A 115,343-nucleotide genomic window follows, 5' to 3' on the forward strand; every position below is an offset into this window, starting at 1 on the left:
CCTACGGGCCCCACCGGACGCCCGGTGTGGCGCGGGGGGGGGGGGGGGGGGGGGGCCCCCCCCCCCCCCCCCCCCCCCCCCCCCCGGCCCGCGGGGGGGGGGGGGGGGGGGCCCCCCCCCCCCCCCCCACCCCCGTTGCCGTTCGCTGTGTCGCTCAGTGCTGCTTCTTCTCGTCCTGCTCCGGGTGCGCGTAGTTCAGGTGCTCGGCGGGAAGCGGGAACGTCACGTCGTCACCGAAGGGCGACGGCGCGGCCGGCCGGTCGAAGGTGAGCTCGCTCAGCGGCAGCCGACCCCGCTCGTCCACCGCCGGAGCGGTCGGGTGCGGCACCTCGCGGTTCCAGTTGAGCCCGCGCTGCGCCTGTGCCTCGGCGCCCGGGTCGTGCGACCCGCCCGCGTGCGAGTGCAGGCCGTGGTGCACCCCGACCTGCGGCCGGGCACCGGCCTGCACCTGCTCGTTCTGACCCCGACGGAAGATCTTGCTACCAAGCCACACGAGGGGATCATACTTGCGGTCGACCACCCGTTCCTTCATCGGGATGATGCCGTTGTCCGTGATCTTGATGTGCTCGGGGCACACCTCGGTGCAGCACTTGGTGATGTTGCAGAAGCCGAGGCCCTGTTCGGCCTGTGCGTACTCCTTGCGGTCGGTCCTGGTGTCGAGCGGGTGCATGTCCAGCTCGGCCGCCCGGATGAAGTAGCGCGGACCGGAGAACGCCTGCTTGTTCTCCTCGTGGTCCCGGATCACGTGGCAGACCGTCTGACACAGGAAGCACTCGATGCACTTGCGGAACTCCTGCGAGCGCTCGACGTCGACCTGCTTCATCCGGTAGTCGCCCGGGGCCAGGTCCTCCGGCGGGGCGAAAGCCGGGGTCTCCCGCGCCTTCTCGTAGTTGAACGAGACGTCGGTGACCAGGTCCCGGATCACCGGGAAGGTCCGCAGCGGGGTGACCGTGACGGTCTCGGCCTCCTCGAAGGTCGACATGCGGGTCATGCAGCCCAACCGCGGCTTGCCGTTGATCTCCATCGAGCAGGAGCCGCACTTGCCGGCCTTGCAGTTCCACCGGCAGGCCAGGTCCGGCGCGTCGGTGGCCTGGAGGCGGTGGATCACGTCGAGGACGACCTCGCCCTCGTTGACCTCGATGGTGTAGTCCTGGAGGTCGCCACCGTTCTCGTCACCCCGCCAGATGCGGAATTGGCGCTTCGAGCCCACTTACTTCGCCTCCTCGGCGTGCGCGTCGGCGACGAGGGCGTCGAAGTCGGCCAGCTCCTCGTCGGTCAGGTACTTCGCCAGCTCGGCCCGGTCGAAGAGGCTGATCAGCTCGGCGCGCATCTTCGGCAGCGGCTTGTGCTCCAGGCGTACGGCGTCGCCGTCGAGCGAGCAGACCAGGTTCACCCGGCGCCACGTCGGGTCCATCTTCGGGAAGTCCTCCCGGGTGTGGCCGCCCCGCGACTCCTGCCGCTCCAGGGCGGCCTTCGCGGTGCACTCCGAGACGACCAGCATGTTGCGCAGGTCCAGGGCCAGGTGCCAGCCCGGGTTGTAGCGCCGGCCACCCGCCGCGCTGACCTTCGCCACCCGCTCGCGCAGCTCGGCGAGGCGGACCAGGGCGTCGGCCAGCTCACCCTCGCGCCGGATGATGCCGACCAGGTCGCCCATCACCGCCTGGAGGTCCTGCTGGAGCGTGTACGGGTTCTCGCCGGTGTCCCGCTGGAGCGGAGCGAGCGCGGTCTCCACCGCGGCTTCGACCGCGTCCACCGACACCTTGGGGCGGGAGGGAAGCTGGTCGGCGTAGGTGGCCGCGTGCCCACCGGCCCGCTTGCCGAAGACCAGCAGGTCGGACAGGGAGTTGCCGCCCAGCCGGTTGGAGCCGTGCATACCGCCGGAGACCTCGCCCGCGGCGAACAGCCCCCGCACGTTGCCGGACGCGGCCCCGCTGTCCGGGTCGACCTCGACACCACCCATCACGTAGTGACAGGTCGGCCCGACCTCCATCGGCTCCTTGGTGATGTCGACGTCGGCCAGCTCCTTGAACTGGTGGTACATCGACGGGAGGCGGCGGCGGATCTCCTCGGCCGGCAGCCGGGAGGCAATGTCCAGGTAGACCCCGCCGGCCGGCGTACCCCGGCCCGCCTTGACCTCGCTGTTGATCGCGCGGGCGACCTCGTCCCGGGGGAGCAGCTCCGGCGGACGCCGGTTGTTGTCCGGGTCCTTGTACCAGCGGTCCGCCTCGGCCTCGTTGTCCGCGTACTGCTTGCGGAACACGTCGGGCACGTAGTCGAACATGAACCGCTTGCCCTCGGAATTCTTGAGGACGCCGCCGTCACCCCGGACCGACTCGGTGACCAGGATGCCCTTCACCGAGACCGGCCAGACCATGCCGGTCGGGTGGAACTGGAGGAACTCCATGTTGATCAGCGTCGCCCCGGCGCGCAGCGCCAGCGCGTGCCCGTCCCCGGTGTACTCCCAGGAGTTCGAGGTGACCTTGTACGACCGGCCGACGCCGCCGGTGGCGAGCACCACGGCCGGGGCCTCGAAGAGGACGAACTCGCCGGACTCCCGGTAGTAGCCGAAGGCCCCGGCGACCCGGTCGCCGTCGAGCAGCAGCTCGGTGATCGTGGTCTCCGCGAAGACCTTGATCCGCGCGTCGTAGCTGCCGAACTCCTTCTTGTCCTCCTGCTGGAGGGAGACGATCTTCTGCTGGAGGGTCCGGATCAGCTCCAGGCCGGTCCGGTCACCGACGTGCGCCAGCCGGGGGTACTCGTGCCCACCGAAGTTGCGCTGCGAGATCTTGCCGTCCTTGGTGCGGTCGAAGAGCGCACCGTAGGTCTCCAGCTCCCAGATCCGCTGCGGCGACTCCTTCGCGTGCAGCTCGGCCATCCGGAAGTTGTTGAGGAACTTGCCACCGCGCATGGTGTCGCGGAAGTGCACCTGCCAGTTGTCCCGGCTGTTCACGTTCCCCATGGCGGCGGCGGCGCCGCCCTCGGCCATGACCGTGTGCGCCTTGCCGAAGAGCGACTTCGAGATGATCGCGGTCTTCTTGCCGGCCAGGCGGGCCTCGATCGCCGCGCGCAGGCCGGCGCCACCGGCCCCGATCACGACGACGTCGTAGTGGTGTCGTTCGATTCGCGTAGTCATCTGTGTCAGGGCCCTTTAGTTGATGAACCGCAGGTCGCTGAACCAGCCGGCGGCCAGCGCCATCACGTAGAAGTCGGTCAGCGCGAGGGTGCCGAGGGTGATCCAGGCGAGCTGCATGTGGCGGACGTTCAGCCACGACACGCCCGTCCAGGCGCGGTAGCGCAGCGGGTTCTTGGAGAAGTGCTTCAGCCGCCCGCCGATGATGTGCCGGCAGGAGTGGCAGGAGATCGTGTACGCCCACAGCATGATCACGTTGACCAGCAGGATCACGTTGCCGAGCCCGAAGCCGAAGCCCTTCGGCGAGTGGAAGGCGAGGATCGCGTCCCAGGTGTTGATCAGGGAGATGATCGCGGCGGCGTAGAAGGCGTACCGGTGCAGGTTCTGGCCGAGCAGCGGGAAGCGGGTCTCGCCCGAGTAGGTCTTGTGCCCGTCCGGCACCGCGCAGGCCGGCGGCGAGAGCCAGAACGACCGGTAGTACGCCTTGCGGTAGTAGTAGCAGGTCAACCGGAACAGCAGCAGGAACGGCAGGGTCATCGCGGCGTCCGGGATGATCCACCAGCCGGGCAGGAACTGCCCGAAGTGGGACGCTTCCGTGACGCAGCGGTCGGTCACGCACGGCGAGTAGAACGGGGTCAGGTAGTGGTAGTCGTCGACCCAGTACCACTTGTGCATGAAGACCCGGACCGTCGCGTACGTGACCCACGCGCCGAGGCCGATGACCGTGATCAGCGGCGCCAACCACCAGCGGTCGGTACGCAACGTCTTCGCCGCAATGGCGGCGCGCGCTCGCGCACCCCGCGGCCTCGTTGCCGTTGAAGTCATTCCAGTTGTCTCCCTGACGGGGCCCTCGCGGGCACGGATCGGTTCCGGCCGGGCACGCGGGCCGGCGCACCGCCCCCGCAGCCACGTCCCCCTGCGCACACCCACAACCACGCCGGGGCGTACCGACGCAGCTAAGTGACACACGTTACGCCGCTCGGTGCGAGCCGTTCGCGCAGGGAGTGTCGCTTGTACGCCGCCGGTTTGAAAGCTGTGGCGCTCCGATCGCCGTCCGATGTTAAGAACCTCACGTCGGGGGAGGATCCGGGCCCATGGGATCAACGATCCGGAACCCGGTGCAGCTCACCCGGAGGCGCCACCCGTGAAGTTCCACTCGGCGAGCCGCAGCGGGGGCGCGCTCCACCAGACGCCCGCAGCCCGGTCCGGCTGGCGGAGAGCGACCCGACCCGTCCCGAGCACCGCGCCGGGTGCGAGCGCCTGCGGGTACGCCTGGGTGAAGCGCAGGTCCCGGACCGCCCGGGTGACCACCCCGTCCTCGATCAGCCAGACCCCGTTGCGGGTCAGCCCGGTCACCGTCAGTGCCTTCGGGTCGAGCACCCGGGTGTACCAGAGGTCGCTGACCAGCAGCCCCCGCCCGACGCCCGTCACCAGGACGGCGGTGTCCGGGTTGACCGGCGGACCGGCCACCACGTCCGCCGCCAGTGCCGGGCCCTCGGCGGCCAGCAGCCGGACGGTGCGCGGGAACGGGCCGAAGGTGGGCGATTCGAGCGACCCGTGCCCGGTCGACGCGGCACCGGTGGCGGCGGCGGTACGCCGGTCGTGCGTCACCGCGTCGGTCGTGCCGGCGGTCACCAGGGGCAGCGCGCGACGAATGGTGCCCTCGGTGTCCACGGGCAGCCCGGAGGCGGCGAGCGGGTCGTCGACCAGGGTCACCGCCCGGTCGAACTGGGCCGCGCCCGGCTCGGCGAAGGACTTCCGTTCGGCGTACGCCTTGCCGTTGAAGCCGTACATGGCGAGGTTCGCCAGCAGGTCGGCGACGGCGGCCGGCTCGAAGACCACCTCGTACCGCCCCGGGGGCAGTTCGACCGGGTCGACGCCGGAGCGCGCCTTTCCCGCCGCCCGCGCCCCCAGGACCGCGCCGTCCAGCTCGCTCAGCCGGTCGGCGGCGAGCCGGGCCACCCCGTCCACGCCGCCGGCCCGCGCGATGCCGTCCATGGCCGCCTCGGCCATCCGCCCCCACGCGGTGTGCCCGGCGGTGTTGGCGAACGCGGCGGCCTGGTGCGAGGTGCGGCAGTAGCCGGCCGTCTCCAGCCCGCCGGCCGCGTCGACGAAGGCGCGGACCCGGGCGGCCCGCTCGTCGGGATCCGCGTGTGCGGTGGCCTCGTCGGGAGGCGGGGCGCCCGGTGCCGGGGTGGGCGGGACCAGCCCCGGCCAGCCTGGGTCGGGCGGGCAGAGCCGGGCCGCGACCAGGGTCCGCTCGACCAGCTCACGGAGCCCGTCCGGGCCGGTCAGGCTGCCGCTGCCGGTGGCCGTACGCCCGTCGGCGTGCAGCCGCAGCCGGACCGACACCGTCGACTCGGCGACGTTCTGGTGGATGAACGAGTTGGCGAACCGGGTCAGCGCCACGTCCGACCGGGTCACCGTCACCTCGGCCTGCGCGCCCGCGCCGGCGAGCCGGCCCACCAGCTCGACGACCTGCCCGGCGATCTCCTGCTCGTTCGCGCTCACGCTGCGCCCCTTCTGTTCGCGACTGCGGGACTCGCTCGCTGCGCTCGCTCATCCCTCGCGCTCACGCTGCGGTCCCTTTCGTTCGCGACTGCGGGACTCGCTCGCTGCGCTCGCTCATTCCTCGCGCTCACGCGGTCACCCCCACGCGGACGTTGCGGAAGCGGGCCGGGGCGGCCGGGTGGCCGGTGTGCCCGACCTGGCCTGGCTGGCCCTTGCCACAGTTGGGCGTCCCCCAGGGGACGATCTCGGAGGAGAGCATGTCCATCGAGCGCCAGAAGACCGGCCCGATCCCGGTGTAGGTCGGGTTGCGCAGCATCCGGCCGCGCCGACCCTTCTTGATCTCCCACCCGATCTCGCAGCCGAACTGGAAGTTGAGCCGTTTGTCGTCGATGGACCAGGAGCGGTTGATGTCCATCAGCACCCCGTCGTCGGTCGCCTCGACGATCTCCTCCAGGGTGTGCGGCCCCGGCTCCAGGCCGACGTTGGTCATCCGCACCATCGGTAGCCGGGCCCAACCGTCGGCGCGGACGCTGCCGCCGTAGCCCAGACCGGCGACGGCGGCCGAGTCCCGCCCGGCCAGCACCCCCACCCAGCGGCCGGCGCGGACCGCGTCCCGGCGGACCGCCGGAGAGCCCTCGTCGTCGAAGCCGAAACTGCCCAGGGCGCCCGGGATGGTCGGGTCGATGGTGACGTTCATCAGCTCGGAGCCGTAGCGCAGCGAGCCGAGCTGGCGCAGGTCCAACCAGGAGGTGCCGGCGAACGCAGCCTCCCAGCCGAGGATCCGGTCCAGCTCGATGGCGTGCCCGACCGACTCGTGGATCTGCAACGCGAGCTGCTCGCCGCCGAGGATCAGGTCGGTCTCGCCGGCCGGGCAGAGCGGGGCGGTGAGCAGGGCCCGGGACTCCTCGGCCATCCGGGCGGCGTTGCCGACGAGGTCGAGCGAGTCGACCAGCTCCCAGCCGGTGGTGCCGTACTGGCCCCGGTAGCTCGGCCAGGACCGGCGCTGGGTCTCGCCGTCGCCGATCGAGGTGGCCGAGATGCCCGCCCCGCACTCGCGGATGTGCTGGTCGATCCGGTGCCCCTCGCTGGAGACGAACCACTTGCCGGTGTCCCAGACCTGGTAGAGCCCCTCGGCCAGGTCCGCCCCGTGCTCGGCCATCGTCGCCGTCGCGGCGACCAGCAGGTCGCCCTTGCTGCTCAGCGGCACGCCGAGCGGGTCGACCTCGCAGGCGGAGGCCCAGGAGGCGGTGGTGGGCGTGGACGGCACCAGCTCGACCGGTGGGCCGGGTACCCGGGCGCTCGCCGCGGCGATCCGCGCGGCGCGGTGCCCGGCGTCGCGGGCGGCGGCGTCGGCCAGGTCGGGTACGGCGTAGAAACCCCAGCTCGACCCGACCAGGGCGCGCACCCCGAGCCCGAGGTCGGAGTCCTGGGTCAGCTGCTCGATCTCGCCGTTGCGGGCCGACATGGACTCGTAGTGGCGGTGCATCACCCGGGCGTCGGCGTACCGTGCGCCGGCGTCGAGCGCGGCCTGCACGGCGAGGGTCGCCGCGTCGAACTCGGTCATGGACTCGACCCTAGGCGAGCCCCCCGGCACTTGTCAGTCCAGCAACCGCTCCGGCCGGATGACGGCGTGTACGGGCTCGGTCAGCTCCAGCAGGTCACCCCGACGGGCCGTCGACTCCTCGACGTAGTGACCGTTCTTCTCCCGGTAGAGGTGCAGGCTGCCGGTGTCCTGTTCGACCAGGAGGTACCAGGGGATGCGCGCATCGGCGTAGTAGTGCATCTTGAGCACGCGGTCGGTGGCCGCGTTGCCCGGCGAGACGATCTCGCAGATCAACCGGACGTCGGCCGCCTCGATGTACGGCTCGTCGAGGTCGACCGGATCGGTGATCACGAGATCGGGGATCGGAACCCGGTCCTGCCGGAGTCGTACGTTCACCGCCTCCAACAGCTCCAGCCCGGCCGCCTCGGCGGCCGGTTCGAGGGCGTTGCCGAGTCGGCGGGCGATGCGCTGGTGGCGTGGGGTCGGTGCTGGGGTCACGTGGAGGCTCCCGTCGAAGAGTTCGACGCGCTGGTGCGTCTCGCCGAGGGCGAGGTACTCCTCCTCCGTCCACGGTCCGTCGTGGTCGAACACCGCTGCGGTCATGGTCACCTCCACCTCGAACCGGCGGGAATCCTCTCGTGATCGCCTGCCCCATCGTCGCACCTCAAGTGCGCTGAGCCGGGCTCATCGTCCACCACGTCGGGCGGTCAACCGTCGCCGACCGGAGGGGGCATCATCGCCGGGAGTTCCTTGCGTGACCGGCAGCCGAGCTTGCGCAGCACACTGGCGACGTGGCTCTCGACCGTGCGCCGGGACAGGAACAGCTCTGCGGCGATCTCCTGGTTCGTCCGCCCGTCCGCCGCCAGCAACGCCACCTCGCGTTCCCGGGACGACAGCACCTGGCCGTGGGACGGGCGTCCACCTCGCCAGGGATACGGGATGGGCACGCCGTTGCTCCGCATGATCCGGCAGATCCTCGCGATGTCCCGGTCCGCCCCCAGTTCCCCGTACGCGCGCAACGCGTCCTCCAGCATGCGCCCGCCGTCCACGGCTCCCCGTTCGCAGCGCCAGCGCCCCAGGCGCTCGCGAGCTGTGGCCTCCTGGTAGCGCAGCCCGGCCTCCCCCAACCTGGTGTGCGCCGCGACGAGCAGCCGATCGGCCTGCTGCTGGGCGCCACGTGAGCGGAGCAGGACGGCCCGGGCGCTGAGCAGGGCGGCCTGGGCGAGCGGCGCGTCGGCGTCGCCGATCCCCACACCCAGCTCGTCCACGAGTGGACCCGCCTCGTCGGCCCGGCCCACGGCGTCGAGGGCGTCCGCCAGGCACAGCACCGACTCGGCACCCCACACCCAGTTCCCCTTGGCGCGCACGTCGGCGAGTGCGGAGGTGGCGGCCGAGGCCGCGCCCTCGGCGTCGCCCAGCGTCAGCAACAGCCGGGACAGCGTGGTCCGGGCGGAGATCAGCGGCCAGACGGCACCGACCCGCTCGGTGACCGCGATCACGTCGACCAGGCACGCGGTGGCCTCCTCGGCTGGGCCGGTGGCCGCCAGCAACGCGCCGTGCAGCAACCGGATGTCGAACGAGGCGGCGGCGAAGTGCGACGCCGTGCCGTGGGACGGCTGCTGGGGGGCCGGGTGGAAGCCGCTCAGGCGGCGGAGGCGACCCGCCAGCCCCTTCCACCGCCCGAGGGCGTGGTCGACGGCGGCGGCCACGAGTTCGACGACCTCCGCCAGCCGGAGGTACTCGGCCTGATCGGCTGTCCGGCGTCCCTCGGCCAGCAGGGTCTCCGCATGCCGCAGCTGCCCGACGTGGAGGGCGCCCTGGGCCCAGTTGAGGCAGGCGCGGGCGTGTTCCCGCGGCGCGGACCGGAGGGCGTCGTCCCGCAGCAGCTCGTCGATCAGCCGCCAGCTCGCCGGGTCGCCCTGTTCCAGCAGGAGCGAGGCCCGCGCGATGCGTACCGCGACGTGGACGCCCCGCTCGCCGCTGCGCCGCGCGGCCTCCTCGGCCTGGTCACACCGGACCGCGTGCTCACTGAAGTGCCGGTCCACCACGGTCTCCGGCGCGGCGAGCGCGGCGAGCGCCCGACCGAGCAGTCCGGGCCGGTCGGTCAGATCGTGGATGGCTTCCTCGATCTGGAGGTAGCCCGCCCGGGCCGCACCGTGCTGGCGCAGCAGGCGCCCGAGAGCGAAGCGCAGCTCGCCGCGCAGGTCGGCGGGGAGCGGTTCGGTCGCCAGAAGGTGTTCGAGGATCGGTACGGCCTGCGTCTGCGCCAGCCCGTCGACCGCCGCCTTGCCGAGCTTGACGGCCAGCCTGACCCGCACCTCACCGGCCGGCTCGCCGAGCTGGAGCGCCTGCAACAGGAACCGGGCCGCCGTGGCGTCGTTGCCGTGCGCGAGGGCGGTGTCCGCCGCCGCCTCCGCGTTGGCCACGAACTCGGCGGCGCTCCCGGCATGCCGGAAATGGTGGGCGAGCCGGGCCAGCGGTTTGGGCCCGGCCGCCGACTGGAGGGCTCGCGCGGTCTTCAGGTGCAGCCAGCGCCGGTTGGACGTGGCCACCGACTCGTACACGATCTGCCAGGCCAGCCGGTGCCGGAACCGGCATCCGCCGTCGTGCTCGTGCAGCAGGCCGGCCGCCTGTGCCTGCGCCAGGGCCCCGGCGATCTCCGCCGGGCCGCGACCGGCGACCTCCGCGAGGATCCCCTCGTCGGGTGTCATGCCGACGACGGCGGCAGCCCGGAGGATCTCCTGTGCGTCGTGGTCGAGCGAGGACAGGCGCTGGAGCAGCACGTCCCGCAGCACCGTCGGTACGGCGAGATCGGCGAGCACGTCGGGCCGGCCGGGGACCTCGCCGGCGGGCAGGTGCTCCGGGAGGGTACGGAGCACCTCCTCCACCACGAAGGGGATGCCGCCGGTCTTCTCGTACAGCGAGGTGGCGAAGGCAGCCGGCACGTCCGCGGCCAGGATGCTGCCCGCGAGCTGCTCCACCTCGGACGGGCTCAGCGGGGCGAGGCTGATCGACCGCGCCGGCCCGGACGGCGCGCGGGCGAAGGCCTCCCGGACCGGCAGCGGCCCGGCCCCGCTCCGGACGGTGAGGATCACCGAGAGGTCCCTCGGCTGGTACGTGGACAGGAAGGCCAGGAAGTCCTGCGTGCCGCCGTCGGCCCAGTGCACGTCCTCCAGGACGAGGACCAGCGGACTCAGGTGGTCGAGCAGCGCGATGGCTGCCCGGAACACCCGGTGCCGCTCCGCCAGGTGGTCGGAGAGCGCGGGCAGGGGCGCGGGCAGGTGCGCGGCGACCTCGGGAAGAAGTGGCGCGAGCGCCCCGATCACCGGGTTGTCCGGTGGGGACAGGGCGAGGTCGGGGCCGGCGAGGCGGAAGGCGTCGAGCAGGGGGGAGAGCGGCAGGGGCTCCTGGAGCAGCTCGCACTGGCCGACCAGTCGGCGCACGGCGGCCAGGTCGGGAGTGGCGAACAGCTCTCCCACCAGGCGGCTCTTGCCGATCCCCGCCTCGCCTTCGACCAGGACGAGGGACGGCGGGGCGGCGACGGCCGCGCGCAGCGTCGCCAACTCGGCCCGGCGGCCGACGAGCACCGCTGACCGGGAGTCCGAGGGGGCGACGTGGGGCGGTCCCAAGGGCATCCGGCCACCCCCCTCTGCCCGCGTCGACCCGATCCACCTGCGGGTTCAGGGTACTGAGTCTTCTGTTACCGGTGCCCGCACCGGATGGTCAAAAATCGGTATCCGGTACGGAAGCCCGGTCCGGTCCGTCGTCACTAGCGTCGACCGCCACATGCACCAGTGCGGTAAGGGGCGGGGATGGATCTGAGACAGCGACGATTGACGGCGGCGACGGCGGTGGCCGCGTTGACGCTGGCCGGGGGCGTGTGGCACGGCCCGGCCGCGTGGGCCGCTCCGGAGAAGGGCCGTACGGACGAGCGGAAGACCTACCTCGTGCAGATGGCGCTGGACCCGGTCGCGACGTACGACGGGAAGGTGGCCGGGCTGGCCGCCACGAAACCGCAGCGGGGCCAGAAGATCGACCCGGGTTCCGCCCCGGTCAAGAGGTACGCCGACCACCTGCGGGGCCGGCACGACAAGGCGCTCGGCAAGGTGGGCGGTGGCCGGAAACTCTACGAGTACGTCTACACCTACGACGGGTTCGCCGCGGAGTTGACCGACTCCCAGGTCGCGCGGCTGCGGACGATGCCCGACGTCGTCTCGGTGACCGAGGACCGGAAGGTGTCGACGCAGACGTCCTCGACGCCGTCCTTTCTCGGCCTGGACGCGCGCGGAGGTCTGTGGGACCAGCTCGGCGGCGTCAAGGGACGGGGCAAGAGCACGGGCGTGGGCGACGGCATCGTCATCGGCGTGATCGACAGCGGCATCTGGCCGACCAGCGGAAGCTTCGCCGACACCGACGGCCGGGGCAGGCCGTTCCCGCCGGTGCGGGGTTTCGAGGGCAGCTGCCAGGGGGCGGCCCCCGACGGATCCTGGGACCGCACGATGTGCAACGGGAAACTGGTCGCGGCGCGGCACTTCGCCGGCGGTTGGGGCGGCGACGACGCGGTGAAGCAGGAGTTGCCGTGGGAGTTCCTGTCGCCGCGTGACTACAACGGCCACGGCACGCACACCGCCGCCACGGCCGCGGGCAACCACGGCGTCGCCGCGACCGGGGCGGCGCAGATGTTCGGGACGGTCAGCGGGGTGGCGCCGGGCGCCCGGATCGCCGCCTACAAGGCGCTCTGGTCGACCCGGGACGCCTCGACCGCCAGCGGCTTCAACTCCGACCTGGTCGCGGCGATCGACCAGGCGGTGGCGGACGGCGTGGACGTCATCAACTACTCGGTCTCTGGGACCACCACGGACTTCCTCGACCCGGCGGAGATGGCGTTCCTGGCCGCCGCGCAGGCGGGCATCTTCGTGGCGGCCTCGGCGGGGAACGACGGCCCGGCCACCGCCACCGTGGCGCATCCGTCCCCGTGGGTGACCACGGTCGCGGCCGGCACCCACAACCGCACCGGGCAGGCATCGGTGACGCTCGGCAACGGCGCCGTCCACGCCGGGGCCTCGCTGGCGTCGGCGCCGGTCACCGCGCCTCTCGTCGACGCCACCGCGGCGGGACTTCCCGGTGCCGACCCGGTGGCCGTGGCGCAGTGCCGGGCGGCCAGCGACAACGACGGCAAGCCGGTGCTCGACCCGGCGAAGGTCAAGGGCCGGATCGTGCTCTGTGACCGGGGCGGGAACGCCCGGGGCAACAAGAGTCTGGCCGTCGCCCAGGCGGGCGGCGTCGGGGTGGTCCTGACCAACGTGGACCCGGGATCGCTCAACGCCGACCTGCACGCGGTGCCCACCGTGCACCTCGCCGACTCGGACCGGCCGGCCGTGAAGACCTACGCCGCCAGCACCGGCGCGACCGCGTCGATCGGCCAGGCGAAGCTCCGGTACGACGCCCCGGCTCCGTACGTCGCCGAGTTCTCCTCGCGCGGGCCGCTGTACGCCGGCGGCGGCAACCTCCTCAAGCCCGACCTGATCGCCCCCGGACAGGACATCCTGGCGGCCACCGCACCACCGGCCGCCAACGGGGCCGAGTTCGGCATGATGAGCGGCACCTCGATGGCGGCCCCGCACGTCGCCGGACTCGCGGCACTGCTGAAGGACCTCCACCCGGACTGGTCGCCGATGGCGATCAAGTCGGCGCTGATGACGAGCGGTTCCGACGTCCGGGACGGGCCCAACACCGACCCGTCAGTGATCTTCAAGCAGGGGGCGGGGCACGTCACGCCGAACAGCGCCGCCGACCCCGGTCTGGTCTTCGACAGCGGTGTCGAGGACTGGCTCGCCTTCCTCTGCGGCACGACCGACGGCGTCTCCGCCGAGACCTGCGACGGGCTGTCCAAGTCGGGTCGGTCCCTCGACCCGAGTGACCTGAACGGACCCTCGATCTCGGTCGGCCGGCTCTCCGAGACCCGGACGGTGACCCGCGAGGTGACGAACGTCGGCCGCTCGACCGCCACCTACACTCCCGCCGTCTCTGGGCTGGACGGGGTCACGGCCACCGTCAGCCCGAAGCGGCTCACGCTGAAGTCGGGGCAGACGAAGTCCTTCACGGTTACGTTCACCCGCACCAGCGCGCCGCTGGGCACCTTCCAGGGTGGCCAGCTGACCTGGTCGGACGGTCGGCACCGGGTGCGTGTCCCGGTGGTGGTGCGTCCGGTGCCCGAGACCTGGGCGGCCAGCTACGGGGCCCAGGGCCTGGACGACATCGCGCAGCACGTCGCCCTGGACCCGAAGGGCAAGCGCCTCTACGTGGTCGGCGCGAGCAACCAGGCGCTCTGGGGTATGCCCAGTCCGCGCTTCGTCGCCGTCGCCTACGACCCGACCACCGGGGCCCGGCTGTGGAGCGCGAGTTACGCCGGACCCGCCGCCACGTACGACGAGCCGACGGCGATCGAGGTGAGCCCGGACGGTTCCAAGCTCTTCGTCACCGGGGTGAGCGAGGCGCCTGGGTCGGGCAGTGACGTCGTCACCCTCGCCTACGACACCACCACCGGGCGGCAGCTCTGGGAGGCGCGGTACACCGGCACGGAGGCGAACGGCGCGGACACCGGGAACGCGATCTCGGTCAGCCCGGACGGGAAGAGCGTCTACGTGACCGGATACACGACGCTGCCCGGTAACGAGCTGGACTACCTCACGATCGCGTACCACGCCGACAGCGGCGAACGTAGGTGGCTGACCACCTACGACAGTCCGGGGCCCTTCGCCGACGACGCCAGGGCGATCGGGGTGAGCCCGGACGGCACCAGGGTCTTCGTCACCGGCCAGAGCAGCGGAGTGGACACGGGTCTGACCGACTGGGGCACCGTGGCGTTCGACGCCGGCACCGGCGCGCAGCTCTGGACGGCCATGCACAACGGCACGTCGAACGCCATCGACATCCCGAGCAGACTCGTGGCGTCCCCCGCCGCGGTCTTCGTCACCGGGAGCAGCGGAACCACGGAGGCGGGCAACGATCTCGTCACCATCGCCTACGACCCCGCCACCGGTAGGGAGATCTGGACGGACCGCTACGACGGTCCGGGGCACGGCACGGACACTCCCCGGGCTCTCGCGCTCACGCCGGACGGCGGTCGACTGTTCGTGACCGGCGACAGCGAGGGCGAGGGGACGAAGGCCGACTTCGTCACGCTCGCCTACGACACCACCACCGGGAAGCGGTCGTGGGTGCAGCGCCACAACGGGCTGGTCAACGGCGTGGACGCCGCCTGGGATCTGGCCGTGACCCCGGACGGGAGCAGGGTCGTCGTCACCGGCGGCAGCGCCGACAAACAGAGCGGGGGCGACGGGTCCGTCATGGTCGACGACGACTACCTGACGATCGCGTACGACGCGGCCAGCGGGAAGGTGACGTGGACCGGCCGGTACGACGGCCTGCCCGGCGGCGGCGCGGACAACGCGTACGGGGTCGTGGTGGACAGCACCCCTGACGCCGGGGTCCGGATCTTCGTGACCGGGTCGAGCGTGACCGGCGGGGTACTGCCCTGGGAGCCGGAGATCGACTTCACCACGGTGGCCTACGTCGACCCCTGGCGCAGGCCGTGACCCGGGCGTGACTCCCGGTCGTCGGGCCGGGTGCGTCGCGAGGTGATCTTTCCGACCACGGACGGGCTGTGCTGGCACGCTGCTGCCGGCGCAGCCCGTTCGGCGTGGGTGCCGGCGGGACCGCCGAGGGTGAGCCGATCCTCCTCGGATCGGGGGGTGTCCAGGGGGCGATGCCGACTCGTTACGGGACCGGCGGCTGACAGGACGCCTGGTTGTAGCTTATTTTCACCCTCTGGGATCTGCTGCAAGTTCTCTTCGTCAACCAGGGGGGCGGTCGGTCGTGAAGAGGCCTAAGTCGATGCCGGCCGAGGGGCCGGGCGATCGTCCTGCCGCGCCCGGGCAGCGTACCGCGAGCGGGCCGTATCTGCGGGTCACCGACCTGCGGGTGCGGTTCGACACCGAGGACGGCGTGGTGCGGGCGGTCGACGGGGTGTCGTTCGCGGTGGAGCGCGGCCGGACCCTCGGCATCGTGGGGGAGTCCGGGTCGGGCAAGAGCGTGACGTCCCTGGCCGTGCTGGGCCTGCACGACCCGCGCCGGACCACCGTCTCCGGAGATATCGAGGTCGGCGGGCGACAGGTGGTGGGGCTGCCCGAGGCGGAGGTCCGCCGGCTGCGCGGCCGGGACGTCGCGATGATCTTCCAGGACCCGCTCTCCGCGCTGCACCCGTTCTATTCGGTCGGACGGCAGATCGCCGAGGCGTACCGGGTGCACCATCCGAAGGTGGGCCGCCGCGCGGCGTGGACGCGGGCGGTGGAGATGCTGGACCGGGTCGGGATCCCGCAGCCGGGACGGCGGGCCGAGCAGTACCCGCACGAGTTCTCCGGCGGGATGCGGCAGCGGGCCATGATCGCGATGGCGCTGGTCAACGACCCGCAGCTGCTGATCGCCGACGAGCCGACCACGGCCCTGGACGTGACGGTGCAGGCGCAGATCCTGGACCTGCTCGCCGACCTCCAGCAGGAGTTCGGCTCGGCGATCGTGTTGATCACCCACGATCTCGGCGTGGTCAGTCAGGTGGCGGACGAGGTGCTGGTGATGTACGGGGGCCGGGCGGTGGAGTACGGCAGCGTGACCGAGGTGCTGCGGTCGCCGGCGCACCCGTACACCTGGGGTCTGCTCGGCAGCGTGCCGTCGCTGCACGGCGACGCGGACGCGGACCTGCGGCCGATCGCCGGCAACCCGCCCAGCCTGATCGACCTGCCGTCCGGGTGCGCCTTCCACCCCCGGTGCCGGTGGGCGGACCGGAACGGTGACCGGTCCCGGACACAGGTGCCGGAGCTGTTGCCGGTGAGCGACTCGGGCCACCGGGTGGCCTGTCACCTGGCGGCGGACGAGCGGGCGCGGATCTGGGCCGACGAGGCCGAGCGGGTGGGGGTGGCGCGGTGAGCGCCCCGACGACCGGCGCGGTGAGCGCGCCGACGAGCAGCCCGGTGGAGCCGCTGCTGAGCGTGACCGGGCTGACCAAACACTTCCCGGTGCGGGAGGGACTGCGCCACTCCGGGGTGGTGCGGGCGGTCGACGGCGTGGACTTCGACGTCCCGGCGGGGCAGACCCTGGGTCTGGTGGGGGAGTCCGGGTGCGGGAAGACCACCACCGGCCGGATGCTGGTGCGCCTCATGGAGCCCACCGCCGGCAGCGTCACCTTCGCCGGGCAGGAGATCACCCGGGCGCGGGGCCGGGATCTGCGCCGGCTGCGCCAGGACCTTCAGATCATCTTCCAGGACCCGTACGCGTCGCTGAACCCCCGGCACACCGTGGGGCGGATCGTGGCGATGCCGCTGGAGGTCAACGGGATCAAGCCACCCGGCGGTGTCCGGAACCGGGTGCGGGAACTGCTGGAACTGGTCGGGTTGAACCCGGAGCACTACAACCGGTACCCGCACGAGTTCTCCGGCGGCCAGCGGCAGCGCATCGGCATCGCCCGCGCACTCGCCCTGGAACCCAAGCTGATCGTGGCCGACGAGCCGGTCTCGGCGCTGGACGTCTCGATCCAGGCGCAGGTGGTCAACCTGCTGCGCCAGCTGCAACGCGACCTGGGACTGGCGTTCGTGTTCATCGCCCACGACCTGGCGGTGGTGCGGCACTTCAGCCAGCGGGTCGCGGTCATGTACCTGGGGACGATCGTCGAGATCGGCGACCGGGACGACATCTACCAGCGCCCGCAGCACCCGTACACCCGGGCGTTGCTGTCGGCGGTGCCGGACGTGACCGGCCGGGGGGCGGACGGGCGGATCCGGCTCACCGGGGACGTGCCCACGCCACTGGACCCGCCGTCGGGCTGCCGGTTCCGCACCCGCTGCTGGAAGGCGACCGACCGGTGCGCCACGGAGACGCCCGCCCTCGTCCCGAGGGAGGGCGGCCGGCAGGCCACCGCCTGCCACTACCCCGAGACCGGGCCGCTGGCGCCGACCGGCGACGAGGTGGCCGTACCGAATGAGGTGTCGCGATGAGCCTGTCCCCGGTGGAGGGTGAGGTCCGGGCGGAGATCGCTCCGGCGACCGACGGCGACGGCGTCGCCAAGCGCGAGGTCGTCGGTCGGTCCCCCGGCCAGCTCGCCTGGGCGCGGCTGCGCCGCGACCGCACGGCGGTGATCAGCGGTGCGGTGCTGCTGTTCCTGGTGCTGGTCGCGCTCGCCGCCCCGTTGATCTCGAGGCTGTACGGGGTCGGCCCGAACGAGCAGTTCCAGGAGCTGCTGGACGGCAACGGCATGCCGCTGGGCTACGTCGGCGGGGTCAGCGGCGACCACTGGTTCGGGCTGGAGCCCGGCCTCGGCCGGGACATCTTCATCCGGATGGTGTACGGGCTGCGCACCTCGCTCTTCATCGCGTTCGCCGCCGCCGTGGTGACCACGACGATCGGCGTGATCACCGGCATCCTCGCCGGCTACCTGGGCGGGATGGTCGACACGGTGATCAGCTGGATCACCGACGTGGCGCTGGCCCTGCCCTTCCTGATCTTCGCGTTGGCCGTGGTGCCGACCGTGGCGCTGCGCTTCTACGGGCCGCGCGAGGAGGTGCCGGCCTGGTTCCAGGTGGCCGTCCTGATCGGTGTCTTCGCCGTGTTCAGCTGGACCAGCACCGCCCGGCTGGTCCGGGGCCAGGTCGTCTCGCTGCGCGAGCGGGAGTTCGTGGAGGCGGCCCGGGCCAGCGGCGCGGGACTGGGGCACATGGTGTTCCGGCAGCTCCTGCCGAACCTCTGGGCGCCGATCCTGGTGGCGTTCTCGTTGGCCGTGCCGCAGTACATCACCGGGGAGGCGGCGTTGTCGTTCCTCGGCATCGGCATCCTGGAACCCACTGCCGACTTCGGCCGGATGATCTTCCAGAGCATCCCGTACCTCCAGACCGACCCGGCCTACGTGTTCTTCCCGGGCATCACGATCTTCGCGTTGGTGCTCGCGTTCAACCTGTTCGGTGACTCGCTGCGCGACGCGCTCGACCCGAAGTCGTCCCGGTAGGGGGTCCTCTCATGACACGATTTCTGGTCCGCCGACTGCTCAGCGCCGTCCTCACCCTCTTCGCGGTGAGCGTGCTCAGCTTCCTGATGTTCTTCGCGCTGCCCCGGGACCCGGTCAGCGGCATGTGCCCGAAGAACTGCAACGCCGAACGGTTGGAGCGGGTCCGCGACGAGCTGGGCCTGAACGACCCGCTGGTGCAGCAGTACGCCAACTACATGAAGGGCATCGTCGCCGGGCGGGACCTGGGCAGTGCCCAGGGCGGCCGGTGCGACGCCCCCTGCCTCGGCTGGTCGTACGTCAACAACGAGGCGGTCACCGACACGCTGGTCCGGGTGCTGCCGGTGACGCTGAGCATCGTGTTCCCGGCGGCGATCCTCTGGCTGGTGGTCGGCGTGGGACTGGGCATGGTCTCCGCGTTGCGCCGGGGCACCTGGCTGGACAAGGCGGCGATCGGCTTCTCGCTGGCCGGCGCGTCGTTGCAGCTCTACTTCGTCGGCGCGGTGCTGCTGCTGATCTTCACGTACCAGCTGCGGATAACCCCGGTGCCGGGGTACACGTCGATATTCGACGACCCGTTGAAGTGGGCCAGCGGGCTGGTGCTCGCCTGGGTGTCGCTGGCCTTCCTCTTCAGCGCGATCTATGCCCGGCTCTCCCGGGCGCAGATGCTGGAGACGCTCTCGGAGGACTTCGTCCGTACCGCGCGGGCCAAGGGCCTGCCGAAACGCACCGTGTACGGGCGGCACGCGCTGCGCGCCGCGATCACCCCGGTGGTGACCATCGCCGGGCTGGACGTGGGCGGCGCGCTCGGCGGCACGGTGATCACCGAAACGACCTTCGGCATCCAGGGGCTAGGGCGGACCGCCGTCGACGCGGTCCGCTCCGGGGACCTGCCCACGATCATGGCCACGGTGCTGATCTCGGCGGTCTTCATCGTGCTGGCGAACGTCGTCGTCGACCTGCTCTACGCGGCCATCGACCCCCGGGTGCGGTTGCGATAAGGCATCGACCCCGTTCCACCCGTGGAAAAGTATCCATCGGTTCTGTTACACCACTCGTAGATTTCTTACAGGCAGGGGAGGAGGCGCGAGATGCGCCTGAAGAGGGCAGCCGCCGCTGGCGGAGCGCTCGCACTGCTCGCGGCCATGGCGGCGTGCAGCGAGAACAAGGGCACCGAGGGCACCGTCGACTCCGACCGTGTGCAGAGTGGCTCGATCGCCACCGACCCGAAGGAGTCGATGGGGCCGGCCCCGGAGGTGTCGGGCGCGGCGAAGGGCGGGACCTTCCGGGTGATCCGGGAGACCAAGATCTCGCACATGGACCCGCAGCGGATCTACTCGTTCGCCGGTCTGATGAACGCGCCGCTCTACAGCCGTTTCCTGACCACGTTCAAGGACGACGGCTCGGGCAAGGTCACCCTGGTCGGCGACCTGGCCGAGACGCCGGGCAAGGACGTCAACTCCGACTGCAAGGTCTGGGAGTTCAAGATCAAGGACGGGGTGAAGTTCGAGGACGGCACCCCGATCACCTCGAAGGAGATCGCCTACGGCATCGCCCGCTCCTTCGACCCCGACCTGACCGGCGGTCCGACCTACCTCCAGGAGTGGCTCGCCGACACCCCGCAGTACGACACCAAGTGGGACTTCAAGGCCAACAAGACGTCGCTGCCGCCCGGCCTGACCACCCCGGACGCGAAGACCCTGCGCTTCGAGTTCGCCAAGGCGCACTGCGACCTGCCGTTCGCCGCGTCGCTGCCCTACACGGCTCCGCTCAAGCCGGAGAAGGACACCGGGGTCAACCTGGACAACCAGCCCTTCTCCTCCGGCCCGTACAAGATGACCAAGCACACCGCCGGCGTCGAGGTGGTGCTGGAACGCAACGAGCACTGGGACCCGAACACCGACCCCGTGCGGCACGCGTACCCGGACCGGATCGTCTGGAACTTCGGCCCGGACCCGGAGGCGGGCGCCAACCGGGTGATCGCCGACAACGGCGACGACCAGGCCGCGCTGGCCTTCAACGGGGTCCCCGCCGCGCTGGTCGCCCGGGTCTCCGGTGACGCCGCCCTGAAGCCGCGCACCATCCAGGGGCCGACGCCGAGCCTCTGGCGACTGACCATCAACACCAGCCGGGTCACCGACCTCGCGGTCCGTCAGGCGCTGAACTACGCCGTCGACCGGGAGGGATTCATCAAGGCCTACGGCGGTGAGTCCTCCGCCCGCGCGGTGACCACCCTGCTGCCGCCGTCGACGATCGGCTACCAGAAGCACGACGTCTACCCGGCCGGCCCCAACGGCGACATGGCCAAGGCCAAGGAACTGCTCGCCGGCAAGACCCCGGAGCTGGTGCTCGGCATCAGCGACGACTCCACCGAACTGGCCACCCAGCTCAAGGGCAACCTGGAGAAGGCCGGCTTCAAGGTCACCGTGAAGACCATCCCGACCGACGCCAAGCTCGACGAGGTCAGCAAGCGGGACAACCCCTGGGACATCTGGATCGACCAGTGGGCGGCGGACTGGCCGAGCGGCGCGGCGATCCTGCCGGTGCTCTTCGACGGCCGCACCATCAAGGCCACCAACAACAGCAACCGGTCGTACGTCAACAGCGACGCGATCAACGCCGAGTTCGACCGGGTGCTCGCGATGCCCGTGGCCGACCAGGGCGCGGAGTGGGCCAAGCTCGACGAGCGGATCATGAAGGAGCTGGCCCCGGCCGTGCCGCTGTTCGTGGAGAACGGCTTCTACGTACACGGCTCCAAGGTCGGTGGCGTCTTCATCGACAGCATCTTCGGCTACCCGTCCTTCGTGAACGTGCACGTCAAGCAGTAGCGCAGATCGGGTGAGGGGCCTCTGCCGGACGGCAGGGGCCCCTGCTCACAGGTGGGTACGGAGGAAGTCCAGCTCCAGCCGGAGCAGACGCTCGGCGGTGCCGCCGGCCGCCATGTGGGTCGCCCCGGTCAGCGGCAGCACCGCGTGCGGCCGGCCGGTGGCGAGCAGCGCCGCCGACAGGCGCAGCGTGTGCGCGGCCACCACGTTGTCGTCGGCCAACCCGTGCACCAGCAGCAACGGACGCAGCTCGTCCGCGCGGGGCGGCTCGGCGGCCAGCTCGACCAGGCTGTGGTGGCTGTAGACGTCCGTCCCCTCGTCGGGAAGGCCGAGATAGCGCTCGCTGTACGCGGTGTCGTACAGCGCCCAGTCGGTCACCGGCGCCCCGGCGATGCCGCAGCGGAACCGCTCCGGGTGCCTCAGCACCGCCAACGCCGCGAGCCAGCCCCCGAACGACCAGCCACGCACCGCGACCCGTCCCAGGTCGAGATCGGGGTGCTTGCCGGCCAGCGCGGTCAGCGCGTCGAGCTGGTCGGCGAGGACCACGTCCGCCACCCGCCGGTGGATCACCTTCTCGAACGAGGGCGTGACGCCCGGCGTACCCCGGTTGTCGACGGTCACCACCGCGAAGCCCGCGTCCGCCCACCACTGCCGCTCCAGCCAGGCCGCCCGGGCGGCCAGCACCTCCTGGTGCCCCGGCCCGCCGTAGACGTCCAGCAGCACCGGCAGCCGCCGCCCGGCGACGTGGTTGCCGGGGTAGAGGACCGCGGCGGGCAACTGCCGGTCCGTCACCCGCTCCAGGGCCGGCCGGGGCGCGTACGGCGGGGCGGCGGCGTGCGAGCGCAGCGTGGCGACGTCCTCGCCGCCCCGGTGCACCGTCCAGCGCACCCCGGCGTGGTCCAGCGACGCGTACCCGACCACCAGCACGTCCCCGCCCACGGCGGCGGTGTGCCAGCCCTCGTCCTGGGTCAGCCGGCGGGCGTCCACCCCGCCCCCGATCACCGTGCGGACCCGGAACAGGTGCCGCTGGCTCGGCTCGCCGTCACTCGCCTCCACCACCAGGTCGGCCGGGCCGCCGCCGGTCGCGAGCCGGCCCACCACCCGGCGTACGTAGAGCGAGGGCGGGGTGAGCAGGGTGCCGTCGGCGAAGAGGCACCGGGCGTCGTACCCGTCGTGGGCAAGTTCGCCGCCGACCAGCACCCGACCGTCCGGCAGGTGCGCGGGGGTGCCCGGGATCGGATCCACCCAGCGTGGGTCGGCCAGCTCGGCGTGCACCTGCGTCTCCCCGGTGCGCGGGTCGACCGCCAGCACCAGACCGTGCTGCTGCGACCGGCGCAGCACGGTGATCAGCGGCCCGCCGTCGACCCAGTCCACCGCGGCCAGGTACGGGTAGGTCTCCCGGTCCCAGTGCACGTCGACCCAGCCGCCGTCGAGGTCGAGCAGGTGCAGGCTCACCTCCGCGTTCGGGCCACCGGCCACCGGGTACGCGACGCTGGTCGGCGGGCTCGCCGGGTCGGCCGGGTCGTGCAGGTGCCAGCGGGCCAACCGGGACTCGTCGACCCGGGCGGCCAGGATCGACCGACCGTCCGGGGCCCACCAGTAGCCCCGGAACCGGTGGAACTCCTCGGCCGCGATGTGCTCGGCCATCCCCCAGGTCACGCCGGAGTCCTCGCCGGCCAGCATGGTGTCCGACCCGTCCGGGTCGATCACCCGCAGCTCGCCGCGGCGGGTCGTGGCCCCGGCGTCGGTCACGTACGCCAGCCGCTGCCCGGTCGGATCCGGACGTGGGTCGATCGCCGGGCCGGCGGTGGTCACCTCGACCACGTCGCCGTGCACCAGGTCGGCCCGGAACAACCGGCCGGCGAGGGTGAAGACGGCCACCCGGGCGGCCGGGTCGGTGGCGTACGAACCGATGCCCCCGGCGCTGAGCCGCAGCCGTTCGCGCAGTGCCCGCTCCGCCGCCGGTAGAGCTCCCTCCCCGCCGTCACCGAGCAGTACGGCCGGATCGGCCGCCAGGCGCTCCTCACCGGAGGCGACGTCGAGCAGCCAGAGCGCGTCGGCCGGGTCCTGCGGACCGGCCGAACGCAGGAAGACCACCCGCGATCCGTCGTCGGCCACGGTGACGGCGCGCGGCGCCCCGTGGCTGAACCGTCGGGTGAGGGCGGCCAGCTCCGGATAGTCCACACGGCCGATCGTAGAGGCGTCCCGGGGGCGATGTGGCGGACCTGCCTGTACGCGTCGGAACCGACGCCGACCGTCGCGACGGCTAGAGTGACCGGCGTGACGACGCTGCCCGACCGCCGGCTCCTGCTGGTCCACGCCCACCCCGACGACGAGTCGATCGGCACCGGGTCGACGATGGCGCACTACGCCGCCACCGGTGCCCACGTCACGCTGGTGACCTGCACCCTCGGTGAGGAGGGCGAGATCCACGTGCCGGAGCTGGCCGGGCTCGCCGCCGCCGAGGCCGACCAGCTCGGCGGTTACCGGATCGCGGAGCTGGCCGCCGCCTGCGCGGCGCTCGGCGTCACCGACCACCGCTTCCTCGGCGGCGCGGGGCGCTACCGCGACTCCGGCATGATGGGCCTGGCCACCAACGAGCACCCCCGCGCCTTCTGGCAGGCCGACCTGGACGAGGCCGCCGGGCACCTGGTGGAGATCATGCGGGAGGTACGCCCCCAGGTCCTCGTCACGTACGACGAGAACGGCTTCTACGGCCACCCCGACCACATCCAGGCGCACCGGGTGGCGATGCGGGCCGTCGAACTGGCCCGGGCCGAGGGCTTCGCCCCCGCCAAGGTCTACTGGACGGCGATGCCGATCAGCGTGTTGGAAGCCGGCCTGACCCACTTCGCCGACTCGTCGGACAACCCCTTCGCCGACGTCACCGACCTCGCCGAGCTGCCGTTCGGCACCCCCGACAAGGACATCGCGGCGCGGATCGACGCCACCGACCAGCACGTCGCCAAGGAGACGGCGATGCGGGCGCACGCCACGCAGATCCCGGACACCTCCTGGCTGTACTCCATCGCCGGCAACTTCGGCAGCGAGTTCATGGGCGTGGAGTACTTCTTCCTCGCGGTCGGCGAGAAGGGACCGGGCAGTGGCCCGTACGGCTGGGAGGACGACCTTTTCGCCGGGCTGGACACGGTCACACCGCAGGACGCCGCCGCGCCGGCCGGTTTCCGGTGACCCTGCCCACCGCGTCGATGTCGGTCACTCCGGAACCGGACCAGGTCGAGCCGCCGTCGCCGCCCGGGCGGGCGGTGCGGGTACTCGACCTGGTGCTGCGGGTGGCCGGCGGCGCGCTGGCCGTCTTCGGCGGCGTGCTGACCGCGGTGGTCGAGCTGGTGCTCGCCGGGGTGCGGGTGGGCGGGCAGCTCATCGGCGTGTCGGTGCTGGTGGTGATCGTGGCGAACGTCGCACTGGGCTGGTTCGCCCACGTCACTGTGGGACGCCGGTGGGCGGTGGTGCTGCCGGCGGTGCCCTGGTTCGCGATGATGGTCGTGGCGGCGGGGCGTACGGACGAGGGGGACGTGCTCCTCTCCGGGGACAACTGGGTCGGCCTGGCGATGATCGTGGCGGGTGCGATGACCTTCGCCGTGCTGGGTTTCCGGCTGATGCTGGCCCCGCCGGCCCGAACGGACAAGTGACGCCGCCCCCACCTGAGTGGTAGATATTCCTGCCAGGAAGCCTGCCGTCGGGGCGGGCGGTACGGCGGGAGGGGTGCGATGAGGGACCGGTGGCGGCCGATCGGTGTGCTGGCGGGCGTGCTGTTCGCGGTCAACGTGGTCGCCCGACTGCTGACCCGGTTCGCCTTCGACGAGGATCCGGTCGCCGCAGACCGGGTCTCGCTGGCCATGTTCCTGGTGATCGGGGTGATCCTCGCGGCCGTCACCTTCACCTGGGCGAGGCGTAGCGCGGTGGCCCAGTGGGGTGGCGACCTCGCCGCCGCCGTCGGGGCCGCGATGCTGGCGACCATCCTGGTCGGCCCGTTGCTGGTCGGCAACAACCCGTTCGCCGGCGGTGCGGGCACCTTCTTCGCCCAGCTCGGGCTCTACCTGCTCGCCACCGGGGCCGGCATCCTGATCGGCTACCTGATCGCCACGGCGCTCGGCGTCGACCACCGGTCCCAGCAGCTGAAGCGGTACGCCGAGGTGAAGAACACCAAGCCCCGCCGCCCCGTCCGCCGCTGACCCGGCGCGCACGGGTCACCCGGTCCCGGCCCGCGCCGGCCCGCCCTCCAGCGGGCCGGCAGGGCGGACACCTGGGTACGGAGACGCTTTGGAGCTGCCCCGTGCATGCGTCCGCCTCCTTCGTGGCCTAGCTCCGTTCGTGGCCGCGCTCCGTCCGTGGGCGCTGTTGGTGCGCTCGTGGCTGTTCGTACGTCCGGCCCGGTTGCAGGGGTCCCCTCCTACCGCATCGTGATGAGCAGGGCCCCCTGCAACCAAGTCGTCGACGAACGCCGCCCCGGTGAGCCGGTGTGTCGTTTCATCGGTTTCAGCCTGTGCAGCAGGCCCGGCGTGGGCTGCCCCGTCTGTGCGAGCAGCTCCAAAGGGCGCGCTGCGCGATACCTTGCCCCAGAGCTACCGGGGCCGACCGGTGGCGCCCAGGGGCCGGGCCGAGGGCCGCGGGTCCGGTCCGGGCGGAACGGGCGGCGGGTCCGGTCCGGCCGGGCCGGGCGGCGGTCCGGTCCGGTGGTCCGGCCGGCCGGTGGGGTGGAAGCTACCGCGCGTGGGCCGGGTCAGGCGGGGGCGACCCGGGTCAGGTACGTGTGGTGGGTGGTGAAGCCGAGGCTGCGGTAGAGGGTGACGGCCGGGGTGTTGCGCTGCTCGACCTGGAGGAAGACGTCCGTGGCGCCGGAGTCGGCACCCCAGTCGGCGAGCGCCCGGACCACCTGCCGGGCCAGCCCACGGCCCCGGAACCCGGGCACCACCTCGATCAGGCTCAAGCCCAGCCAGCGGCCCTCCCCGGTGACCGTGCCCCGACCGACCGCGACCAGCGCGCCACCGGCGTGCAGGTGGGCGAAGCGGAGTCGGTCCACGGCGGTGAGCACGTGGCGCGCGGCGTCGGGGAGGCCGCCCTTGCGCCCGGCGGCGACCGCGAGCCACTCCGCCGTCGGGGCGGTCGCCAGCTCCACCCCGGGCCCGGCCGGATCGGGGACCGGGAGCGCGGCCCGCAGCCGGTCCAGGGTCACGGTCTGCACCAGCGTGAGCGGTCGCGTTCCCCAGCCTCGCGCGTCCAGCTCCGCCCCCACCGGCGTGGCCAGCGGTAGCGGGGTGTTGACCATCGCGGGCTGCCCCTGGTCGGCGTACCAGCGCTGGACGGCGTCGACGGCGGCCGGCAGCGGCCGGTCCGGGTCGCCGACCGGCAGCGCCGTGTTGGCGCGTCCGGTCCAGCCGGCGGCGCTGCGCAGCAGCCAGTCGCCGAGGCGTCCGCGTACCGGGGCGGGCCAGGCCTCGTCGGCGGCGATTTCCAGGGCGACCACCGCGGCGGCGGTCGGCCGGCGGGCCGCCGGCACCCGTTTCGCCCGGTGCACCTCGTTCCGGGGGACCTGGACCCGCCCCTGGTCGGTAGCCAGAGTGATGTGAGTCTCATCCAGCTCGACCAATTCGCCAAGTGCGTCGGAGAAGAGGGGGCGGCCCTCACGAATCCCCACAATCCGACGGACCACGATCCGATGTCCCACATCCTGCTGTCGGAGCACGATCGACCTCCTCCCCGGCGAGATACTAGGCTCTTACCGTCGCGGCGGATCGCGACGCGTCTTGCGGAGGAGAAGACCGGTGACCTACATCATCGCCGAACCGTGCGTGGATGTACTCGACAAGGCATGCATCGAGGAGTGCCCGGTCGACTGCATCTACGAGGGCAACCGGATGCTCTACATCCACCCCGACGAGTGCGTCGACTGTGGTGCCTGTGAGCCGGTCTGCCCGGTCGAGGCGATCTTCTACGAGGACGACGTCCCGGAGAACTGGAAGGACTACACCTCGGCGAACTACGAGTTCTTCGAGGACCTCGGCTCCCCGGGCGGCGCCTCCAAGATCGGCAAAATCGAGAAGGACGCCACCTTCGTGGCCGCCCAGCCGCCACGCGGAGAGGGCCACTGAACCGGCCCGCGCCCGTCTCGTCGCGGCTGCCCGAATTCACCTGGGACACCCTGGACGCCGCGGCCGCCCTGGCCGCGGCGCATCCGGACGGGATGATCAACCTCTCCATCGGCACCCCGGTCGATCCGGTGCCCGAGGTGATCCGTCGGGCCCTGGCGGACGCGTCCGACGCACCCGGGTACCCGCTCACCGCGGGTACCCCCGCCCTGCGCGGGGCCATCGCTGCCTGGGTGGGGCGCACGTGCGGGGCAGCCGACGGGTTCGGCGTGCTGCCGACGATCGGCTCCAAGGAGATGGTCGCCTGGCTGCCGACCCTGCTCGGCATCGGACCGGGTGACGTGGTCGTGGTGCCGTCGATCTGCTACCCCACCTACTCCGACGGGGTCCGACTGGTCGGTGCCAGCGAGGTGCGGACCGACTCGCTGACCGCCGTCGGGCCGACCTCCCGGGTGCGCCTCGTCTGGGTGAACTCGCCGGCCAACCCGACCGGCCGGGTGCTGCCCGCCGCGCACCTGCGCAAGGTGGTCGACTGGGCGCGTGAGCGGGGCGCGGTCGTGGCCAGCGACGAGTGCTACCTGCCGCTGGGCTGGTCCGCCGACGCCGAACCGGTGTCGGTGCTCTCGCCCGAGGTCTGCGGCGGCTCGTACGAGGGTGTCCTCGCCGTGCACTCGCTCTCCAAGCGGTCGAACCTCGCCGGATACCGGGCCGGGCTGGTCGCCGGGGACCCGACCCTGGTCGCCGAGCTGCTCAAGGTCCGTAAGCACGCCGGCATGATCGTGCCGGCACCGGTGCAGGCCGCGATGGTGGCGGCGTTGACCGACGACCGGCACGCCGACGAGCAGCGGGAACGCTACCGCGCTCGGCGGGAGGCGCTGCTCGCCGCGTTCACCGGGGCGGGGTTCACCGTCGAGCACTCCGAGGCCGGGCTCTACCTCTGGCTCAGCCGGGGTGGCGAGGAGTGCTGGCAGACCGTCGACTGGCTGGCCCGGCGGGGCATCCTGGCCGCTGCGGGGGCGCTCTACGGGCCCGCTGGCAGCCACCACGTCCGGATCGCGTTCACCGCCTCCGACGAGCAGGTCGCCGCGGTTCCCGGCCGACTCGCCGAGGCCTAGGTCGGGTCGGTTCGGACCCGCACCGAGCGGAACCCGAGGTACGCAGATGGTGGCAAGCCCCGGCACGCGGCCCCGGGTCGCGGTGGTCGGCACCGGTCTGATCGGTGGTTCGATCCTGCTCGGGCTGCACCGGGCCGGACTCGACGTGGCCGGCTGGGATCCGGACCCGGCGACCCGGCAGGCGGTTCGCGACGCCGGAGTGACCTGCCCCGACGAACTGACCGCAGCGGTGGACGACCGGTCGGTGGTCTTCCTCTGCGGCCCGCTGCCGACCCTGTCGGAGACGTTGCGCACCGTCGCCGCGGCGACCGGTGCGGACTGCGTCCTCACCGACGTGGGCAGCACCAAGGGCACGGTGGCGGAGTTCGCCGCCGCACACGGGCTGACCGACCGCTTCGTACCGGGTCACCCGATGGCCGGCACCGACCGGGCCGGCATCGGCGCGGCCGTGCCCGACCTGTTCGACGGCGCGGCCTGGGTGCTCTGCCCGACCCCGGACGGCCTGCCCGCGTTCCGTCGGCTCGCCACCCTGCTGGTGACGGTCTTCGCGGCCCGGGTGGTGCCGATGGCGCCGGACGAGCACGACGCGGTGGCGGCACTCGCCTCGCACGTGCCGCACCTGCTGGCCGGGGCGCTGGCCGGGGCGGCCGGCCGGTCCGTGCTGCGGGACGCCGTGCTGGCCCTGGCGGCCGGGAGCTTCCGGGACGGCACCCGGGTGGCCGGCACCCCGGCCGAGCGGACGGCGAACATGCTGCTCGGCAACCGGGATCACGTCCTGCGGGAGCTGGCCGCCGTCCGGGCCTTCCTGGACGAGCTGGCCGCCGCGCTCGCCGACGCCGACGCCGAGGCGCTCACCGCCGGCCACCGGGAGGCCCGCGCCACCCGGACGGCCCTGTACGACCGCGGGTTCACCGCCTCCCGGCACGACTTCCCGACCACTGCCGGAGCGGCCGGGCCGGGTGCCGACGAGCTGGGATTCTTGCTCGCACTGGGAGCCGCCGGTGGGTACCTCGGCGACTGCCGGGTCACCGGAAAGGCCGTGCGGTACACCGCGCACCGGCCGGCAGGGTCGACGGCGCGCGGTTAGGGTGAGCACATGGTGGACGGACCGGTGGTGACGGTGCGCGGCGAGGCGTACCGGGAGGTGGCGCCCGAGATCGCCCGCTTCACGGTGACCGCGCTGGCCCGGGACAAGGACCGTGAGGTCACCCTGACCCGGCTGGCCGAGCGGGCCGCCGCGATCCGGGTGCTGCTCGACGGCCACGGTCCGACGGTGGACCGCCGCGAGACCGGTGAGCTGCGGGTCCGTCCCGAGTTGAAGCGTTCCGGCGAGCGGGTGGTCGCGTACCACGGCAGCGTCACCACCACGGTCACGGTCACCGACTTCGCCGCCCTCGGTGAACTGATGCTCCGCCTGGCCGACCAGGACCAGGTCTCCGTCGCCGGCCCGTGGTGGTCGCTGCGGCCGGACAGCCCGGTGCACCGGGAGGCGCGGCAGGCCGCCATCGCCGAGGCGCTGGGCCGGGCCCGGGAGTACGCCGAGGCGCTCGGTGCCCGGGTGACCGGCCTGATCGAACTCTCCGACTCCGGGATGGCCGCCCAGCCGATGACGTTCCGGGCGGCCGGCTTCACCGGCACGCCGGAGGCGGGTGGCGGCCCCGAGATCGACCTCGACCCGCAGCAGCAGACCGTGCAGGCCGCCGTCGAGGCACGGTTCGCGATCAGCGAGCCGGACCTGGGCTGATGCCCCGACAGTCCGCACCTGGACCGGTCCCGGCCCGGGAGTGCCCGGTCGACGACCTGGTGGCCCGGGCCCGGGAGTTGGCCGCCGCCGGCCCCCGACAGCTGCTCGGCATCGCCGGTGCACCCGGGGCGGGAAAGTCGACCCTCGCCGAGCGGATCGTCGCCGGGGTCGGCCCGACCGCCCGGCTGGTGCCGATGGATGGTTTCCACCTGGCCCAGGCGGAACTGCACCGGCTCGGTTTGGCCGACCGCAAGGGGGCGGTGGACACCTTCGACGCGTACGGCTACGCGGCGTTGCTGCGCCGGCTCCACCGCCTGGAGCCGGTCGCCGTCTACGCGCCGGCCTTCCACCGGGACATCGAGGAACCGGTCGCCGGGTCGATCGCGGTGCCGCCCTGGGTGACGCTCGTGGTGACCGAGGGCAACTATCTGCTCCTCCCCGACGACCCGTGGGACGAGGTACGCACCCTGCTGCACGACGCCTGGTTCCTCGACCTCGACGCCGAGCTGCGGCTGAGCCGGCTCACCGACCGGCACGTCGCGTACGGCCGGTCGCCGGCCGAGGCGGAACGCTGGGCGCGCGGGTCCGACGAGGCCAACGCGGCCCTGGTGGCCGGCACCGCGCACCGCGCCGACCTGGTGGTCCGGCTAGCCGACCCCTTCCCGGGGTGACGGCACGACCCCACGCAGCAGCCCGACCACCCGCTCCCGTTCGACGAGGAACTCCGGGGACTCCGGGTATCCGCCGTGGCTGCGGATCGGCGGGTCGACGACCTCTCCGCCGGTCGGGTGCAGCCCCTCCGGGTCCCGCACGCTGACCTGCCGGTGGGCGGCGGGCACCGGCCAGCCCAACGGGTCGGTCTCCCGCCAGAAGTTCGTCCAGCCGGCCCGGCCGTGCCGGTCGGTGAGCGCCTCGGCCAGCACCGGCAGCCGGTGGGGGCCGAAGTACGCCGGGAAGACCCGCCCGTAGAGCCGGGTCAGCTGGCAGCCGTACGAGAAGAACCGGACCCGGCGCCGCCAGCGGGCCGGCAGTTGGAGGAGCACGGCCGCGCAGATCACCGCGCCCTGGCTGTGCCCGGAGAGGATGATGCCCGCCATCCGGCGCGGGTCGTCCTCGGGCAGGGCCAGCAGGCCGGCGGTACGGGTCTGCAACTCCGGTACGGCCCGTTCGGCGTAGCTGGGCGGGGCGAACGGGTGGGCGGCCCGGGGCCAGAACGTGCCGACGTCCCAGAGCACGCCGACCGACCGCCGGACGGTGTCGTTGCGGTACACCAGCAGGCCGAGCGTCGCGACCACCACGGGCAGCCAGCCGAGGAGCCGGTCCCCGGCGTCGGTCGCCCCGTCGACCAGCACCGACCAGCCGCTGTCCGACGTACGGTGGGGGTTGGCCCCGGAGAGTGCGGCGACGCAGCCGAGCGCGGCGAGGACGAGCAGCGCGGTGCCGCCCCACCCGACGAGCGGGATCGCGTGTTCGCCGACGAGCCGGTGCAGCGCGCGGAACGTGCTCACGTCCCGGCAGCGGCGCAGGTCGTGGGCGGAGAGCCGGCGGCTGGGCGTGCGGAGGCGCTGGTACTCCCGCCGGCGCAGCCGGGCGAAGAGAACCCCGGCGTGGACGGCGGTGCCGAGGACGACCAGCAGTGAGCCGCCGAACACCAGCCCGGCCCAGGTCACCGGCACCGGTGGGACGACGGCGACCCGGTCGGCGGGGTTGAGCCGGTTGCCGACCCAGTACATCGCCCCCGTGCAGTACGCCACCGCCAGCAACCAGCCGAGTCCGGCGATCAGCATCGGGCCCCGGCCGCCCCAGGCCAACCCGGTGTGCCCGGCCCCGGGCGGATCGGCCGGGGTGGCGCGGGGGAGGAGGAGCCCGGTGCCGGCCACCGCGACCGCCGGGCCCACCAGCATCCACAGGTCCAGCCCTTCGGGTGGGGTGGGCAGCCCGGGTAGCCAGCCGGACATCCAGGCGACCCCGGCCACCAGGGCGAGCGCCGCGCCGGCCGGGGCGACGAGCGCCCGCCGCCCCGAGCGGGACACCGCGCCGATCGCGACCAGCAGGAACAACTGCCCGACGCCCCACCCGGCGATCACCCCGTCGTAGCCGGGCAGGGAGCGGTCGGCGCGACAGCCGGATACGTCCGGCGCGGCGGCGCAGCCCTGTGGCGGGCGCAACTCGGCGAGGGGGATGCCGGCCGGGCCGTCGGGCAGGAACAGGAGCGTGAAGGTGCCGGCCAGCCCACCCAGCGTGCTGATCACGACCAGGGCGCTGTACGGCCCGAGCGGGGTCCGTCCGCCCCGTCGGGTGAGGTAGGGGCGGCCGAGAGCCACCACGGCCACCGCCACCGGGAGCACCAGCAGGGTCACGGTGAGGCCGGCGAGGGCGGCCCGTGGTCCCGCCGGCGGGTCCATGATCAGCACCGCGCCGAGCGGCACCGCCGCCGCGACGGCCGTGCCGGTGCAGAGGTGCAGCACGGCGGCCCGCCGCAGCTGCCCCTCGCCGCACCAGAAGGTGGGGTCCTGCAACGGGTTGACCATCGGCACCCCGACCGGGGGGACGACGCCCGGCCCGACCGGCATCTCCGCCTCGTACTGGTAGGTGCGCCAGCTCAGCAGCCCGACCAGCGCGATCAGGGCGAGCGGCACCAGCAGCCCGACGGCGAGCGCGTGCGCGTCCTCGCTCCACCAGCCGTGCGCGAGGAACTCCCAGGGGCCGGGCAACCGGCGCAGGCAGCTCCGGTCCACGCACTGCCAACCGATCAGGTCGACCCCGACACCGGTGGCCGCGAGGACCAGGGTGCCGGTCAGGCTGAGGCAGAACAGCCGGATCAGCCAGCCGGCGACGCCGGCGCGACCGGACCACCGTTCCCGGTCCGGGTCGGCGGGAATCTCCGGCCGGGCGTGCAGCGCGACGTTGGCGAGGGTGAACGGGAGCAGCACCGTCCAGAGTGCCCGTTCGATGTCCCGCGCGGTCCGCGCGCCCGAGGTCAGCCGACCCCAGCTGTACGCCTCGACGGTGACCGGCTCCTCCGGGTCGGACGCGGGGTGGCGGTAGAAGCCGGTGACCTCGCCCCCGGCGACGAGCCACGGCTGCGGAGCCGGCTCGCCCGGCTCCGGCAGCAGGCCCAGCAGCTCGTCCGGCGGCGTGTTCGACACGCCGTGTACGCGCAGTTCGAGCACCCGACCAGCCATCGCCTGCCTCCCGGTGACCGTGTCACTACTCAGAGTGCTCCCGATGGGTCGGGTTGGGCCAGTAATTCTGGCCGTTTTTGCAGCTCAGGCCGGATATTTGTGAGTCATTCCAGGGTGCGGACCGGTCGGGCGGGGTTACCGACCGCCACCACGTTCGGCGGGAGGTCCCGGGTGACCACCGCGCCGGCGCCCACCACCGTGTTGTCGCCGACGGTGACCCCGGCGAGCACGATCACGCCGCCGCCGAGCCAGACGTTGTCGCCGATGACGATCGGCTGCGCCGCCTCCCACTTGTCGCGGCGGGGCCCCGGTTCCACCGGGTGGGTGGCGGTGAGCAACTGCACGTTCGGTCCGATCTGCACGTCCGCGCCGATGGTGATCGGGGCGACGTCCAGGAAGACCGCGTTGAAGTTCACGAAGCCGCGTGGCCCGATGGTGATCCGGGAGCCGTAGTCGCAATAGAACGGCGGCCGGATCCAGGTGCCTTCACCGACCTCGCCGAGCAGTTCGCGAAGCGCGGCGAGCCGGCCCTCGGGGTCGTCCGCGCGGCTGCCGTTGAACCGTTCCATGCCGATGGCGGCCCGGTTCAGCTCGGCGAGGATCTCGGGGTCGTCCGCCTGGTACAGCTCACCGGCGAGCATGCGTTCTCTCATCGACGTCACGGGTCGAGCATGCCGCAGCGACGGCCGGGCCAGGAAGGCAACGTCCGGTTGCCGCGTTTCTGGTCAGATCAAGGACACTTTGGGTGGATTCGGTGTGGAAACGTGAGGGCCGCCCTGTCGACGTCATCGGCGTCGACAAAACGCTCCTTGAGGAGGCCGCGTGCCACGAACAGGGAAAACCGTCGGTGCCGGGCTGGTCCTGGGTCTGCTGCTCGGCGCAGCCGCAGCCGCGCCGCCCGCGTCGTCCGCGATCGGTCCCGGACCGACCGTGCCTCCGGCGCCCGTCCCGGCGTCGGCCATGAGCGCCGGGCGTCCGGTCACGGTCACGCTGCTCACCGGCGACGAGGTCACGGTCGCCGGGGGCACCGCGGTCAGCGTCCGTCCGGGCCCCGGGCGGGCCGGCATGACCTTCGTGACCCGGCGGACGGGGGACCACCTCACCGTCCTTCCCCGGGACGCGGTGCACCTGGTCCGTTCCGGTCGGGTGGACCAGCGGCTCTTCGACGTCACCGAACTGGTCTCCGTCGGGTACGACGACGGCCGGCGGAACACCCTGCCGCTGTTGGTGCGGTACCGGGGCGGAACGGACCGGAAGGGCCTGTCCGTCGCCGGCGCCCGGGTGACCCGGGACCTGCCGGCCATCGGCGGCGCGGCGGTCGAGGCCACGAAGGACCGGGCCGCCGCCGTCTGGACGGCGCTCACCACCGGCACGGCCGGAAACCGGGTCGACACGGCGGGGGGCGTCGACCGGATCTGGCTGGACGGCCGGCGTCGGGTGAGCCTGGACCGGAGCGTGGCCCAGATCGGCGCTCCGGAGGCGCACCGCGACGGGTGGACCGGTCGGGGCGTACGGGTGGCGGTGCTCGACACCGGCGTCGACGCCACGCATCCGGACCTGGCCGGCCGGGTCGCGGAGAACCGCAACTTCACCGAGACCGCCGACCCCGACGACACGGTCGGGCACGGCACCCACGTCGCGTCGATCATCGCCGGCACCGGAGCCGCCGCCGGCGGGTACCGCGGCGTCGCGCCGGACGCCACCCTGCTCTCCGGCAAGGTGTGCGAGAGCAACTTCTGCACCGAGTCGGCGATCCTGGCCGGCATGCAGTGGGCTGCGGTCGAGCAGCAGGCCGCCGTGGTCAACCTGAGCCTGGGCGGCCAGGACACCCCGCAGGTCGACCCGCTGGAGGAGGCGGTCGGGACGCTCACCGCCCAGACCGGTGTGCTGTTCGTGATCTCCGCCGGCAACGACGGTTCCCACGCCTCGGTCAGCTCACCGGGCAGCGCGGACGCGGCGTTGACCGTCGGCGCGGTGGACCGCGCGGACGACCTCGCCGATTTCTCCAGCCAGGGCCCCCGCCCATACGACGAGGGAATCAAGCCCGACGTCACCGCACCGGGTGTCGGCATCGTCGCGGCACGGGCCGCGAAGGGGCAGATCGGCGACCCGGTCGGGGAGCGCCACGTGAGCCTCTCCGGTACCTCGATGGCTGCCCCGCACGTGGCCGGCGCGGCGGCCATCCTGGCCCAGCAGCGTCCCGACGCGGACGCGGGCCAGCTCAAGGCCCTCCTGATGGCCTCGGCGCGGGCGCATCCGGAGCAGACGGTCTTCCAGCAGGGCGCCGGCCGGGTCGACGTGGCCACGGCCGTCGACCAGCGGATCACCAGCGAACCGTCCAGCGTCTCGTTCGGCCGGACCACGTGGCCGCACCACGACGACACTCCGGTCGTCCGGTCGGTGACGTACCGTAACGCCGGCGACAGCCCGGTGACCCTGCACCTGACCATCGAGGTCACCGGCCCCGACGGCGAGCCCGCGCCGGCCGGCATGTTCCGCCTCGGCGCGGACCGGGTGACCGTTCCGGCTGGTGGTCGGGCGGAGGTGACGGTCAGCGCCGACACGAGCGTGGACGGTGTGGACGGTCACCACACCGGTCGGCTCGTGGCCCGCTCCGACACCGGCACGGTGGCGACCCCGCTGGCCGTTCACCGGGAGGTGGAGAGCTACCAGTTGACCGTCGAGATCCTCGACGACACCGGGGCGCGCGCGAACGACCACTGGACCCAGCTCTACGGCCTCGACCAGTGGCACGCGCAGGAACTCCACGGCACCGGCGAGGTGATCAAGGTCCGGGTCCCGAAGGGCCGCTACGGGCTGGCCAGCGCCATCTTCGCCGATGACCTGGGCGGCTTCGCCCTGCTCGCCCAGCCGGAACTGACCCTCGACCGGGACACCCGGATCACCGTCGACGCGCGGCGGACCGGTCCGGTCCGGATGGCCGTGCCCGAGGCGTCCGCCGTACCGGCGCTGCTGGACGTCACCGTGCACTTCACCGCCGACCACGGCTCCTACGGCTACGGTGTCGGGGGCGACGACTTCACCGGTGTCCGGACCGGCCGGGTCGGCGGAAGCACCTCGGCGGAGCGGTTCGTCAGCTCGATCGCCAGCCAGTGGGTCCATGGCGAGGCGGAGGTCAGCCCGTACCTGTACGCGCTGAGCGAGACGTTCGGCGGCACGGTGCCGACCGGGTTCGTCCGGGACTACCGTCGGCGTGACCTGGCCGCCGTCGACCAACGGTTCCACGGCGACCCCGCAGTCGATGCGGACCGGGTGGTCTTCCCCCGGCAGGAGGGAATCGGCTTCGCCACGGCGGTCGGGCTGCCCACGGCCCTGCCGGGTAGCCGGGTCGAGTACCTCAACGCCGCTGCCGGGCTGCGCTGGTGGTCGATCCTGGAGACCGGGGAACGCACCGACCACGGTTGGTTGGAGAACGGCGCGACGCACTTCTCGGAACCGGTCGCCTACCGGGCGGGTCGCTCCTACCGGGACGAGTGGAACGGCGCACCGTTCGGGCCGGCCCTTCCCGGGCCGGACACGGGCATCACCCGGTACGGCGACACCATCGTCGTCGAAATCCCGGTGCACGGCGACGCGCGCGGCCACGGCGGCTATTCGGCCGCCGACACGGAACGGACGGTGCTGTACCGCGACGGCAAGCTGGTCGGGGAGAGCCCGTCCGCCGGGTCCGGCATGTTCGTCGTCCCGCCGGAACCCGCCGAGTACCGGTTGGAGGTGTTCGCGGCCCGGGACTTCACCGACCTGAGCACCGAGGTGGCCGCCAGTTGGACGTTCCGTTCCGCGCGCGTGCCCGGTGACGCCCCGGTCGAACAACCGACGATGGCGGTCCGCTTCGCGCCGAGGCTGGACGACGCCGGAACCGCCCCGGCCGGGCAGCTCTGGACGATCCCGGTGACGGTCGAACGGCAGTCGGGAGCACCGGCGGCCACGGTGACCGCGCTGACCGTGGACGTCTCGTACGACGGGGGCGACAGTTGGCAGCCGACGCGGCTGCGGAAGCAGGGCACCGGCTGGGTGGCCACCGTCCGGCACCCGTCCGGGCCGGGCTGGGTGTCGTTGCGGGCCAGCGCCAACGGCAGTGACGGCAGCCTGGTGACCCAGCGGATCACGCAGGCGTACCGGCTCGGGTGAGGCGGCCCCGCCCCGGCCCGTGGGATCGCCACGGGCTGGGGCGGGCCGGTTCAGTCGTTGGCGTGCAGGGCCGCGTTCAGGGCGATGCCCTGCCCGGTGCGCGGACGGGCCTCCAGCGCGCCGGTCACCGAGTTGCGCAGGAACAGCAGCCCGTCGACGCCGGAGAGCTCACGGGCCTTGACCACCCGACCGTCCGGCAGCGTGATCTTCGCCGCAGCGGTGACGTAGCAGCCGGCCTCGACCACGCAGTCGTCGCCGAGCGAGACGCCGACTCCGGCGTTCGCTCCGATCAGGCTCCGCTCGCCGATGCTGATCCGGTCGGTGCCGCCGCCGGAGAGGGTACCCATGATCGACGCGCCGCCGCCGATGTCGGAGCCGTCCCCGACCACCACGCCCTGGACGATCCGCCCCTCCACCATCGAGGTGCCGAGCGTCCCGCCGTTGAAGTTGACGAAACCCTCGTGCATGACCGTGGTACCGGCGGCGAGGTGCGCGCCGAGCCGGACCCGGTCGGCGTCGGCGATCCGCACCCCGGACGGCACCACGTAGTCGGTCATCCGGGGGAACTTGTCCACCCCGTACACGGCCAGGTGGCGGCCGGCGGCCCGCTCGATCACCCGCAGCTCGTCCACCCGGTCCGGCGGGCACGGCCCGGCCGACGTCCAGGCCACGTTCGCCAACTTGCCGAAGATACCGTCCAGGTTGAGGCCGTTCGGCCGGACCAGGCGGTGGGAGAGCAGGTGCAGCCGCAGGTACGCGTCGGCGGCATCCTTGATCGGGTCGTCCAGCGAGCCGAGCACGGTGACCACCTCGACGGTGCGCAGACCCGGCAGGGCCCGCTCGCCGATCGCGCCGGGCGGCAGGTCCAGCACGTCAGCCTTCTCCTCACCGGGCACCAGGGGCAGCTCACCGAGGCCGAGCTTGCCGGTCGGGTACCAGGTGTCGAGGACCTGGTCGTCGGCGGTGACGGTGGCCACCCCGATGCCCCAGGCAGACTGTGCGGACGTCACTGTTCCACCCTCCGTTCACGGCCGGCGGGCTCGCACGCTCACTGCCGGCTCCTTCCGCCCTGACGGTACCGTGCGAACCATGGAGAACCCGCTGACCCCCGAGGTCCTCGCCGATCCGGTGGCGTTGACCCGTGCCCTGGTAGACATCGAGTCCGTGTCCCTGAACGAGAAGGCGATCGCCGACTGTGTCGAGCAGGTGCTGCGGGCGGTCCCGCACCTGACCACCCACCGGTACGGCAACACGGTGATGGCCCGTACGGAGCTGGGTCGCGCACAGCGGGTGGTGCTCGCCGGTCACCTGGACACCGTCCCGCTGAACGGGAACTTCCCGTCCAGCATGCGCGGCGACCTGATGTACGGCTGCGGTACCTCCGACATGAAGTCCGGGGTGGCGTACGCGCTGCACCTCGCGGTGACCCTGCCCGACCCCCGGTACGACGTCACGTACTTCTTCTACGAGGGGGAGGAGATCGAGCAGAAGTACAACGGCCTGAACCTGGTCGCCGAGGCGCACCCGGAGTGGCTCCGGGCGGACTTCGCCGTGCTGCTCGAACCGACCTACGGCATCGTGGAGGCGGGCTGCCAGGGCACCATGCGGGCGATCGTCACCACGCACGGCGAGCGGGCCCACTCGGCCCGGTCCTGGCACGGGGTGAACGCGATCCACGGGGCCGGCGAGGTGCTGCGCCGGCTGGCCGGGTACGAGGCCCGTCGGGTCACCATCGACGGCTGCGCGTACCGGGAGGGGATGAACGCGGTCCGGATCTCCGGCGGGGTGGCCGGGAACGTCGTCCCGGACCGGTGCGACATCGAGGTCAACTACCGGTTCGCGCCGGACCGCGACCCGGCGGCGGCCGAGGCGCACCTGCGCGAGGTACTCGACGGTTTCGAGCTGGTGGTCACCGACATGGCGGCCGGGGCGGCACCGGGGCTGGACGCGCCGGCGGCGCGGGAGTTCCTGGCGGCGGTCGGCGCGGCACCGATCGGCAAGCTGGGCTGGACGGACGTGGCCCGGTTCGCGGCGATGGGCATCCCGGCGCTGAACTTCGGCCCGGGCGACCCGAACCTGGCGCACCACAAGGACGAGCACGTCGAGATTTCCAAGATCCGCGACGGAGCGGCGACCCTGCACCGTTGGCTGGCCCCGGCCTGACCCACCGCCGACCCGGCCCCGGTCTGACCCGCGCCCCGGCGGGGTGACCAGGAGACGACCTGGTCACTCCCGGGGCGGTCGGTCAGCTGTCGTGCGCGGTCACCCCCCGGTGCGCGCGGACAGTCGTCGTGCGGTCGGTCAGCCGTTGGTCAGTGCGGTGTCGATGTCCACCCGGGTCTCGGCCTCGCCGGTCGGCTCGACGGTCTGCAACTGACGGGCTCGGCGGCGCTCGGCCACCACGTCCCGGATCCGTCGCTGCATCTGCCGCCGGATCCGGATCCTCTCGTTGTTACTGATCACGCTGCTCCTCCCCCGAAGGCGCGCCCGGGGCATCCCCCGTGTGTGAATAGTAGGACGCACGTGCGACCGAATAAGTTGCCTTCGGGTGTCGGAAGATCGTCGGACTTGCCGCCGGCCGTCGTCACCGGCGACCGCGAGTCGCCGGCCGACCCTCCCGACCTGCGGCGCGGCACTCCACTACGGTGGCTTGCATGAGCCAGAGCAACGGACGGGACGCCGATCACGGGCCGGCCGAGGTACGTCACCGGGGCGCGGTGACGCTGCGCCGTCGGGCGCTGCCGACCAGCACCGCCGACGAGCGACTGCTCGACTCGCGGGGTCGGGCCGACTGGAAGACCAGGGACGCCTGGCGGGCGTTGCGGATCCTCTCCGAGTTCGTCGAGGGGTTCGACACGATGGCCGACCTGCCGTCGGCGGTGAGCGTCTTCGGCTCGGCCCGCAGCAAGCCGGACAGCGTCGAGTGCCAGATGGCCGAGCAGCTCGGCGCGGCGCTGGCCCGGGCCGGGTACGCCGTCATCACCGGCGGCGGACCGGGGGTGATGGAGGCGGCGAACCGGGGGGCCAGCGAGGCGGGCGGCCTCTCCGTCGGCCTCGGCATCGAGCTTCCCTTCGAACAGGGCCTCAACGACTGGGTCGACCTGGCCATCAACTTCCGGTACTTCTTCGCCCGCAAGACCATGTTCGTCAAGTACGCGCAGGCGTTCGTCGTCCTGCCCGGCGGCTTCGGCACCATGGACGAGCTCTTCGAGGCCCTGACCCTGGTGCAGACCGGCAAGGTGACCCGGTTCCCGGTGGTGCTGATGGGCACGGACTACTGGCGGGGGCTGCTCGACTGGCTGCGCGACACGATGGCCGCCGACGGCAAGATCGGCCCGGTGGACCTGGAACTGATCTGCCTCACCGACGACGTGGACGCGGCCGTCCGGCACATCGTCGAGGCCGAGGCGCAGCTCTCCGCCGAACAGGAGGCGATCCGCGAGGAGGCGGTCGCCCGTACCGCCGCCGACCAGCGGGCCGCGGCCGACGAGAGCCGGGAGGGCTGAGCCGGTGACCGCGATCGGGGTGTTCTGCGCCTCCTCCCGCACCCTCGACCAGCGTTGGCTGGACCTCGCCTTCGACACCGGGGCGGAGCTGGCCCGGCGGGGGCACACGCTGGTCAGCGGGGGCGGCTGCGTCGGCATGATGGGCGCGCTGGCCGACGGCGCGCGTTCCGGGGGCGGGCGGACCGTCGGGGTGATCCCGCAGGCGCTGGTCGACCTGGAGGTCGCCGACCTGGCGTCCGACGAACTGCTGGTCACCGACTCGATGGCCAGCCGCAAGACGGTGATGATCGAGCGCTCGGACGCCTTCCTCACCCTGCCCGGCGGGCTGGGCACGCTGGACGAGCTGTTCGAGGTGTGGACCACGGCCACCCTGGCGATGCACGACAAGCCGATGGTGCTGCTGGACACCGACGGCTTCTACCGTCCCCTGCTCGACTGGCTCACCACCCTCACCGACCAGCACTTCGTCAAGCCCGCCGGCCAGGATCTCCTCCTGGTCGCCCACACTCTCGGCGAAGCCCTGGACACCATCGACTCCCGCCTCCCCCTGACCCGCCGGCCCGCCTGACCACCCCATCCGCTCCTCCACGGGGTCGACGGGAACCGGTGGGGTGGACGGGGGGTGTGGTGGGGAAGGGGTGTCGGGGGCGCGTGGTGTGATGGGCGGATGCAGACGTACCGGTTGGTGCGCCGGTCCGAAGGGCTGACCTGGGGTGACGGTCCGACTCCGGCGCCGGCGGGGTGGCGAAGGGACGCCCGGCAGGCCGAGGTGGTCGCCCACACCGACGGGCCCATGCTGGTGCTCGGCGGTCCCGGCACCGGCAAGACGAGCACCCTGGTCGAGGCGGTCGCGGCGCGGGTCGCCGAGGGCGTCGACCCGGAGCGGGTGCTCGTGCTCGCCTTCGGACGGCGGGCCGCCACCGCGCTGCGCCACCGCATCGAGGCCCGCGTCGCCGTCGGCAACCGCGTGGTCCGCGAGCCGCTGGTGCGGACCTTCCCGGCGTACGCCTTCGGCCTGCTGCGCCGGGCCGCCGCCGTCCGTGGCGAGCCGCCGCCCCGGCTGCTCACCGGCCCGGAACAGGATCTGGTCATCCGCGAGCTGCTCGACGTCGTGGGGGAGAGCCCCGAGGACGACCCGGCGGGCTGGCCGGAGGACCTGCGTCCCGCGCTGCGCACCCGGGCGTTCGCCGGCCAGTTGCGCGATCTGCTGATGCGCGCCGCCGAACGCGGGGTGGGGCCGGTCGAGCTGGCCCGGCTGGGCGAGCGGTTGGGCCGCACCGACTGGCCGGCCGCCGCGCGCTTCCTCCGGGAGTACGTCTCCGTGCTCGCGCTGCGCGACGTCAGCAACCGGGGATCGGTCGCATACGACCCGGCCGAACTGGTCCGGGCCGCCACCGGACTGCTGCTCGACGACCCGGAGCTGCTGGCGGCGGAGCGCCGCCGGCTGGCCCACGTCTACGTCGACGAGCTGGCCGACACCGATCCGGCCCAACTGGACCTGCTCGCCGTGGTGGCCGGTGGCGGCAAGTCCCTGGTCGCCTTTGGTGACCCCGACTCCTCCACGTACGCCTTCCGGGGTGCCGACCCGTCCGGGGTGGTGGGGTTCCCGCACCGGTTCCGTACCGCCTCCGGGGCGCCGGCGGCGCAGGTGGTGCTCCCCACCTCGTACCGGGCCGGGCCGGAGCTGCTCGCCGCGGCGGGCCGGCTGGCCCGGCGACTGCGCGGCCCGGTCACCCACCGGCGGCTGGCCCCGCTGCCGGACGCGCCGGCGGGCGTGGTCGAGGTCCGCACCTTCCGCTCGTCGACCAGCGAGTCGGCCTACCTTGCCCACGCGTTGCGCGCGGCGCACCTGCTCGACGGGGTGCCCTGGTCCCGGATGGCGGTGCTGGTCCGGTCGACCACCCTCCAGTTGCCCACCCTGCGCCGGGCGCTGCACACCGCCGGGGTGCCGACCGTGGTGTACGGCGAGGACCTGCCGCTGCACCTGCAACCGGCGGTGGCCCCGCTGCTGCTCCTGCTCCGCTGTGCCCTCGAACCGGAGCGGCTGGACGAGGAGGCGGCCGTCACGCTGCTGCACTCCCCGCTCGGCGGAGCCGACCCGCTGGCCGAGCGGCGGCTGCGCCAGGGACTGCGGGCGCTCGCGCTGGCCACCGGCGACCGGCGACCCTCCGGCGAGCTGGTCGTCGAGGCGCTGCGCGACCCGGAGGGGCTGGCCGGAGTGGAACGGCGCTGGGCCGAGCCGGCCCAGACGGTGGCCCGGCTGCTCGCCACCGCCCGCGAGACGGCGGCCCGCCCCGGTGCCACCGTCGAGGACGTGCTCTGGGCGGTGTGGGCGGCCAGCGGCCTGGCCGAGCGCTGGTCGACGGCGATCGGGGGGCGGACCGCCACCGGCGAGGGGGAGACCGCCCGGCGCTGGCGGGCCGACGCGGCCGACCGGGACCTGGACGCCGTGCTGGTGCTCTTCGACGCGGCGGCCCGGTTCGTCGACCGGTTGCCCGGCGCGCGCACCGAGGTCTTCCTCGACCACGTGCTGGGGCAGGATCTCCCCGCCGACACCATCGCCCCGACCGCCGACCGGGGGGACGCCGTCCGGCTGCTCACCGCGCACGCCGCCAAGGGGCTGGAGTGGGACGTGGTGGCGGTCGCCGGAGTGCAGGAGGGGATCTGGCCGGACCTGCGACTACGGGGCAGCCTGCTCGGCTCCGAGCGGCTGGTGGACGTGCTCGCCGGCCGGGGGGACGGCGCGGGCACCGCCGCCGTCCTGGCCGGGCAGACCTCCGCGCTGCTCGACGAGGAGCGGCGGCTCTTCTACGTGGCGGTCACCCGGGCCCGGCGGCGGCTGCTGGTCAGCGCGGTCTCCTCCGCCTCGGTGGGGGGCGACGACCACGAGGAGCAGCCGAGCCGTTTCCTGTACGAACTCGCCGCCGCCGAGCCGCCGAGAGGGGACGGCGGCACGGGACGCGGCCCGGTGCCGTCGCCGGTGGACGGTGGCGGGCCGGCCGGCGGTGCCCCGGACGACGCGGACCCGGACGGCGGTGACGCGGTCGGCGAGGGCCGGGGCGGGGGCGTCGCGGACGGCAGCACACGGGGCGGCGACGCCCCGGACGGCGTGGAGCCGGCGGCCGGGGAAGGGAGCGACGGCGGTGCTGCGGAGGCGGGCCGGGGGCGGGCGGGTGACCTGCCGGTCGGCCGGCCACCCCGGGCGCTGACCCTGCCCGCCCTGGTCGCGGAGCTGCGTACCGCGGTGGCCGACCCGGCGGCACCGGTGACCCGGCGGCGTGCCGCGGCGGCCGAACTGGCCCGGCTCGCCGCCGCCGGGGTGCCCGGCGCGCACCCGGACGACTGGTGGGGGCTGCGGGGGCTCTCCGACGACCGGCCGCTGGTCGACGACGGCGAGCCGGTGCGGGTCACCCCGTCGGCCATGGAGAGCGCGTTGCGGTGCAGCCTGCGCTGGCTGCTGGAACGGCACGGCGGCAGCGCGCCGCCGAGCACCGCGCAGAGCGTGGGCAACCTGGTGCACGCCGCCGCGATGCTCGCCGAGAACGCCAGCGTCGACCGCTCCACCCTGCTGGAGTACGTCACCGCGCGGTTCGACGCGATCGAGCTGGCCGCCCGCTGGATGGCCGGCCCCGAACAGGCCCGCGCCGAGGCCATGGTGGACAAGCTGCTCCGCTGGCTGGCCGTGAACCCGCGCCGGCTGCTCGCCATCGAGCACGAGTTCGCCGTCCGGCTGGACGACCCGCACCGTCCGGTCGACCTGGTCGGCCGGGTGGACCGGCTGGAGATCGACGCGGACGGTCGGCTGGTGGTGGTCGACCTGAAGACCGGCCGATCCACCACGGTCGGCGCGGAGCTGGCCGAACACCCGCAGCTCGGGGCGTACCAGGCGGCGGTCGAGGCGGGGGCGTTCGCCGAGTACGGCGAGTCCTCCGGCGGCGCGGCCCTGGTGCAGCTCGGCACCGGGTCGAAGGAGGCGCGGGAACAGGGGCAGGCCCCGGCCGATCAGGGGCCGGAGGCCGGCTGGGCGACCGCGCTGGTTCGGCGGACCGCCGATACGATGGCCGCCGCCACCTTCGCCGCCGTCGCCAACTCGAAGTGCCGGGTCTGCCCGGTCCGCACGAGCTGCCCGGTCTCCGGCAAGGGGCGCCAGGTCGTCGAACCGCCGACCACCCGTCCTCCGGAGACAACTTGACCCAGCCCGCGCTCTTCGGCACCAGCCCCGCGCCGTCGCCGCGCGCGGCCGACGCCGGTCCCCGGTACACCCCGGTGGAGCTGGCCCGGCTGCTGCGGCTGCCGGCGCCCACCCGCGAACAGGCGGCGATCATCGCCGCGCCGGTGGAGCCGCTGCTGGTGGTCGCCGGCGCGGGCTCGGGCAAGACCGAGACCATGGCCGCCCGGGTGGTCTGGCTGGTCGCCAACTCGTACGTCCGGCCGGAGCAGATCCTCGGGCTCACCTTCACCCGTAAGGCCGCGGGTGAGCTGGCGCACCGGGTGCGTACCCGGCTCGACCAGCTGATCCGCCGGCTCGGGCGGCCGGGGCGCGACCCGCTCGACGACCCGCTGGCCGGTGAGCCGACGGTGGCCACCTACCACTCGTACGCGGCCCGGATCGTCACCGAGCACGGGCTGCGCTCCGGCTACGAACCCTCCACCCGGCTGCTCACCGAGGCGTCCCGCTGGCAGATGGTGGACCTGCTGGTGCGTAACCACGACGGGGACCTCTCCGAACTCCAGCGCACGCCGAGCACGGTCACCGACGCGGTGCTGGCGCTCGCCGCCGAGCTGGACGAGCACCTGGTCGAGCCGGACGACCTGGCCGCCTGGACCGGCCGGTTCTTCGCCGACGTCCAGTCCCGCCCCGGCAAGGTCTACGCCGACGTCCGCAAGGCGCTCGGCGTCCAGCAGAACCGGCTGCGGCTGCTGCCGCTCGTGCGGGCGTACGCCGGACGCAAGGCGGACTTCGAGGCGATGGACTTCGCCGACCAGCTGGCCCGGGCCGCCCGGGTGGCCCGGGACCACCCGGAGGTCGGCCGGATCGAACGGGACCGGTTCCGGGTGGTGCTCCTCGACGAGTACCAGGACACCAGTCACGCGCAGGTGGTGCTGCTGCACTCGCTCTTCGGTGGCGGACACCCGGTCACCGCGGTCGGCGACCCGTGCCAGTCCATCTACGGCTGGCGCGGGGCGAGCGCCGGCACCCTGGAGCGTTTCCCGACCGGGTTCACCCGCTCCGACGGGTCACCGGCGCGCGTGCTCGGGCTGACCACCAGCTGGCGGAACCGCCCCGAGATCCTCGGGGTGGCCAACGCGTTCGCGACCCCGCTGCGGGCCGCCGGGGCACGGGTGCCCGAGCTGCGCGCCGCGTCGACCGTCGCCGAGCCGATCCCGCACCGGACCCCCCGGGGCGCGGCCGGCGGCACCGTGCACTGCGCGCTGCTGCCCACGTACGCCGAGGAGGCGGGGTGGATCGCGGACAGCGTCCTCGCCGCCTGGCGCGGGGCGGCCCGGATGCCCGGCGCGCTGCCCGAGCACATTCCGGTGCCGAGCCGCCCTACCACGGCGGTGCTGGTCCGGGTGCGCAGCCAGATCCCGGCCATCGAGTCGGCGCTGCGGGACCGGGGGCTGCCGGTCGAGGTGGTCGGCCTGGGCGGGCTGCTGGACACCCCGGAGGTCCGGGACGTGGTCTGCACGTTGCGGGTGCTCGCCGATCCGACCGACGGGGCGGCGCTGCTCCGGTTGCTCACCGGGGCCCGCTGGCGGATCGGTCCCCGGGACCTGGTGGCCCTGCACCGGCGGGCCCGGCAGATCGCCGCCGCCCGGCGGGAGCTGGCCGGCGGGGCGTCCGTCCCGGACGGGGTCGACGTGCTCGACGAGGCGACCCTGGTCGAGGCGCTGGCCGACCTCGGCCCGGCGCAGGCGTACTCGGCGGAGGGGTACGCGCGGCTCAAGGCGTACGCCCAGGAACTGGCTCTGCTCCGCTACCGGCTGGACCAGTCCCTGCCGGAGCTGGTCGCGGACGTGGAGCGGACCACCGGCCTGGACGTGGAGGTCGCGGTCCGGGCCGGTCGGGACGGTGCCGGCGACGCCGGTCTGGCGCGGGGCCACCTGGACGCCCTCGGCGACGTGGCCGCCCGGTTCAGCGGGGAGACGCCGGGGGCGACCCTCGCCGGGTTCCTGGCCTTCCTCGCCGCCGCCGAGGACGAGGAGCGCGGGCTCACCCCCGGCGAGGTCGAGGTGGTGGAGGGCGCGGTGCAGGTGCTCACCGCGCACGCCGCCAAGGGGCTGGAGTGGGACGTGGTGGCGGTCGCCGGGCTGACCCGGGGGGCGTGGCCGGGGCAGGTCCGCAACTCCGACCACTACCTGGGCGGGCTGGGCGTGCTGCCGTTCCCGCTGCGCGGGGATGCCGACGGCCTGCCCGACCTGGCCCTGGACGAGGCGGCCGACCAGCGTGCGGTGGCCCGGGCGCTGGCCGACTTCACCGACGCCTGGCGGGCGCACGACGAACGGGAGGAGCGGCGACTGGCGTACGTGGCGGTGACCCGGCCGCGTCGGCTGCTGCTCTGCTCCGGCTACTGGTGGGGGGAGGGGACGAAGCGTCCCCGGGGCCCCTCGGTCTTCCTGCGTGAGGTGCACGACGCCTGCCTGGACGCCCGGGACGGGCACGTGGTCGACGTGTGGGCACCCGAGCCGGCCGGGGACGCGGTGAACCCGACCACCGAGGTGGTGCTCCGCGCCGAGTGGCCGGCCGACCCGCTGGGGGCCCGCCGTCCGGTGCTCGCCGAGGCGGCGGCCCTGGTCCGGAGCTTCCTGGCCGGCGACGATCCGGCGGACGGCCCGGACGGCCCGGACGGCCCGGACGGGGGGCTGGGGGAGCCGACGGAGCCGACGGAGGGTCCGGCGGACCGGCCGGCCGGGGTGGACGACCCGGAGGCGGCCCGCTGGCGGCGGGAGGCCGACCTGCTGCTGGCCGAGCGGGCCGAGGCGCTGCGCGCGGCCGGGGCGGTCGAGGTGGAGCTGCCGGAGCACCTGTCGGTGTCCCAGCTCGTCGCGTTGCGCCGGGATCCGGATGCGCTGGCCCGTACGCTGCGCCGTCCGCTGCCCACCCCACCCAATCCGTACGCCCGCCGGGGCACCGCCTTCCACACCTGGCTGGAGCAGCGGCTCGGGCTCGACCGGCTGCTCGACGTCGACGAGCTGCCCGGCGCGGCGGACGCCGACGCCGCCCCGGACGCCGAGCTGCTCGCCCTCCAGGAGCGTTTCCTGGCGAGCGAGTGGGCCGACCGGGTGCCGCTGGAGGTGGAGGTGCCGTTCGCCACGGTCATCGGTGGAGTGGTGGTCCGGGGCCGGATGGACGCGGTCTTCACCCGCCCCGGCGGCCGGTACGACGTGGTCGACTGGAAGACCGGACGGCAGCCGGCCGGGGCGGAGGCCGACGCGGCGGCGGTGCAGCTGGCGGTCTACCGACTGGCCTGGGCGGAGCTGGCCGGCGTACCGCTGGAGCAGGTGGGCGCGGCGTTCCACTACGTCCGCGACGGGGTGACCGTCCGTCCGACGGACCTGCTGGACGTGGCGGGGCTTACCGCGCTGGTGGCCGGGGCGGCGGAGGCGCCGGGCGGTGCCGGGTCGGAGAAACCAGGTGCCGTCGAGCGGAATCCGTGATAGCTTGGGTTCGTTGCAGTTTTGGTTACCAGAGACTCTGTGTGCGCCTGGTGAATTGTGGCCCCAGGCGCTCTTTGTTGTGTCCGGAGTTCTCCGGGCGGGGCGACCAGCAGCGACAAGCGAGCCGTGCAAGCGGCGCGCTACTCATCGAGTCCGCAACAGGTGCGGGCACGACGTTCCGTCAAGGAGACGAAACACATGGCAATTGGTACCGTCAAGTGGTTCAACGCTGACAAGGGCTTCGGCTTCATCACCCCGGATGGCGGCGGCCCCGACGTCTTCGCCCACTTCTCGGCGATCCAGTCCTCCGGCTACCGGAGCCTGGACGAGAACCAGCGGGTCGAGTTCGAGGTGACCCAGGGCCAGAAGGGCCCGCAGGCCGAGAACATCCGTCCGCTCTGATCCTCCGGGATCCCAGCGACACCCACCGCACCCTCCGGGCGCGGTGACGCGGCCGGTCCGCAGCGCATCCGCGCGGACCGGCCGCGTACCCCTTCGGTTCGTGCTTGTGACCACCATCGCGCCAGCGCACTGGCCGCAGACGGTGACAGCGCCGTTCGCCGGCGCCCTTCCTCGACACGTGCCGCGTCGAGGAAGGCTTTTCCATGACCACCGTTCTTCCGTCGTTCGCCGACATCGGCCTCCGGCCGGAACTGCTCGCCGAACTCTCCGTGCAGGGCATCGACCGGCCGTTCCCGATCCAGGCGGCCACCCTGCCCGACTCGCTCGCCGGGCGGGACGTGCTCGGCCGGGGGCGTACCGGCTCCGGCAAGACCCTCGCCTTCGGGCTCCCGACGCTGCACCGCACCGCCGGCCACCGGGCCCGACCGGGCCGGCCGAAGGCGCTCGTGCTGGTGCCCACCCGGGAGCTCGCCCAGCAGGTCACCACCGCGCTCACGCCGTACGCGAAGGCCCTCGGGCTGCGCTGCGTGACCGTGGTCGGCGGGCTCTCCCTGCAACGTCAGGCGGACGCCCTGCGGGCCGGGGCCGAGGTGGTCGTGGCCACCCCGGGTCGGCTGCACGACCTGATCGACCGCGGCGACGTCCGGCTCAACGAGGTACAGGTCACCGTCCTGGACGAGGCCGACCGGATGGCCGACATGGGCTTCCTGCCGCAGGTCACCAAGCTGCTGGAGCAGGTCGCTCCGGACGGCCAGCGGATGTTGTTCTCGGCCACCCTCGACGGGGGCGTGGACCGGCTGGTCCGCCGTTTCCTGACCAACCCGGTCTCCCACTCGGTCGATCCCGGCACCGCCACGGTGACCGCGATGACCCACCACGTGCTGCACGTCGACGCGGACGACAAGCCCGGCACGCTGGCGCAGATCGCGGCCCGTGAGGGCCGCACCATCATGTTCATGGGTACGAAGCACCGCGCCGACCGGCTCGCCCGGCAGCTGCTCTCCCGGGGGGTACGCGCGGCCGCGCTGCACGGGGGCAAGTCGCAGCCGCAGCGCACCCGGATCCTGGAGCAGTTCAAGACCGGGGCGGTCACCGCGCTGATCGCCACCGACGTGGCCGCCCGGGGCATCCACGTGGACGGGCTCGACCTGGTGGTGAACGTGGATCCGCCGACCGAGGCGAAGGACTACCTGCACCGGGGCGGACGTACCGCGCGGGCCGGGGAGTCCGGCACCGTGGTCACCCTGGTCCTGCCGGAGCAGCGCCGCGACGTCGTCAAGTTGATGAGCGTGGCCGGCATCAAGCCGCACGTGGTCGCGGTGCGCCCCGGCGACGAGGTGCTGGTCCGGGTGACCGGTGCCCGCGAGCCCTCCGGTGTCCCGGTCACCATCCCGGTGCCGGCCGCCGCCACCCGGGTCGCCGCCCCGGCCAGGACCGGCGGCGGCTCGGGACCCGGTGCGACGGACGCCAAGGCCCCGGTCGGCGGGCGTAACCCGCACCGGTCCTCGGGGCGCTCGCGCCGGGCCCGCCGCCCCCGCGCCTCCTGACCACCGCGGCACCTCGGACCGGTCGAGAGGTTCGCGTCATCGGATCTCCGGGCCAGGTGCCGCCGGGAACAGCGTCGACGGAATCCGGGCCGGATGGTTTCGGCTCGGTCACCGTCGTCCGCGCCACCGCTGGCGATGTCGGATCCGGACGGTAGTTTCCTCCCTGTCGGCCGTCGAACTCCGGCGCTGAGTCGGGGATCAGCAGGGGGAGCGTCGGGTGGCCGACAGCACCGATCGGCCGGGGGGCTGATGGTGAGGTCGGGGGGAGCGGGTCGGTGGGGACCGGCCCGCGTCGGATTCGGGCTGATGGGGATCGGTCCGCGTCAGAAGGAGTGACGATGGGGGCCCACGCCGGGGCGGTGCGTGAACTGCTGGTGGTGCTCGTGGTGGCCGGAGTCGGCCTGCTGCTCGCGCTGCTGGCGGCGTTCGGGCCCTGGCATCCGGGGATGGACGACCGGCATCCGGCCGTGGTGGTCGAGTTGCACAGTCCGGTCCGGACGGTGGGCACGGGGGGTGTCGCCGAGAACGCCGGTTGACCGGGCCGCCGCCCGCCAGCGCCGGTCGGGCCACGCCGGGCGACCGGATCGGCTGCCCGGCGTCACCCGTCAGGGTCTACCGGTGGTTCCCGCCTGCGGTGTCACCGGGGCGCCGGTGCGGTGTTCGGGGGTGAGCAGGTCGGCGAGGGACGTCCGGTCGACGACCTGCTCGACCGCCCCGTGCACGGCCAGCCAGACGTCCCGGAGCCCGACGGCCACTCCCTGGTAGCCGGCGCTCTCGGCGGGTAGGCCGCGCACGCTGGTCAGGGTGCCGCCGACGGCGCGCAGCACGTCCCCGACGGTGATCCGGTCGGCGGGGCGGCTCAGGGTGTAGCCGCCCTCCGTGCCGCGGTGGCTGACCAGCAGGTCGGCCCGGCGCAGGTCGAGCAGGATGCCGTGCAGCACGCTGAGCGGGATCCGCTGGACCTCCGCCAGGACGGCGGCCTTGACCAGCTCGCCGCCGCCGAGGTCGGCGATGGCGAGTACGGCGCGGAGGGCGTAGTCGGCGCGGGCGGAGACGTGCACGGCGTCAGACACCCGCCTGGTCGAGGACGCCCCAGCGGCGTCGGATCGCCTTGTCGGCCGCGCCGAACGCCGCGTCGACCACCAGCCCGACCACCAGGATCACGATCATCGTGGCGAGCAGCCAGGGCGCGTCGGAGAGTTCGCGGGAGTAGGTGAGCTGCGCGCCCAGCGAGGTGGTGGAGATGCCCACCACGATCAGCTCGCCGGCCATCAGGCTGCGCCAGGAGAAGGCCCAGCCCTGCTTGAGCCCGGCGACGATGGCGGGCAGCGCGGCCGGCGCGATCACGTACCGGTAGAGGTTCAGCCCTCGCGCGCCGAGGTTGCGGCCGGCGCGCAGCAGCAACGGTGGCACGTAGTCGACCCCGGCGATCACACCGTTGGCGATCGACGGGGCGGCACCGAGCACCACCACGAAGAAGATCGCCTTCTCACTCAGCTCGAACAGCAGGATGGCCAGCGGGAACCAGGCGATCGACGGCATGGTCTGCAACGCCGTGATCATCGAGCCGATGGCGGCGCGGAGCACCCGGGAGCGGGCCACCGCCAGGCCGACCAGCAGGCCCACCGCGACGGAGAAGACGTACCCGACGGCGGCCCGGCGCAGGGTGGTCACCATGCCGTCCCAGAGCTGCGGGCCGCTGACCTGGCGGAGTAGCTCCTGCCCGACGGTGACCGGACCGGGCAGGGAGTACTCCGGCTTCCAGCCGGTCCAGACCACCACCTGCCACGCGCCGATCGCGATGGCGAGCGCCGCGAGCTTCGGCCAGGTGGCCGACCAGGTCCGGCTGGCCCGGGAGGGGACCTTCTCCTGCCCGGCGATCTCCAGCGCGTCCAGTCCGGAGATCTCCGCGTCGGTACGCGTACCGCTGGTGAGGACGTCACCGGCCATGGCGGCCCACCTCCGCACGCAGTCGGTCGGTGACCTCGGCGGCGATCGCGGCGACCTCGGGGGAGTCGATGCGCCGGGGTCGGGGCACGTCGACCCGGGTGGACCAGATGATCCGGCCCGGCCGACTGGAGAGCAGGATGATCCGGTCGGCGAGCCGCGCCGCCTCCCGGACGTTGTGGGTCACGAAGAGCACGGTGAGCTGCCGCTCCGACCAGATCCGCTCCAGCTCGTCGTGCAGGATGTCCCGGGTCATCGCGTCGAGCGCGCCGAACGGCTCGTCCATCAGCAGCACCGGGGTCTCCAGGGCGAGGGTGCGGGCCAGCGCGACCCGCTGCCGCATGCCGCCGGAGAGTTCGTGCGGGCGCTTGCGGCCGAAGTCGCCCAGGTGCACCGTACGCAGCAGTTCGGCGACCCGTGCCCTGCGTCGCGCCCGGGGCAGTCCGCGCAGCCTCAGCGGCACCTCGACGTTCCCCTCCACGGTCAGCCAGGGGAAGAGGGCGGACTCCTGGAACATCAGCCCCGGCTCGACCCCCGGGCCGAGGCCGATCTCGCCGCCGCTGACCCGGTCCAGTCCGGCGACCAGGTTGAGCAGGGTGCTCTTGCCGCAGCCGGACGCCCCGACGAGGCAGACGAACTCACCGGGGGAGACGTCGAGGCTGACCCCGTCCAGGGCGAGGACGGCGCCGTCCCCACGTCCGTACACCTTGGTCACGCCGCGCAGCGCGACCGCACCGGTCGCGCTGCGCGGGGTCGTCGTGGTCGACGTCACGGCTGGGCCACCTCGGTCTTGCCCTGGGCCTTGAGCACCTCGTTGAGGTACGTCAGGTCGTAGAGCCCGTCCAGGCTGACCGGCTGGGTCAGCCCGACCGCGACGGCGTGGTCCAGCCCGGTCTTCAGGGAGGAGGGGATCGGATCGTTGGTGAACTCCAGGGTCGGCCAGGCCTGCTTGATCAGCTTGAGGTCCAGCGGCTTACCGGTGATCTTGCCGATGTGGTCGGAGATGGCCTGGTGCGCCTGGTCCGGGTTGGCGTTGACGAACTCGTTCGCGGCCACCTGCGCCTCGACCAGCCTCTTCACCACGTCCGGGTGGGCCTTGAGGAACTTGGTGCTGACGATCAGGTTGGTGATGACGAACTTCCGGTCCGGCCAGAGGTCCCGTTCGTCGACGAGCACCTTGCCGCCTGCGTTGACCAGCCGGGACACGAACGGCTCGGGCACCCAGGCGCCGTCGATCGCGCCACTGGTGAACGTCTCGACGGTCTGCGCGTTCTCCTGCGGGACGATCTTGACGTCGCCGCCACCCTCCTTGGTGGTGGTGATGCCCTTCTCCCTGAGCCAGAAGCGCAGCGCGACGTCCTGGGTGTTGCCGAGCTGCGGGGTGGCGATCTTCTTGCCCCGGAGCTGCTCGACCGAGGTGATCCCGGGCTTGACCACCAGCGCCACCCCGCCGGAGGCGGCCCCGGAGACGACCCGGACGGCCTCACCCTTGCTCTTGGAGTACGCGTTGACCGTCGGGTTCGGTCCGATGTACGTCGCGTCCAGCGCGCCGGAGAAGATCGCCTCGATGGCGGCCGGGCCGGCGTTGAAGGTCTTGGTCTCCAGCTTGACGTCGCCGCCGAGCTTCTCGGCGAAGATGCCCTTCTCCACACCGACCACGGCCGGCGCGTGGGTGATGTTGGGGAAGTAGCCGAGGCGCAACGTCGTCGGCCCGGAGGAGCCACCGGCCGCGTCCGCGTCGTCCTCGCCACCGCAGGCGGCCAGGGTCGCCAGGCCGACGATCGCCAGGGCCGCCAGGGACACCGCCCGACGGTAGGGGTGCCGTCTCATCCACGATCCAATCCTTGGTATTCCTACTTGGTTGGTAGGAAGACTGGCGTAGCGGAGAGGTGGCGTCAACGGCTGACCGGGCTGCCCGAAAGCGCCGTCAGGAGTATCCCGCTTTTCCGATGTATTTGATAGGAGAAGGGGGTCTCCGGTGGCCCGGTCGACCGACCCGTGCCGGCCGGGCCGTCCCGGAACGCCGTCGCGCCGGGTCGGACGGGAGGTGTGCTCACCGCCTCGCGCCACCCCCGCGTACCGCGCGTGGGGGCCCCGACGCGCTAGGGTCGACGCGTGGCGGCGCGGAGATCCAGAATCCCAGCGACGAAGTACCCGGTGGAACGGTTCACCCTCGACAACGGACTGCGGGTGGTGCTGAGCCCCGACCGCAGTGCCCCGGTGGTCGGGGTGGCCGTCGTCTACGACGTCGGCATCCGTTCCGAGCCGGAGGGGCGCACCGGCTTCGCCCATCTCTTCGAACACCTGATGTTCCAGGGCTCGGAGAATCTGGAGAAACTCGCCCACTTCCGGCATGTGCAGGGAGCCGGGGGGACCTTCAACGGCTCCACCCACCTGGACTACACCGACTACTACGAGTACCTCCCGGCCAACGCGCTGGAACGCGCGCTCTTCCTGGAGGCCGACCGGATGCGCGGCCCCCGGCTGACCGAGGAGAACCTCCGTAACCAGGTCGACGTGGTCAAGGAGGAGATCCGGGTCAACGTGCTCAACCGCCCGTACGGCGGCTTCCCCTGGCTGACCCTGTCGCCGGTGGTCTTCGACACGTTCCCCAACGCGCACGACGGGTACGGCTCCTTCGACGACCTGGAGTCGGCGACCGTGGACGAGGCGGTCGACTTCTTCCAGCGCTTCTACGCCAGCGGCAACGCCGTCCTGGCGGTCAGCGGGGACCTCGACGTGGCCGAGGCCACCACGCTGGTCGAACGCCACTTCGGCGACGTGCCGGCCCGTCCCGCGCCGGACCGACCCGACTTCCGTGAACCGGACCTGACCGCCGAGCGGCGTACCTCGTACACCGACAAGCTGGCCCCGATGCCGGCGGTGGCGAGCGCCTGGCGGGTGCCCGACCCGCTCACCGACGTCACCGGCTACCTGGCGTACGTGGTGCTCGCCGAGGTGCTCACCGACGGCGACGCGTCCCGGCTGGTCGAGCGACTGGTGCAGCGGGACCGGACGGTCACCAGCATCGGCGGGTATCTCGGTTTCATGGGCGACCCGTTCGACGTCCGCGACCCGACTGTGCTGCTGCTCCAGCACCACCTGCCGCCCGGCGGTGACGTGGACCGGGTGCTCCGCACCGTCGACGAGGAGCTGGAAAGGCTCGCCACCGACGGGCTCACCGAGGGCGAGCTGGCCCGGACCCAGGCCCGGATGGCCACCCACCTGCTGCGCGACACCGACGCGGTGCTCGGCCGCGCGCTGCGGATGGCGGTGCTGGAACAGCAGCGCGGCGAGCCGGGCCTGCTCAACGACCTGCCCCGCCTGGTCGGCGAGGTCACCGAGGAGCAGGTCCGGGCCGCCGCCGCCACCCTGCGGCCCGAGCGCCGCGCGTCGATCGAGGTCATTCCCGGAGGTGCCCGGTGACGACGGAGACCACGGCCCGGCCGCTGCCGCCGCTCGGCCCGGTGCGACGGCTGAAACTGCCCCGCCAGGCCGAGCGCACGCTCGACAACGGGCTCACCGTGATCGTGGTGCGCCGGCCGGCGGTGCCCCTGGTGGAGCTGCGGCTCGGGGTGCCGTTCGGCCGGGCCCACCTGGCCCGGGGCACCCTGCTCGCGCAGAGCCTGCTCGCCGGCACCGAGCAGATGTCCAGCAACCGGATCGCCGCCGAGTTGCAGGCGGTCGGCGGCGGTCTCTCCGCCGGGGTCGACCCGGACCGGCTGATGGTCGCCGGGTTCGGCCTGGTGACCGGCCTGGATCGGATGCTGGAGATCCTCGCCGACGTGCTGACCGGGGCGACGTACCCGGCCGACGAGGTGGCCACCGAGCGGGCGCACACGGTGGACCGGATCGAGATGGCCCAGAGCCAGCCGGCGCATCTGGCCCGGGTCGCGCTGCTGAAGCGGATCTACGGCCGCCACCCGTACGCGGTGCAGACTCCCGGGCCGGAGCAGGTCCGCACGGTCCGGCCGGCGGCGCTGCGCACGCTGCACGCCGAGCGGGTCCACCCGGCCGGCGCGGTGCTGGTGCTGGTCGGTGACGTGCAGCCGGAACGGACGCTGGACGCCGTGGAGCGGGCGCTCGGCGGGTGGCGGGGAGACGGCCGCCCGGTGGAGCTGCCGCCCACACCGCCGCTGGAGCCGGGACCGATCCGGCTGGTCGACCGGCCCGGTTCGGTGCAGTCGTCGCTGCGGATCGCGCTGCCGGCGGTCACCCGCACCCACCCGGACCACGCCGCCCTGCAACTGGCGAACCTGGTCTTCGGCGGCTACTTCTCCTCCCGCTGGGTGGAGAACATCCGGGAGGACAAGGGCTACACCTACGGGCCGCACTCGGTGGTGGAGCACTCGGCCGCCGGCTCGGTGCTGGTCGCCGGAGCCGAGGTGGCGACCGAGGTAACCGGCGCGGCGCTGCTGGAGACGACCTACGAGCTGGGCCGGCTGGCCTCGCTGCCACCCGGCGAGGACGAGTTGGAGCAGGCCCGCCGGTACGCACTGGGCAGCCTCCAGCTCGGCATGGCCACCCAGGCCGGCCTCGCCTCGCTGACCAGCGCGTACGCCGGCAGCGGGCTGCGGCTGGACTTCCTCGCCGAGCACGCCGCCCGACTGGCGAAGGCGACCGTCGACGACGTCGCCGAGGCGGCGGCCCGCTACCTCGCCCCCGCGCGGGCGGTCACCGTCGTGCTCGGGGACGCCGAGCGGATCTCCCCCGGGCTGGCGGTGCTCGGGCCGGTGGAGACGGAACCGGCGTCGACATGACCCGTACCGGTGCCGGCGGACCGGGGGCGGCGGCCGGCGCCGGGCCGGCGTTGCCGCCGCTGGCCCGGGCCGTCCTGGACCGGGCGGCGCACCGGCGCACCGACCAGGCCTGGCTGACCGAGGCCTGGCGGCGGGGCCGGGTGCTGGTGGTGGACACGACCGCCGGTGGTCGGACCCTGGTGGCCGCGGACGCCACCGGGCCGGCGCTGCGGCTGCTCGACCCCGGGGAGGCGCCGGACGCACCGCCGATGTTCCTCGGCGTCGGTGCCGACGGGGTGCCGATCTTCGCGGTGGACGCGGCCCTGCCCACGGTCCCGGACACCCGCCCGGCGTCGTTGCGGGAGGTCGGGCACCTCCTCGACGACCGGGACGCCGGCCTGTTCATCACGGCGGTCGCGCTGGCCAACTGGCACCTGCGGCACGGTTTCTCGGCGGCCACCGGCGAGCCGACCGTTCCGGACGAGGGCGGCTGGTCGCGGGTGGACCCGCACGGTGACCGGGTGTGGCCCCGGACCGACCCGGCGATGATCGTGCTGGTGCACGACGGGATGCCCGGCCCGGACGGCCGTTGCCTGCTCGGGAACAACGCGACCTGGCCGGCGACCCCGGGGGCCCGCCGATTCTCCTGCCTCGCCGGCTACGTCGAGCCGGGCGAGTCGGCCGAGGCCGCCGTCGCCCGGGAGGTCACCGAGGAGGTGGGGCTCACCGTCTCCGGGATCCGGTACGCCGGCAGCCAGCCCTGGCCGTTCCCCGGTTCGTTGATGCTGGGGTTCCTGGCCGGCGCGGACCCGGCGCAGCCGCTGCGCCTCGACCCGGCCGAGATCGCGTACGCCCGCTGGTTCTCCCGCCGGGAGATCGCCGAGGCGGTCGCCGGTGGTGCGGTGGACGCGGGGGACGGGGCACGCCTGCTGCTGCCGCCGCCGCTGTCGATCGCGCACTTCCTGATCGATCGGTGGCTGGCGGCGGACGTGGAGTCTGGTCTCGGCCCGTGACCGTCGTTGCCGCGACGGTCACGGGCCGAGAACCGGCACCGACGGGGTCGCTCAGAGGCGTGGAGCGCGGCGGGGGAGCGCCGGTTGCGACCGCGACGGGCGTCGGTGTGGTCTAGGGGGTGGCGCGGCCCCGCCGGGCGGAGCGGGTGCGGGGCTGGGTGACCGGCAGCACCTTGACCCGTTGCCGGCCGGCGCGGACCCGGCCCACCGCCGCGAGGGCCCGGGCCAGTCGCAGGGCGGCGTCCCGGTCGTCGGCGTGCAGGACCTGCCGGCGCGGCTCGGGCGCGGTGGTCTCGTCGCGGAGCCGGTCGCCGGCGGACCAGACGGCGGCGAGGTCGGCGTCGTCTGCGGTACGGATGTCGGTGCGAACGATCAGGAACCGCATGGGTGTCTCCCGATGCACTGACGGATGACGAGATGCGCCACGGGTGTGAGGCCTGGGCCGTGCCCGGGGCGCGGCGATGTCTGCCGGGGCCGGCGGCCGGCGGGGAGGCCGGGGCCGGTGGTCCGACCGTGAGGTGGAACTTTCACGTGAACTCTCGCGTCATGTTACGCCGAGGTTCCGCGCCGGCAAGGGAAACGCGGCCGTCGATGCGTGTACGGACTGATCGGTGGATGCCCGCCTCGACCTCCGGTCGGTCCGGGGCAGACGACGGGGCCGCCGGTCCATGACGGACACCGGCGGCCCCGTGACCTGTCGGTCGGCCTCAGCGTGTGTCGAACTCCCCGTTGCGGGTGCCGATGAGGAAGTCCCGCCACTGCTCCCGTCGGAACAGCAGCACCGGACCACCGCGGTCCTTGCTGTCCCGCAGGGCCACCGCGGTCGGCCCGGCCGGCAGGGGGGCGACCTCGACGCAGTTGGAGGTCTGGCTGCGCGAGCTGGTACGCCAGGCGGCGCCGGTCAGCTCGACGACGTTGCCGACGGACGGGGTCTCGGGGATCTGGTTCATGGTTCGGCTCCTGCTCTGTTCTGGCGATGGGGCGAGTGGTGGACCCACTCCGGCACAGCGGACCCGCCTCACCGTTCCGTCAGTCGCTCGGAGATGCCGCGGCGCTGGGCCGGCGCCGTCGGCGACCCGTACGCCGCCGTGGGCGGTGCTGCCGTCTCGGCCGCCTCGACCAGCCAGGTGAGGGAGTCCGATGGGGAGCGCGCCGCCGTGCCCAGCCACTCGAAGACCATTTTATAGCGGTTCAGGGCATTTGCGTCGTGTGACACGACGTCGGTGAAGCCACCTTCGATCGCCAGCGTCTCCGGGTCCGCCGGGTCCGGGAAGCGGTAGAGCGAGAACGCGGTCGGGGGGAGGTACCAGTCGCCGATGGTGGCGTCGCGGGGTAGCACCTGGATCGTCACGTTCGGACACGCGGCCAGCTCGCAGAGCTGGACGAGCTGCTCCCGGATCACCTCCGGCGGCCCGGCCCGGCGACCCAGCGCCCCCTCCTCCAGCACCGCCGTGTAACGGGGGGCGTCGGCCGTCTGCAGCAGTGCCTGCCGGGCCAGGCGCGCGTCCACCTCGGTCTCGACGGACTGCGGGTCGGCGTCCTCCTCGGCCAGCCGGGCCGAGACGATCCGCACCCGGGCGTACGCGGCGGTCTGCAACAGGCCGGGCACCAGGACGGGGTTGTACTCGCGGATCTCGGCGCAGCCCGCCTCCAGTTCGGCGTAGCTGCGTTGGTGTTCGGTCATCGCCCCGTACGACTTCAGCCAGGCCCGGATGTCCCCCGCCTCCCGGGTGATGGCGATCAGGTCCGTGCGGGTCGTGTCGTCCGCGCCGTAGAGGTCGAGCAGGGCGCGGATGTCCCGTGGGTCGGGCCGGCTGCGCCCGTTCTCCAGGCGGGAGAGCTTGGACGCCGAGGCCCAGCCGATCCGCTCGATGACCTGTTCCCCGGTGAGGCCGGACGCCTCACGCAGGCTGCGTAGTTCGGTGCCGAGCCGGCGTCGTCGCAGGATCGGGCTGGGTACGGCAGGAGGCACGTCGACCTCTTCTCCGTCGGGCCGTCGCGGACGCGACGGTAACTGTATGAAACTGGCCCCCCACGGCCAGTATGGACGGCGCGACCCGCGCCGGACGTCCCGCAACCGGCGTGTCTCGAAAAGGAGGACGTCGGTACGACTCCGCCCGCCCCTGCGACCCGGTCGGGGATCCCCTGACCGGCCCTCATCCCGCGGAAGGATTCCGATGCACACCGTCCTGCGCCGCCCCGACTTCCGACTGCTCTTCGGCGCGCTGTTGGCGAGCATGACCGCCGAGTCGATCCTGTTGCTCGCCCTGGCGATATGGGTGAAGGACCTGACCGGGTCCGACCGGATGGCCGCTGCGGTGATCTTCGCGGTGGTCGCGCCGAGGATCCTCGCGCCGCTGGTGGGTTGGGTCGTCGACCGGTACCGCCGCCGGCCCTTCTTCCTCACCGCGAACCTGGTCACCGCCGTGTTGCTCACCCCACTGCTGACCGTCCGCGACTCCCGCGACGTGTGGATCGTCTACCTGGTCGGTGCGCTCTACGGCCTGTCGTCGATCGCGCTCGGCGCGTCGCTCAGCGGGCTGCTGCGCGCCCTGCTACCGCTCGGGCTGCTGGCCGAGGCGCACGCGGCCCTCCAGACCGTGCGCCAGAGCCTGCGGCTGGGTGGCCCGCTGGTCGGGGCGGCGCTCTACGCCCTTGCCGGCGGCGCGGCGCTCACCGTCGTCGGTGTCACCGGCTTCGTCACCGCCGCCGCCGTGGTGGGACTGCTCCGGGTGACCGAGCCCACCCGGCCGCGCCGGCTGGCGCGCAGCATCACCGAGATGGGGGCCGGGCTGCGTCACCTCGGCACCGAGCCGGCGCTGCGGCGGGCCCTGCTCGGGTACGGCGTGGCCTCGCTGGTCATCGGGTTCAGCGAGGCGTTGCTCTTCGCCTACGTCGAGCGGGGGCTGGGACGGCCTCCCACGTTCGTGGGCGTCCTGTTCAGCGTGCAGGGGGCGGGCGGCCTGGTCGGCGCGCTGCTCTCCCCGGCCGTGGTCCGCCGCTTCGGTGAGGTCGGCTCGCTCGCCGCCGGGGTGGCGCTCTTCGGGACGGCGGCGCTGATCCTGACGTACCCGGGTCTCTGGCTCGCCGTCGCGGCCCTGCTGCTGGCCGGGCTGTCCCTTCCGCTGAGCTGGGTCGGACTGCACACGCTGGTGCAACGGCGGACCGAACCCGGGCTGCTAGGCCGGACGACCGCCGCGACGGAGGCGCTGGTCAGCGGACCGCAGGCGATCTCCATCGGCACCGGGGCGCTGCTGGTGGCGGTGCTCGACTACCGGCTGCTGTTCGCCCTCGTCGGCATGGTGATGCTGGCCGCCGGGGCGTATCTCTGGCGGGCCCGGAGGTTCGTCCCGGTCCCGGCCCGGCCGGTCCTGCCGGCCCCGCGCCGCCCCCGGCCCGGCCCGCGTCCCTCCGCGCGCCTCGGCCACGGGGTCGTCGCCTCGGCCCGGCGGAACCGGTGACGACGGCGGCTCGACGTCGGCGCGCTCATGATCCTGGCCATGTTCGTCCGGGGCGAGGGCGCTGCGGAGAGACGTGCGCGCGGCCGTCGGGACGAAACCCGGCACCGCCCACCGGTGAGGTCGTCGCGGCGCGGGACGGCCGGTGGGCCGCCCCGCGTCGGCGTGCTCAGGCGCCGGTCAGGCTGGCGAGATGCTGCTTGACCTGGTTGATCGAGGGGTTGGTGAGGGCGGAGCCGTCGGCGAAACGGAGCGTGGGCACCGTCTGGTTGCCGCCGTTGACCTTCATCACGAACTCGGCCGCCGCCGGGTCCTGCTCGATGTCCACCACCTGGTACGCGATGCCCTCCCGGTCGAGCTGCGACTTCAGCCGGTGGCAGTAGCCGCACCACGGGGTGGAATACATCGTCAACATGGGTCAGAACCTCCGTCGGTCCAGGGTCGGGCGGCTTCGCCCGCCAGGGTATCGGCTGTAACGTCCGGCGGGGCTGGGATGATTCCTCGGATGGCGGTGCACTCAGCGGCGGAACAGGTGCTGGCCGGGCTCGACCCCGAGCAGCGGACGGCGGTGACCGCGCCCGCCGGGCCGGTCTGCGTGCTGGCCGGCGCGGGCACCGGGAAGACCCGCGCGGTCACCTCCCGGATCGCGTACCGGGCGTTGAGCGGGCAGATCTCGTCCCGGCACGTGCTCGCGGTGACCTTCACCGCGCGGGCCGCCGCCGAGATGCGCGCCCGGTTGGCCGCGCTGGGCGTCGCCGGGGTGCAGGCGCGCACCTTCCACGCCGCCGCGCTGCGTCAGATGCGCTACTTCGCCCCCCGGCTGCTGCACGGGCGGGAACTGCCCGAACTGCTGGACAGCAAGGTGCGGCTGGTCACGCTGGCCGCCGCCCGGGTGGGCCTGCGCACCGACCGGGCCGTCGCCCGGGACCTGTCCGGTGAGATCGAGTGGGCCAAGTCGTCCCTGGTCGAGCCGGGGGAGTACGTCGTCGCCGCGGCCAAGGCGCAGCGCGACACGCCGCACGAGCCGGCGCGGGTCGCCGAGGTCTTCGCCGCGTACGAGACGGTCAAGCGGGCCAACGGGGTGATCGACTTCGAGGACCTGCTCCGCGCGGCGGTCTGGGGAATCGAGGAACACCCGGACGTCGCCGAGCAGGTCCGGGCCCAGTACCGGCACTTCGTGGTCGACGAGTACCAGGACGTCAACCCGTTGCAGCAACGGCTGCTGGAGGCGTGGCTCGGCGGCCGGGACGACCTCACCGTGGTCGGTGACGCCAGCCAGACCATCTACTCGTTCACCGGGGCCACCTCGGCCCATTTGGTGGACTTCCCCCGCCACCACCGGGGGGCGGTGGTGGTCCGGCTGGTCCGCGACTACCGCTCCACCCCGCAGGTGGTGGGGCTGGCCAACGCGGTGATCGCCCAGGCGCGCGGCACCGAGGCCCGGCTCCGCCTGGAGCTGGTCGGGCAGCGTCCCACCGGGCCCGAGCCGGAGCTGCGGATCTTCACCGACGAGCCGGCCGAGGCGACGGCGGTCGCCGCGCGCTGCCGGCAACTCGTCGCCGCCGGCACGCCGGCCCGGGAGATCGCCGTGCTGTTCCGCACCAACGCCCAGTCCGAGGCGTACGAGAAGGCGCTCACCGAGGCCGGGGTGCCGTACGTGGTGCAGGGGGCGGAACGCTTCTTCGAGCGGGTCGAGGTGCGGCAGGCGATGGTGGCGCTGCGTGCCGCCACCCGCTCGATCCCGGGCGAGACCCCGCTGCCGGCCGCCGTGGTCGAGGCGCTCGCCGCGGTCGGCTGGGCCCCGGACGCACCGCCGTCCGGTGGCGCGGCGCGGGAGCGGTGGGAGGCGCTGGCCGCCCTGGTCCAGCTCGCCGAGGAGCACGCGGCCACCCCGCCGGTGCTGCCGATCGGTGAGGGCGCGGTGGTCGAACGGCCGGTCACCCTCGCCGACTTCACCGAGGAACTGCACCGGCGGGCCGTCCAGCAGCACGTCCCCACCGTCGACGGGGTGACCCTGGCCTCCCTGCACTCGGCCAAGGGACTGGAGTGGGACGCGGTCTTCCTGGTCGGGCTCGCCGAGGGCACCCTGCCGACCGGGTACGCGAAGACCGCCGAGCAGGTGGAGGAGGAGCGGCGGCTGCTCTACGTCGGGATCACCCGGGCCCGCGAGTGGCTCTGGCTGTCGTACGCCTCGGCCCGTTCGCCGGGTGGGCGGAACCGCCGCCCCTCGCGTTTCCTGCCGCAGCTCGACCGCTCGGGTGGCTCCGAACGGGCCGGCACCGGTCCGGTCCGGCGCGCCGAGCGTCGCCGCAACCAGGTGGTCTCCTGCCGGATGTGCGGGGCGACCCTGCTCGCCGGTGCGGACCGCAAGCTCGGCCGCTGCCCGACCTGTCCGTCCGACGTGGACGAGGAGCTGCTGGAGCGGCTCCAGGAATGGCGGCAGCGGGTGGCCGGCGCGCAGCGGGTGCCGGCGTACGTCGTTTTCACCGATGCGACCCTGACCGCGCTGGCCGAACGGCGACCGGGCCGCCCCGAAGAGTTGATCGCCATCGCCGGGATCGGCCCCCGCAAACTGGGCCTCTACGGCGAATCCGTACTGGCCCTGGTGGGTGGTGCGACGGTCGACACGGTCTGCCCAAAAGAAAGTTTGGAAAACCCGTCGTAATTCGTTTGCCCTCGCGCCGGGAGGCGGCATAGCCTCAGAACGCACCTCGCGGGTGGCCCATCGTGGCTGCTCACGGGGGCGAGACCGAGTCGATCAGCGAGTGAACGTCAGAGGAGGAGGTGGCCCCGATGGAGAGCTTCGTCTACGAGCGTCCGGCGGCGCTGCCTGCTGCCATTGCTCCGCTGTCGGCTGTCCGGACCGCCCTGACCGTTGGGCTCCCGGTTCCGCAGGCGCACCAGACCCAGGATCAGACCGAGCTGCTCCTGACCGTCGCGCCGACCGGAAACGAGGGGACCAGTGGGTTCACGGGCAAGGGTATCCAGGTCGCCATGAAGCGGCGGCTGGCCGTCCGCGGTGTTCCACCTCGAGGGAGACCGGTCTGATTCATCAGACCACCGGCTCACCTCGAGGCCGCGGAACCCGCTACCGGGATCCGCGGCCTCAGTTTTTTGTCCCGCCGAAGTACGTCGGAATTGCGATCCACGAGATCGAAGTGAGAGAGAGGTGACCGGGCGATGAGTCTGGCGTTGGCCCCCCTCGACGTGAACGTCGAGCTGGAGGCGAACCTGCCCTGCCGGAAGTTCGACCCCGACCTGTGGTTCTCCGACTCGCCCACCGAGCTGGAACTGGCCAAGTCGCTCTGCGGGGACTGCCCGCTGCGCGTCGAGTGCCTCGCCGGTGCGGTGGAGCGGGCCGAGCCCTGGGGTGTCTGGGGCGGCGAGATCTTCGAGCGTGGCGCGGTCGTCCCGCGCAAGCGGCCCCGGGGCCGCCCGCGCAAGGAGGACGTCGCCCGGGACGCCGCGCTCCGGGTCGAGGCCGAGGCGCGACTGGCGGCCAGTGGGCTGGCCACGTCCCGCAACACGGTCCGGCTGGCGGCCTGACATGAACCCGAACCGCGATCGTGCCGGTGGCGCACCGGCAGTCAGCGAACTGATGAACCCGCACGTCCTGAACGGAGTCACCGAGATGCAACTACTCCACGAAGCGTTGTCCAGGGCTCGAATGCGTCGGCCTCAGGCCGGTCGTACCACCACGAGCACTGAGGCAGCCCGATCCGCCCGTACCATCGCCATGGCCAGCCGTCAGCGGTCGGCCCGCGAGTTGGGCGTTCTGTAACCACACGAGACCGCGGGGGCGGTGGGGCCGGTACGGCTCCACCGCCCCCGCGTCGTCTCAGGCCACCGGGGCGAAACCGGGGAGCCAGCGTTCGAGGATGCCCCGGTAGGGGGCCTTCGCCTCCAGTTGGCAGAGCACCCCGATGGAGCCGAGCGTCACCCGGTGGATGAGCAGGTACGACGGGGGCAGGTTGAGCTGCCGGCCCAACTGGTAGGCCGGTGACCGGGGGGTGGCGATCCGGGCCGCCTCCCCGCGCAGCCAGGCCCGGGTGAACTGGAACTCCTCGGTCGCCACCGGCTCCAGCATCGGCCGGACGAAGTCCAGCACCGCCTGCGCGTCGATCGGCTCGTTGGCGGGGACGAAGCCCTCCGCCCGCAGCCCCTCCACCACCTCCTCGGCCTCGCCGCGCAGGGCGAGCCCGGCCAGTCGGCCGATCGGCTCCGGCGTCCCTTCCGGCATCCGGGCCACCGCGCCGAAGTCGATCACACCGAGCCGGCCGTCGGGCAGCACCCGGAAGTTGCCCGGGTGCGGGTCGGCGTGCAGCAGCCCGGCCCGGGCCGGGGCGGAGAGGTGCAGGACGGCCATCAACCGACCCGCCTCGTCGCGCTCCTCCGGGGTGCCCTCGCGGATGATCTGCGCCAGCGGGGTGCCCTCCACCCAGTCGGTGACCAGCACCCGGGGCGCGGCGGCGACGACCGCCGGGATGAAGATCTCCGGGTCGTCCGCGTACGCCGCCGCGAAGGCCCGCTGCGACTCGGCCTCCAGCTCGTAGTCGAGTTCCTCGGTGATCCGCTCCCGCAGCTCGGCGAGGAGCGGTTTGACGTCCAGGCCGGGCTGGATCGCCCGGAACATGCCGCCGAGTCGGGAGAGCTGCTTCAGGTCGGCCAGGAGGGCGTCCCCGGCGCCCGGATACTGGATCTTGACGGCGACCGGACGCCCGGTCGGGGCGGCCGACCTGCGTCGCCCGGTGGTCGGCTCGCGCCAGACCGCCCGGTGCACCTGGCCGATGCTGGCCGCTGCGGCGGGGGTGTCGTCGAACTCCAGGAACCGGTCCCGCCAGTCCGGCCCGAGCTGCTCGGCGAGCACCCGGTGCACGGTGGCCGCCGGCAGCGGCGGAGCCGCCTCCTGCAACTTCGTCAGTGCCTGCCGGTACGGCGCGGCGATCTCCTCCGGCAGGGCGGCCTCGAACACCGACAGCGCCTGGCCGAACTTCATCGCCCCGCCCTTGAGCTGCCCGAGCACGCTGAACAGCTGTTCGGCGGTCCGTTGCTGGATCTCGGCGGAGATCACCTCGGAGGCCAGCCCGGTGACGCGCTTACCCATGCCGAGGACGGTCCGGCCGGCGAAGCCGAGCGGCAGTGCGGCGAGCTTGGCGGTCCGGGACACGGCCCGGCGCGGGATGTCGGTCACCCGGCCATTGTTACCGACCGGACCACCCCGCTGCTGCTCTGCGGCCGGGCCGGGGTCAGTGGGGTGGGTCTCGCCGGACTCCGCCGCACCCGCAGTCCGGGTGTGGCGGCCAGACCCGCCGCCGGAACCGGCCGGCCCCGCCGACCTCGACGGCCGCGCCGACCGTCTCGGGAACCCCGCCGTCGACGTGGCTGAGCGCCTCCGCCGTGGCCAGGGCGACGGCGGCGAGGAGGGTGGCGACCCCGCAGGCGGGGGCAGGGTCGTCGCCGGCGAGCTGGGCGGCGAGTCCGGGCCAGGCCGGATCCCGGTCCAGCCGGTGCCGGTCGAGGCAGTTGAGGCACGGCCCGACCGGCGGACGGACCAGGGGACCGATCACCGGTACGCCGTCGCGCAGCGAGAGCATCAGGTGCGGCTGCCGGCGGCGGGCGAACCCGGCGGCCAGCAACGCGGCCGGCCGGTCGGCGCCCACCTGGACCACCAGGTCGGCGCGGCGACGCCGGACCGGACTGGTGACGGTGCCGGGCGCGGTACGGGCGATCGCGTCGGCCACCGCCTCGGCGGTGTGCCGGCCGACGTCCCCGGGAAGGAGGCCGGTGGCGACCAGGTCGGCCGGGCGCACCCGACCACCCAGGTCGGGGTCGACGTGCCCGACTCCGGCCTGCGCCAGCGCCACGGCGACCGGACCGCCGAGCCGTCCCGAACCGGTGACCACCACCCGCGCGGCCCGGCGACGCCGGAGCACCTGGGCGGGGGTGCCGGGCAGGTCGCCGGCACCGAGGGCGAGCGCGCCCGCCTCGTCGCTCAGCCGCGCCCGGTCCGGGTCGGTGAGGCCGGTGGGAAGCAGGGTGTGCGCGGCGACCACCAGTCCGGCGGCCCGGAGCGTCTCCAGCAGGCTGCGCGCGTCGTCGCGGTCCACCCGGATCCGGGTGGCGTGGTCGAGGATGTGCCGTTCGCTGTGCGCGCCGTCGAGCAGGTCGAGCAACCGGACGGCACGCGGGTTGGCCACTTCGAGCAGGACCGCCCGGGCAGGGTCCAGGCCGAGTTGCAGCGTGTGCCGATCGCGCCAGAGTCGGGTGAGGCCGGGTAGCAGCGTCGGCCGGAGGAGTGTGGCACGGGTCATGGTGACCAATGGTGACCGTGTCCAGACGATCCGTCGATCGTTGTCCACAGCCGGGCGGCGCTTTCTCCAGGGTTATCCACAGGCTGCCGGCGGTTGTCCACAACCAGCCGGTAACATCACTTGATCACCGGAGGGTCACGGCGGGGAGGGGGCGACCCCTGCGGATCGCCCCCTCCCTGGTCGGTCTGACGGTCAGACCTTTGCCTTGCCGAGAATCCGGTTCACTGTTGTGCCACAGACCGGGCACTTGCCCTTGGCCATGTTCATGCCGGTCTTGGAAACCTCGACCTTGCCCTCGAAGTCGCGCTTCTCCTTGCACTTGACGCAGTAACCGTTGTAGGTCTGGGCCTGGTCGGCCACGGTGCCCTCCTCGTCTCGTCCGCCGATCGGTGCCGGCGGCTGCCCGGCGGCGGGCCTTCGCGGGCTCCGGCGCTGGGGTCTTCTGCGCGGTCACGCTCGTGACCGCTGGTCCGGCGGACCCTACCCAGGTGTGGGTGGTTCCATGTCAGAGATCCATCGACACTGTGAGCTAGTCGACGTCGAGAGTGTGCATGCCGAAATACGTCGGATAAGTGAGTTTGGCGGGGACACGCCGGATGAACCGCCCCGAAGTGGCCCTCGGGCACCCCCGGTGCGGCCGTTCCACCGAAGATCACCTAACGTGGGCAGGTCCCGTCCGCGTCCGCCCGCGACCGCCACCCAGGGTGATCGGATCGGCGTCCGGACCAGGGGCGGACGGTCTCGGCGACAGGCCCGCAAACATTTTTTTCGGACTGGACGCCATCAACCTGGAGTTTCCGGGCGCGTGTCGGTGGGTTGGCCCTTGCGGACCCCTGGTCAGAACGCATTAGCTTTCCCATGTGGCAGGAACACGAGGCTGCGCAGGCCAGTGATGGCAGGCGCGCGGAAGCCCGTCGTCGAGGTGCGACGCAGTCAGCGTCGGCGACGCACGGTGTCCGCGTACCGGGACGGGGAACGGGTGGTCGTCCTGATCCCCGACCAGTTCTCCCGGGCCGAGGAGACCGAGTGGGTCGACCGGATGCTCGCCCGGCTCGCCGCGCGTGAGGGCAGGCCGGCCCGCACCGACGGCGAACTGCTCCAGCGGGCCACCCGGCTGATCAGCCTCTACCTTTCGGAACACGGTCCGGCGGCGGTCCCCGCGAGCGTCCGATGGGTGACCAACCAGAACGGCCGCTGGGGTTCCTGCACCCCGGCCGACCGGACCATCCGCATCTCCCACCGGCTCCAGGACATGCCCGACTGGGTGATCGACTACGTCCTCCTGCACGAGCTGGCCCACCTCATCGTGCCGAGCCACAACGCGTCGTTCTGGGCGCTGGTCTGCCGCTATCCGAAGGCCGAACGGGCCCGTGGCTACCTGGAGGGGGTCGCTTCGGTGGCCGGTGTGCCGCTGCCCGACTGACCGGCCCGCCGCCGGAGTCGGCGACGACGACGTGGATCACGCCACGGCCGGGGGGGCTAGGGTCGAACCGTGACCCGACGAGTGGTGGTGGCGTTACTCGCCCCGGTGGCCTGGTCGCCGCCGGGCGTCGAGCCGGCGGACTGGCGGCACGCCCTGGCCGAGGACGTGGTGGACCTGCTCGCCACCCTCCAGGAGGTCGAGACGGCGGTCGCGGTGACGCGAGCGGACCGGTCGCTGGCCGACGCGGTGGTCTGGCCCGGCACCCCGGTGGTCGAGGTGGCGACACCGACCGTCGACGCGGTCCTCGCCGCGCTGGACGGGTACGACCAGGCCGCCGTGATCGCCGCCGACGCGCCGGACCTGCCCGGACTCACCGTCGGCAAGCTGCTGCGCCCGTTGACCACCCGACCCGTCGCGGTGGCCCCGGCCGAGGGGGCCGGACCGGGACTGCTCGGCCTCGCCGCCCGGCTGCCCGTGCCGGGGTGGCTGCCGGAGGTCGACCTGGACGACGCCGTGCCCGCCACGATCCGGGCGGCGGCCCCGCACCCCGCCGACGTCGCGGTCACCGCCGCCTGGCGTCGGCTCCGTGGCCCGGCCGACCTCGCCACCCTCGACCCCGCCGTGGAGGGCTGGGAGGCGACCCGGGCCCTGCTCACCACCGGCCACCACCCCGCCTGACCGCGTGATCGCCTGACCGCGTCATCGCTGCATCGCTGCATGCCGAGGTGGTAGCAGGGGTCCCCTGCTCATCAGGAAACGACTGCAGGGAACCCCTGCTACCACGTAGCGGGCGGGCCGGTCGGCGGAAGAGGTGACCGGACCCGGTCAGGACCGGTCGGTGTCCTGCGGGGGTGTGCCGTCGCCGCCCGGCGGCTGCTCCTCCGGGCCGCCCGGCGCGGTGAAGTCGAACCCGTCCAGCTCGGCGAAGTCGAGCTGCGAGCGGGCGAACGCGGCCGGGTCGGCGAAGTCCTCACCCGAGGGGAGCAGGTCCGGGTGCCCCCACAGGGCGTCCCGGCCGGCGATGCCCCGGTGCTCGGTCAGGGCCGCCCAGAGCGCCGCCGCCTCGCGCAGCCGGCGCGGACGCAGCTCCAGCCCGACCAGGGCGGCGAAGGTCTGCTCCGCCGGGCCACCGGCCGCCCGCCGACGGCGGAACGCCTCGCCGAGGGCGACCACGTTCGGCAGCCGGCCACCGGCCGCGTTGTCCACCACGTGGCAGACCCACCCCTCGACCAGGGCCAGGGCGGTCTCCAGACGGGCCAGGGACGCCTTCTGGGTCGGGGTGTCCTCCGGCGTGAAGATGCCCTCCAGGGCGATCGCACGCATCGACTCCGGGTCGGTCGGGTCGACCCGGCCCATCGCCTCCTCGATCGCCTCCCGGTTGACCCGGATGCCGGCGGCGTACGTCTCGACGGAGCTGAGCACGTGCCCGCGCAGCCACGGCACGTGCTGGAAGAGGCGCTGGTGGGCGGCCTCGCGCAGGGCGACGTAGAGGCGTACCTCGTCCTCGGGCAGCTCCAGGCCCTCGCCGTACTGCCTGATGTTGGCCGGGATGAGCGCGGCCGTGCCGGCCGGGCCGAGCGGGAGGCCGATGTCGCCGGCGGAGAGCACCTCGGCGGCGAGCGAGCCGAGTGCCTGACCGAGCTGCCCACCGAAGAGCGCCCCGCCCAGGGTGGCGACCATCGACTGCATCGGGCCGAGCTGGGCCCGCGCCTCCGGCGGCACGAGGTCGCCCATCGCGCCCACCATCCGGCTGGCCACCGGGTCGCAGAGCTTGCGCCAGACGTCGAGGGTCTTGTAGATCCACTCGTTGCGGTTCCAGGCGAGCGGGGTCTGGATACCCGACGGCCACGACGAGACCGGCTCCAGCCAGAGATCCGCCAGGCGCAGCGCCTCCTCGACCGCGTTGCGTTCGTACGGCGTGACGGCCGGGTCGCCGGTGGCGGCGAGCTGGCTGGCCGCCACCTGACGGGCCAGGTCCCAGTTGACCGGCCCGCTGCCCGGAGCCGAGAGCAGGTGCTGCAGCTGGCTCATGAACTGCTGCAGCTGCGCGGGGTCGTTGGGGTCTGGTGGTTGCCCACCCGGAAGCGCGAAGCCGAACGGAATATCAGGCACGGGTCTACGTTACGCGCGCCGCGCCGCTGGTCGCCGCCACCGGCGTTGCGCTGAGGGCGAAGCCGCGTGGCCCGGCCCACCCCCGGGTACGGCGAGGTGAAGGGGGCGTGGGCCGACCGGCCAGCGGCGCCGCACCCGGGAAGGCGACCCGGTGGCTCGGCCGGGTCAGGAGTCCCGGGTTGTCAATGTAACGTTGACAGATGACGCCGGAACTGACGCAGCTGGCCGGACTCGCCGTCGACCGGGCCCGGCTGGACGAGCGTGAGCTGGAGCTGATCGACCGGGCGCGGCACGCGGGCGCGACGTGGGCGCAGGTGGCCGCCGCGCTCGGCCTCGGCAGCCGGCAGGCCGCGGAGCAACGCCGCCAGCGTCTGGCCGCCCTGCGTCGGTCGCGGCGGCAGGAGCGGGACGTCGCGTACTCGGCGCGGATCGCGGCGATCCGGAGCTCGGTCCACGATCTCCAGCGGTGGATCGAGGCGGATCGGCGGTGGGACGGGCGGTTCCGGCGGGCGGCTCTCGTGCGGAGAACCGCAGAGCTGGCCCTCGACGCCGACCCGGGCCCGCTGTACGCGTTGGCCGGGCTCCTCGCGGTCGACCTGTCGGCAGCGGGTGGGGCCGGGTTGCCGGCGCCCGTGCAGGCGGTCGCGACGAGCCTGTCGGCGTTGCTGTCAACGAAAACTTGACAAGCTGCGCCCATCTTGCCTGAGCCCCGCTCAAGATTGAGGATTTGAGCCGTCCCGGCTCAACCCTTGGAGTGCCCGTGCGCCGCAATGCCGCGCTGTTCGTGACGATCTCGCTGTTGTCCGGTTTCGGTGGCAGCGCCATGGCCCTGGTGTCCGGGATCTGGATCCTCGACCTCACCGGTTCCACCGGCCTCGCGGCCCTCGCCGGGCTCTGCGTGTACGCCCCGGTCCTTGCCGGTCCCTGGCTGGGCGGCCTGCTCGACCGGGCACCGAGACGGCCGCTGGTGATCGCGGTCAACCTCGCGCTGGCCGCCGTCCTGCTGAGTCTGCTCACGGTGCGGGGCCCCGCCCAGACCTGGCTCATCTTCGCCGTGTCGTGCGCCTACGGCGTCAGCTACGTGTTGATCGACGCAGGCGAGACGGCGCTGCTGCCCTCCGCGCTGTCGCCTGCGGAACTGGGGGACGTCAACGGCTGGCGCTCCAGTGCCCAGGAGGGCACGAAGCTGGTGGCGCCCCTGGCCGGCGCGGGCCTCTACGCCTGGCACGGAGGCCATGCGGTCGTCGTGCTCAGCGCGGTGATGCCGGCCCTGGTCGCCGTCCTGTACGCGGCCGTGCGACTGGGGCCGCCGCCACCCGACGCGTCGCCGCAGCGGCGGCCCGGCCTGCGCGCGGGGCTCGCCGTCCTCCTCGCGCGGCGGACGACGCGCGTCACCGTCGCGCTCGCCGCGGTGGCGATCGCCATGTCCGGCTTCACGACCGCGGCCAGCTACGCGATCGTCACCACGGAACTGGGCCTACCGACGACGTTTCTCGGCGTCCTGCTCAGCACACAGGGCGCCGGGTCCGTCGTCGGCGGCCTCGTCGTGGGTCGACTGCTCGCCCGGTGGAGCCCGGTCACCGTGGGCGTCGCCGGCACGACGCTGTTCGCCGTCAGTTGCCTGGTGCGCTGTCTGCCCTGGTGGCCCGGCACGGTCGTCGCCTCGGTCGTCGCCGGTGTCGGCCTGCCCTGGGCCCTGGTCGCCGCGGTGACCGCGGTGCAGACGTGCACGCCGACGGCGATGCTCGGCCGGGTGGCCGGGACCGCCAACACGGCGATGTTCGGCCCGGTCGCGCTCGCGATCCCCCTCGGCTCCCTCGCCGTCGGCCTCGGTGGCCGCCCACCGCTCGTCGTGGCCGCCGCGATCGGCCTGGCCTCGGCGGCCAGCGTGGCCCGCCGCCCCCGCAGCGTCGACCCGGACGTGGCCCGTGCGCCCACGCCGTCCACCCCGGAGCAGGCCGGACGACGTGCCTGAACAGCTCCGCCCCGGGCGTTTCCGACCGGCCGGTTCGTCTGCCCCGGTCGACCTCCGACCGGTCGGTACGCTCTGCCGCATGAGACGTCGCGGTGTCACTGTCCTGCTCGGTGCTCTGCTCACCACCCTGCTCAGCATCGGAGTTCTCGCGGCGCCGATCCCGTACGTGGTGCTCGGTCCAGGACCGACCGTCGACACCCTCGGCACGCAGGACGGAGAGGAAATCATCAAGATCGACGGCCGGGAGACCTCCACCTCGGCGGGGCAGCTCCGGCTGACCACCGTGGGTGTGCAGCCGTCGGTGAAGCTGCGGTCGGCGATCGCCGGCTGGTTCTCGCCGGAACGGGCGGTGGTGCCCCGGGAACTGGTCTACCCGCCGGGACAGAGCCGTGAGCAGGTCGAGGAGCGCAACGCCGAGGAGTTCACCGCGTCGCAGACCAGCGCCGAGACGGCCGCGCTCCGGAAGCTGGGCTACCCGGTGCAGGTGGTCGTCCGGACGGTGGCCGCGGACGGCCCCTCGGCGGGACGGCTCCAGACCGGTGACGTCATCACCTCGGTCGACGGCGAGCCGGTGACCAGTGCCAACGGGCTGACCGGGCTGATCCGCGCCCGTCCGGTCGGCTCGGCCCTGGTGGTCGGCTACAGCCGGGGCGGGGCCGCCGGCACGGCCACCGTGACCAGCCGCGAGCAGGACGGCCGCCCGCGCGTCGGGATCGAGATCGAGCAGCAGCAGCCGCACCCGTTCACCCTGGAGATCGACCTCGGGGACATCGGCGGGCCGAGCGCCGGACTGATGTTCGCGCTGGGGATCGTGGACAAGCTGGACCCCGACGACCTGACCGGCGGGCGGGTCGTCGCCGGCACCGGCACCATCGACGACGAGGGCCGGGTCGGGCCGATCGGCGGCATCGCCCAGAAACTGGTGGGTGCCAAGGAGGCCGGGGCGACGGTCTTCCTGGTGCCGGAGGCGAACTGCGCCGAGGCGGTCAGCAACTCGCAGCCCGGGCTTCCGCTGCTGAAGGTGGGCACCCTGGACGAGGCGCTGACCGCCCTGGAGACGCTCCGCAGCGGAGGTGAGCCGACCCGCTGCTGACCGCCGCCGGTCGGCGGGCCGGGGGGCGTCCGGCCGACCGCGACCGCAGCGGCGCGACCTTGACCGGAAGTGTCCAGGAACACCACGTACTCTTGTGGCCTGGTCGGATCCGGTCACAACGAGCGTGCGGAGCCAAACAGTGGTCATGCGTAGTGCCCCCCTACCCAGGATGAGCCGACGCGGGCGCGTCACGATCGGTGTCCTGATCGGGGTGTTCGTACTCTTCACCCTGCTCGGCTGGGGTGTCCAGGCGTGGACGGACTGGCTCTGGTTCGACGAGGTCGACTACACCCAGGTCTTCACCGGCGTGCTGCTCACCCGGCTGTTGCTCTTCCTGGCCGTCGGTCTGGGCATGGCGGCGCTGGTCGGCGGCAACCTGTGGCTGGCCCACCGGCTGCGCCCCAGGCTGCGCCCGCACTCGCCGGAGCAGGCCACCCTGGAGCGGTACCGGATGCTCCTCGGACCACGGATCGGCACCTGGATCCTGCTCGCCAGTGCCGTGGTGGCGCTCTTCGCCGGGCTCTCGGCGCAGAGCCGGTGGAGCCAGTGGCTGCTCTTCCGTAACGGCGGGGACTTCGGCGTCAAGGATCCCGAGTTCGGGGTCGACGTCGGTTTCTACGTCTTCCAACTGCCGTTCCTGCGTTACCTGCTCGGGGTGGGCTTCACCGCCGTGGTGCTGGCGGTGATCGGTGCGCTGGCCGTGCACTACGTCTTCGGTGGGGTGCGCCTCCAGGGCGTCGGCGACCGGATGACCAACGCCGCGCGGGCCCACCTGACCACCCTGGTCGCGGTCTTCGTCCTGCTCAAGGCGGTCGCGTACGTGCTGGACCGGCGGGCGATGCTGCTGGAGTACAACGACAGCGCCAAGCTCTACGGCGCCGGGTACGCCGACGTGAACGCGCTGCTGCCGGCGAAGGAGATCCTCGCCTACATCTCGATCGTGGTGGCCATCGCGATCATCATCTTCTCCAACGCGGTGATGCGGAACCTGGTCTGGCCGGGTATCTCGTTGGCTCTCCTCGGCATCTCCGCGGTGGCGATCGGCGGCATCTACCCCTGGGCGGTGCAGACCTTCGAGGTCAAGCCGAGCGCCCGGGACAAGGAGGCCCCGTACATCCAGCGCAGCATCGACGCGACCCGGGCGGCGTTCGACCTGACCGACACGAAGACCACGCCGTACGGGGCGAACAACCTGACGCCACCGGCGTCTCTCGCCACCGACAAGTCCGTGGTGCCGAACGCCCGGCTGCTCGACCCGCAGTTGGTCTCCCAGACGTACACCCAGTTGCAGCAGGTCCGGGGCTTCTACGACTTCGGTCCCAAGCTCGACATCGACCGGTACACGGTCAACGGCCAGACCCGGGACTACGTGGTCGGCATCCGCGAGATCAACTACGGCGAGCTGACCGACCAGCAGAGCAACTGGATCAACCGGCACACCGTCTACACCCACGGGTTCGGGCTGGTCGGGGCCCCGGCCAACCAGGTGGTCTGCGGCGGGCAGCCGTTCTTCGTCTCGGGCTTCCTCGGCGAGCGGGAGCAGGAGCAGGAGCGTTGTTCCGCGCAGACCGACCAGATCCCGACCGAGCAGCCCCGGATCTACTACGGCGAGCGGATGACCGCCGACGACTACGCGATCGTCGGACAGACCGACGAGGACCGTAACGCCGAGTTCGACCGGCCCACCCCCACCGCCGGCGGCGAGCAGTACTACACCTACACCGGTGCGGGCGGGGTGGAGATCGGTTCGTTCACCCGCCGGCTGCTCTACGCGATCAAGGAGCAGGAGTCGAACTTCCTCCTCTCCGAGGCGGTCAACGACAACTCCAAGCTGCTCTACGTCCGTAACCCCCGGGACCGGGTGGAGAAGGTCGCGCCGTTCCTCACCATCGACGGCGACCCCTACCCGGCGGTGGTCGACGGGCGGATCCAGTGGATCATCGACGCCTACACCACGTCGGCCACCTACCCGTACGCCGAGCGGGTCAACCTCCAGCAGGAGACCACCGACGAGCTGACCGGGCGGGGCACGTTCCAGCTCGCCCGGGAGAACGTCAACTACATCCGCAACTCGGTGAAGGCGACCGTCGACGCGTACGACGGCACCGTCCGGCTCTACGAGTTCGACGACGCCGACCCGGTCCTGAAGGCGTGGAACAAGGCGTTCGGCGGCGACCTGGTGACGCCGAAGGCGGAGATCCCGGCCGAGTTGGCGGCGCACTTCCGCTACCCGGCTGACATGTTCAAGGTGCAGCGCAACCTGCTGACCCGGTTCCACGTCACCAACCCGGGCGACTTCTACTCCGGCCAGGACTTCTGGCAGGTGCCGAACGTGCCGGACGCGCCGGACAGCGACCAGAAGCAGCCGCCGTACTACCTCTACACCCAGTTGCCCGCGCAGGACGCGCCACGGTTCCAGCTCACCTCGGCGGTCACCCCGAACGGCCGGCAGAACCTCGCCGCGCTGATCTCCGGGTCGTACGTGGACGGCGAGCCGCGGCTGGAGGTGCTGGAGCTGCCGGACCAGACAGCCGTCTCCGGGCCGGTGCAGGTGCACCAGCGCATGACCAACTCCGTCGACACCATCCGGCAGCAGCTCAACCTGCTCTCCTCCAACCAGGCCCAGGTGCAGTACGGCAATCTGCTCTCGCTGCCGTTCGAGAACGGCATGCTCTACGTCGAGCCGGTCTACGTGAAGAGCAACCAGCAGGACGCGTACCCGCTGTTGCAGAAGGTGCTCCTCTCCTACGGCGACGGCGGCTCGTACGTGGTGCTCGCCAACAACGTGGAGGAGGGCATCAAGCAGCTCGTCGAGCAGGGCAAGCAGGCCGCTGCCGGCAACCCGCCACCGGCCGGGGAGGGCCAGACCCCGCCACCGTCCGGGGGCGAGACCCCGCCCCCGCCGGCGACGGGGACCCCGCCGACGACCGGTGAGTTGGCCGAGGCCGCCAAGCGGGTGCAGGACGCCATCGCGGAGGTCAAGGCCGCGCAGACCTCCGGCGACTTCGAGCGGTACGGTCGGGCGCTCAAGAACCTGGACAGCGCGATGACGGCGTTCCAGCAGGCGCAGCAAAGGGCAACGACGACCGGCGCCCCGACCACGCCGCCGAGCAGTCCTGCCCCTTCGGCCACGGCGAGCCCCAGCGGTTAGGGGCGTTCCAGCAGTTGGCAACGACAGAGTGGCCGGTCCGACATCGGACCGGCCACTCTGCTGTCAGTCGGGGCGAAGCTGCGGAACTGGTAGGGATCCGCTGCTCGACGTCATGTGCGACGCCCGCAAGATCTCATCAGCACCAGGGTGCCTTCGTGGCGTACAGCACCACCTGGGGGATGGGGTACTCGTTCCCCAGGTTCCAGGACTCCCCGTCGCAGAAGGCCCAGTTCGCGCCGGTGTTTCCGTAGTACACGATGCCCGACCAGCCGCCAGCGGTGAACCGCGTGGCGGGAAGGTTGTTGGTGTAGGTGCCCGAGCAGTTCAACGAAATGGATTCGACGGAGTAGAAATACCCCTTGAAGTAGGTCGACTGGCAGCCGAGCGTCCCGACCGGAGTCGCCCATTCAGGGTTGTTCGCCAGCATCTCCGCTCGCTGTGCGATCAGCGCAGGCACCCGTCCGGTCTCCGTGTCCGGCCCGGCGGCGACCGCCGGGCTTGCGGAGAATGCCATGGTCAGCGCCGCCAGGAGAGCTACGAGAGCCCTCGCCGGCGATCTGCGATTGCCAACCTGCGTTTTCAATGGATCCCCTTCCCCGTGTTTTTCGGGCACCCAGGCCCAGAATTCAGCAGGTCGATGATTTGGCGAGGTTGTCAGAATCCAGAATCTGCGCCTGTGGGTGCCCCTCTTTCGCCATCATCAACCTAAATTGAAGCTAGTAGATGTAACTTTGAGTGTCAACACCATCATGGTGAGTAATTGGGTCCGCTCCGCTGGCGGGCCGCGCAGCCGACCAGGCTGACGGGAGTGCCTGACGAGGCGGCGCCGGTAGAGCGTCACGGGCTACCGGGCGGGTTGGGTCGGAGACCTGCCGCCCACGGCGCGGCAGGTGGTTCGGGGCGTTCGCAAGTAGTTGCTCCCGGCCGCATTGTGAACCGGTCGCAGTTTGCGAGGCGGCTGCGGCGGGCTGCCGTGAGAGGGCTCGGAGTGGGTGGGAACTGACACCGCTTTGCGCGCCCTGGCTTCGGTGCGCTAGGGTTAACGTACCGACGCGGGGTGGAGCAGCTCGGTAGCTCGCTGGGCTCATAACCCAGAGGTCGCAGGTTCAAATCCTGTCCCCGCTACCACGACGAACGACCCTCCGGTGAATTCACCGGAGGGTCGTTCGCTTATTGGCGCGCCGGGCGGTTCGGCCTCCGTGCGGATGTCCGGCGGCCGTGCCGCCGCGCGGTGCGAAGGCGATCCCGGCGGCGCCGGTAAGGACGGGTGCGGCACCGGTTGGAACGGTCTCCGACCCCCCGCCCGATACCCGGCTCGAGGATGCGCTAGGGTTAACGTACCGACGCGGGGTGGAGCAGCTCGGTAGCTCGCTGGGCTCATAACCCAGAGGTCGCAGGTTCAAATCCTGTCCCCGCTACCACAAGGAGAAGGCCCCCGGACACAGTCCGGGGGCCTTCTCCGTAGAACGAAGTTGTGCGACCCGGACGGCAACCGGCTACGTATCGGCCTCGTGGGGAAGTGGGGGCCTGCCCGGGACGGTGTGCGTCGACCTCTGCCGGCCGGGGACCGGGGCGCCTACCGCGTCCCGGCCGCTGCTGACGCAGCACCGGAAAGATGATCGGGGTGCCGTTCTTGCCCACCTCGGCGAGGATGGGGTCATGTCTTCCTGGAACAGATGGTGGGGCCGGCTGGGAGCCGTCCTCGGTACGGTGGTGCTCTCCGTGTTCGTGCCGGTCGCCGCGTGGGCGTCCACCGGCCCTGGCGAGCTGGTCGTGGAGGCCGCGCGGCGGCGTCGCGGCGGTGGGTTCGGTCTGATCGGCCTGCTCTGCTGCCTCGTGGTGGTGGCGGTGGTCGTGCTGCTGCTGATCCGGATGACACGCGGACGGCGCGGTCCCGGCCCCCGCTGAACCGAGTCGGGCGGGCCGTGCGTCGGCCCGCCCGCTGGCCGTGGACACCGCCGGTCCGGCGGGTCAGGCGGCCAACGCGGCGGCGGCCTGTGCCATGAACCGCCAGGCGGCGGCACGAATCGTCGACCGACCGGACTGCACCGACTCGGCGGTGGTGATCAGTAGGTCGCGGATCCGGGCGTGCCCGGTGGGCGGGGGCGGGGGCGCGGTGCCGAACGTGTCGGCCACGCTGAGCTCGAAGGTCGCCGAGGCCCGGACGGAGGCGTCCCGGATGGTCGGCTCCACGAACTTACGGATGTTGAGGTGCGGACTCAGGCCCCGTTCGTAGCCGAGCAGCCGGCCGGCGTCCACGTTCGTGGTCAGGAAGTTGATCACGTCGGCGACCACGTCGGGGCGGCGGGTGCCCCGGAACCCGGCCCAGTACATCGACGCCCGCGCCCACTGGGCGGCCGCCGGGCCGGGACAGCTGACGATGCCCAACTCGTCCCGGCTGTGACGCTGGAGTTCGACCAGCTGGTTCGACCAGGCGAACGAGGCGGCGGTGTGCCCGGTGACCACGAGCTGGCGGGCCGGTTCGCCGCCGTTCGCCTGCTGCACCAGCGCCGCGCTCGGGGTGGCCCCGGCCGTTCGGGCCCGCTGCCACAGCTCGAACCAGTCGATCAACTCGGGAGAGTCGAACCCGAGCTTGCGCCCCTGGTAGAACTCCTTGCCCCGGGATCTCAGCCAGAGCCAGAGCGCCCGGTGGTCACCGGAGGGATCCATGGTGCCGGCTACCCGGCCCTCGCTGGCCCTGGTCACCCGGGCCGCCCAGGTGAGGTAGTCCGGGTAGCTCATCCCGCTGTGCGGGGCGGGCTGGCGCAGCCGGCGCAGCAGATCCCGGTTGAAGACCAGCCCGGCCGAGTTCTGTGCGGCGGCCACCGCCATGGTGTGCCCCGCGACCTGGCCGTACCGGACGAGCCCGTCGGGCAGGCCGCTCAGGTCGAGCCGATGGTCGGCGGCGTATCCGGTGAGGTCCAGCAGGATGTCGCGACGGGCGTACTCGGTGAGGAAGGTGTCGTCGATCTGGAACAGGTCCGGGACGTTGCCCCCCACCGCCTGGGTGGCGAGCCGCTGGTAGTAGCCGTCGAGGCCCTGCCAGGTGACCCGGAAGGTCACCTGGGGGTTCCGGTCGGAGTAGAGCCGTAGCGCCTGTTCGGTCAGCTGTGCGCGGCGTGCGCTGCCCCACCAGAACACCGACAGCTCGACCGGACCGCTCTCGACCAGGGCCGCCGGTTCGCTCCGGCAGCCGGTCAGCCCACCCGCCGCGACGACCGGCAGGCCGAACAGGCCGGCGAGCATCCGCCGTCGCCCCGGGTCGGCGCCGGTGCGGCGGGCGGTCGGGTACGGGACTGCGGACACGGTCGACTCCTGGGACGCCGGATGGATTCGGATCATTGACCCAGGTGATGCGGGAAGGTGTCAACGTCCGGCGGGACGGGACCGCCGGCCCGGAAAGCCAGGGTGTCGGGCCCGGTCTCCCGGGTGACCGGTGCCTGTGGTGCGGCGGACGGAGGAAAGGGCACGTGGCGCCGCGTGGTCTACTAGGCCGCGTGGAACTACTGCACTCCGGCAAGGTACGGGACGTCTACGCGGACGGGGACGACCTCGTCCTGGTCGCCTCGGACCGGATCTCCGTCTACGACGTGGTGCTGCCGACCCCCATCCCGGACAAGGGGCGGCTGCTCACCGCGCTCTCGGTCTGGTGGTTCGGGCAGCTCGCGGACATCGTCCCGAACCACGTCGTCTCCACCACCGACGTGCCGGCCGAGTTCGCCGGTCGGGCGATCCGCTGCCGCCGGCTGGAGATGGTGCCGGTCGAGTGCGTCGCCCGGGGTTACCTGACCGGGGGCGGCCTGAAGGAGTACGAGCGCACCGGCGCGGTCTCCGGGGTCGAGCTGCCCCGAGGGCTGGTGGAGGCGTCGATCCTGCCCGAGCCGATCTTCACGCCGTCGACCAAGGCGCCGATGGGGGAGCACGACGAGCCGATCACCTACGAGCAGGTGGCGGCGAAGGTCGGCCAGGAGACCGCCGAGCGGTTGCGGCAGATCACCATCGACGTCTACCGCCGGGGCGCGGAGATCGCCGCCGACCGGGGCATCCTGGTCGCCGACACCAAGATCGAGTTGGGCTGGGCCCCCGACGGCACCCTCGTCCTCGCCGACGAGGTGCTCACCTCCGACTCGTCGCGGTTCTGGCCGGCCGAGTCGTACCAGCCGGGCCGGCCCCAGTTCTCCTACGACAAGCAGTACGTCCGGGACTGGGCGGCCGGCAGCGGCTGGGACAAGCAGGCCCCAGCCCCCGAGGTGCCGGCCGAGGTGGTCGAGGCGACCCGGGCCCGCTACGTCGACGTCTACGAGAAGCTGACCGGCGACCGCTGGGCCTGACCGGCCCGGCGGTTCGCCCCCCGGGGCGGGACGCTCAGTCGACCCAGTCGAGGGTGCGCCGCACCGCCTTGTGCCAGTTGCGCAGCTCCCGCTCGCGGTGGTCCGCGTCCATGTCGGGCGTCCACTGCGCGTCGGACCGCCACTGCCCGCGCAGGGTGGACAGGTCCGGCCAGAAGCCGACCGCCAGGCCGGCCGCGTACGCGGCGCCGAGGCAGGTGGTCTCGGTGATCCGGGAGCGCACCACCGGCACGTCGAGCACGTCGGCGAGGAACTGCATGAGCAGCGCGTTTCCGGTCATCCCGCCGTCCACCCGCAGCCGGCGCAACGCCACGTCGGAGTCGGCGTTCATCGCGTCCACCACGTCCCGGGTCTGCCAGGCGGAGGCCTCCAGCACCGCCCGGGCCAGGTGCCCCTTGGTGATGTAGCCGGTCAGCCCGGCGACGACGCCCCGGGCGTCGCTGCGCCAGTACGGGGCGAACAGCCCGGAGAAGGCCGGGACGACGTAACAGCCCCCGTTGTCGTCGACGGTGCGGGCCAACTCCTCCACCTCGGGGGCGGTGGAGATCAGCCCGAGGTTGTCCCGGAGCCACTGCACCAGTGACCCGGTGACCGCGATCGCCCCCTCCAGCGCGTATGCCGCCGGCTGGTCGCCGATCCGGTAGGCGACCGTGGTGAGGAGTCCGTGGGTCGACGGGACCAGACTCGCCCCGGTGTTGAGCAGCAGGAAGCTGCCCGTGCCGTAGGTGCACTTGGCCTCGCCCGGCTGGAAGCAGGTCTGCCCGAACAGGGCGGCCTGCTGGTCGCCGAGTGCGCTGGCCACCGGCACCCCGGCGAGCACGCCGGACGCGGTGCCGTAGACCTCGGCGGAGGAGCGGATCTCGGGCAGCATCCCGGCCGGCACGCCCAGCGCGTCGAGCAGTTCCGGATCCCAGTCCAGGGTGCGCAGGTCCATCAGCAGGGTCCGGCTGGCGTTGGTCACGTCGGTGACGTGCCGGCCGGTGAGCTTCCAGATCAGCCAGCTGTCCATCGTGCCGAAGAGCACCTCGCCGGCCTCGGCGCGCTCCCGCAGCCCGTCGACGTGGTCGAGCAGCCAGCGCAGCTTCGGCCCGGCGAAGTAGGTGGCCAGCGGCAGGCCGGTACGGGAGCGGAACAGATCCTCGTCCAGTTCCCGCAGGCTCGGCTCGGTGCGGGTGTCCTGCCAGACGATCGCGTTGGCGACCGGACGACCGGTGGCGCGGTCCCAGACGAGGGTGGTCTCCCGCTGGTTGGTGATGCCGACCGCGGCGAGCGCCTCCGGGCCGAGTCCCGCGCTCGCCAGCGCCTCCCGGACCACCCGTTCCACGTTGGCCCAGATCTCCTCGGCGTCGTGCTCCACCCAGCCGGGGCGGGGGAAGACCTGCCGGTGCTCGTGCTGGGCGACGGCGACGATCTCCCCGGCGCGGTCGAAGACGATGCAGCGGGAGGAGGTGGTGCCCTGATCGATGGCGGCGACGTGTTCCGGGCTCACCCGGAGCACCGTACCCGGGCCGGGCCGCCCGCGTCAGTCCCCGTGGCCGGTGGTCTGCGGGGCCTGGAGGGCGGTGCTGATCCGCACGGTGGTGCCGGCCGAGCCGGTCTTCACCTGCATGGTGTCGCTGAGTTCCCGGGCCAGCCAGAGCCCCCAGCCCCCGGCGGTGTCCGGGGCCGGTCGCCGCCGGTCGTGCAGGCGCTGGGTGCTGATCCCCTGACCGTGGTCGGAGACCTCGCAGAGCACGCTCTCCGCTTCCCGCCACAGCCGCAGCCAGCCCCGGCCGCCGCCGTGTCGGACGGCGTTGGTGATCAGCTCGTTGACCGCCAGCACGAAGTCGTCCAGGCGTTGACCGGAGAGCCCGGTGGCATGCGCGCAGGAGGTGACGGAGTGTCGCAGCTCCGTCACCTGAGCCTGGTCGAAGGCTTCGGCGATCAGCAGGGAACGTTCGATGGGCACCACCGTACGCGGTGTGGGGCGTTCGGCGTTCGTCATGGCCCGTACCACCGCTGAGGTCTCGAGGTTTTTCGTGGCATTTCCACCCTACGTCAGGGTATGCCGTGGGGCTCGTCACCAACCCGCCGGCCCCTGCGTCGATGTGGCATTCTGCTGCCCATGCCGACCCCGTCCGGCGGGCTGGAGGTGCCGCTCTGGCGAGCCATCGCCGTCTACCGCGTCGCCGCCCTGGGGTACGCCTGCGTGGTCGTCCTGCGTGACCTCGACCGGTACACCCATCCGCTGGCCGCCTGGCCGGTGCTGGCGGCGATGGCCGGGTGGACGGCGTTCACCGCGTACGCGTACGCCCGGCCGGCCCGGCGGGGCTGGCCGCTGCTCGCGGCGGACCTCGGCGTCGTCCTCGGCATCCTGCTGCTCAGCCCCGGGGTGGTCGGACGCGCGGCGCTCGCCGCCGGGGTGCCCGCCCTCGCCGTGGCCTGGCTCGGCGGCCCGGTGCTGGCCTGGGCGGTCTCCGGCGGCCGGCGGCGGGGAGCGGCGGCCGCGCTGGTGCTCGGCACCGGTGACCTCGTGGTCCGGGGCTGGCTCACCCCGTCGGCACTGAACGGCGCGGTCCTGCTGCTGCTGGCCGGCGTGGTGGTCGGGCACGTGGCCCGGCTGGCGGTGACCGCCGGACAACGGTTGCAGCGGGCGGTCGAACTGGAGGCGGCGACCCGGGAACGGGAGCGGCTCGCCCGGGACATCCACGACTCGGTGCTCCAGGTGCTGGCGCTGGTGCAGCGGCGCGGCGTGCACCTCGACGGCGAGGCCGGCGAACTGGCCCGGCTCGCCGGTGAACAGGAGGCGGCCCTGCGTGCCCTGATCGCCACCGGTCCGCCAGCTCACCGGCTGCCGTCCGGGCCGGCGGCTTCCGGCTCGCCGTCTGGACCGGCCGGTCCCGGCTCGGCGTCCGGACCGGCGGCTCCCGGCTCGCCGTCGGTCTCCGGGCCGTCGCTGGTGGCCGCGTCGCGGTCCGGACCGGTCGGCTGGCCGGTGGACCTGACACCCGGGTGGGCGGGTGCCGGGCCGCCGGGCAGCACCCCGGCGGCGGACGGGACGCGCGACCTGCGGGACCTGCTCCGCCGGTTCGCCGGGCCGGCGGTGTCGGTGGCCGCCCCCGCCACGACCGTGCCGCTGCCGGAGCACGCGGCGAAGGAGATGGCCGCCGCCGTGGCGGCGGCCCTGGACAACGTCGCCCGGCACGCGGACGGCCGGGCCTGGGTGCTTCTGGAGGACGAGGGGACGCTGGTGCGGGTCTCGGTCCGCGACGCCGGTCCGGGCATCCCGCCCGGCCGGCTGGACGAGGCCGCCGCGCAGGGGCGCCTCGGGGTGGCCCAGTCCATCCGGGGACGCCTGGCCGACCTCGGCGGCAGCACCACGATCACCGCCGTCCCCGGCGAGGGCACCGAGATCGAGTTGGTGCTGCCCCGCTCGTGAGCCACCTGCGGGCCCGACACCGGAGGGTCCGGCCGTGGACCGGTGCCGGAGGTCTGTCCGGTGGGCGGGCGAGGTCCGCCGTGGGGCCTGCGTGGGACGGCCCGTCCGGTCGGCCCGGAAGCGGACCCGCCCGGACGGGCCGTCGTACCCGACGGCGGCCTAGGGTGTCGGGATGGGCGAGGTCGAGGCGGTCCGGGTGATGGTGGTCGACGACCACCCGATGTGGCGGGACGGGGTGGCGCGGGACCTCACCGAGGCTGGTCACCTCGTGGTCGCCACCACCGGCGAGGGCCGCCAGGCGGTCCGGATCGCCCCCGCCGCCCGACCCGACGTCGTCGTCCTCGACCTGCACCTGCCCGACGCGGGCGGGGTCGAGGTGATCCGCGGCCTGCGGGCGGCGCTGCCCGAGGTGCGGGTGCTGATGCTCTCCGCCAGCGGCGAGGAGCAGGACGTGCTGGAGGCGGTGAAGGCCGGCGCCACCGGTTACCTGCTCAAGTCGGCCGCGGCGGCCGAGTTCCTGGACGCCGTTCGGCGCACCGCGCGTGGGGAGGCCGTCTTCACCCCGGGCCTCGCCGGCCTGGTCCTCGGCGAGTACCGCCGGCTGGCCGCCCGGCCGGGGACCCCGACCGGCGACGACGGGGCACCCCGGCTCACCGAACGGGAGACCGAGGTGCTGCGTCTGGTGGCCAAGGGGCTGTCGTACAAGCAGATCGCCGCGCGGCTGGGCCTGTCGCACCGTACGGTGCAGAACCACGTGCAGAACACGCTGGGCAAGCTGCACCTGCACAATCGGGTCGAGTTGACCCGTTACGCCATCTCCCAGGGTCTCGACGACTAACCCCGACAGCCCGTCGTGGCGCATGTCGTGAGGGCCAGAGGGCAGAGCGGTGGCGGTCAGTGCGCCTCGGGCGGGCGGGTCTCGTGGATGGCCAGCTCCTCGGCGGTCGCGCCGCCCCCGGCCGCCCCGGCGTCGTACGCGACGGAGTCGGTCTCGGTGTCGCTCCGCGCTCCCTCGTCGGGCTCGACCAGCCGTCCGACCTGGGCGTCGGCGACCCCGCCGAGCTGCCCGTGGTCGTAGAGGGAGACCGGGGAGTGCGGGTCGGAGGTGGGACCGGGATTCAGCACGTCGGCGTCGAGCTGGGCCTGCGCGGCGGCCTCCTCGCTGTCCGCCTCGGCCGCGATGTCCGGGTCGACCGGACCGGCGAGCGGATCGTCGGCCGGACGCTCGTACCGCTCGCGGCCGAGCTTGTAGTCCAGTGACTCGCCGTCGCGCTGCTCCTCGGCGGTGGCTCCGAACCGGTCCACGGCCACCGGCGTACGGTCACCGGGCAGCTGCGCCGGATCCGGACCGTCCGCCTCGCGACCGGTCTCGACGTCGTCGTTGGCGGTGGAGTCGTCGTCGGCGGTGTCGGGCAGGCCCTCCGCCTCGGGGTCGGACACGGGGGTCGGGTACTCGTCGTCGCGCATGGCTGATCCCTACCCGTTGCCCACCCGGGGTAACCGCGCCCGGCGCGCCGAAACGGCCCCAGAAGGGGACTAACCGACCAGAGCGTCCTCATCCTCCCCGTGCAGGACCGCCCAGACCAGCTTCCCGTCCGGCAACGGGGTGCAACCCCAGCGGCGGGCCACGGTGTCGATCAGCAGCAGCCCCCGGCCGCCGGTCGAGGTGAGTGGGGCGAGCCCGGCGAACCGGGGCGTGCGCGGAGAATGGTCCCGTACGCCCAGCCGCAGCACGCGGTGGCCGGGGGCGAGTCGCACCGTCATCGGGGTCAGGGCGTGGGCCACCACGTTGTTGACCATCTCGGTGACCGCGATCGCCCCTGGTTCGATCAGGTCGGGCAGACCCCAGCGGGCGCAGCCGGCGGCGACCAGTTCGCGGGCCTGCCGGGCCGAGCCGACCGCGGGCGGCAGGTCCAGGGTGAGCACGCCATTGAAGGGCAGCCCGGCGAGCGCCACGTCCGGACTCGCCCAGACCGGTGCCCCGTCGACCGTCCAGCCGCCGGCCGGGTCGCAGACCAGCAGGTCTGCCGCAGGCCAGTCGGCGACCGCCCGGCGGACCTCGGTGAAGACCGCACGGGCGGCGGGGTCGGTGACCCGGAGGCCGGCGAGGTCCACCACCACCGGACCGGCGTGGTCGCCGAGTCGGGTGAGGAGTGCGTCCCGGACCCGGGCCGTGCCGGTGCGGTCGAGGATTCCGGTCAACCGGACCAGTGCGGATCCGTCCGTCTCCACCTGGCATCGCACGTCCGTCGGCATAGTTGCCCTATTGTGCACGCCACCAGGGGGCCGCGCATCCGGCCGGCCCGGCGGCGAGGTCACGACTCCGACCGGGTACGTCGGGCCAGCACGGCCGCGGTGCCGGCGGCGGCGAGACCGAGTGCGGTGCCGACCCGGACCAGTTGGCGGCGGCGACCGTGCCAGCCGCCCTCCGGCTCCGCCGTGGCGTCGGCCCGGAACACGTTGCCACTGCCGTCGGGGTGGGCCGCCGGTCCGAGCTGGGTGCGGGCGGCGTACCAGCCGAGGGCCCGTTCGGCCAGCGCCGGGGTCAGCCGCCACTGGAGGCCGAGCAGGCGGGCGGCCCCGCCTGCGTACGCCTCCCGGCGGGGCCGGCGGATCAGCCGGACGATCGTCTCCGCCACCAGCTCGGGCGGATAGACCGGCGGGGGTGGGGTCGGCTCCCTGCCGGTGTGGTTCGCCGCGTGCGCGAAGAACGGCGTGTCGATGCTGGCCGGCAGCACCGTGCAGATCGAGACGGCGTGCCGTCCGGTGACCCGGAGCTCCTGCCGCACCGTGTCGGCGAACCCCCGGATCCCGTGCTTCGTGGCGTTGTACGCCGACTGGTACGGCATCGCCACCTCGGCCAGCACCGAGGCGTTGTTGACCACCACCCCGCCACCGGCCGCGAGCAGGTGCGGCAGGGCGGCCCGGGTGCCGTGCACCACACCGAGCAGGTTCACCTCGACCACCCGGCGGAACTCGTCGGCCGGAATCTCGTCGAACAGCCCCACCGCGCTGACCGCCGCGTTGTTCACCCAGGCGTCGATCCGGCCGAACTCCGCCACCGCGCGGGCGGCGAGGTACTCGACCCGCGCCGGGTCCGTGACGTCGGTGGGAACGGCCAGCGCTCGCCCGCCCGCGCGCCGACAGCGCTCGGCCACCTCTGCCAGGGCCCCTGCGCTGCGGGCGGCGAGCACCACGTCGGCGCCCCGCCGGGCCAGGGCACAGGCGGTCGCCGCGCCGATGCCGCTGGAGGCGCCGGTGACCACCACGGTCGAGTCGTCGAGGCTGCGGGTGAGGGGCATTCTGAGCCGGTACCCCCGTCCACCGGTTACATGCCTGCCCGAGGTAATTCTTCCCGTTAGCGGTATTGGTCCGGCGTGCTCAGGGGGTGGATTGCGCGCGGCCACCGGTGACCGTGCCCCGGTGGCGGCGGCTCTGGTCCGACCGATCCTGACGTCCCTGGTCCGACCGATCCTGATCTGCCAGGTTTCGACTCCTTGGCCCCAGGTTAATGGGACCCTCTGACCGGAGGACCGTAGCTCGTGATCGCATGGAGGTGACCATGCGCGTCGGCCTAGTCTGCGCGCACGCCGGGCCGGCCCGGCGTGCCGACGGTCCTGTCGTCGGCACACACCAGCACATCGCCCGGGTCGCCGCCGAACTGGCCGGCCGTGGCCACGACGTCCGGGTCTACGAACGGCGCGACGACCCCGACGTGCCTCCGTCCGTGCACCGCGACGGCTACCGGTTGGAGCTGGTCCCGGTCGGGCCGCTCGCGCCCACTCCGACCGCGCGGCTGGTGCCGTACGTGGGCGAGTTCGGCCAGTGGCTGGCCGGCCGGTGGGCCGACGACTGGCGTCCGGACGTGGTACACGGCCACTACTGGGTCGGCGGGCTGGCCGCCGCGCACGCGGCGCGGGGGACCGACGTGCCGGTGGTGCAGACCTTCCACTCCCTCGGCATCGAACAGCTGCGCCATCTCGGCCGGGAGTACTCCGGACCGGGGGAGCGGATCCCGCTGGAGCGGGCCCTGACCCGCGCGGTGGACATGGCCGTCGCCCAGTGCAACGACGAGGTCGACGAGCTGACCCGGATGGGACTGCAACGGGCCTCGGTGGCGCTGGTGCCGACCGGGGTGGACACCGCGCAGTTCCACCCCGACGGGGAGGCCGCGCCCCGGGAGCAACGGCCCCGGATCCTCACCGTCGGCGGTCTGACCCCGTCCAGCGGCCACGACGACATGGTCCGGGCGCTGCGCCTGGTCGGCGACGCGGAACTGGTGATCGCCGGGGGACCGCCGGTCGAGCAGCTCGGCCGGCACGCCGAGGCCCGCAGGCTGCGCGAGCTGGCCGAACGGGCCGGTGTCGCCGAGCAGGTCCGCCTGGTCGGCGCGGTGCCGCACGACCAGATGGCCACCTGGTACCGGTCGGCCGACGTGGTCGTCTGCACCCCGCACTATGCCTCCGCCGGGCGGGTGTCGCTGGAGGCGATGGCCTGCGGGGTGCCGGTGGTCGGTTACGCCATGGGTGGCATCGCCGACGCGGTGGTGGACGAGGTCACCGGCCGCCTCGTGCCGCCCGGGGACGTTCGGGTCCTGGGGGTGACCCTGCGCCGCATCCTCGCCGACCACGCCAACCGGTTCGCCTACGGGCACGCGGCGGTGGACCGGGTGCGGTGCAGCTACACCTGGGAACGGACCGCGGGTGCCCTGGAGCGCCTCTACGAACGGGTCGTCGGCCGCCGCAAACCGGTGGAGGCGTGAGCGGCGTGCGTGACGTGCGCGCCGTGCCGGGTTGGTAGCAGGGGTCCCCTGCTACCGCCTGGTGATGAGGAAGGGGCCCCTGCAACCACCTCGGCACCCGCGTGGGGAGCGTGGGTGGGGATCCGCGCGATCGGGAGGACCGGACGGGTGCGGCGGTCGGCGGACGGCCGGTGGTGCTGGGGTTCGGCGTACCGGGTCAGGCCGATCACCGCGACCAGCGTGCCCAGGAAGCCGACGGCGGCCAGCCACTCCCGACCGGGCCAGATCTTGTCGTTGAGCAGCAGCAGCCCGACGATCGCGGCGGGCACCGCCCCGGCGGCGTCCATCGCGGCCACCGCCGCCGTGGTCGATCCGCGCTGCATGGCCAGGCCGAGCAGGAGCTGCCCGACCACCGAGTGCGCGATCAGCAGGTAGAGCAGCGGGTCGCGGAGGAACGCCTCCGTCGAGTGCACCGACGCCAGCGGACGGGCGGCCACCGCGGCGGCGGAGAAGGCCAGCCCCGCCAGCGAGCCGAGCGCCACCGAGCCCGGCGCGCCATGCAGGCGTACCGCGAAGAAGCCGAGCAGCGCGACGGCGGCCAGGGTGACCGTCAGGCCGACCAGCCCGGCCGTGCCGAGTTGGCCGGACGGCGCGGGTCGGGCGGCCAGCACCAGCGCGGTGATCCCACCGAAGAGCAGACCGAGCAGCGCCACCTCGGCCCTCGGCAGCCGCCACTTCAACACCAGCACGCCCAGTACCGCGGTGACCCCCAGCCCGGCCGCCACGCTCGCCTGGACCAGGAAGAGCGGCAGGTCCCGGCGGGCCAGGAAGGCCAGCACGAATCCGGCCACCTGGAAGGTGAGTCCGACCAGGTAGGTGGGGTGGCAGGCCAGCCGCAGCAGCAGGCCCGGGTGGAAGCTCTGGTGCACGGTCGTCCGCGCGGCGGCGACGGACTGGAGGAGGTTGGCGACGCCGTACGCGACGATCATCGCCGCGAGGAAACACCAACCGGAGGTAGACACCCGGCGAGGATAGATGGTGCCCCGGTTCAGCGCTCGGCAGGCCGAGCCAGCCGGTCGAGGATGTCAGGGTGCAGGGCGCCGTTGGTCGCGACCGAGCTGCCGTCGCCGGGAGCGGGGGTGCCGGCCAGGTCGGTGAGGGTGCCGCCCGCCTCGGTGACGATCGGCACCAGAGCGGCGATGTCCCACAGCGACAGTTCCGGTTCGACCATCACGTCCAGGGCTCCCTCGGCCAGCAGCATGTAGCCGTAGAAGTCCCCGTACGCCCGGCTGCGCCAGGTGTCCCGCATGAGCTGGAGCATCGGCTCCAGCCGTCCGGTCGCCTCCCACGCGTCCAGTGAGGCGTAGCAGAAGCTCGCGTCGGCGAGGCGGCCCACCCGGGAGACCCGGATCGGTTCGCCGTGCGCCGCGTCCGGGCCGGCGTACGCGCCCGCGCCGGTCGCCGCCCACCAGCGCCGGCCCAGCGCCGGGGCGGAGACCAGCCCGAGCACCGGCCGGTCGCCCTCCAGCAACGCGACCAGGGTGGCCCAGATCGGCACCCCCCGGACGAAGTTCTTGGTGCCGTCGATCGGGTCGACCACCCAACGTCGCCCGGCCGCGCCGGTCGCGGGCTGCTCGCCGTACTCCTCGCCGAGCAGGCCGTCCGCCGGACGGTGCGTGGCGAGCAGGGCGCGGATCTCCCGCTCCACGGCGGTGTCCGCGTCGGAGACCGGCGTCAGGTCGGGCTTGGCCTCCACCCGGAGGTCGAGTGCGCGGAACCGGGCCATGGACACGGCGTCGGCGGCGTCGGCGAGCAGGTGGGCGAGGGCGAGGTCGTCGGCGTACCCGGTCATGGGGGTGACCGTAGCGACATCACCGTCACGCCATGCCGTGCGGGTCGGCCTCCGTCCGTACGTCGGTCTCCCCGGCCCGCGAGGCGAGCAACCGGTGGTACGACGCCAGTCGGCGCGAATCCGCCCTCCCGGCGGCCACCCAGGCCTCCAGCGCGCAGTTCTCCTGGTCGGCGGTGTGCTCGCAGTTCGCCGGGCAGTCGGCGGTCGCCTCCACCAGGTCGGGGAAGCCGTGCAGCAGGCTCTCCGCCGAGACGTGCGCCAACCCGAAGCTACGCACCCCGGGGGTGTCCACGATCCAGCCCGGATCGGTGTCGGTGTCGGGCACCGGGGGCAGCCGTAGCGCCACCGCGCTGGTCGAGGTGTGCCGACCCCGGCCGATGGCGCTGACCGTGCCCACCGCCCGGTCGGCCGCCGGCACCAGCCGGTTGACCAGTGTCGACTTACCCACGCCGGAGTGTCCGACCATTACGGAGATCCGTCCGGCGAGCAGTGCGCGCAGCTCGGTCAGGTCGGAGTCCGGCCGGACGAGCACGTGGGGCAGGTCCAGCTCGGTGTAGTAGCCGAGGACGGCCTCCGGGCCGGCCAGGTCGGCCTTGGTCAGACAGAGCAGCGGTTCGATGCCCGCGTCGTACGCGGCCACCAGGCAGCGGTCGATGAAACCGGTGCGCGGCGGCGGGTCCGACAGCGAGTTGACGATCACCAGTTGGTCGGCGTTGGCCACCACGACGCGTTCCAGCCGCCCCTCGGGGGTGGTCTCGTCGTCGTCGGCGGTGCGTCGCAGCACCGAACGGCGCTCGTCGATCCGGACGATCCGGGCCAGCGCGCCGTCCGCCCCGGAGGTGTCGCCGACCAGCCCGACCCGGTCACCGACCACCACCGACCGGCGGCCCAGTTCGCGGGCGCGCATCGCGGTGACGACGGAGGCGTCCGGATCGTCGTCGGGGAGGACACAGGTGTACCGGCCCCGGTCGACGGCGATGACGAACCCGTCGACGGCGTCGGTGTGCAGGGGGCGGGTCCGGGTACGCGGACGGGAGGACCGGCCGGGCCGGACCCGCACGTCCTCCTCGTCGTACTCGCGCCGTCGTCTGGTCGCCAGGACCGCCCCCTGTCCGTCAGTTCCCGCCGGTCACCATCCTCGACCATAGTGCCGGGAACTCGGGCATGGTCTTGGAGGTACAGGACACGTCGTCGAGTTCGACGCCCGGCACGGCCAGTCCGGTCACCGCGGCGGCGTGCGCCATCCGGTGGTCGTGGTAGGTGCGGAACACCCCGCCGTTCAGGGGCCGGGGTCGGATCTCCAGCCCGTCGGGGGACTCGGTGACGTCCGCGCCGAGCCCGGCGAACTCGCGGGCCAGCGCCGCGATCCGGTCGGTCTCGTGGCCCCGGATGTGCCCGACCCCGGTGAACGCCGACGGGGAGTCGGCGAGCATGGCGAGCGCGGTCAGCACCGGGGTCAGCTCGCTGACGTCGGAGAGGTCGGCGGTGATGCCGTGCACCGCGCCGGTGCCCCGCACGGTCAGCCCGGCCGTGGAGAGGGTCACCTCCCCGCCCATCTCGTGCAGCAGCGAGCGGAGCCGCTCGACCGGTTGGGCGCTGCTGCGGGGCCAGCCCCGCAGGGTCACCTCGCCCCCGGTGACCAGCGCGGCGGCGAAGAACGGAACCGCGCCGGAAAGGTCCGGCTCGATCTCCCAGACCCGTCCGCTGAGCGGACCGGGCTCGACCGTCCAGACGTCGGGCGTGCCGTCGTCCACCGCCGCGCCGGCGGCCCGGAGCATCTGCACGGTCATCCGCAGGTGCGGCGCGGACGGGACCGGCGGACCCACGTGCCGGACCACCACACCCCGGTCGAAGCGCGGGGCGGCCAGCAGCAGCCCGGAGACGAGCTGGCTGGAGGCGGAGGCGTCGATGACCACCTCGCCGCCGGTCACCCGGCCGGTGCCGAGCACCGTCAGCGGCAGGCTTCCCGGACCGGTGACGTCGATCCGGACGCCGAGCGACCGGAGCGCCTCGACCAGCGGGCCGAGCGGGCGGGTCCGGGCCGCCGGGTCGCCGTCGAAGGTGACCCGGCCGTCGGTCAGCCCGGCGACGGGTGGGACGAAACGCATCACCGTGCCGGCCAGGCCGACGTCGACGTGCGCCGGGCCGACCAGCCGGTGTGGCCGGACCAGCCACCGGTCGTCGTCGGCGATCGACATGTGTGCGCCCATCGCCCGCAGTGCGGCGGCCATCAGCTCGGTGTCCCGGGCCCGGAGCGCCCCCAGCAGGGTGGACGGCCCGCTGGCCAGGGCGCCGAGCACCAGGGCCCGCGCGGTCAGCGACTTGGAGCCGGGCAGCCGGAGCGTCGCCGCGACCGGGTCGCTGGCGGTCGGCGCGGTCCACGGCTGCAACGGACGGGTCGCGGTCAGATTCCCCACGGTCACATTCTGCCGGGTTCCCGGCTCCGGTGGACGGAGCCGGCACGTCGGCTCCCGGTGGGCGGGACGCGGCCGTCCGCCGGTCGGCAGGGGACGGGGCCGACCGCCGTCGGCCGGAGCGGCGTCCGACGTGGGCCGGAGCAGCGTCCGCCGTCGGCGGGACGGCCGGAGTCGGTCGGGCGGGTTAGCGTGTCCGCATGTGCGGCAGGTACGCGACCACCCGCGGTTCCGGGACGCTGAGCCAGCTCTTCGAGGCGTACGACGACACCGAAGGCCGGCTGCGGCCGGACTGGAACGTCGCGCCGACGAAGCCGGTGCCGGTGGTCCGGGTCGACGACGAGGGGACGCGGGTCCTGTCACTGGCCCGCTGGGGGCTGCTGCCGCCCTGGGCGACCTCCCCGGCGGCCGGGGCGCGCATGATCAACGCCCGGGTGGAGACGGTGGCGACCAGCCGGGCGTACGCCGCTCCGTTCGCCCGCCGTCGCTGCCTGGTGCCCGCCGACGGCTGGTACGAGTGGACCCGCACCGGGGGCGGCAAACAGCCGTACTACCTGACCCGGGCCGACGGCGACGTGCTCGCCCTCGCCGGGATCTGGTCGGTGTGGCGGGGCCCGGACGGTCCTCGGCTCACCTGTAGCGTGCTCACCACCGCCGCCCTGGGCGTGCTGGCCGACGTGCATGACCGGATGCCGGTGCTCCTCCGGCCGGAGCGGTGGGGCCGGTGGCTCGCCCCCACCGCCGACCCGACCGCCCTGCTCGGCGCGGACGAGGATTGGCTGGCCGGGCTGGAGATCCGGCCGGTCGGACCGGCGGTGGGCAACGTCCGAAACGACGGACCGGAACTGACCGCCCGGATGCCCGGTGTGCCAGTGCCGCGCCGTCGTCCGCCGGTGGAGGAGACGGCCGACGAAATGACGCTGTTCTGAACGGCGTCAGCGCATTGTCGAGTGCTGATTTGCCAGAGTTGCGGGCGAATCGTGGTGCGAATATCCACCCATTTTCCGGTAGACCCTTGTCCCCGTGTGTCCAAGTGCGATAGAACACAGCGCCGGTAGTGGGTGTCGATCGTACGGTGCGATCGACCATCGCCGATCTAGCCGGTCCCACGGGGGAGGTGGGTTGATGACACGGGCGCGAATGCCCCGCCCGCACGAAGTGGCCGCCGCGCGCCGCGATCCGCGACTGTTGCGGGCCCTGCGCGAACGGCGACAGGACGATGCCTGGCGCACCAAGGGAACCTGCCGCAGCGTGGACCCGGAAACGTTCTTTCCGGCGCCGAACGAACCGGCCGACGCTGCCGTCGCGCTCTGTCGCACCTGTGAGGTGCAGGGGTCCTGCCTGGCCTGGGCGTTGGAGGCCGGGGACTACCACGGGGTCTGGGGTGGCACCACACCCCGGGAGCGGCGGGCCATGCTGGTCGCCTGGCGCAGCGAGGTCGAACCGGATCCGGACGCGGCCGACGAGGCCGGCCCGCCGGTCCGCGACCACCTGCTCGCCCTGGTGCCGCTCTCCTGACACCTCGACGGGACCGCCGGGCCGAGGTCCGGCGGCCCCGTTCGACGGGACGCGGTGCCCAGCCGCAGGTGACCGGTCGCGGTCGTCGGTCGGTCGCGGTGTCCCGGTCACGCGCCGGGCACCGGCGGTGGCGCGGTCCCCGTCGTGACGGTCGTCGGCACCGCACGCGCCCGGCACGGTGGCCCGGCGCAGAATGGGCCGGTGCGACACCGTGTGGAGGTCGAGACGCCCCGTGGCCCGGCGTGGCTGGACAGCGATCCGCCGGCCGGGCCGGCGGCGAGCATGCTCGTGCTCGGGCACGGTGCCGGCGGCGGGGTGGGCGCACCAGACCTGGTCGCGCTCCGGGACGCGGCGGTGCCGGCCGGGGTGCTCGTCGTCCGGGTCACCCAGCCCTACCGTGTCGCCGGCCGGCGTGCCCCGGCCCCCGCCGGTCACCTCGACGAGGCCTGGACGGCTGTGCTGGCCGAACTGCGCCGACTCCACCCCACCGTGCCGGCGACGCTGGTGGGAGGACGCTCCAGCGGCGCGCGGGTGGCCTGTCGGACGGCCCGCGCGGTCGGCGCGTCGGGCGTGGTCGCCCTGGCCTTCCCGCTGCACCCGCCGGGCCGGCCGGAGCGCTCGCGGGCGGCGGAACTCGACACCGGGCTGCCCACGCTGGTCGTCAACGGGGACCGGGACCCGTTCGGGGTGCCGGACGCCGAACCGCCCGTGCGGGTGGTGGTCCGCCCGGACGAGCGGCACGACCTGCGCCACGATCCGACGGGCACCGCCGCCGTGGTGGTCGACTGGCTGCACGCCCGGGGCTGGGCCCGCCGTCCCGTCGGCGGCCACGCCGTCCGGCCGTGATCCCGGGTGCCGCGCCGTCCGGCCGCGCCTGGCGGTGGATGGCCGCGCCTCCGGCCGTGACCCCCGCCGACGACGGGTCGTTGCATCGATTGGTGCCGGCCCTGTGGCGGGCACCGCCCTCCCAGGCCCTTCCTGGTCCCAGCGTCCACCCCCCGGTGCCGCTGGGGCCGGGAACGGGGCGGAATGTGCGGCCGGTGGGGCGGTGTTGCACCCCCTGGACGGGTTGCTGACAACCGAGGGGGGTGACCGGTGTCGACCGGGACACAGAGCCGGGAACGGGACGAGCGGGACGCGCGTCGGCTGCGCCGGCTGCTGGACGGGCCGACATGGCCCGCGACGGCGCCGGTCGGGAGCGGGGTGAGCACGAGCACACCGGCGGAAAGTGAATCGGCGGACAGGTCCGTGCGCGTATTCTCGGCGGGAAGGCATCCGACGCGAGGGGATGTGCGGTTGACCACCGAGAAGACGGACGAGCGCCGGGCGCGCTTCGAGCGCGACGCGCTGCCCTTCGTCGACCAGCTCTACGCGGCTGCGTTGCGGATGACCCGTAACCCGGCCGACGCGGAGGACCTGCTCCAGGAGACGTTTCTGAAGGCGTACGCCGCCTTCCACCAGTTCGAGCAGGGGACGAACCTCAAGGCCTGGCTCTACCGGATCCTGACCAACACGTACATCAACTCCTACCGCAAGCGGCAGCGGCAGCCGATCCAGGCGCCGACCGAGGAGATCACCGACTGGCAGCTCGCCGAGGCCGAGTCGCACACCTCCAGCGGTCTGCGCTCCGCCGAGACGGAGGCGCTGGACCGGCTTCCGGACACCGACGTCAAGGAGGCGCTGCAACAGCTTCCCGAGGAGTTCCGGCTGGCCGTCTACCTCACCGACGTCGAGGGCTTCTCCTACAAGGAGGTCGCCGACATCATGGGCACGCCCATCGGTACGGTGATGTCCCGACTGCACCGGGGTCGACGTAATCTGCGGAAGCTGCTGGAGCGCTACGCGGCGGAGCGCGGTTTCTCCGCGGCCCGTTCCTCCGGTGGTTCGACCACCGCCGCCGGCCGGGAGGTGTGACGTGAGCTGTGGGGAGCCCCACGAGACGGACTGCCGCGAGGTGCTCGCGGAGGTCTACCTCTACCTGGATCTGGAGTGCGCGGAGGAGCGCCGCCGGCTGATCCGTGACCACCTGGACGAGTGCAGCCCGTGCCTGCGGGAGTACGGCATCGAGCAGGAGGTCAAGGCGCTGGTGGCCCGCTGCTGCGGCAACGAGACCGCGCCGGCGGAGCTTCGTGAGCGGCTGCGGATCCGGATCAGCGAACTGGTCGTCTTCGAGGCGTCCGAGTCCCGCGAACTGGCCGACTGACCACGGCCCCGCACTCGGCCGACGGCAGGCGCCGGTCGGCGAACGACGGCACACACACCGGTGGCCCGGGTCGACTCCGACCCGGGCCACCGGTGTCCTGATGTCCGGACACGCGACCGGCGCTCGACCGGTCCCGCCGATCAGGCGTTGGGGCGCTTGCCGTGGTTGGCGGCGCTCTTCTTACGGGCTCTCTTCCTACGGGCCTTCTTCGCCATGGTGACCTCCTCGTGACGAGTCCTGGTCGGCCGCTGCGCGACCGGGGATCCGGTCGCACCGGTCTCTCGACGCCTGCGGGCCGACCCGCTGATGCTAGTGCCGCCGCCCCCCGGTCCACCGGCTGGGGCGGTATCCGGCGAAACGAGTCGACTTTCACCTGTCGCGGACGGGATCACCGAGCACGCGGCCACGGGAGGACGGACGCCCCGCAGCCGGCCGGCTCGTTCGTCGTCGTGCCGCCCGCCGTTGTCGTACGCGTACGACGTGGAGGATCGGCCGCCACGCGTGCCGCACGAGGGGCCGACACGTGATTGGATACCGTTCGCAAGCAACCCGTGGAGAGGGAGGGCCGTCCGATGGCCGAGGAGATCCGCGCCGAGATGGTGGCCAATGTCTGGAAGGTCGTCGCGTCGGCCGGGGACACCGTGTCCGAGGGGGACACGCTGGTGATCCTGGAGTCGATGAAGATGGAGATCCCGGTGGTGGCCGAGTGCGACGGTGTGGTCAAGCAGCTCGCGGTCAACGAGGGTGACGTCGTCCAGGACGGCGACCTGATCGCGGTGATCGACTGACGGATCTCCCGGTCGGTGGAGCGGGGTGGACGCGCACGTGTCGCCAGACCCGGGGCACTCCGGGCAGTTCGGTGGGATTCCCTTGACGCAAGTTTGTCATCGCAATGACTTATACGCGACAGCAAGTTGACGCCCGTCGATGGGAATGCCAGGCTCGACGTATCCACCGAACAGAGAACGGAGCTGTCATGCGCATGTTCCGCAAGGCCCTCGCGGCCACCGCCGTCGCCGGGGCGTTCACGGTGTCGCTGCTGGCCGGCGCGTCCGCCGCGTCCGCCGCGACCGACGGGACCGCCGGATTCGGCACCTTCACCGGCTACGGCAGTGGCTCCACGGCCTCGAACGCCATCTGGCAGGCGGAACTCAGTGCGGAGCGGTGGGCGCAGATGAGTGGATTCGACCCGTTCTTCGACTGCTACACGATTTACAGCAGTGCTACGCCGACCTCGCCGTACTACTACAACGCGACCGTCCGCATCAACTGTCACAACTGACGGTCCCCGTTCTCCGGCCAGCCACGCGCGGCGCGTCCGTCGGTGCACCGACGGACGCGCCGTCGTACGTGCGGCTGTGCCCGGTCTCACCTGGTCCGCCGACGACAACCAGCAGTTCCCCCGGCCTTCCCCGCGTAAGCTGACCACCCGGGTCGGCACGTCGGTCACGCACCCGGGGGAGCCCATGAGCCAGGCCAAGCAGCCCGTCGCCGGGCCTCCGAACGTCCGGCTCGTCCTCGTCGCCCTGATGATCGCGATGATGCTGGCGATGCTCGACAACATGATCATCAGTACCGCGCTGCCGCGCATCGTCGGCGAGTTCGGTGGGCTCGGCCACTTCACCTGGGTGGTGACCGCGTACGTCCTCGGCACCACCGTGTCCACGCCCATCTGGGGCAAGCTGGGCGACCTGTACGGCCGCAAGTCCGTCTTTCTCAGCTCGGTCGGCATCTTCCTGTTCGGCTCGGCCCTCTGCGGCATGGCCGGTTCGACGATGCTGGGCGGCCCGGACAGCGGGATGACCCAGCTCATCGCCTTCCGCGCGGTGCAGGGTCTGGGGGCCGGCGGACTGATGGTCGGCGTCATGGCGATCATCGGTGACCTCGTTCCGCCCCGGGAACGGGGCCGTTACCAGGGTCTCTTCGCCGGCATCATGGCGATCGCCATGGTCGCCGGTCCGCTGGTCGGCGGGTTCATCACCGACCACCTCTCCTGGCGGTGGGCCTTCTACGTCAACCTTCCGCTCGGCGGGGTGGCCCTGGTGCTGCTGGCCGTCACCCTGCGTCTGCCGCGCTACCGCACCGAGCACCGGATCGACTGGCTGGGCGCGGCGCTGCTGTCGGCCGGCATCACCGCCCTGGTGCTGATCACCACGTGGGGCGGCAACGAGTACGCCTGGCTCTCCCCGCAGATCCTCGGCCTGGCCGCCGTCGCGCTGCTCACCCTCGGCGGTTTCACCGTGGTCGAGCGGCGGGTGACCGAGCCGATCCTGCCGCTGGGCCTGTTCGCGAACCGGAACTTCGCCCTGGTCTCGGTGGTGGGATTCCTGCTGGGCTTCGCGATGTTCGGGGCGATGAATTTCCTGCCGCTGTACCAGCAGACCGTGCAGGGGGCCTCGGCCACCGAGAGCGGGCTGCTCCTGCTGCCCCTGATGTTCGGCATGCTGGTGGTGTCGCTGGTCGTCGGCCGGGCCATCACCCGCACCGGCCGGTACCGGGTCTTCCCGATCGTCGGCGGCGTGGTGATGACCTTGGGCGTGGCCCTGTTCACCCAGCTGGACGCCGGCACCAGCCGGGTCGAGGCCGGGTTCTACATGGTCGTGTTCGGGGCCGGCATGGGTTTCCTCATGCAGACCACGATGCTGATCGCGCAGAACAGCGTCGAGCAGCGGGACCTCGGCGCGGCCAGTGGCGCGGCCACCTTCTTCCGCTCCATCGGCGGTTCGTTCGGCATCTCCCTCTTCGGCGCGGTCTTCGCCAACCGCCTCGCCGACTCCCCGGCCGGACCGGCGATCAGCGGTGGCGCCAGCGAGCAGGGGGTGGATCCGGCCGCGCTCAAAGCGCTCCCCGAGCAACTGCGGGCGACCGTCCTCGGTGGCCTGGCCGACTCCGTCGCGCACGTCTTCGCCTGGGCGGTGTTCTTCGCCGTGGCGATCCCGGTGATCGCCTGGTTCATCCGGGAGATCCCGCTCCGCTCCGGCCCCGAGATCCCGCCCGCCGACGGTGCCGGGGCCGCAGCCTCCGACGGCCCTGCGAATACGCCCGCCGACGGCGCCAGGAGTACGGCCTCCGACGGTGCCGGGACCGTGCCGCGTGACGGTGCCGGGACCCGGGCCGGGGTGGTCAGTGCCGGCGGAGACGGCGCGTGAGCCGTCGCCGGAGTCGGTGCCAGAGCCGGCGCAACCGGTTCCCGGCCGGCGGGTCGCCGATCACCTGACAGGCCAGCACGGTGCTCGCCTCGTCCAGGTCGGGTGTGGCGAGGGCCAGATGGGCCAGTGAGACGAGGATCGGCACCGGACGCCCCGCGCCCACCGCGACCGCGTCGGCGAGTCGCGCGGCCATCACCCCGGCCACGTCCGGGCGTACCGACGGGTCGACCCAGGCGGCGGTGACCAGCGCGAAGAGAGCCGCCTCGGTGGTCCAGTCCTCCACGCCCCAGACCAGGTCGAGCAGCATCCGGCGACGGGTGGAGTCGGCCCACGGCTCGTCGGTGCGGTGGTGCAGCAGTCCCAGACAGGCCCAGACCTGCACGCAGCGCACCCAGAGCGACGGATCCTGACCGAGCACCATGCCGAGCGCGGTGGGCGGCGCGGCCGGCGGGTGCGCCAGCAGGGCGAGCAGGTCGACGCCGTCCAGGGTGGCCAGCCCGACCGCCGCGTCGTACGCCGCCGGGGGGTGGGGCCAGGCCGGGTGGGCGAGCTGCCGGATCCGTTCCACCGCCTCGGTCGACGGCGCCGGCACCAGCGGTACGACGCCGTCGGCGGTGTACCGCCACAGTGGTCGGACCCCGGCCCGTCGGGGTGCGCGCGGGTCCGGTCCGCCCACCTCGGCCGCCGCGACCCGCAGGCCGGGTCGGCTCGTGGCCAGTGTCCGCAGCGCGCTCGGCGGCGGCGGGGCGGGCAACCGCAGGGGCGGCCCGCCGGTGGCCTGGTCGGTGGCGGTGAGCCGGCGCAACGCTTCCACCGCCGGCCCGCCGGCCGGGGTGAGCTGGCCGAGCCAGGGTCGCCCCCGGCAGCACTCGGCGAGGTCGCCGTGCTCGTGGGAGTCGTCGGGGTGGTCCCGGGTGAAGTCGGCGAGCGCCACCAGATGGCCGACCCGCCCGTCGCGCTGGTGCCGCAGCCGGTGGGCGGTGTGCACCGCGCAGTCGAACGTCGGATCCCGGGCCAGTGCCCGGTCGATCCAGGCCAGTGCCTCGTCGAGACGGCCGTTGTCGGCCAGGGTGCCGGCGATGTCGGCGTAGACCGCGAGGTCGTCGGGGTCGTGTTCCACCGCGCGGCCGAGGGCGGCGAGCGCCTCTCGGGTGCGGCCGGCGCTGCGGTACGCGTACCCGAGCCAGACCTCGCCCAGCTTGGACGGCTGCGCGCGGACCCCCCGGTCGGCCCAGCGGATCGCCAGCTCGACCTCGCCGACCCGTCGGGCCAGCGCGGACGCCGCCCCCAGCAGCAGACCGTGCCCGGTGTGCACGGTGACCGCGTGGCGGGCCAGGGTGAGGTACGGCCGCAGTGGCGCCCGGGCAGCCTTCGGCACCGGATCGGGAACGGCCGCGCAGACCTGCATGAGGATCCGCGCGCCCCGTTCCGGGTCGAGCCGTTCGGCCAGCTCCGGTGCGGTGACCCAGGGCACGCCGGCCCAGTCGGCCTGCGGCGTGTGCCCGGTCGCGGCGGCGAGCAGTTCCAGCCCCTCGCTGGCCCGGCCGGCGGCGGCCAGCAGGTGGGCGCGGGCGACCACCGCCCCGACGAAGACGTGCTGCTCGAGGGGGAAGAGGTCGATGCCGCCGCCGCTGACCGCGGCGATCCGGGCCAGCGTCTCGTGCACCTCGGGCATGGTCGGGGCGTACGCGATCGCGCCCGCGACGTGGCCGGCGGCGTGCCGCAGGTCGCCCTGGTCGAGTGCGAGTCGGGCCAGGGCCAGTTCACCCTCGGCGGAAAGGCGGGGGTCGTCCTCTCCCTCGGACACGGTGCCCTTTCACTCGGCGTGCTTCTCGGGTGCGGTCAGCGTAGGGGATGACCGGCTTCCCCGGGACCCCCCTGCGCATTCATGCTCGTTGCGTTGCCTGATCAGGGAAAAAAATGCAAGACTGAGCATGAAGCGCGCGGGAACGCGCAGGAGAGGGAGGTTACCGGTGACGGTTCCGGGGGCTGGCATGACCGCCGACATCGAGGAGCAGCCGGCCGGCTTCGCGCGGCTGCTCTCCGCCGAACACGCCGGGCCGATCGCCCGGGTGGCCGAGGCGATCGCCCAGCGGCGGCCCCGGCACGTGGTCTTCACCGCACGCGGCACCTCCGACCACGCCGCGCTCTACGGCGCGTACCTCACCGAGATCCGTCTCGGTATCCCCGCCGGACTCGCCTCACCGAGCACGATGACCCTCTTCGGCGCCCGGCCGGACCTCTCCGACGCCCTCGTGGTCGGGGTCAGCCAGAGCGGCGGCTCGCCCGACCTGGTCGAGGTGCTCCGGGTGGCCCGCGCCTCCGGAGCGCTCACCCTCGCCGTCACCAACGCGCCACGGTCGCCGCTGGCCGAGGCCGCCGAGCTGAGCGTCGACATCGCCGCCGGGCACGAGCGGGCGGTCGCCGCCACCAAGACGTACACCGCCGAGCTGCTGGCCCTGCTGCTGCTGGTCGAGGGGATCCGCAGCGGCGACGGCACCCTGTCGGCCGACGAGCGCGCGGCGCTCGACGCCCTGCCCGACCTGGCCGCGCGCACTCTCGCCGACCCGACCCCGACCCAGCTCGCCGCCCGCTACCGGTTCGCCGCGCGTCTGGTCACCACCGGTCGGGGGTACGCCTACCCGACCGCCCGGGAGGCGGCGCTGAAGCTGATGGAGACCTCCTACCTGCCGGCGCTCGCCTTCTCCGGGGCGGACCTGCTGCACGGCCCGCTCGCGATGACCGACCCGGACGTGCCGGTGCTGGCCGTGGTCGGCTCCGGCCCCGGTGGGCGCTCGATGCGCGAGGTGCTGCCCCGGCTCGGCGAGCGCCGCGCCGACGTGGTCGTGGTCGGCTCCGCCGACGTCGAGGGAGCCACCCGGATGGCCGTCCCCGACGTCGACGAGCGGTACGCGCCACTGCTCGACATCCTGCCGTTGCAGCGGCTGGCGCTCAGCCTGGCGCTCGCCCGGGGCGAGGACCCGGACGCCCCGCGTGGACTGAAGAAGATCACCGCGACGATGTGACCCGGCCGCCCGCGCGGCGACCGGCCGGGCGGCGCGCAACCCGGCGTGGCACGCTGTCGGGGTGTCCACGCTGCGCGAACTCGTCGAGGAGCACACCCAGCTCCGCCCGGCCGACGTCGACCACCTGCACCGGATCGCCGGCGACTGGCAGCTCCTGTCCGACCTGTCCTTCGCCGACCTGCTCCTCTGGGTGCCCGTGGACGGCGACGAGAGCTTCCTCTGCGTCGCCCAGGTCCGCCCGACGACCGCCCCGACGGCCTACCTGGACGACCAGGTGGGGCGGATCGTCGGCGGGCCGGAGGTGGCCCACCTGACGATCGCGTACAGCCAGGGCCGGATCTGGCGGGAGGGCGACCCGGTCTGGTACGGCGACGTCCCCGCCCGGCACGAGGCCGTCCCGGTGCGGCTGCGCACCGCCGACGGCGAGGCCGGCGAGGTGATCGCCGTGGTGGGGCGGGACACCAACCTCTCCACCGCCCGCACGCCCAGCCAGCTCGAACTGAACTACCTCACCACCGCCGACGACCTGGCCCAGATGCTCGCCGACGGCACCTTCCCGCCGCCCCGGCACCCGGGCGAGACCACCAGCGCGCCCCGGGTCGGCGACGGGTTGGTCCGGCTCGACGCCAGCGGCAAGGTCACCTACGCCAGCCCGAACGCGCAGTCGGCGTACCGGCGGCTCGGGTTCGCCTCGCACCTGGTCGGCGAGGACCTGGCGGCGCTGCACCGCCGGCTCGCCACCGATCCGCTGGAGGGCACCGACGCGGCCAACGGCATCCTCGCCGCACTGCGCGGAGAGGCCCCGCCCCGGCGGGAGATCGACGCCCGGGGGGCGACCATGCTCACCCGGGCGCTGCCGCTGATGCCGGCCGGGGTGCCGATCGGCGCGCTGGTGCTGGTCCGCGACATCACCGAGGTCCGCCGCCGGGACCGGGCACTCATCACCAAGGACGCCACCATCCGGGAGATCCACCACCGGGTGAAGAACAACCTCCAGACCGTGGCGGCCCTGCTGCGCCTCCAGGCCCGCCGGGTCGGCATCCCGGCCGCCCGCGCGGCGTTGGAGGAGTCGGTACGCCGGGTCGCCTCGATCGCGCTGGTCCACGAGACGCTCTCCATGTCCAGCGACGAGGCGGTCGAGTTCGACGGGATCGTCGACCGGGTGGCCCGCGCGGCGGCCGAGGTCGCCGCCACCGACACCCCGGTGCGGATGCGCCGGGAGGGCAGCTTCGGCGTGCTCCCCGCCGAGATCGCCACCTCGCTGGTGATGGTCCTCAACGAACTGCTGCTCAACGCCGTGGAGCACGGCTTCCCGCCCAGCGACGCCGCCCCCGAGCCGGGCACCGTGCCCGCCGGGGCGGAGGTGGTGGTCTCCGCGCACCGCTTCCGCAAGCAGCTGCACGTCACCGTCGACGACAACGGCCGGGGACTGCCCGCCGACTTCGACGCCGAGCGCGGCGGCAACCTGGGCCTCCAGATCGTCCGCGCCCTCGCCACCGGGGAGCTGCGGGGCAGCATCGAGTTGCGCAACCGCGCCGGCGGCGGCACCGAGGCGGTGCTGGTCGTCCCACTCGCCAACTCCCGCCCTCGCTGAGCTGCGTGCCGGCGCTGCTGCGCTGGTTGCAGGGGACCCTTCCTACCGCTTTCTGAGGAGCAGGGGTCCCCTGCAACCACCTCAGCCCGCTCGGGCGAGCAGGGCGACGGTGATGCCCGGCACCGTCCAACGGCCGGTGGGGGAGAAGCCGTCGAGCGCCTCCCGCTTCGCCGTCGGCAGGGCGACCACCGGGTCGGCCCGATCGCCGGCCACCACCAGCCACACCCGGTCGACCCCGGCCAGGCAGTGGGCCGGTCGCTCGCACTCCGCCGCGCGCAGGTCGCCGGCCCGACGCGGATCGCGGACCGCCAGCACGTCGCGGGGGTGCCCGTCGCCGAGGTGGTACGCCAGACCGAGGTCGAGGAAGAGGAAACCGTCCCGGGAGCCGTAGACGACCGCGTCGCCGGGGCGCTGGTTGGCGGCGACGATCCGGGCTGCCGCGCGGTAGTCGACCTGGGCGGAGCGGGGCCAGTCGTGGGTACGGCGCAGGTCTAGCTGGGCCGGTGCGCCGAGGGCGGCGGTGACGCCGACCACCGTCAGGGCGGGGACCAGGCGTACCGAGGCGAGCAGCGCCCCGGCCGGCAGGCAGAGGAAGGGCGTGGTGAAGACCAGGTAGCGCGGCACCCAGACGGCGGTCACCAGCCCGGCGACGAAGAGCAGCGCGGCCGGCGCCGCCACCGTCGCCAGCATGATCCACCCCCACCTCGGAGCGACGGTCGTCCCCGCCGGCCCGCCACGGGCCGGGGTGTCGTCGCGTGGTCGGGCGGCGCCGACCACGGCCAGTCCGACCAGCAGGCCGCCCACCACGGCGCTGGCGGTGAGCGAGCCGGGCAGTCCGGCCAGGTCGCCGAGGCGGGCCGGGTCCACCCAGCTCAGCTGGCGGGACTGCTGCCGCCGGGCGAGCAGCGCCAGCGGGATCGACACCGACGTCGCCGGCAGCAGGGCGAGCAGCCAGCGGCGGGCCGCGCCGCCCCGCACCGCCAGGGCGTGCGCGGCGAGCAGGGTCAGCGCGACCAGGTGTGCCAGACCGAGGGCGGTCACCACTGCGGCGTACGCCGCCCACCGGCCCCGCCCGGGCCGGCGCAGCGCCGTGACCAGAAGCACGGTCGCGGCCACCGCCAGCAGGGTGGCGAGCGCGTACGGCCGGGCCTCCTGCCCGTACCGGGAGGTGCTCGGCAGCACCGCGAAGAGCAGCCCGCCGAGCTGGCCGGCCCGGAACCCGAACAGGCGCTCCCCGAGGACAGCGGTGAGGCCGGCCGCCCCGGTCACGGCCAGCACGGAAGGGGCCCGCAGCGCCGTCACCGAGTCCCCGAAGACCGCCACCCAGCCGTGCAGGAGCAGGTAGTACGGGGCGACGGTGGCGTCGACGGTGGCCGCCAGCCGGGCCAGATCGGGCAGCGGACGGGCCGCCGCGCTCCAGGTGGCGAGCTCATCCCGCCACGGCTGGGCGTGCCCGATCCCGGTGGCGGCGACGACGAGGGTCAGCAGTGTCGGCCAGAGCCAGACCGGGCGGACGGCGCGCCGTACCCGCTCCCGCCGGCCGCCCGGTACGTCGGATCCGCCGACCACACCCGAAGCGTCGCACGCGCCGGTCGCCGACGACGGGGTGATCGGGACAGGTCGATCGGTCGGGTCCGGTCCGGAGCGTGTGTACCGAGGTCGCCCGTGATGTGGGATGCCGCACCAGGACCTTGGCCGGGTTCTCGTGGGTGTGGCAGCATGGGCGACATGACCGCCGCTGTCGAGCGCCGCTTCGTGGCACGCCGCCACGTCGACTACGGTCGCGTCCGCAGCGCCATCTGTCCGGCCCACTGACGACGCCCGACTCACCCGTCTCGGGCGCGCATCCGCGCCGGCTCTCCGACACCGTTGTCTCCCCGCCCGGTATCCCGGGCCGGCCGGCGTGTCCCGCGCTCGCACCCACGCGATCACCAGACAACGGAGGACGCCGCGATGGCCGTCAACAGCACCCCGGACCGGCCCGAGCGCCCGGTGGCGACCGCCACCCGGGCCCCCCGCCGACCCCGGGGTGAGGGGCAGTGGGCGCTCGGGCACCGCGAGCCGCTCAACCCCAACGAGCGGATGAAGAAGGACGACGACCCGCTCAACGTCCGCGCCCGGATCGAGAACATCTACGCCCACCGGGGCTTCGCCTCGATCGACCCGCAGGACCTGCGTGGCCGGTTCCGCTGGTGGGGCCTCTACACCCAGCGCAAGGCCGGCATCGACGGTGGGCGGACCGCCGTGCTCGAGCCGCACGAGCTGGAGGACGAGTTCTTCATGCTCCGGGTGCGGGTCGACGGCGGGCAGCTCACGCTGGCGCAGCTGCGGGTGGTCGCCGACATCTCGCGGGAATTCGCCCGGGACACCGCCGACATCACCGACCGGCAGAACATCCAGTACCACTGGATCCGGGTCGAGGACATGCCGGAGATCTGGCGGCGGCTGGAGTCGGTCGGCCTCCAGACCACCGAGGCGTGTGGGGACTGCCCCCGGATCGTGCTCGGCAGTCCGGTCGCCGGGGTGGCGCGCGACGAGGTGCTCGACCCGACTCCGGCGATCGACGAGATCGTCCGCCGGTACGTCGGTGACAAGGAGTACTCCAACCTGCCCCGCAAGTTCAAGTCCTCGATCTCCTGGCTGGTCGACACCCCGTACGAGGCGAACGACATCGCCTTCCTCGGCGTCGAGCACCCCGACCACGGCCCCGGCTTCGACGTCTGGGTCGGTGGCGGGCTCTCCACGAACCCGATGCTCGCCAAGCGGCTCGGGGTGTGGGTGCCGCTGGCCGAGGTGCCCGACGTCTGGGCCGGCGTGGTGGGCATCTTCCGCGACTACGGCTACCGCCGGCTGCGCAACCGGGCCCGGCTGAAGTTCCTGGTCGCCGACTGGGGCGTGGAGAAGTTCCGGGAGGTGCTGGAGAAGGAGTACCTCGGCCGGGCGCTGCTGGACGGCCCCGCCCCGCAGCTGCCGTCCCGCCCGATCGACCACGTCGGGGTGCGCGAGCAGGCGGACGGACGGAACTACGTCGGGGCCGCCCCGGTGGTCGGGCGGGTCTCCGGCACCCAGCTCGCCGAACTCGCCGACGTGGTCGAGGCGCACGGCAGTGACCGGGTGCGGCTCACCGCGTACCAGAAGCTGCTGGTGCTGGACCTGGCGCCGGAGCGGACCGACTCGCTGGTGACGGCGCTGCGCGGGATCGGCCTGGAGGCGGAGCCGTCGGCGTGGCGGCGCGGGACGATGGCCTGCACCGGCATCGAGTACTGCAAGCTCGCGATCGTCGAGACCAAGGCCCGCGGCGAGGAACTGGTGGCCCGGCTGGAGGAGCGGCTGCGCGGGTTCGACGCGGACATCTCCATCTACATCAACGGTTGCCCGAACGCCTGCGCCCGGACGCAGGTCGCCGACATCGGCCTGAAGGGGCAGCTCGTGGTCGGCCCGGACGGCCGCCAGGTCGAGGGGTTCCAGGTGCACCTGGGCGGTGGGCTCGGCATGGCGCAGGGCCAGACCTCCGGCTTCGGCCGCAAGCTGCGCGGCCTGAAGACCACGGCCGAGGAGCTGCCCGGGTACGTGGAACGGGTGGCCCGGCGTTACCTGGCCGGCCGGACCGAGGGGGAGACGTTCGCCAACTGGGTGATCCGGGTCGACGAGGAGGAACTCCGATGAGCGAACTCGGTGTGCGTGGCGAGGTGACCCGATGAGTGAAACCCGGTCGGTGCCGCTGTACTGCCCGTACTGCGGCGAGGAGGACCTGCGGCCGAGTGAGGCCGGACACGGCGCGTGGGAGTGCCACGCCTGCGTACGGGTCTTCACGGTGAAGTTCAACGGCCTGCTCTCCCGGGCGGCCTCCGGGCCGGCGGGAGAGGCGGCGTCCGGGACGGCTCCCGGACCGGTGCCCGGGACGGTGACACGATGAGCGGCCTGGTGTCGGCGGCCGGGCTCGGTCTGGTCGGCCCCGGCCGGTCCGCCCCGGACGAGGCGGGCCGGCGCAGCCCGGACGAGCTGCGGGAGCTGGCCACCCGGGCCGCTCGGGATCTGGAGGGCGCGCCGGCCCTGGAGATCGCCCGTTGGGCGGCGGAGACCTTCGGCGACCGGCTCTGCGTCACCAGTTCGATGGCGGACGCCGTCCTGGCGCACCTGGTCTCCCGGGTCGCGCCCGGAGTCGACGTGGTCTTCCTCGACACCGGCCTGCACTTCCCGGAGACGCTGCGGATCCGTGACGAGGTGGCCCGCACGTTGCCGGTGAACGTCCGCTCGATCCGCCCCCGGTTGACCGTGGGCCAGCAGGACGGCGAGTACGGCCCCCGACTGTTCAACAAGTCGCCGGACGAGTGCTGCCGGCTGCGCAAGGTGGAGCCGCTGGAGCGGGCGCTGACCGGCTACGACGCCTGGGCGGCCGGGCTACGCCGGGACGAGTCGCCCACCCGGGCGAACACCCCGGTGGTCGGGTACGACGAGCGGCGCGGCAAGGTGAAGGTCAATCCCATCGCGGCCTGGAGCCAGGCGGACGTGGACGCCTACGTCGCCCGGCACCGGGTGCCGGTGAACGACCTGTTCCGGCAGGGCTACGGCTCGATCGGGTGCTGGCCCTGCACCCGGCGGACGAAGGCGGGGGAGGACCCGCGCGCCGGCCGCTGGGCGATGTTCGAGAAGACCGAGTGCGGACTGCACGCCTGATCCCGGGGGCGCCGGGGCGGGCAGCCCTCGTCGGGGCACCGGCACCGGCTGCCGCCGCCGACTGGCTGACGGCCCCGTGTCCCGGCGCGTCGGTGCGGGCTTCCTCCGTCGGCCCGGTGACGGTCACCGGGGTCGATCCGGTCGTCCTGGTCGCCCACGGCAGCCGGGATCCCCGTGCCGCCGCCGCGACCCGGGCTCTGGCCGACGCGGTCGCCGCCGCCCGACCCGGCTCGGTGGTCCTGCCCAGCTGGCTGGACCACACCGAACCCACGCCGGTCGAGGTGCTGCGGGGACTGGCCACCGCCGGGCACCCCAGGGCGGTACTGGTGCCGTTGCTGTTGACCGCTGCGTACCACCGGCGGGTGGACGTACCGGCGGCGGTGGCGGAGGCCGGTGCCGCCGGGCCGCCGATGGCGGTAAGGGTGACAGATGTCCTCGGGCCGGTCGGTGAGGTGGTGGACGCCACACTGCTGGGCGGGCTGCGACGCCGGCTGGCCGAGGCGGGGGCGGACCGGTTCGACGCGTTGGTGTTGGCGGCGGCGGGCACCCGGGACGCGCGGGCACGTGCCTCGGTGGGACGGGTGGCCGCCGCGCTCGGTGCGAGCTACGGGGTGCCCTGCCGGGTGGCGTACGCGTCGGCCGCCGCGCCGACCACCGGTACGGCGGTGGCCCGGTTCCGGGCGGCGGGAGCCGGGCGGGTGGCGGTGTCGGCGTACTTCCTGGCACCCGGGCTGTTCCACGACGCGGTGACGGCGGCGGCCCGGGAGGCCGGCGCGATGGCGGTCTCCGCCCCGCTCACCGGCACCGGGGACCTGGTCCGCCTGCTCCTCACCCGTATCACGCCCGCCGCGTCCCCGACCGGTTGACCACTTGGTGGTCGTCCGGTGACCGACGTCATGGTCGACGGGCGCGGAGCGCGGGTGGGAGGAAGGGAAACGCCCCGCCAGGCGGGCCTGGCGGGGCGTTCCGGTGGTGTGTGGTCAGGCGGAGTGAGCGCGCAGCACCCGGAGGCCGCCGCGGCGCTTGACGGCGCGACGCTCCTCCTCGCTCATTCCACCCCAGACGCCGGCGTCCTGACCGGACTCCAGTGCCCACTTCAGGCACTCGTCGGTCACGGAGCACCGCCGGCAGACGGCCTTGGCCTGCTCGACCTGCAGCAGGGCCGGCCCGGACGTCCCGATCGGGAAGAACAGCTCCGGGTCCTCGTCGCGGCAGGCAGCATGGTGGCGCCAGTCCATGGCGGCAACACTCCTCATTCTGGGTGGGTGGCAGTTCTTGCTGTTTCCGTTTTTCCTATTTGCATCCGCAGTGCCGATGGTGACGGTTCGCGTTCATCGAATCAGCATTGCGTGAGCAGGCCGGTAGCCCTGGGGCAGTGTGGAACAGCTCGACACGCCGAGCATATCCGCGCAATGTCCCGGTAACTCAAGTCCGCTTGTGAATACTTTCACGAACTACCGGAATGTCAAGGGTGACGCTCCGAAAAACTTCTCGGCGGTGAGCAAGCTCACGACCTGTTTGTCCGGTTTCCCGGACCGGCTCGCCCGCACCGCCCCGTAGCCGAGGATCAATATAGTACAGTCCGCGCGACATTGCAGGCATATCCGGCACCTCGCCCTCCTGGCGCGTCGCCGTCGCGCCAACCGAGGGCAGTACCCCAGACTCAGCAGATTACTCTCAGTGCGGCGGGTACGGATGTGAATCTAACTTTTTCCCGCTCACCAAGGTAGTCCCCATCGAGCTGGAATGCCTGCGGGCGGGTCGCGACCAAGGTGAACTCGGCCACGTCGTGGAGGCGGAGCACCTGCCGCCCCCGGGGGTCCGGTTGGCGGGAGAACATCTGGGTCACCGTACGTGACGTACTCGCCACCCTTAGCTGACGAAGCGCCATCACGTCAAGACCAAGGTCGAATGAGGCGTCCGGGTTCGGGTTGATTTCCCGCTCGCCGAGGTACGTCCAGGGTGCCGTGTTCTGGATGATCGCCGTTGCCAACTCGCCTTCCGACTCCTCTCCCGGACGCTCCAACCGGATCATCGGATGGCGTCGGTCGGAGCCGAGGAAGTACTGATTCACCGCAGCGCGAAGATATAGCGACGGAGTGGAAACACGACCCCGCTTCCGTGCCATTTCCACGCGATGCACGACCGCCGCGTCGAGGCCGAAGCCGGCGCAGAAGGTGAAGTAGCGATCATCGGCGCGTCCGAGCCCGATCGTCCGGGAACGGCCCAATCGGAGCCCTTCCAGGATCATGCTGGTGCCGTCCGGCCATTCCCGGGGCAGGCCCAACGCCCGCGCGAAGACGTTGGTCGACCCGCCCGGCACGGTGGCGAGCGCGGGCAGGCGGTCGGCCGACGTGCCACCGGTGACGGTCGGCGGGTCCGCGGTCATCAGTCCGTTGACCACCTCGTTGACCGTGCCGTCGCCACCGAGCGTGACGACCAGGTCGACGCCCTCCTCGGCCGCCTCCCGGGCCAGGTCCGTGGCGTGCCCCCGGCGACGGGTGTACCGCACCGCGAGGTCCACCTCACTGCGCAGCGCCCGGACCAGCACGTCCCGGCTGCGTTCGCTCGTGGTGGTGGCCTTGGGGTTGACTACCAGGACGGCCCGCATGGCCGGACTGTACCGCTATCCCGCGCGGGTATCGTGTCGCCGTGACGATCGACTCCGACCCGGTGCCCATGACGCTGAGTTGGGCGGTCCGCCTGCTGTGGGCAGAGGCGGTCGCTCTCGGGCTGCTCGCCGCCTGGCTGGTCTACGAGAACCTCACCGCCGACGCGGTCGACCTCGCCACGGCGGTGCTCATCACCGTCTTCGCGGCCGGTGGCGCGCTGGCGCTCTGGGCGCTCGGCACCGCGCTGACCCGTCGCCGGGCCGGTGCCCGTGCCCCCGCGATCGTGCTCCAGCTCATGCTCCTGCCGATCGGCTGGTACATGATCCAGGGCGGGCTGGGCTGGCTCGGGGTGCCGTTGATGGCGCTCGGCGTGGGGGTCTGCGCGCTCTTGGTCGCCCCGGCCACCACCCGGGCGCTCGGTCTGCTCGACTGACGACCTCCGCCGGCCCCGGCGGTGGCCCGGCGGCGGACGGCTCTCCGGAGACGGACGGCTCTCCGGCGGCGTCAGTGGGCGGCGCGGCGGGTGAGCAGCGAGATGGTGGCCCGGCCGTCGCTGGCGGTCGCGGCGGCCGACGTGGTCAGCGCGGTGAGCACCTTCCAGGCGAAGGAGGACTCGGCCGGCAGCTTCGCCCCCTGGACCGTCGGCACCGTCACCTCGACGGTCAACGCGTCCTCGGTGACCGCGAAGGAACACTCCAACTCGGCGTCGCGGGTGGCGATCGCGAGCAGCATGGCGCAGGCCTCGTCGACCGCGATCCGCAGGTCCTCGATCTCGTCGAGGGCGAACTGGAGACGCGCGGCGAGGCCCGCGGTCGCGGTCCGCAGCACGCTGAGATAGCCGCCGTCCGCAGGCACGGTGAGGTGTACGACGTCCTCGTCGGCCGTCGTCCGCCCGGTCAGTTGAGTCACGCTCATCCCCCCGGTCGCGGACTCTACCCGGTCGGGCCGGCGGGCGCTCCGCCAGCGGTGGACCCGGCGGCGAGCCGCTGCAACGCGGCCCCCTCCAGCCGGTACGGCACCCAGTCGTCGATCGTGCTGGCGTCGATCGCCCGATAGAACCCGGCGGCGGGATTCCAGTCGAGCATCATCCACTCCAGTCGCCGGTAGCCGTGTTCGACGCAGCGCGCGGCCAGGGCCGCCAGCAGCAGCCGTCCCGCCCCGGTTCCCCGGGCGGCCGGCCGGACGTAGAGGTCCTCGAGGTGGATCCCGTGGGTTCCCTCCCAGGTGGAAAAGGTGAGGAACCAGAGGGCGAATCCGACGGGCTGCCCCGTGGTGTCGACCGCCACGTGACCGAAGAGGGCCGGTGCCGGGCCGAACAGCGCCGCCTCGAGTTGCCCGGCGGTGAGGTGGCACCGGTCGGCGGCCCGTTCGTACTCGGCCAACTCGTGCACCATGGCGACGACGGCCGGTACGTCCTGGGGACGTACCGGCCGGATCGTCGGTGCGGCTGCGCCGAGGGTCACGCCTGCTTGGTCTCCCAGAAGATCTTGGAGATCTCGTCGATCTTCTGGAGCAGCTCGTCGGCCTTGGCCGGGTCGATGGTGCCCTTGGCGCCGCCCGCGCCGGCCAGCTTGGTGGCCTCGTTGAACAGCGTGTGCAGGTTCGGGTACTTCTCGAAGTGCGCCGGCTTGAAGTAGTCCGTCCACAGCACCCACAGGTGGTGCTTGACCAGCTCGGAGCGCTGCTCCTTGATGATCAGGGCGCGGGTGCGGAACTCCGGGTCGGTGTTCGCCTGGTACTTCTCGCAGATCGCCTTGACCGACTCGGCCTCGATCCGGGCCTGCGCCGGGTCGTAGACGCCGCACGGCAGGTCGCAGTGGGCGCTGGCAATCACGCGCGGCGTGAAGATGCGGGGAAGACGCATCGGGATCCTCCATGAGACGTTTGCGATGATCCGAGATGACATTACTCCTGGAGTTGCTCCCCGACGGTGCGGAGGTGAAACCCGGTGACCGCTGGTGGCGGCGGGCCGGCCCGGCCGCGCGGGCCGCTCACCGCCGTACTGGTGACCGGGCCCTCCATGGCCCCGACGCTGCGGCACGGGGACGCGCTGCTGGTCCGGCTCGGCGGTCGCGCCGTCCGTCCGGAC

Annotated in this window: 100 protein-coding genes, 2 tRNA genes and 1 pseudogene (1 of these 103 running past the window's edge); 59 read left to right on the top strand and 44 right to left on the bottom strand. The window is 73.2% G+C overall.

Going from position 1 to position 115,343, the window contains the following annotated elements:
- Positions 1–154 precede the first annotated feature (154 nt).
- From ACIBJE_RS13360 to ACIBJE_RS13390, 7 genes are all read right to left on the bottom strand, one after another.
- Positions 155–1,210: a succinate dehydrogenase/fumarate reductase iron-sulfur subunit gene (locus ACIBJE_RS13360; protein WP_396747666.1), complete on the bottom strand. Its 1,056-nt coding sequence runs from the start codon at positions 1,208–1,210 to the stop codon at positions 155–157.
- Positions 1,211–3,133, bottom strand: a complete 1,923-nt coding sequence (locus tag ACIBJE_RS13365; RefSeq protein ID WP_396747669.1) for a fumarate reductase/succinate dehydrogenase flavoprotein subunit — start codon at positions 3,131–3,133, stop codon at positions 1,211–1,213. It abuts the gene before it with no gap.
- A 15-nt stretch (positions 3,134–3,148) separates the two neighbouring features.
- Positions 3,149–3,955 carry a hypothetical protein gene (locus ACIBJE_RS13370; RefSeq protein ID WP_088982185.1) on the bottom strand — a complete coding sequence of 269 codons (807 nt, stop codon included), beginning with the start codon at positions 3,953–3,955 and terminating at the stop codon, positions 3,149–3,151.
- A 300-nt stretch (positions 3,956–4,255) separates the two neighbouring features.
- Positions 4,256–5,641 carry a metallopeptidase TldD-related protein gene (locus ACIBJE_RS13375; RefSeq protein WP_396747673.1) on the bottom strand — a complete coding sequence of 462 codons (1,386 nt, stop codon included), beginning with the start codon at positions 5,639–5,641 and terminating at the stop codon, positions 4,256–4,258.
- A gap of 127 nt (positions 5,642–5,768) precedes the next feature.
- A complete protein-coding gene (locus tag ACIBJE_RS13380) occupies positions 5,769–7,205 on the bottom strand; it encodes a TldD/PmbA family protein (protein ID WP_396747676.1) in 1,437 nt (478 codons plus the stop codon).
- A gap of 33 nt (positions 7,206–7,238) precedes the next feature.
- A complete protein-coding gene (locus ACIBJE_RS13385; protein ID WP_396747679.1) occupies positions 7,239–7,787 on the bottom strand; it encodes a Uma2 family endonuclease in 549 nt (182 codons plus the stop codon).
- 104 nt (positions 7,788–7,891) lie between these two features.
- Entirely contained in the window at positions 7,892–10,819 is a 2,928-nt protein-coding gene (locus tag ACIBJE_RS13390; RefSeq protein ID WP_396747682.1) for an AAA family ATPase, read from the bottom strand.
- Positions 10,820–10,996: 177 nt separating this feature from the next.
- On the opposite strand from ACIBJE_RS13390, the gene ACIBJE_RS13395 reads away from it, so the two are divergent.
- From ACIBJE_RS13395 to ACIBJE_RS13420, 6 genes are all read left to right on the top strand, one after another.
- Positions 10,997–14,782, top strand: coding sequence for a S8 family serine peptidase (locus ACIBJE_RS13395; protein ID WP_396747685.1), 3,786 nt, complete (start codon positions 10,997–10,999; stop codon positions 14,780–14,782).
- Between the two features lie 298 nt (positions 14,783–15,080).
- Positions 15,081–16,169, top strand: a complete 1,089-nt coding sequence (locus tag ACIBJE_RS13400; RefSeq protein ID WP_396748162.1) for an ABC transporter ATP-binding protein — start codon at positions 15,081–15,083, stop codon at positions 16,167–16,169.
- Positions 16,166–17,233: an ABC transporter ATP-binding protein gene (locus tag ACIBJE_RS13405; protein ID WP_396747688.1), complete on the top strand. Its 1,068-nt coding sequence runs from the start codon at positions 16,166–16,168 to the stop codon at positions 17,231–17,233. The genes ACIBJE_RS13400 and ACIBJE_RS13405 overlap by 4 nt, the downstream gene beginning before the upstream one ends.
- The gene (locus tag ACIBJE_RS13410; RefSeq protein WP_396747691.1) at positions 17,230–18,237 is read left to right on the top strand and encodes an ABC transporter permease; all 1,008 of its coding nucleotides are present in this window, start codon (positions 17,230–17,232) and stop codon (positions 18,235–18,237) included. The genes ACIBJE_RS13405 and ACIBJE_RS13410 overlap by 4 nt, the downstream gene beginning before the upstream one ends.
- An 11-nt stretch (positions 18,238–18,248) precedes the next feature.
- Entirely contained in the window at positions 18,249–19,235 is a 987-nt protein-coding gene (locus tag ACIBJE_RS13415) for an ABC transporter permease (RefSeq protein ID WP_396747694.1), read from the top strand.
- Between the two features lie 90 nt (positions 19,236–19,325).
- Positions 19,326–21,062, top strand: a complete 1,737-nt coding sequence (locus ACIBJE_RS13420; protein WP_396747697.1) for an ABC transporter substrate-binding protein — start codon at positions 19,326–19,328, stop codon at positions 21,060–21,062.
- Positions 21,063–21,107: 45 nt separating this feature from the next.
- Here ACIBJE_RS13420 and ACIBJE_RS13425 read toward each other — a convergent pair whose 3' ends face one another.
- Positions 21,108–23,243, bottom strand: a complete 2,136-nt coding sequence (locus ACIBJE_RS13425; RefSeq protein ID WP_396747700.1) for a prolyl oligopeptidase family serine peptidase — start codon at positions 23,241–23,243, stop codon at positions 21,108–21,110.
- 87 nt (positions 23,244–23,330) lie between these two features.
- Here ACIBJE_RS13425 and mshB point away from each other — a divergent pair, with 87 nt between their 5' ends.
- The 3 genes from mshB (at position 23,331) to ACIBJE_RS13440 (ending at position 25,255) form a co-directional block, all read left to right on the top strand.
- Entirely contained in the window at positions 23,331–24,251 is a 921-nt protein-coding gene (mshB, locus tag ACIBJE_RS13430; protein WP_396747702.1) for an N-acetyl-1-D-myo-inositol-2-amino-2-deoxy-alpha-D-glucopyranoside deacetylase, read from the top strand.
- Positions 24,252–24,268: 17 nt separating this feature from the next.
- Entirely contained in the window at positions 24,269–24,712 is a 444-nt protein-coding gene (locus tag ACIBJE_RS13435) for a hypothetical protein (protein ID WP_396748164.1), read from the top strand.
- 78 nt (positions 24,713–24,790) lie between these two features.
- Positions 24,791–25,255 (top strand): hypothetical protein, encoded by a 465-nt coding sequence (locus ACIBJE_RS13440; protein ID WP_396747705.1) that lies wholly within the window; start codon positions 24,791–24,793, stop codon positions 25,253–25,255.
- Between the two features lie 548 nt (positions 25,256–25,803).
- Here the strand turns inward: ACIBJE_RS13440 and ACIBJE_RS13445 are convergent.
- Positions 25,804–26,766: a GNAT family N-acetyltransferase gene (locus tag ACIBJE_RS13445; protein ID WP_396747708.1), complete on the bottom strand. Its 963-nt coding sequence runs from the start codon at positions 26,764–26,766 to the stop codon at positions 25,804–25,806.
- Positions 26,767–26,845: 79 nt separating this feature from the next.
- Between ACIBJE_RS13445 and fdxA the strand changes: the two genes are divergently transcribed.
- Genes fdxA through ACIBJE_RS13470 form a run of 5 tightly spaced genes read left to right on the top strand, consistent with a single transcriptional unit; the run spans position 26,846 to position 30,699 of the window.
- Entirely contained in the window at positions 26,846–27,172 is a 327-nt protein-coding gene (fdxA, locus tag ACIBJE_RS13450; protein ID WP_172900297.1) for a ferredoxin, read from the top strand.
- Entirely contained in the window at positions 27,169–28,284 is a 1,116-nt protein-coding gene (gene dapC, locus ACIBJE_RS13455) for a succinyldiaminopimelate transaminase (RefSeq protein WP_396748166.1), read from the top strand. The genes fdxA and dapC overlap by 4 nt, the downstream gene beginning before the upstream one ends.
- A gap of 46 nt (positions 28,285–28,330) precedes the next feature.
- Positions 28,331–29,371 carry a prephenate dehydrogenase gene (locus tag ACIBJE_RS13460; protein ID WP_396747711.1) on the top strand — a complete coding sequence of 347 codons (1,041 nt, stop codon included), beginning with the start codon at positions 28,331–28,333 and terminating at the stop codon, positions 29,369–29,371.
- A 9-nt stretch (positions 29,372–29,380) separates the two neighbouring features.
- Positions 29,381–30,028: an SIMPL domain-containing protein gene (locus ACIBJE_RS13465; RefSeq protein WP_396747714.1), complete on the top strand. Its 648-nt coding sequence runs from the start codon at positions 29,381–29,383 to the stop codon at positions 30,026–30,028.
- Positions 30,028–30,699 (top strand): nucleoside/nucleotide kinase family protein, encoded by a 672-nt coding sequence (locus ACIBJE_RS13470; RefSeq protein WP_396747717.1) that lies wholly within the window; start codon positions 30,028–30,030, stop codon positions 30,697–30,699. Before ACIBJE_RS13465 ends, ACIBJE_RS13470 begins: the two co-directional genes overlap by 1 nt.
- Here ACIBJE_RS13470 and ACIBJE_RS13475 read toward each other — a convergent pair.
- Positions 30,676–33,213 carry a hypothetical protein gene (locus ACIBJE_RS13475; RefSeq protein ID WP_396747720.1) on the bottom strand — a complete coding sequence of 846 codons (2,538 nt, stop codon included), beginning with the start codon at positions 33,211–33,213 and terminating at the stop codon, positions 30,676–30,678. The genes ACIBJE_RS13470 and ACIBJE_RS13475 overlap by 24 nt on opposite strands.
- Positions 33,214–33,317: 104 nt before the next feature.
- A complete protein-coding gene (locus ACIBJE_RS13480) occupies positions 33,318–33,875 on the bottom strand; it encodes a sugar O-acetyltransferase (RefSeq protein WP_396747723.1) in 558 nt (185 codons plus the stop codon).
- 160 nt (positions 33,876–34,035) lie between these two features.
- On the opposite strand from ACIBJE_RS13480, the gene ACIBJE_RS13485 reads away from it, so the two are divergent.
- Entirely contained in the window at positions 34,036–37,365 is a 3,330-nt protein-coding gene (locus tag ACIBJE_RS13485; RefSeq protein WP_396747726.1) for a S8 family serine peptidase, read from the top strand.
- A 50-nt stretch (positions 37,366–37,415) separates the two neighbouring features.
- Here ACIBJE_RS13485 and dapD read toward each other — a convergent pair whose 3' ends face one another.
- Positions 37,416–38,375, bottom strand: a complete 960-nt coding sequence (dapD, locus tag ACIBJE_RS13490; protein ID WP_396747729.1) for a 2,3,4,5-tetrahydropyridine-2,6-dicarboxylate N-succinyltransferase — start codon at positions 38,373–38,375, stop codon at positions 37,416–37,418.
- Between the two features lie 79 nt (positions 38,376–38,454).
- Between dapD and dapE the strand changes: the two genes are divergently transcribed.
- Entirely contained in the window at positions 38,455–39,528 is a 1,074-nt protein-coding gene (gene dapE, locus ACIBJE_RS13495; protein WP_396747732.1) for a succinyl-diaminopimelate desuccinylase, read from the top strand.
- Positions 39,529–39,666: 138 nt separating this feature from the next.
- Here dapE and ACIBJE_RS13500 read toward each other — a convergent pair whose 3' ends face one another.
- Complete coding sequence (locus tag ACIBJE_RS13500; protein ID WP_396747735.1) at positions 39,667–39,828, bottom strand: hypothetical protein; 162 nt, start codon at positions 39,826–39,828, stop codon at positions 39,667–39,669.
- A gap of 191 nt (positions 39,829–40,019) precedes the next feature.
- Here ACIBJE_RS13500 and ACIBJE_RS13505 point away from each other — a divergent pair, with 191 nt between their 5' ends.
- The 7 genes from ACIBJE_RS13505 (at position 40,020) to ACIBJE_RS13535 (ending at position 51,015) form a co-directional block, all read left to right on the top strand.
- A complete protein-coding gene (locus ACIBJE_RS13505; protein WP_396747738.1) occupies positions 40,020–40,871 on the top strand; it encodes a TIGR00730 family Rossman fold protein in 852 nt (283 codons plus the stop codon).
- A gap of 4 nt (positions 40,872–40,875) precedes the next feature.
- Complete coding sequence (locus ACIBJE_RS13510) at positions 40,876–41,439, top strand: TIGR00730 family Rossman fold protein (RefSeq protein WP_396747741.1); 564 nt, start codon at positions 40,876–40,878, stop codon at positions 41,437–41,439.
- Between the two features lie 99 nt (positions 41,440–41,538).
- Positions 41,539–45,063, top strand: coding sequence for an ATP-dependent helicase (locus ACIBJE_RS13515; protein ID WP_396747744.1), 3,525 nt, complete (start codon positions 41,539–41,541; stop codon positions 45,061–45,063).
- On the top strand, positions 45,060–48,530 hold the full coding sequence (locus ACIBJE_RS13520; RefSeq protein ID WP_396747747.1) for an ATP-dependent helicase: 3,471 nt from the start codon (positions 45,060–45,062) through the stop codon (positions 48,528–48,530). Before ACIBJE_RS13515 ends, ACIBJE_RS13520 begins: the two co-directional genes overlap by 4 nt.
- 198 nt (positions 48,531–48,728) lie before the next feature.
- Complete coding sequence (locus ACIBJE_RS13525) at positions 48,729–48,932, top strand: cold-shock protein (protein ID WP_088982211.1); 204 nt, start codon at positions 48,729–48,731, stop codon at positions 48,930–48,932.
- A gap of 203 nt (positions 48,933–49,135) precedes the next feature.
- A complete protein-coding gene (locus tag ACIBJE_RS13530) occupies positions 49,136–50,479 on the top strand; it encodes a DEAD/DEAH box helicase (RefSeq protein WP_396747750.1) in 1,344 nt (447 codons plus the stop codon).
- A gap of 338 nt (positions 50,480–50,817) precedes the next feature.
- Positions 50,818–51,015, top strand: a complete 198-nt coding sequence (locus ACIBJE_RS13535) for a hypothetical protein (protein WP_396747753.1) — start codon at positions 50,818–50,820, stop codon at positions 51,013–51,015.
- A gap of 69 nt (positions 51,016–51,084) precedes the next feature.
- On the opposite strand, the gene ACIBJE_RS13540 is transcribed toward ACIBJE_RS13535, so the two are convergent.
- Genes ACIBJE_RS13540 through ACIBJE_RS13555 form a run of 4 tightly spaced genes read right to left on the bottom strand, consistent with a single transcriptional unit; the run spans position 51,085 to position 54,256 of the window.
- Positions 51,085–51,552 carry an RrF2 family transcriptional regulator gene (locus tag ACIBJE_RS13540; RefSeq protein WP_396747756.1) on the bottom strand — a complete coding sequence of 156 codons (468 nt, stop codon included), beginning with the start codon at positions 51,550–51,552 and terminating at the stop codon, positions 51,085–51,087.
- On the bottom strand, positions 51,545–52,429 hold the full coding sequence (locus ACIBJE_RS13545) for an ABC transporter permease (RefSeq protein ID WP_396747759.1): 885 nt from the start codon (positions 52,427–52,429) through the stop codon (positions 51,545–51,547). Before ACIBJE_RS13545 ends, ACIBJE_RS13540 begins: the two co-directional genes overlap by 8 nt.
- Complete coding sequence (locus ACIBJE_RS13550) at positions 52,419–53,198, bottom strand: ABC transporter ATP-binding protein (RefSeq protein WP_396747761.1); 780 nt, start codon at positions 53,196–53,198, stop codon at positions 52,419–52,421. The genes ACIBJE_RS13545 and ACIBJE_RS13550 overlap by 11 nt, the downstream gene beginning before the upstream one ends.
- Entirely contained in the window at positions 53,195–54,256 is a 1,062-nt protein-coding gene (locus ACIBJE_RS13555; RefSeq protein WP_396747764.1) for an aliphatic sulfonate ABC transporter substrate-binding protein, read from the bottom strand. Before ACIBJE_RS13555 ends, ACIBJE_RS13550 begins: the two co-directional genes overlap by 4 nt.
- Before the next feature lie 285 nt (positions 54,257–54,541).
- Between ACIBJE_RS13555 and ACIBJE_RS13560 the strand changes: the two genes are divergently transcribed.
- From ACIBJE_RS13560 to nudC, 3 genes are read left to right on the top strand one after another with little or no spacing between them, the layout of a single operon-like run.
- Positions 54,542–55,852 carry a M16 family metallopeptidase gene (locus tag ACIBJE_RS13560; protein WP_396747767.1) on the top strand — a complete coding sequence of 437 codons (1,311 nt, stop codon included), beginning with the start codon at positions 54,542–54,544 and terminating at the stop codon, positions 55,850–55,852.
- Positions 55,849–57,186 (top strand): M16 family metallopeptidase, encoded by a 1,338-nt coding sequence (locus ACIBJE_RS13565; RefSeq protein WP_396747770.1) that lies wholly within the window; start codon positions 55,849–55,851, stop codon positions 57,184–57,186. Before ACIBJE_RS13560 ends, ACIBJE_RS13565 begins: the two co-directional genes overlap by 4 nt.
- A complete protein-coding gene (nudC, locus tag ACIBJE_RS13570) occupies positions 57,183–58,178 on the top strand; it encodes an NAD(+) diphosphatase (protein WP_396747773.1) in 996 nt (331 codons plus the stop codon). Before ACIBJE_RS13565 ends, nudC begins: the two co-directional genes overlap by 4 nt.
- A 112-nt stretch (positions 58,179–58,290) precedes the next feature.
- On the opposite strand, the gene ACIBJE_RS13575 is transcribed toward nudC, so the two are convergent.
- The 3 genes from ACIBJE_RS13575 to ACIBJE_RS13585 form a co-directional block, all read right to left on the bottom strand.
- Positions 58,291–58,563, bottom strand: coding sequence for a hypothetical protein (locus tag ACIBJE_RS13575; protein WP_396747776.1), 273 nt, complete (start codon positions 58,561–58,563; stop codon positions 58,291–58,293).
- A gap of 322 nt (positions 58,564–58,885) precedes the next feature.
- Positions 58,886–59,128, bottom strand: coding sequence for a DUF397 domain-containing protein (locus tag ACIBJE_RS13580; protein ID WP_396747779.1), 243 nt, complete (start codon positions 59,126–59,128; stop codon positions 58,886–58,888).
- Positions 59,129–59,196: 68 nt separating this feature from the next.
- A complete protein-coding gene (locus tag ACIBJE_RS13585; RefSeq protein ID WP_396747782.1) occupies positions 59,197–60,150 on the bottom strand; it encodes a helix-turn-helix domain-containing protein in 954 nt (317 codons plus the stop codon).
- Between the two features lie 205 nt (positions 60,151–60,355).
- Here ACIBJE_RS13585 and ACIBJE_RS13590 point away from each other — a divergent pair, with 205 nt between their 5' ends.
- A complete protein-coding gene (locus ACIBJE_RS13590; RefSeq protein ID WP_396747785.1) occupies positions 60,356–61,639 on the top strand; it encodes an MFS transporter in 1,284 nt (427 codons plus the stop codon).
- A gap of 166 nt (positions 61,640–61,805) precedes the next feature.
- Here ACIBJE_RS13590 and ACIBJE_RS13595 read toward each other — a convergent pair whose 3' ends face one another.
- Positions 61,806–62,051: a mycoredoxin gene (locus tag ACIBJE_RS13595; RefSeq protein WP_088982226.1), complete on the bottom strand. Its 246-nt coding sequence runs from the start codon at positions 62,049–62,051 to the stop codon at positions 61,806–61,808.
- A gap of 90 nt (positions 62,052–62,141) precedes the next feature.
- On the opposite strand from ACIBJE_RS13595, the gene ACIBJE_RS13600 reads away from it, so the two are divergent.
- From ACIBJE_RS13600 to ACIBJE_RS13610, 3 genes are all read left to right on the top strand, one after another.
- Entirely contained in the window at positions 62,142–64,301 is a 2,160-nt protein-coding gene (locus ACIBJE_RS13600; protein ID WP_396747789.1) for an ATP-dependent DNA helicase UvrD2, read from the top strand.
- A gap of 128 nt (positions 64,302–64,429) precedes the next feature.
- Positions 64,430–64,684, top strand: coding sequence for a hypothetical protein (locus ACIBJE_RS13605; RefSeq protein ID WP_396747791.1), 255 nt, complete (start codon positions 64,430–64,432; stop codon positions 64,682–64,684).
- A gap of 132 nt (positions 64,685–64,816) precedes the next feature.
- A complete protein-coding gene (locus ACIBJE_RS13610; RefSeq protein ID WP_396747794.1) occupies positions 64,817–65,182 on the top strand; it encodes a WhiB family transcriptional regulator in 366 nt (121 codons plus the stop codon).
- Positions 65,183–65,474: 292 nt separating this feature from the next.
- Here ACIBJE_RS13610 and ACIBJE_RS13615 read toward each other — a convergent pair whose 3' ends face one another.
- From ACIBJE_RS13615 to ACIBJE_RS13625, 3 genes are all read right to left on the bottom strand, one after another.
- Positions 65,475–66,827 carry an ABC1 kinase family protein gene (locus tag ACIBJE_RS13615; RefSeq protein WP_396747797.1) on the bottom strand — a complete coding sequence of 451 codons (1,353 nt, stop codon included), beginning with the start codon at positions 66,825–66,827 and terminating at the stop codon, positions 65,475–65,477.
- A gap of 55 nt (positions 66,828–66,882) precedes the next feature.
- Complete coding sequence (locus tag ACIBJE_RS13620) at positions 66,883–67,947, bottom strand: TOMM precursor leader peptide-binding protein (protein WP_396747799.1); 1,065 nt, start codon at positions 67,945–67,947, stop codon at positions 66,883–66,885.
- A gap of 192 nt (positions 67,948–68,139) precedes the next feature.
- Positions 68,140–68,307, bottom strand: a complete 168-nt coding sequence (locus ACIBJE_RS13625) for a DUF5679 domain-containing protein (protein ID WP_170107818.1) — start codon at positions 68,305–68,307, stop codon at positions 68,140–68,142.
- A 532-nt stretch (positions 68,308–68,839) separates the two neighbouring features.
- On the opposite strand from ACIBJE_RS13625, the gene ACIBJE_RS13630 reads away from it, so the two are divergent.
- Together ACIBJE_RS13630 and ACIBJE_RS13635 are read left to right on the top strand one after the other, a co-directional pair.
- Positions 68,840–69,370, top strand: a complete 531-nt coding sequence (locus ACIBJE_RS13630; protein ID WP_396747803.1) for a M48 family metallopeptidase — start codon at positions 68,840–68,842, stop codon at positions 69,368–69,370.
- A gap of 69 nt (positions 69,371–69,439) precedes the next feature.
- Positions 69,440–70,048 (top strand): hypothetical protein, encoded by a 609-nt coding sequence (locus ACIBJE_RS13635; protein WP_396747806.1) that lies wholly within the window; start codon positions 69,440–69,442, stop codon positions 70,046–70,048.
- A 147-nt stretch (positions 70,049–70,195) separates the two neighbouring features.
- Here ACIBJE_RS13635 and ACIBJE_RS13640 read toward each other — a convergent pair whose 3' ends face one another.
- Positions 70,196–71,413, bottom strand: coding sequence for a zinc-dependent metalloprotease (locus tag ACIBJE_RS13640; protein ID WP_396748168.1), 1,218 nt, complete (start codon positions 71,411–71,413; stop codon positions 70,196–70,198).
- A gap of 269 nt (positions 71,414–71,682) precedes the next feature.
- On the opposite strand from ACIBJE_RS13640, the gene ACIBJE_RS13645 reads away from it, so the two are divergent.
- From ACIBJE_RS13645 to ACIBJE_RS13660, 4 genes are all read left to right on the top strand, one after another.
- Positions 71,683–72,165, top strand: coding sequence for a hypothetical protein (locus ACIBJE_RS13645; protein ID WP_396747809.1), 483 nt, complete (start codon positions 71,683–71,685; stop codon positions 72,163–72,165).
- A 77-nt stretch (positions 72,166–72,242) separates the two neighbouring features.
- Positions 72,243–73,457, top strand: a complete 1,215-nt coding sequence (locus tag ACIBJE_RS13650) for an MFS transporter (RefSeq protein ID WP_396747811.1) — start codon at positions 72,243–72,245, stop codon at positions 73,455–73,457.
- Positions 73,458–73,536: 79 nt separating this feature from the next.
- Positions 73,537–74,550 (top strand): PDZ domain-containing protein, encoded by a 1,014-nt coding sequence (locus ACIBJE_RS13655; protein WP_396747813.1) that lies wholly within the window; start codon positions 73,537–73,539, stop codon positions 74,548–74,550.
- A gap of 139 nt (positions 74,551–74,689) precedes the next feature.
- The gene (locus ACIBJE_RS13660; protein ID WP_396747815.1) at positions 74,690–77,701 is read left to right on the top strand and encodes a UPF0182 family protein; all 3,012 of its coding nucleotides are present in this window, start codon (positions 74,690–74,692) and stop codon (positions 77,699–77,701) included.
- 136 nt (positions 77,702–77,837) lie between these two features.
- On the opposite strand, the gene ACIBJE_RS13665 is transcribed toward ACIBJE_RS13660, so the two are convergent.
- On the bottom strand, positions 77,838–78,215 hold the full coding sequence (locus tag ACIBJE_RS13665) for a hypothetical protein (protein WP_396747817.1): 378 nt from the start codon (positions 78,213–78,215) through the stop codon (positions 77,838–77,840).
- Between the two features lie 537 nt (positions 78,216–78,752).
- Here ACIBJE_RS13665 and ACIBJE_RS13670 point away from each other — a divergent pair.
- The 3 genes from ACIBJE_RS13670 (at position 78,753) to ACIBJE_RS13680 (ending at position 79,609) form a co-directional block, all read left to right on the top strand.
- Positions 78,753–78,829 (top strand) — tRNA-Met (locus ACIBJE_RS13670).
- 216 nt (positions 78,830–79,045) lie between these two features.
- Positions 79,046–79,122 (top strand) — tRNA-Met (locus ACIBJE_RS13675).
- A 238-nt stretch (positions 79,123–79,360) separates the two neighbouring features.
- Positions 79,361–79,609, top strand: coding sequence for a hypothetical protein (locus ACIBJE_RS13680; RefSeq protein WP_396747820.1), 249 nt, complete (start codon positions 79,361–79,363; stop codon positions 79,607–79,609).
- A 63-nt stretch (positions 79,610–79,672) separates the two neighbouring features.
- On the opposite strand, the gene ACIBJE_RS13685 is transcribed toward ACIBJE_RS13680, so the two are convergent.
- Positions 79,673–81,007 carry an ABC transporter substrate-binding protein gene (locus tag ACIBJE_RS13685; RefSeq protein ID WP_396747821.1) on the bottom strand — a complete coding sequence of 445 codons (1,335 nt, stop codon included), beginning with the start codon at positions 81,005–81,007 and terminating at the stop codon, positions 79,673–79,675.
- A gap of 191 nt (positions 81,008–81,198) precedes the next feature.
- Between ACIBJE_RS13685 and ACIBJE_RS13690 the strand changes: the two genes are divergently transcribed.
- The gene (locus ACIBJE_RS13690; protein WP_396747824.1) at positions 81,199–82,032 is read left to right on the top strand and encodes a phosphoribosylaminoimidazolesuccinocarboxamide synthase; all 834 of its coding nucleotides are present in this window, start codon (positions 81,199–81,201) and stop codon (positions 82,030–82,032) included.
- Between the two features lie 34 nt (positions 82,033–82,066).
- Here ACIBJE_RS13690 and glpK read toward each other — a convergent pair whose 3' ends face one another.
- Together glpK and ACIBJE_RS13700 are read right to left on the bottom strand one after the other, a co-directional pair.
- Complete coding sequence (glpK, locus tag ACIBJE_RS13695; protein WP_396747826.1) at positions 82,067–83,539, bottom strand: glycerol kinase GlpK; 1,473 nt, start codon at positions 83,537–83,539, stop codon at positions 82,067–82,069.
- Positions 83,540–83,572: 33 nt separating this feature from the next.
- Entirely contained in the window at positions 83,573–84,034 is a 462-nt protein-coding gene (locus ACIBJE_RS13700) for an ATP-binding protein (protein ID WP_396747829.1), read from the bottom strand.
- 120 nt (positions 84,035–84,154) lie between these two features.
- On the opposite strand from ACIBJE_RS13700, the gene macS reads away from it, so the two are divergent.
- Both macS and ACIBJE_RS13710 read left to right on the top strand, forming a co-directional pair.
- Positions 84,155–85,468, top strand: coding sequence for a MacS family sensor histidine kinase (gene macS, locus ACIBJE_RS13705; protein WP_396747832.1), 1,314 nt, complete (start codon positions 84,155–84,157; stop codon positions 85,466–85,468).
- Between the two features lie 172 nt (positions 85,469–85,640).
- Positions 85,641–86,306: a response regulator gene (locus ACIBJE_RS13710; RefSeq protein ID WP_396747834.1), complete on the top strand. Its 666-nt coding sequence runs from the start codon at positions 85,641–85,643 to the stop codon at positions 86,304–86,306.
- Positions 86,307–86,362: 56 nt separating this feature from the next.
- On the opposite strand, the gene ACIBJE_RS13715 is transcribed toward ACIBJE_RS13710, so the two are convergent.
- The 3 genes from ACIBJE_RS13715 to ACIBJE_RS13725 form a co-directional block, all read right to left on the bottom strand.
- Positions 86,363–86,935: a DUF5709 domain-containing protein gene (locus ACIBJE_RS13715; RefSeq protein WP_396747837.1), complete on the bottom strand. Its 573-nt coding sequence runs from the start codon at positions 86,933–86,935 to the stop codon at positions 86,363–86,365.
- Positions 86,936–87,004: 69 nt separating this feature from the next.
- Positions 87,005–87,724: an ATP-binding protein gene (locus ACIBJE_RS13720; protein WP_396747839.1), complete on the bottom strand. Its 720-nt coding sequence runs from the start codon at positions 87,722–87,724 to the stop codon at positions 87,005–87,007.
- A gap of 59 nt (positions 87,725–87,783) precedes the next feature.
- On the bottom strand, positions 87,784–88,770 hold the full coding sequence (locus ACIBJE_RS13725) for an SDR family oxidoreductase (protein WP_396747842.1): 987 nt from the start codon (positions 88,768–88,770) through the stop codon (positions 87,784–87,786).
- Positions 88,771–89,030: 260 nt separating this feature from the next.
- Here ACIBJE_RS13725 and ACIBJE_RS13730 point away from each other — a divergent pair, with 260 nt between their 5' ends.
- Entirely contained in the window at positions 89,031–90,230 is a 1,200-nt protein-coding gene (locus tag ACIBJE_RS13730; protein WP_396747845.1) for a glycosyltransferase, read from the top strand.
- Here the strand turns inward: ACIBJE_RS13730 and ACIBJE_RS13735 are convergent.
- From ACIBJE_RS13735 to aroA, 4 genes are read right to left on the bottom strand one after another with little or no spacing between them, the layout of a single operon-like run.
- The gene (locus ACIBJE_RS13735) at positions 90,188–91,198 is read right to left on the bottom strand and encodes a hypothetical protein (protein WP_396748170.1); all 1,011 of its coding nucleotides are present in this window, start codon (positions 91,196–91,198) and stop codon (positions 90,188–90,190) included. The two genes, ACIBJE_RS13730 and ACIBJE_RS13735, sit on opposite strands and share 43 nt — an antisense overlap.
- Positions 91,199–91,257: 59 nt before the next feature.
- Positions 91,258–92,061: a histidinol-phosphatase gene (gene hisN / locus ACIBJE_RS13740; protein WP_396747848.1), complete on the bottom strand. Its 804-nt coding sequence runs from the start codon at positions 92,059–92,061 to the stop codon at positions 91,258–91,260.
- Positions 92,062–92,086: 25 nt separating this feature from the next.
- Positions 92,087–93,121: a ribosome small subunit-dependent GTPase A gene (gene rsgA / locus ACIBJE_RS13745; RefSeq protein ID WP_396747851.1), complete on the bottom strand. Its 1,035-nt coding sequence runs from the start codon at positions 93,119–93,121 to the stop codon at positions 92,087–92,089.
- 55 nt (positions 93,122–93,176) lie between these two features.
- Positions 93,177–94,478, bottom strand: a complete 1,302-nt coding sequence (aroA, locus tag ACIBJE_RS13750; RefSeq protein WP_396747854.1) for a 3-phosphoshikimate 1-carboxyvinyltransferase — start codon at positions 94,476–94,478, stop codon at positions 93,177–93,179.
- A gap of 197 nt (positions 94,479–94,675) precedes the next feature.
- On the opposite strand from aroA, the gene ACIBJE_RS13755 reads away from it, so the two are divergent.
- The 5 genes from ACIBJE_RS13755 (at position 94,676) to rsrA (ending at position 98,196) form a co-directional block, all read left to right on the top strand.
- Positions 94,676–95,404, top strand: coding sequence for an SOS response-associated peptidase (locus ACIBJE_RS13755; protein WP_396747857.1), 729 nt, complete (start codon positions 94,676–94,678; stop codon positions 95,402–95,404).
- A 196-nt stretch (positions 95,405–95,600) separates the two neighbouring features.
- Entirely contained in the window at positions 95,601–95,993 is a 393-nt protein-coding gene (locus ACIBJE_RS13760) for a WhiB family transcriptional regulator (RefSeq protein ID WP_396747860.1), read from the top strand.
- A 201-nt stretch (positions 95,994–96,194) separates the two neighbouring features.
- Positions 96,195–96,839, top strand: a complete 645-nt coding sequence (locus ACIBJE_RS13765) for an alpha/beta family hydrolase (protein ID WP_396747863.1) — start codon at positions 96,195–96,197, stop codon at positions 96,837–96,839.
- Positions 96,840–97,088: 249 nt separating this feature from the next.
- Positions 97,089–97,907: a sigma-70 family RNA polymerase sigma factor gene (locus tag ACIBJE_RS13770; protein ID WP_396747866.1), complete on the top strand. Its 819-nt coding sequence runs from the start codon at positions 97,089–97,091 to the stop codon at positions 97,905–97,907.
- Position 97,908: 1 nt separating this feature from the next.
- Positions 97,909–98,196, top strand: a complete 288-nt coding sequence (rsrA, locus tag ACIBJE_RS13775) for a mycothiol system anti-sigma-R factor (protein ID WP_285788962.1) — start codon at positions 97,909–97,911, stop codon at positions 98,194–98,196.
- 140 nt (positions 98,197–98,336) lie between these two features.
- Here the strand turns inward: rsrA and ACIBJE_RS13780 are convergent, their stop codons facing one another.
- Complete coding sequence (locus ACIBJE_RS13780) at positions 98,337–98,411, bottom strand: 50S ribosomal protein bL37 (protein WP_373290206.1); 75 nt, start codon at positions 98,409–98,411, stop codon at positions 98,337–98,339.
- A 357-nt stretch (positions 98,412–98,768) separates the two neighbouring features.
- On the opposite strand from ACIBJE_RS13780, the gene ACIBJE_RS13785 reads away from it, so the two are divergent.
- From ACIBJE_RS13785 to ACIBJE_RS13795, 3 genes and pseudogenes are all read left to right on the top strand, one after another.
- Complete coding sequence (locus ACIBJE_RS13785; protein WP_088982253.1) at positions 98,769–98,984, top strand: biotin/lipoyl-binding carrier protein; 216 nt, start codon at positions 98,769–98,771, stop codon at positions 98,982–98,984.
- 188 nt (positions 98,985–99,172) lie between these two features.
- Positions 99,173–99,478, top strand: a complete 306-nt coding sequence (locus ACIBJE_RS13790) for a hypothetical protein (protein ID WP_396747870.1) — start codon at positions 99,173–99,175, stop codon at positions 99,476–99,478.
- Between the two features lie 184 nt (positions 99,479–99,662).
- Positions 99,663–101,240 (top strand): annotated as a pseudogene (locus ACIBJE_RS13795) (MDR family MFS transporter); the annotation flags it as partial.
- 79 nt (positions 101,241–101,319) lie between these two features.
- Here ACIBJE_RS13795 and ACIBJE_RS13800 read toward each other — a convergent pair.
- Positions 101,320–103,152: a tetratricopeptide repeat protein gene (locus ACIBJE_RS13800; protein WP_396747873.1), complete on the bottom strand. Its 1,833-nt coding sequence runs from the start codon at positions 103,150–103,152 to the stop codon at positions 101,320–101,322.
- Between the two features lie 187 nt (positions 103,153–103,339).
- On the opposite strand from ACIBJE_RS13800, the gene ACIBJE_RS13805 reads away from it, so the two are divergent.
- Together ACIBJE_RS13805 and ACIBJE_RS13810 are read left to right on the top strand one after the other, a co-directional pair.
- Positions 103,340–104,371, top strand: a complete 1,032-nt coding sequence (locus tag ACIBJE_RS13805; protein WP_396748172.1) for an SIS domain-containing protein — start codon at positions 103,340–103,342, stop codon at positions 104,369–104,371.
- Positions 104,372–104,432: 61 nt separating this feature from the next.
- Entirely contained in the window at positions 104,433–105,965 is a 1,533-nt protein-coding gene (locus ACIBJE_RS13810; RefSeq protein ID WP_396747875.1) for a histidine kinase N-terminal domain-containing protein, read from the top strand.
- A gap of 81 nt (positions 105,966–106,046) precedes the next feature.
- Here the strand turns inward: ACIBJE_RS13810 and ACIBJE_RS13815 are convergent, their stop codons facing one another.
- Positions 106,047–107,534 (bottom strand): hypothetical protein, encoded by a 1,488-nt coding sequence (locus ACIBJE_RS13815; RefSeq protein ID WP_396747878.1) that lies wholly within the window; start codon positions 107,532–107,534, stop codon positions 106,047–106,049.
- Between the two features lie 384 nt (positions 107,535–107,918).
- Here ACIBJE_RS13815 and ACIBJE_RS13820 point away from each other — a divergent pair, with 384 nt between their 5' ends.
- The 4 genes from ACIBJE_RS13820 to ACIBJE_RS13835 all read left to right on the top strand — a co-directional run bounded on the left by ACIBJE_RS13820 (position 107,919) and on the right by ACIBJE_RS13835 (position 111,508).
- A complete protein-coding gene (locus ACIBJE_RS13820; RefSeq protein ID WP_396747881.1) occupies positions 107,919–109,631 on the top strand; it encodes a nitrite/sulfite reductase in 1,713 nt (570 codons plus the stop codon).
- Positions 109,632–109,662: 31 nt separating this feature from the next.
- A complete protein-coding gene (locus ACIBJE_RS13825) occupies positions 109,663–109,881 on the top strand; it encodes a hypothetical protein (protein WP_396748195.1) in 219 nt (72 codons plus the stop codon).
- Positions 109,878–110,642 (top strand): phosphoadenylyl-sulfate reductase, encoded by a 765-nt coding sequence (locus ACIBJE_RS13830; protein ID WP_396747884.1) that lies wholly within the window; start codon positions 109,878–109,880, stop codon positions 110,640–110,642. Before ACIBJE_RS13825 ends, ACIBJE_RS13830 begins: the two co-directional genes overlap by 4 nt.
- Positions 110,643–110,758: 116 nt before the next feature.
- On the top strand, positions 110,759–111,508 hold the full coding sequence (locus ACIBJE_RS13835; protein WP_396748174.1) for a sirohydrochlorin chelatase: 750 nt from the start codon (positions 110,759–110,761) through the stop codon (positions 111,506–111,508).
- A 114-nt stretch (positions 111,509–111,622) separates the two neighbouring features.
- Here the strand turns inward: ACIBJE_RS13835 and ACIBJE_RS13840 are convergent, their stop codons facing one another.
- Together ACIBJE_RS13840 and ACIBJE_RS13845 are read right to left on the bottom strand one after the other, a co-directional pair.
- The gene (locus tag ACIBJE_RS13840; RefSeq protein WP_088982262.1) at positions 111,623–111,880 is read right to left on the bottom strand and encodes a WhiB family transcriptional regulator; all 258 of its coding nucleotides are present in this window, start codon (positions 111,878–111,880) and stop codon (positions 111,623–111,625) included.
- Positions 111,881–112,305: 425 nt separating this feature from the next.
- Entirely contained in the window at positions 112,306–113,253 is a 948-nt protein-coding gene (locus ACIBJE_RS13845) for a diacylglycerol kinase family protein (protein ID WP_285788970.1), read from the bottom strand.
- 41 nt (positions 113,254–113,294) lie between these two features.
- On the opposite strand from ACIBJE_RS13845, the gene ACIBJE_RS13850 reads away from it, so the two are divergent.
- Entirely contained in the window at positions 113,295–113,687 is a 393-nt protein-coding gene (locus ACIBJE_RS13850) for a hypothetical protein (RefSeq protein ID WP_396747888.1), read from the top strand.
- Positions 113,688–113,758: 71 nt separating this feature from the next.
- On the opposite strand, the gene ACIBJE_RS13855 is transcribed toward ACIBJE_RS13850, so the two are convergent.
- From ACIBJE_RS13855 to sodN, 3 genes are read right to left on the bottom strand one after another with little or no spacing between them, the layout of a single operon-like run.
- Entirely contained in the window at positions 113,759–114,163 is a 405-nt protein-coding gene (locus ACIBJE_RS13855; protein WP_396747891.1) for an ATP-binding protein, read from the bottom strand.
- 23 nt (positions 114,164–114,186) lie between these two features.
- Complete coding sequence (locus tag ACIBJE_RS13860; RefSeq protein WP_396747894.1) at positions 114,187–114,717, bottom strand: GNAT family N-acetyltransferase; 531 nt, start codon at positions 114,715–114,717, stop codon at positions 114,187–114,189.
- Entirely contained in the window at positions 114,714–115,118 is a 405-nt protein-coding gene (gene sodN, locus ACIBJE_RS13865) for a superoxide dismutase, Ni (protein WP_396747897.1), read from the bottom strand. The genes ACIBJE_RS13860 and sodN overlap by 4 nt, the downstream gene beginning before the upstream one ends.
- An 84-nt stretch (positions 115,119–115,202) precedes the next feature.
- On the opposite strand from sodN, the gene ACIBJE_RS13870 reads away from it, so the two are divergent.
- A protein-coding gene (locus tag ACIBJE_RS13870; RefSeq protein ID WP_396747900.1) for a S24/S26 family peptidase crosses the window boundary here: on the top strand, positions 115,203–115,343 show its start. It continues 207 nt past the right edge of the window; 141 of the gene's 348 nt are visible here — the first part of the coding sequence; it begins with the start codon at positions 115,203–115,205; its stop codon lies off the right edge, out of view.

It is taken from the genome of Micromonospora sp. NPDC050187 (assembly GCF_044459745.1).
Taxonomy (GTDB): Bacteria; Actinomycetota; Actinomycetes; order Mycobacteriales; family Micromonosporaceae; genus Micromonospora.

Coding starts and splice junctions, on each gene's coding strand:
- ACIBJE_RS13365 (WP_396747669.1), bottom strand. CDS start 3,133: ATGACTACGCGAATCGAACGACACCACTACGACGTCGTCGTGATCGGG.
- ACIBJE_RS13370 (WP_088982185.1), bottom strand. CDS start 3,955: ATGACTTCAACGGCAACGAGGCCGCGGGGTGCGCGAGCGCGCGCCGCC.
- ACIBJE_RS13380 (WP_396747676.1), bottom strand. CDS start 7,205: ATGACCGAGTTCGACGCGGCGACCCTCGCCGTGCAGGCCGCGCTCGAC.
- ACIBJE_RS13385 (WP_396747679.1), bottom strand. CDS start 7,787: ATGACCGCAGCGGTGTTCGACCACGACGGACCGTGGACGGAGGAGGAG.
- ACIBJE_RS13390 (WP_396747682.1), bottom strand. CDS start 10,819: ATGCCCTTGGGACCGCCCCACGTCGCCCCCTCGGACTCCCGGTCAGCG.
- ACIBJE_RS13395 (WP_396747685.1), top strand. CDS start 10,997: ATGGATCTGAGACAGCGACGATTGACGGCGGCGACGGCGGTGGCCGCG.
- ACIBJE_RS13400 (WP_396748162.1), top strand. CDS start 15,081: ATGCCGGCCGAGGGGCCGGGCGATCGTCCTGCCGCGCCCGGGCAGCGT.
- ACIBJE_RS13410 (WP_396747691.1), top strand. CDS start 17,230: ATGAGCCTGTCCCCGGTGGAGGGTGAGGTCCGGGCGGAGATCGCTCCG.
- ACIBJE_RS13415 (WP_396747694.1), top strand. CDS start 18,249: ATGACACGATTTCTGGTCCGCCGACTGCTCAGCGCCGTCCTCACCCTC.
- ACIBJE_RS13420 (WP_396747697.1), top strand. CDS start 19,326: ATGCGCCTGAAGAGGGCAGCCGCCGCTGGCGGAGCGCTCGCACTGCTC.
- ACIBJE_RS13435 (WP_396748164.1), top strand. CDS start 24,269: ATGTCGGTCACTCCGGAACCGGACCAGGTCGAGCCGCCGTCGCCGCCC.
- ACIBJE_RS13440 (WP_396747705.1), top strand. CDS start 24,791: ATGAGGGACCGGTGGCGGCCGATCGGTGTGCTGGCGGGCGTGCTGTTC.
- ACIBJE_RS13460 (WP_396747711.1), top strand. CDS start 28,331: ATGGTGGCAAGCCCCGGCACGCGGCCCCGGGTCGCGGTGGTCGGCACC.
- ACIBJE_RS13465 (WP_396747714.1), top strand. CDS start 29,381: ATGGTGGACGGACCGGTGGTGACGGTGCGCGGCGAGGCGTACCGGGAG.
- ACIBJE_RS13470 (WP_396747717.1), top strand. CDS start 30,028: ATGCCCCGACAGTCCGCACCTGGACCGGTCCCGGCCCGGGAGTGCCCG.
- ACIBJE_RS13475 (WP_396747720.1), bottom strand. CDS start 33,213: ATGGCTGGTCGGGTGCTCGAACTGCGCGTACACGGCGTGTCGAACACG.
- dapE (WP_396747732.1), top strand. CDS start 38,455: ATGGAGAACCCGCTGACCCCCGAGGTCCTCGCCGATCCGGTGGCGTTG.
- ACIBJE_RS13505 (WP_396747738.1), top strand. CDS start 40,020: ATGAGCCAGAGCAACGGACGGGACGCCGATCACGGGCCGGCCGAGGTA.
- ACIBJE_RS13515 (WP_396747744.1), top strand. CDS start 41,539: ATGCAGACGTACCGGTTGGTGCGCCGGTCCGAAGGGCTGACCTGGGGT.
- ACIBJE_RS13525 (WP_088982211.1), top strand. CDS start 48,729: ATGGCAATTGGTACCGTCAAGTGGTTCAACGCTGACAAGGGCTTCGGC.
- ACIBJE_RS13530 (WP_396747750.1), top strand. CDS start 49,136: ATGACCACCGTTCTTCCGTCGTTCGCCGACATCGGCCTCCGGCCGGAA.
- ACIBJE_RS13535 (WP_396747753.1), top strand. CDS start 50,818: ATGGGGGCCCACGCCGGGGCGGTGCGTGAACTGCTGGTGGTGCTCGTG.
- ACIBJE_RS13545 (WP_396747759.1), bottom strand. CDS start 52,429: ATGGCCGGTGACGTCCTCACCAGCGGTACGCGTACCGACGCGGAGATC.
- ACIBJE_RS13555 (WP_396747764.1), bottom strand. CDS start 54,256: ATGAGACGGCACCCCTACCGTCGGGCGGTGTCCCTGGCGGCCCTGGCG.
- nudC (WP_396747773.1), top strand. CDS start 57,183: ATGACCCGTACCGGTGCCGGCGGACCGGGGGCGGCGGCCGGCGCCGGG.
- ACIBJE_RS13575 (WP_396747776.1), bottom strand. CDS start 58,563: ATGCGGTTCCTGATCGTTCGCACCGACATCCGTACCGCAGACGACGCC.
- ACIBJE_RS13580 (WP_396747779.1), bottom strand. CDS start 59,128: ATGAACCAGATCCCCGAGACCCCGTCCGTCGGCAACGTCGTCGAGCTG.
- ACIBJE_RS13590 (WP_396747785.1), top strand. CDS start 60,356: ATGCACACCGTCCTGCGCCGCCCCGACTTCCGACTGCTCTTCGGCGCG.
- ACIBJE_RS13595 (WP_088982226.1), bottom strand. CDS start 62,051: ATGTTGACGATGTATTCCACCCCGTGGTGCGGCTACTGCCACCGGCTG.
- ACIBJE_RS13600 (WP_396747789.1), top strand. CDS start 62,142: ATGGCGGTGCACTCAGCGGCGGAACAGGTGCTGGCCGGGCTCGACCCC.
- ACIBJE_RS13605 (WP_396747791.1), top strand. CDS start 64,430: ATGGAGAGCTTCGTCTACGAGCGTCCGGCGGCGCTGCCTGCTGCCATT.
- ACIBJE_RS13610 (WP_396747794.1), top strand. CDS start 64,817: ATGAGTCTGGCGTTGGCCCCCCTCGACGTGAACGTCGAGCTGGAGGCG.
- ACIBJE_RS13620 (WP_396747799.1), bottom strand. CDS start 67,947: ATGACCCGTGCCACACTCCTCCGGCCGACGCTGCTACCCGGCCTCACC.
- ACIBJE_RS13630 (WP_396747803.1), top strand. CDS start 68,840: ATGGCAGGCGCGCGGAAGCCCGTCGTCGAGGTGCGACGCAGTCAGCGT.
- ACIBJE_RS13645 (WP_396747809.1), top strand. CDS start 71,683: ATGACGCCGGAACTGACGCAGCTGGCCGGACTCGCCGTCGACCGGGCC.
- ACIBJE_RS13655 (WP_396747813.1), top strand. CDS start 73,537: ATGAGACGTCGCGGTGTCACTGTCCTGCTCGGTGCTCTGCTCACCACC.
- ACIBJE_RS13665 (WP_396747817.1), bottom strand. CDS start 78,215: ATGGCATTCTCCGCAAGCCCGGCGGTCGCCGCCGGGCCGGACACGGAG.
- ACIBJE_RS13680 (WP_396747820.1), top strand. CDS start 79,361: ATGTCTTCCTGGAACAGATGGTGGGGCCGGCTGGGAGCCGTCCTCGGT.
- ACIBJE_RS13700 (WP_396747829.1), bottom strand. CDS start 84,034: ATGACGAACGCCGAACGCCCCACACCGCGTACGGTGGTGCCCATCGAA.
- macS (WP_396747832.1), top strand. CDS start 84,155: ATGCCGACCCCGTCCGGCGGGCTGGAGGTGCCGCTCTGGCGAGCCATC.
- ACIBJE_RS13710 (WP_396747834.1), top strand. CDS start 85,641: ATGGGCGAGGTCGAGGCGGTCCGGGTGATGGTGGTCGACGACCACCCG.
- ACIBJE_RS13715 (WP_396747837.1), bottom strand. CDS start 86,935: ATGCGCGACGACGAGTACCCGACCCCCGTGTCCGACCCCGAGGCGGAG.
- ACIBJE_RS13720 (WP_396747839.1), bottom strand. CDS start 87,724: ATGCCGACGGACGTGCGATGCCAGGTGGAGACGGACGGATCCGCACTG.
- ACIBJE_RS13725 (WP_396747842.1), bottom strand. CDS start 88,770: ATGCCCCTCACCCGCAGCCTCGACGACTCGACCGTGGTGGTCACCGGC.
- ACIBJE_RS13730 (WP_396747845.1), top strand. CDS start 89,031: ATGCGCGTCGGCCTAGTCTGCGCGCACGCCGGGCCGGCCCGGCGTGCC.
- ACIBJE_RS13735 (WP_396748170.1), bottom strand. CDS start 91,198: ATGATCGTCGCGTACGGCGTCGCCAACCTCCTCCAGTCCGTCGCCGCC.
- hisN (WP_396747848.1), bottom strand. CDS start 92,061: ATGACCGGGTACGCCGACGACCTCGCCCTCGCCCACCTGCTCGCCGAC.
- ACIBJE_RS13755 (WP_396747857.1), top strand. CDS start 94,676: ATGTGCGGCAGGTACGCGACCACCCGCGGTTCCGGGACGCTGAGCCAG.
- ACIBJE_RS13760 (WP_396747860.1), top strand. CDS start 95,601: ATGACACGGGCGCGAATGCCCCGCCCGCACGAAGTGGCCGCCGCGCGC.
- ACIBJE_RS13785 (WP_088982253.1), top strand. CDS start 98,769: ATGGCCGAGGAGATCCGCGCCGAGATGGTGGCCAATGTCTGGAAGGTC.
- ACIBJE_RS13790 (WP_396747870.1), top strand. CDS start 99,173: ATGCGCATGTTCCGCAAGGCCCTCGCGGCCACCGCCGTCGCCGGGGCG.
- ACIBJE_RS13805 (WP_396748172.1), top strand. CDS start 103,340: ATGACCGCCGACATCGAGGAGCAGCCGGCCGGCTTCGCGCGGCTGCTC.
- ACIBJE_RS13820 (WP_396747881.1), top strand. CDS start 107,919: ATGGCCGTCAACAGCACCCCGGACCGGCCCGAGCGCCCGGTGGCGACC.
- ACIBJE_RS13825 (WP_396748195.1), top strand. CDS start 109,663: ATGAGTGAAACCCGGTCGGTGCCGCTGTACTGCCCGTACTGCGGCGAG.
- ACIBJE_RS13830 (WP_396747884.1), top strand. CDS start 109,878: ATGAGCGGCCTGGTGTCGGCGGCCGGGCTCGGTCTGGTCGGCCCCGGC.
- ACIBJE_RS13840 (WP_088982262.1), bottom strand. CDS start 111,880: ATGGACTGGCGCCACCATGCTGCCTGCCGCGACGAGGACCCGGAGCTG.
- ACIBJE_RS13845 (WP_285788970.1), bottom strand. CDS start 113,253: ATGCGGGCCGTCCTGGTAGTCAACCCCAAGGCCACCACCACGAGCGAA.
- sodN (WP_396747897.1), bottom strand. CDS start 115,118: ATGCGTCTTCCCCGCATCTTCACGCCGCGCGTGATTGCCAGCGCCCAC.